Consider the following 114,223-nt stretch of genomic DNA (forward strand, 5'->3'; position numbering starts at 1 on the left):
GCCAGTTGGGTGCGATGTCGGCGTTGATGCCGTCTTCGCGAGCAGGTGAGTGCATTTCAAAATGTGGGAGCGAGCCTGCTCGCGAAGAGGCCCGCCTGACGGCGCAAAAACCTGCTGTAACGCCGGCATAAACCCACTCTTTACGCTTTCTTTATGCCCAGCCAGACCCCTCGCTCTCGTTCCTTTACAGCCTCCTTTCCGACAATGCCTCCACACGCGGCAATACGCCGTAACACGGAGATCTTCCATGAGCGTTCTGGACGGGGTGTCACTGCTATTGGCAGTGGGGCTGTTCATTTATCTGTTGGTTGCGCTGTTGCGCGCGGATCGGAACTAGGAGCGGCTATGCACAGTTATGACTATTGGCTGATCCTCGCGTTTTTCGCGGTGGTCCTGCTGCCGGCGCCGCTGCTCGGGCGCTTCTACTACAAAGTGATGGAAGGTCAGCGCACCTGGCTGACGCCGGTTCTCGGCCCGGTCGAGCGCGGTTGCTATCGCATCGCCGGGGTCGATCCGCAGGCTGAGCAGAGCTGGCAGAAGTACACGCTGGCGCTGCTGGCGTTCAACCTGGCCGGTTTCCTGCTGCTGTTCGCGATTCTGTTGTTCCAGGATCACTTGCCACTGAACCCGCAAAATCTGCCGGGCCAGGAGTGGACGCAGGCGTTCAACACCGCGGTCAGTTTCATGACCAACACCAACTGGCAGTCCTACAGCGGCGAAGCGACCCTCAGCTACCTGAGCCAGATGGTCGGTCTCACCGTGCAGAACTTCGTCAGCGCCGCCACCGGCCTGGCCGTGCTGGTTGCGCTGTGCCGTGGCATCGGCCGCAAATCGACGAAAACTCTCGGCAACTTCTGGGTCGACATGACCCGCGCCACCCTCTACGGCCTGTTGCCGTTGTGCTTGCTGTTGGCGCTGTATCTGGTCTGGCAGGGCGTGCCGCAGACCTTTGCGCAGTATGTGAACGCGGTGACGATGCAAGGCGTTGATCAAGTGATCCCGCTCGGCCCGGCCGCCAGCCAGATTGCGATCAAGCAACTGGGCACCAACGGCGGCGGCTTCTTCGGCGTCAACTCGGCGCATCCGTTCGAGAACCCGACCGCGTGGAGCAACCTGTTCGAAGTCGCTTCGATCATTCTGATTCCGGTGGCGCTGGTGTTCACCTTCGGCCACTACGTCAAAGACCTGCGCCAGAGCCGCGCGATTATCGCCTGCATGCTCGCGCTGTTCCTGATCGGTGGCGCGACTTCGCTGTGGGCTGAGTACCAACCGAATCCGACCCTGAACAACGCCGCCGTCGAACAGACCGCGCCGCTGGAAGGCAAGGAAGCGCGCTTCGGCACCACCGCCACGGTGCTGTGGTCGGTGACGACGACGGCCGCGTCGAACGGTTCGGTCAACGGCATGCACGACAGCCTCAACCCGCTCAGCGGCATGGTCGCGCTGGTCAACATGATGGTCGGCGAAGTGATCTTCGGCGGCGTTGGTGCTGGGCTCTACGGCATGTTGCTCAACGTGCTGATCGCGGTGTTCCTCGCCGGTTTGATGATCGGTCGCACCCCGGAATACCTCGGCAAGAAACTCCAGGCGCGTGAGGTGCAATTACTGGTGGTGACCCTGCTGGTCATGCCGGTCGGCGTGCTGGTGCTCGGTGCGATTGCCGCAGCGGTTCCCAGTGCTGCGGCGACCATCAGCAACCCCGGCCCGCACGGTTTCAGCCAGTTGCTCTATGCCTACACCTCTGCCAGTGCCAACAACGGTTCGGCGTTCGGTGGTCTGAGCGCCAACACGCCGTTCCACAATCTGATGTTGGGCCTGGGCATGTTGATCGGTCGCTTCGGTTACATCCTGCCGGTTCTGGCCTTGGCCGGCAGCCTGGCGATGAAGAAAACCGCGCCGATCGGGCAGAACAGCTTCCCGACCCACGGCCCGCTGTTCGTGACCCTGTTGACCGTGACCATTTTGCTGGTGGGCGGCCTGACCTTCCTGCCAACCCTGGCGCTCGGCCCAATCGCGGAACACCTGAGCATGGGCTTCTAAGCCTTTCATTTTAGGAGCTGGATGATGAATATGCCCGCAATCAAACCCGCCGTCGTCAAGGCGCCGGAACAAGCGAAAACCGCGATCTCGGCCCTGTGGCGGCCGGCGCTGGTGCAAGCCTTCGTCAAGCTCGACCCTCGGCAACTGAAACGTTCGCCGGTGATGCTGGTGGTCGAACTGACCGCAATTTTCACCACGGTGCTGTGCTTCATTCCCGACGCCGACGTGCCGACCTTCGTCGCTGCGCAAATCGCCCTGTGGCTGTGGTTCACCGTGCTGTTCGCCAACTTCGCCGAAGCCTTGGCCGAAGGTCGCGGCAAGGCCCGCGCCGACAGCCTCAAGGCTGGCAGCGAAGGCCTCAGCGCACGGCGTAAACAGGCTAACGGCAGCTTTCAGGTAGTGCCAGCGGCAAGTCTGCGCAAAGGCGATGTGGTGCGTGTCGAAGCCGGGGAAATGATCCCCGGTGACGGCGAAGTCATCGAAGGCATCGCCGCGGTCAACGAAGCGGCGATCACCGGTGAATCGGCGCCGGTGATTCGTGAATCCGGTGGCGATCGTTCGGCCGTCACCGGCAACACCCGTCTGGTGTCCGACTGGTTGCTGGTGAAGATCACCGTCAACCCCGGTGAGTCGACTCTGGACCGCATGATCGCACTGGTCGAAGGCGCCAAGCGTCAGAAGACGCCCAACGAAGTGGCGCTGGACATCCTGCTGATCGGCCTGACCCTGATCTTCCTGTTGGTAGTCGTGACCCTGCAACCGTTCGCCCATTTCGCCAACGGCAGCCTGCCGCTGGTATTCCTTGTGGCGCTGCTGGTCACGCTGATCCCGACCACCATTGGCGGTTTGCTGTCGGCCATCGGTATTGCCGGGATGGATCGTCTGGTGCGCCTCAATGTGATTGCCAAGTCCGGTCGTGCGGTGGAAGCGGCGGGGGACGTGCATGTGCTGCTGCTCGACAAGACCGGCACCATCACCTTCGGTAACCGTCGTTGCAGCGCGGTGTATGCCGCGCCGGGTGTGAGCGGTCGCGAACTGGCTGAAGGTGCGTTGTTCGCATCCTTGGCCGACGAAACCGCTGAAGGTAAATCCATCGTCGAATACCTGCGCGGTCTGCACCCGCAGCCTGAGCCGGCGCTGGAAACCTTGACCGCTGTGCCGTTCAGCGCGGAAACCCGTTTGTCCGGTGTCGACTATCAGGGCCGTGTCTATCGCAAAGGTGCGGTGGACTCGCTGCTGAGTTTCCTCGGCCAGAAACGCGCCGATCTGGCTCCGGCACTGTCGCGGGAAATCGACAAGATCGCGCAGAGCGGTGGCACGCCATTGCTGGTGTGTGCCGACGGCAAATTGCTGGGCGCGATCCACCTCAAGGACGTGGTTAAACCAGGCATCCGCGAACGTTTCGCCGAACTGCGCAAACTGGGCATTCGCACCGTGATGGTCACCGGTGATAACCCGCTGACTGCCGCCGCCATCGCCGCTGAGGCGGGTGTCGATGACGTTCTCGCCGAGGCCACCCCGGAGAAAAAACTCGCGCGCATTCGTCATGAGCAAAACGACGGTCGCCTGGTCGCGATGTGCGGCGACGGCGCCAACGATGCCCCGGCGCTGGCTCAGGCTGACGTCGGCATGGCGATGAACGACGGCACCCAGGCTGCCCGCGAAGCGGCGAACATGGTCGACCTCGACAGCGATCCGACCAAGCTGCTCGACGTGGTGCAGATCGGCAAGGAATTGCTGGTGACCCGTGGCGCGCTGACGACGTTTTCCATCGCCAACGACGTGGCCAAATACTTCGCGATCCTGCCGGCGTTGTTTGCCTCGATTTATCCGCAACTGGGCGTGCTCAACATCATGCAGTTGACCAGTCCGCAGAGCGCGATTCTCTCGGCCATCGTCTTCAACGCCTTGATCATCGTCGTGCTGATTCCACTGGCGCTGCGTGGTGTGCGCGTGCAGGCGGCGAGTGCGGCAGCGTTGCTGCGGCGCAATCTGCTGATCTACGGATTGGGCGGGATTCTGGTGCCGTTTGTGGGGATCAAGGCGATCGACATGTTGCTCACGGCGCTGCATTTGGTGTGAGGCTGATATCGCAGCCCCTCACCCTAACCCTCTCCCGGGGGGAGAGGGGACTGACCGAGTGGTTCAAAAGAGGTACATCGACCTGAAATACCGAGCCGAACTCAGGTCTTGAAAAGCACAAGGATCGGCCCCTTTCCCCTTAGCGACATGGGGGGAGAGGGGACTAACCGAGTGGTTTATCAGAGCTACACCGACCTGAAATACAGAGCCGAACTCAGGTTTTGAAAAGCACAAAGATCGGCTCCCTCTCCCCCTCGCCCCCTTGGGGGGAGAGGGTTGGGGTGAGGGGGGAAAAGATCTCCCTGACACCCCACCAAAGTTTGCCCAACGAATTCGAGGATTTTGAAATGTCCACAATGATACGTCCGGCCCTGAGCCTGCTGGTGCTGATGACCCTGGTCACCGGCGTCGCCTATCCACTGGTGGTGACCGGCGTCGCGCAAGTCGCATTCCCCGCTCAAGCCAACGGCAGCCTGGTGCACGACGCCGACGGTAAAGTCCGTGGCTCGTCACTGATTGCCCAGGATTTTGTCGGCGATGCGTGGTTCCATCCACGTCCCTCCGCCGGTGCGTTTGCCACCGTTTCCAGCAGCGCGAGCAACCTGGCGCCGAGCAATCCGGCACTCGCCACGCGGGTGATCGACGATGCCAACAAATTGCAGGTTCCTGGTCAGGGCCCGGTGCCATTGGCCTTGCTGACCACCTCCGGCAGCGGCCTTGATCCGCACTTGCCACCGGCAGCGATTGCCTATCAACTGGCGCGTGTCGCAGCAGCGCGAAATGTGCCGGTATCGACTCTTCAGCAACTGCTCGATGCGCATATCGAACAGCCGCTGGTGGGGCCGCCGGTGGTCAATGTGCTGGAGCTGAACATGGCCCTGGAAAAACTGTAGAAGATGATCGTTCCCACGCTCTGCGTGGGAATGCATCAATGGACGCTCCGCGTCCGCTTTGGTGGGGCGCAGAGCGTCCCGGGCTGCATTCCCACGCAGAGCGTGGGAACGATCATCAGGAAGAGAGAACATCAAGCATGAGCGACTCCGGCCGCGCCGACGCGCTGTTAGCAGACCTGCCCCGTGACGGCCGTGGCCGGCTCAAGGTTTTCCTCGGCGCCGCCCCCGGTGTCGGCAAGACCTACGCCATGCTTCAGGCTGCCCACACGCAATTGCGCCAAGGCGTGAAAGTCCTCGCTGGGGTCGTTGAAACCCACGGCCGCGCCGAAACCGAAGCGTTGCTTGGCGGCCTGCCGCAGCAACCGCTGGTGCGCTCGGAATACCGTGGCGTGATGCTCGAAGAAATGGACCTCGACGGCATTCTCTCGGCCAGGCCGAAGTTGGTGCTGGTCGATGAACTGGCCCACAGCAACGCCCCCGGCAGCCGCCACGCGAAACGCTGGCAAGACATTCAGGAATTGCTCGCCGCCGGTATCGACGTATTCACCACGGTCAACGTCCAGCACCTGGAAAGCCTCAACGATCAGGTGCGCGGCATCACCGGTGTGCAAGTGCGCGAAACCCTGCCGGACTGGGTGCTGCAAGAAGCCTACGAACTGCTGTTGATCGACCTGCCGCCGCGTGAACTGCTCGAGCGTCTGCGTGAAGGCAAGGTCTACGTGCCGGAACAGGCCCGCGCAGCGATCGATGCGTTTTTCACCCAGACCAACCTCACCGCGTTGCGCGAACTGGCGATGCAAACCGCCGCTGCGCAGGTCGATAACGATCTCGCTCAAGGCTATCGCCAGCTCGGTCAGGCCGCCCCAGCAGTGCGCGGGCGATTGCTGGTCGGCGTCGATGGTGATGCGCAAGCCGAACGCCTGGTACGGCATGCCAGTCGTGTCGCCCAGCGCCGACATTTACCGTGGAGTCTGGTGCATGTCGATAACGGCAGCGTACGCGACGAGCAATCGCGCCTGCGCCTGCAAAGTGCTCAGCAACTGGCCGAGCGCCTCGGTGGAGAAGTGGTGTTGCTGCGCGCCGGTGAAGTGGCGAAAACCTTGGTCCAGCATGCTGCCGAGCGCCGTGCGAGTCTGGTGTTGGTCGGCCAGTCTCGGCCCAGTTGGCGTCGTCGACTGTTCGGCGGTGGCTTGGCGGCGCGTCTGTTGCGTCAGGCCCATGGGCTGGAAATCAACGTCCTCGACAACGATCATGAACACCCGCAGTCGCGCCCGCGAAACCCGCTGACCCTGGTGTGGTTCGACTATGCGCTGGCGCTGGTTGCCACGGTGTTGGCCAGTGCGCTGGCGTGGGCGGTGTCGAGTGTGTTGCCGCTGCCGAATATCTCGCTGGTGTTCCTCGCGGCAGTGTTGCTGGTGGCGGTGCGCAGCAGTCTCGGTCCGGCGCTGGCCTGTGCGGCGTTGTCGTTTCTGACCTATGACTTTCTGTTCATCCCGCCGAATTTTTCCTTCGCCATCCAGCGCGAAGAAGACGTCCTGACTTTATTGTTTTTCCTGTTGATGGCGGCGCTCACCGGTAATCTTGCGGCGCGTCAGCGTCGGCAATTGCAAGCCTTGCGTGACACCCAGGAAGAAACCACCGAACTGCTTGACCTGTCGCGCAAACTCACCGCCGCCACCGATCGCCAGGCTGTGGTCAGCGCTGCCGCGCAACACCTCAATGGCTGGAGCGATCTGCAGTTGTGCCTGCTTAATCGCGACGGCCAGGGCGGCTGGAAAATCGAGACCGGCGGGCCGCTGGAATTTACCGAGTCCGAACGCGCCGCCGCCGATTGGGCCTGGCAGCACGATCAACCGGCGGGCATGGGCACCGGCACGTTGCCGTTCGGACGCTGGTGGTGGTGGCCGCTGTCGGTCGAGGATGGGCCGCTGGCGTTGCTTGGCGTGTGTGCCAAGGAAGGCCAGACCTTGAGTGGCCAGCGTCGCCGCTTGCTCACCGCGTTGAGTCAGCCGCTCGCCCAAGCGCTGGCGCGCGCGCAGTTGGCCGATGACCTGGAAGCCGCGCGCCTGCACGGCGAGACCGAACAATTGCGCAGTGCGCTATTGGCGTCGGTGTCTCACGACTTGCGCACGCCGCTGACCGCCATGCGCGGCAGCATCGACAGCCTGTTGGCCCTCGGCGAAGCGATCCCGCTGGAGGATCGTCGTGAACTGCTCGAGGGCACCCGTGATGAAGCCGAACGCCTCGACCGCTACATCCAGAATCTGCTCGACATGACGCGCCTAGGCCACGGTGCGCTGAAACTGGCGCGGGACTGGGTGTCGCCCGCCGATATCGTCGGCAGCTCACTCAATCGCCTGCGCGCGGTATTGGCGCCGCTCCAGGTCAGTACCGATGTGCCGAGTGAGTTGCCGCTATTGTTCGTCCATGCCGCGTTGATTGAACAGGCATTGGTCAATGTGATGGAAAACGCAGCGCGTTTCTCACCTGTTCACGGTCGTTTACAACTCAGCGCGGGAGCGAATGACGAGGAGATTTTCTTCTCGGTCAGCGACGAGGGGCCGGGGATTCCCGAGGATGAACGGGCGAAGATTTTCGACATGTTCTACACCGCAGCCCGTGGTGATCGCGGGGGGCAGGGCACTGGCCTCGGCCTGGCAATCTGTCAGGGCATGGTCGGCGCGCACGGCGGTCGCATCAGTGTCGCCGACGGCATCGACGGACGCGGCACCTGCATCAATTTGCACTTGCCGTTGCAAGCGCAACCGGGGATGGACAATGAAGCCTGATGCGGACTGCGCTAATCTCTTGCCACTCTTTTGTGTTGATGTGAATTCATGAGCCAGACCGCGACCATTTTGGTCATCGACGACGAACCGCAGATCCGCAAGTTCCTGCGCATCAGCCTCGCTTCCCAGGGCTACAAAGTGCTTGAGGCCGGCACCGGTGCCGAAGGCCTGGCGCAGGCGGCGCTGAACAAACCGGATTTGCTGGTGCTCGACCTCGGCCTGCCGGACATGGACGGCCAGCAAGTGCTGCGCGAATTTCGCGAGTGGGCCACGGCGCCGGTGTTGGTGTTGTCGGTGCGCGCCAGCGAAGGGCAGAAAGTCCAGGCGCTGGATGGCGGCGCCAATGACTACGTGACCAAGCCGTTCGGCATCCAGGAGTTTCTCGCCCGGGTCCGCGCCTTGTTGCGTCAGGCGCCGACGGGGGAGGCGCAGCAGGCGGCGTTGAGTTTCGGCCCGTTGACCGTGGATCTGGCCTATCGGCGGGTGTTGCTCGACGGTGTCGAAGTGGCGCTGACCCGCAAGGAGTACGCGGTGCTGGCGCAACTGGCGCGGCATCCGGGGCGAGTGATTACCCAGCAGCAATTGCTCAAGGATATCTGGGGGCCGACCCACACCGAGGACAGCCATTATCTGCGGATTGTGGTGGGGCATTTGCGCCAGAAACTAGCGGATGATCCGACGCGGCCGCGGTTTATCGTGACTGAGGCGGGGGTTGGCTATCGGCTGTTGAGTGACAACACTCTTTAGCCATTTGTTGTCCCGGCAGACGCCATCGCTGGCAAGCCAGCTCCCACAGGTTTTTCAGCTGTGATTGAAATCTGTGTATCACCTCGATCACTGTGGGAGCTGGCTTGCCAGCGATGAGGCCCTTAAAGACTGCGGAAAACTTCAGGGCTCTCTGCTCTGCTCACTGTCATACCGATCCAGCGTATCCCGCGCAATCTCCCGTCCCAACGCGATCAACTCCGGCGCCTTGTAAAACTCGAAAAACCGGCACACCCGCTTCGGCACGTTGATCAGGATGTCCGGCGGATACCCAGCGATCTTGTACTGCGCCAACGAGGTCTGCATCACCTCGAAACTCTGGTTGATCAAATCCAGCAGCGACGCCGGCCCGACGTTATCGATGATGAATGAACCGGTCGCCGATTTCGGCGCGCCTTCACGCTCTGGCGCGGCGGCCGGTTGCTGGCTCTCCGGCTCGGCGCCGTCCAGCCAAGGGTTGATGTCTGCTGCTTCGGCGCGCAACGCTTCCTGCTCGAGCCGCAACAGTTGCTCGGCCTGTGTACGGCGGAACGGCATCTTCGATCCCAGTGATCTGATCAGGTTGTCGAAGCGTGAGCGGAACGCGGCGGGGCGCTGGATCACCGGCAGTTTGTAGTGACGCTGGTTGGTCGAGTTGAGGTTGACCGCAATGATCAGATCACAGTGGCTCGACACCACCGGCACGATCGGCAACGGGTTGAGAATGCCGCCGTCGACCAGCATGCGATTGCCTTGCATCACTGGCGTGAACAGACTCGGAATCGCCGCCGAGGCGCGCATCGCCTGATGCAGGCAGCCTTCCTGAAACCAGATCTCCTGTTGGTTGGTGAGGTCGGCGGCGACCGCGGTGTAGGGGATGCGCAAGTCTTCGATGTTGATTTCGCCGACGATCTTGCGGATCTGGCCGAAGACCTTTTCGCCGCGAATCGCGCCGAGGCGGAAACTCACGTCGACCAGGCGCAGTACGTCCAGATAGTCGAGACTTTCGATCCAGTTGCGGTATTCATCGAGCTTGCCGGCGGCGTAGATCCCGCCGACCACGGCGCCCATCGAACAGCCAGCAATGCAGGCGATTTCGTACCCGCGTTTCTCGATCTCTTCAATGACCCCGATATGGGCATAGCCCCGGGCGCCACCGGAGCCCAGTACCAGCGCGACACGTTTTTTTTTCATCCAGCGTCCTCCCGACAAGGTTCCACAATGCACCCATCGCCGGACCGGCTCAATCGCCGAAGTCGTTCAGTGCGCCAGTGACGTCGTTTTTTCGCTCCTGCATGACCCTTCAGCGCTATCCTTCTCAGTTGCGCGGTTTCACCCGCCGGCAAGGCACTTTTTCGCAGCCAGGCCGTCTTACCTGCACGATTGTTGACCTATTTGAGGTGTGAGTGATGAAAGCCTGGATCTGTGTGCCGTTGATGGCTCTGGCATTGGCCGGTTGCGCCGGTAAAACCGCTTACCGCGACAGCTGCGGCAGCCAGCTCGACGCGGCCTGGCATGAGCTGGATCTGGCCAAGGCCGAAGGCTTTGCCGGCACCGTCAGCTACTCCAAAGCGTTGTCGCTGCTGACCGCCGCCAAGACCCAGCAGCAATTCGAAGGGTTTGAAGGCTGCAGCAAGAAAGCCGAGAAGGCGCGTTTCTACATTCGCGAATCCCGCGCCGGCCGCTAAGCTGCTGACGTGAAGCAAGGAGGCTGCGGTCACTGGGCGGCAGCATGTTCTACAGAGCCATTTGAATCAGGAGCAAGTGATGTCTGCGTTGGTTGACCGGTTGGTGGCTCATGTCCTGAGTCTGGAGGTACGGCTGCTGGCCTGTCAGGCGCGATTGACGGCACGTACCGATCCCGAGGCGCTGCACGATCTGCGCACTACGGTGCGGCGCTTGCGCAGCCTGTTGCGGCCATTGCGCGGCTTGCCCGGTGTCGAGCAACTGGAAGATGCCGCCTCGGCGGTCGGCCAATTGACCACCCCGTGGCGTGATCGCGAGGTGTTGGCGGCGTACCTGCTCGCGCATGATCAGCCCGAAGCCGCGCAACGCCGCATGGCGCAGATGGCCGAGGCTTATCCGGCGCTGGCGGCGAGTGCCGAAGTGGCCTCGCTGCTGATGATTCTCGACGCGTTCCCGCGATTTCTGCGCGCCTCACAGCGTCAGGGCTTGCTCAAAGGTTTGGACAAGCGCATCGAGAAACGCCTCGGCAAGCAATGGCAGAAACTCGACGAGGCGCTGCACGATCCCGCTCACGACCGTCACCGCTTGCGTTTGCTGATCAAGCGCGTGCGCTACGGCATCGAAGCCTATCCCGAACTGGACCGCTTGCCCAAGGCGGCGCTGGCGCGATTGAAGTCGGCCCAAGGCGCGTTGGGTGACTGGCACGATTGCTGGCAGTGGCTGGCGAAAGCCGAACTGGAGGCGGATCTTCAGCCCTGTGTCGTCACTTGGCAGGCGACCATGATCAAAGCCGAAAGCAAAGCTGATCGTGTGCTGGAAAAACTCAGTTCAGCCTGTTTCAAATAACCTGAGCCCCGCGATATCCCCTGCAGGAGCTGCCGAAGGCTGCGATCTTTTGATCTTGTTGTTAAAAATCAAAATCAAAATCAAAAGATCGCAGCCTTCGGCAGCTCCTACAGGGTTTTGTGTCTGTATTTGAAATACGCTAAGGCCTTTCTGTCAGCCCATTTGACCGGAATAGACGCTGCGGCGCTATGCAGGTCTGGTTAAGATCCCTGCATTCCTTTTTCGTTTTCTGAGGTTGCCATGCGCTTTAGCGATCTGCTCGAGGCGGTCCGCCGCCAACCAGAATTGACCATTCCTGCCGAATGGGGCCAGGGGCGTGCGAGCTTCGGTGGTCTGGTGGCTGCGCTGCAATACGAAGCCATACGCGCGAAGGTCCCGGCGGATCGCCCGGTACGTTCGCTGGCGATCACCTTTGTCGGCCCGGTCGAGCCTGAAGTCCCGGTGAGTTTCGAAGTGGATGTACTGCGCGAAGGCAAGGCCGTCAGCCAGGTCATGGGCCGGGCGATCCAGAATGGTCAGGTGGTGACCATCGTTCAGGGTAGTTTCGGTGCCTCTCGGCCGTCGGAGGTGGCAGTCGAAGCGTATCCGGCGCCGTCAATGAAACACTGGGATGAATGCCAGGAATTACCCTATATCAAAGGCGTGACCCCGGAGTTCATGCGTCATCTGGCAATGCGCTGGAGCGTCGGCGGCATGCCGTTCACCGGCACTCAATCGCGGCTGATGGGCGGCTGGGTGCGCTTGCGTGGAGATGTCAAAGAAGAACCGGTCAACGAGGCGCATCTGCTGGCCTTGGTCGATGCGTGGCCGCCCGCGCTGTTGCCGTATCTTAAGAAGCCTGCACCGGGCAGTACGCTGACCTGGACCATCGAATTTGTGCAGCCGCTACACGATTTGAGTACGCTGGACTGGTGCCAATACCTGGCCGACATCGAGTACGCCGCCGATGGCTACGGCCATGTCGCCGCCAAGCTGTGGAGCGCAGAAGGTGAACTGATTGCGATGAGTCGCCAGACCGTCACGATCTTCGCCTGAGTCAGTGCCGACGGTGGCGTTCACGCCAGGCGCGCCACCAGCCGCCGCTGAGAAAGAAGCGCGGAAAGGTCAGAAACTGCTCGACCAATAAGCGCGACACGGCATCTTTACGATCACTGAACGGCTCGGAGGCTTGCGCCTCCAGGCTGTGGCCATGGCGCTGCAAACCCAGCGCCGCAACGATACCGATCACGCCGATGGCGACGCTGGCCAGACTCAGGCTGAACACCCCGGACACGATCAGCAGAAACGCGACGATAAACAACGGCACGGCAATCAGGTGCAGCACCAGATTGGTCGGGTGCTGGTGATTACCCGGGTACGCGCGCCATTGCCACGCGGGAAGATTGGGGTGACGTTTGCCCATGTTTTCTACTCCTCGATCCATGTTGAACACATGCTTGAAGAATAGGCCCGGGCGGCGAGGGCGGCGAATCAAGGTTGGCTATTGGCATCATAGTCATGATGGACAAAAAAGATCGCAACCTTCGGCAGCTCCTGCATATAAATGCGTACACCTGTAGGAGCTGCCGAAGGCTGCGATCTTTGATCTTCAGAGCTTCAACTGACCTATTGCTTTGCTCAACTCCCCGGCCAACGTCGCCAGCTCATTACTGGTCGTCGCCGAATCCACTGTTTGTTGCACGGTGTTTTCGGTCACATCACGAATACTCACCACCGCCCGGTTCATCTCCTCGGCAACCTGGCTTTGCTGCTCCGCCGCCACGGCAATCTGCGTGTTGCTTTCACGCATCTGCGCCACCGCCCCGGTGATTTCCGCCAGTGCTTCGCCGGCCTCCTGCGCCTGCTGCACGCAATCGTCGGCTTTGTACGAACTCTCCTGCATGAAATCCACCGCATCGCGGGTGCCAGCCTGCAAGGCCGAGACCATCGTGGTGATCTCATCGGTCGAGGTCTGCACCCGCTTCGCCAGATTGCGCACCTCATCGGCGACCACGGCAAACCCCCGGCCCATTTCACCGGCGCGGGCGGCCTCGATGGCAGCGTTCAGGGCGAGCAGGTTGGTCTGCTCGGCAATGCTGTGAATCACGCTGACCACGCCGTTGATCTTCTGACTGTCCTCAGCCAGCCGTTGAATCATCTCGGCCGTCTGCTGCACACCACTGGACAGCCCGGCAATCGAGTGCTGCACCCGCGCGACCACTTGCTGACCGCTGCCGGCGAGATCATCGGCGGTCTGCGACAAGTCGCGGGTGGCGCCGGCGTGTTGGGCGATGTGATAAACCGTGGCGGTCATTTCGTTGATCGCGGTAGCGGCCTGATCGGTTTCGCTCTGCTGACCGAGCATGCCGTGGCGCACTTCGTTCATGCTCGATGCCAGTCGCGCCGCGCCGACATCCAGTTGCCGTGCGGTGTTGGCCACGGTGGTGACGACGCGCTGGTAACCGGCCTGCATCGCGTTGAACGCATTGGCCATCTGCCCGACTTCGTCTTTGCCGGCCAGTGGCACACGAGCCGAGAGATCGCCGCTTTTCTCAACGTGAAGCATGACGTCCTTCAAGGTGTTGAGCTGGCTGAGCAGAAAGCGGATCAGCAGTTGCGAGGCACACAGCATGGCGAACATCAGAATGAACACCGCCACCGCATAGTTGGCGAAACGCTCGCTGAACACCTGACTCAGACTCGGGCCGTAGGCAATGACCGCAACTTGCTGGCCATCGGCACGACTGAACACTTCGGCGCCCATCAGCGGGTTATCGCCGAACAGCGGCAGGTGATTGATCTCGTTCCAGCCGTTGCTTTCCGTGATTTCCAGCAAGGGCTGATCGTTCAGGCGCGGTGCTTCGCCGCGCTTGAAGGTCAGCACCTGATCGGCCTTGGGCAATGACTGCCCGACCGGCCAGGCCTTGAGCAATTGCGCCTGGGCTTGCGCCGAGGCCTGAGACGCGTGACTGCGCGCCTGTTGTTCGAGCTGCACGGCGTACAGCACCAGCAACAGGGTGGTGACGAAGGCGACCGCATTGACCGCCCAGAATTTGTATTTCAGCGAGATATTGCTAAGCCAGGCACCCATGGAGGTCTTCTCTGATAGCGGAAACAGTTTTGGCAAGGTGCCATTATTGTGCCGCTATGCAGAGGACTCGATTTGATGTGAGTCAAGAGATCAAAAGATCGCAGCCTTCGGCAGCTCCTACATTGGGATGGCGTACGCCCTGTAGGAGCTGCCGAAGGCTGCGATCTTTTGCGGCTTACGCCAATGCCGGGAGGTTGTAGAACGCGCGGGCACACGCGGTGGTGTGCGCCGCCAGATCTTCCTCGGTTTCGCCGCGGTGCAACGCCACTTCGCGCAGCACTTCAGTCAGATACGCCGGTTCATTGCGCCCATTCTTTGGTTTCGGTCGCAGAGTGCGCGGCAGCAGGTACGGCGCATCGCTTTCCAGCATCAGGCGCCCGCGCTTGATCTCTTTCACCAACGGATGCAAATGCGTGCCCCGACGCTCATCGCAGATCCAGCCAGTGATACCGATGTGCAGGTCCAGATCGAGGTAGCTGAACAGGGCTTTTTGCTCGCCGGTGAAGCAATGCACCACAGTGGCGGGCAGTTGATCGCGGAAGACTTTGAGGATTTCCAACAGGCGCTGGCTGGCATCACGCTCATGCAGAAACACCGGCAATTGCAGTTCAACGGCCAACGCCAAATGCTCTTCGAGGACTTTTTCCTGTTGTGGGCGCGGCGAGAAATCCCGGTTGAAATCCAGCCCGCATTCACCCACGGCGACGACGTTTTTTTCTTGCAACAGACTGCGCAAACGACGGGCGCTATCGGCGTTCCAGTCGCTGGCCGAATGCGGATGAATACCGGCGGTGGCGAACAACCGTTGACCGCTTTCATCCAGCTGTTGGCACAGCTCTAAAGCCTGTTCGCTACCCTCGACGCTGGTGCCGGTCAGCACCAGTTGGCAGACCCCGGCCGCATAGGCGCGATCAAGCACGGCCTGGTGTTTGTCGGCGAAACTGGGGTTGGTCAGGTTGACGCCGATATCGATGAGTTGCATGGTTGCTACCTCGGGCCGAAGGCCGGAAAGCATACCAGAGCTGTAGATTCATAAGAAAAGCCAAGAACTACAACGAGTTATAGCTGTCTTTTGATGCCGCGACGCAGCCCGGTTTGGCAGAAGTGCCATTACTGTGCCAGTCTCTCGCACTTTGCCAGCGCTCCAAGCGCTCTGTTTTTGTCGGTGATTTCGATCTTTCAGAGATGAAATTGCCCCGTATTCTTTCCGGAGAGTGGATGGTTCGTCCCTCGGTTTTGCTCCTGTTGTGTGGATCGTTGCTACTGCCGATGACGGCGGTTGCGCGCCTGCCCGGGCCGTTGCAAGCCGTGCCGGCGGCCAAGGTGCGGGACTTGTCCGAGATTCGCAGCAGCCGCGTATTGCGCGTGCTGGTCAACCAGAGCCGCAACAGCTCCGGCGAAGTTCAGGGCCAGGCCATCGGCGTCGAATACCATCGCCTGCGTGCCTTCGAGCAATACCTCAATGGCCATGCTCGCGATGGCCAGGAAATCACCCTCAAGATCATTCCCAAAGCCAAGGACCAATTGCTCGGCGCCTTGCAGCGTGGCGAAGGTGATCTGGTCGCACCGGGTGAATTGCTCGATCTGCAATCTGGCTATGCCGTGGCCAGTAGCGAACCGGTCGCCAGCAACGTGCCGCTGGTGTTGGTCGGGATCAAGGGCGAGCGACGCTACACCAAGGTCGAGCAACTTTCCGGCAAAACCCTCGCGTTGCCCACCGGCAGTGCGGCGGGGGAGGCGGTCAGTCAGCTCAATCAGAAACTGGCGTTGCACAAACTGGCGCCGATCAAGATCGAATGGGTCGATCCGACCCTGGCGGTCGAAGATGTGCTGGAGATGGTTCAGGGCGGGATTTTTCACCTGACCATCGTCGAGCAACCTATCGCCGAGCGTTGGGGCAAGATCCTGCCGAAGCTGCGTTTTGACCGGCAACTGATCATCAGCGAGCCGGGCGAGGAGTACTGGTTCGTGCGCCGTGACGCCGCAATGTTGCGTGCAAGCATTGACCGCTTCCTCGGCGGTTACAAGAAACCCTCGAACGAAGATGCTGCGTTTTTGCGCATCTATCGACGCCTGTACCAAGTCCACAATCCGTTGGCTAAGGCCGATCGCCAGCGTCTCGAAAAACTGCGCCCGACTCTGCAAAAGCACGCCGCCGCGCAGAACATGGACTGGCTGAATCTGGCCGCACTGGCGTTCAAGGAATCACGCCTGCAACCCAACGCCCGTAGCGGCAGCGGCCCGACGGGGCTGATGCAGATCACGCCTTCCGCCGCTCAGCGAGTCGGCGTGAGCAATATTCAGAATCTCGATGCGAATGTGCAGGCCGGCGCCAAGTACCTGGCGATGATTCGCCGCAAGTTTTTCAACAGCCCCAAACTCAACGAGCGCGAGCGCATGGCCTTCACCCTCGCGGCCTACAACATTGGCCCCGAGCGCGTGCAGGGCATGCGCGCCGAGGCCCGGCGGCGCGGGCTGAATCCCAACCAGTGGTTCTTCCAGGTCGAGCGCATTGCCATGGAGCAGGTAGGAATGGGGCCGGTCAGCTATGTTAATAGCGTGAACAAGTATTACTTGGCGTTCGACCGGGAGCGGGAGTCGTTGGAGCCCGGGGCGCAAAAAGTCGTCTCACGGAAATGATCTAATAAACTGATTGTTATGGCGGAATATTTGCGCTTTTAACATGAATTTTACTGATTAATATAGCGGCCAACCAACACACACAACTTCTCGCAAAAACAAGGAATGCCCCATGAGCTCTCTGATCAACAAAGTATTGTTCACCCGCGCCGGCTACGGTCTGACCATCCTGCGCATTGCGGTCGGCGTAATCTTCGCTGCGCACGGCTCGCAAAAACTCTTCGGTCTGTTCGGTGGGTATGGTCTGGCAGGCACCGCGCAGTACATGGACAGCATTGGCCTGCACCCGGGCTACCTGATGGCCACATTGGCGGGCGGTACTGAGTTCTTCGCCGGCCTGGCCTTGATCATCGGCCTGCTGGTGCGTCCGGCGGCGTTGGGCCTGACCTTCCTGTCGCTGGTGGCGATCTTCACCGTACACATCAGCAACGGTCTGTTTATGGCCAACAACGGTTACGAGTTCGCCCTGGCCCTGCTCGGTGGCAGCCTCGCCGTCCTGATCGAAGGCGCCGGCAAGCTCTCGGTGGACCGCGCCATCGCCGGCTAAGCGCTCTGGCTCAAGGAATAGGCCCGCATTGTGCGGGCCTTTTTTTGTTGCGGCTGATTCTTGACACTGATCGGTCACGTTCTCTAGGATGTTGCCCATGCGCCGATTTAAACAGCTACTTGCGGGGCGCCAGGTGACTTCAACAGTTGCCGTCAGAAGCCGGAACAGGGCTTCGAAATACCGCTAAAGCGCTGGTTCGGTGTTGCCTCTCACCTGCCATGCAGACTTTTGAGGCAGAGACACGACACGATGAATGCACTACGCCCTCCAGCACGTCCCGCGCCGATCACGGCACATATCACCCAGCGCAACCCGAAAATTCTCCTTGGCGGCAAACATCAGCCGACGCTGTTGCGTTATCTCGATGGCTGGCCACGTCGCAGCGGCGGTCCTGCCGCGTTCCTGATCCAGTTCGTTGAAGACGGCGAGTCGCTGGCGCGTTTTGCCAGTGACAGCTTTGATCTGGCGGTGATTCAAGCGCCGAGCGTTGAGGATGCGCCGGAGATGATCAAGCAACTGACCCGCGTTGCGCGGCATGGCTTGATCACCCGACGCTGATACGCTTTACGGATAGTCGATAGCGACGATGTAAACGAACTGTTCACCCGTCGGCGTCTGCACCCGGACTTCTGCATCCAGCGCCTTGCCGATCAAGGCGCGGGCCAGTGGCGAGTCGATGCTGATCAGGCCCAGTTTCAGATCCAGTTCATCCGGGCCGACGATGCGGTAGCGCGATTGCTTGCCGTTTTCGTCTTCGATGGTTACCCAAGCGCCGAAGTAGACCTTGTTCGGATCGCTGGGTTTTTCGCTGACGACTTTCAATGCTTCCAGGCGTTTGGTGAGAAAGCGTACGCGACTGTCGATCTCGCGCAGCATCTTCTTGCCATAGGTGTATTAGCACCCCTCCCACAAACATACTATTTCACATCTTCTCCCTTCATCTGAGGGGTAGATTTCAGTCATTCCCATCGGCTAAGGTGTCCTTAGATCCGCATAATCAGTACTAGATACTATGTCAGACCCCGAGTCAGACTAAGTGATGAGGGGAGGAGAAGGGAGGTGTCATACGCGACCAAGGTGAAGGTGAGTTACCGGAATGACGATACGGGGCGTGAAGTCCAGCTACCTGGTTTGCTGACCGAGGGTGGCATCCTCATCTCGCACCTTCGGTACTTGGCGAGTGAGCTGCCCAAAAGCGAGTCTTGGCGCGAGAGGAGCGTGTTCGCGACGAAGCTGCTGATCCAATACATCGATGCCCATCAGTCACGATTTGAGGATACGAGGGCTTTGCTGCACGCGTTTGCTCAATCCTTAGAATTCGGAACGATCAACACCGAGACCCTGGAAGACCCGAGTGGCCTGTACTGGATGCCCAGAAAGCCTGACGACTTCCGCACGTTGATGTTCCACCTGAACAAATACACCGACTGGCTTGCTGAGCGCCCTGAGTACCATACGAGGCGCGCGAATCCGTTTCGCAAGGCCTCTGGTGCGGAGGAGCGGATGAACTGGTGCGCGTACTACAACAAGGAGGCGCATGTATTTCTGTCGCACCTGAGTGATCCGGACGAGGCCAAGAGTGGGAATGAGCAGGTTCGGAGTGTGCGTACCAACTGGACACCCAAAACCAGTGGCCGCATAACGAAGAGGTTTCCCGAGAAAGAAATACACAACCTAATGGTGAATGGCTGGGTACGTCGGTGCGAAGATCCGACGGCCGCCAAGCACGACTTCATTGACTACAAGGGGCGCGCACTCACATTGCTGATGCATTACGGCGGCGTAAGGAAAAGTGAGGCGTTCCAGCTTTACCTGTCCGACATCATCGTAGATAGAAAGCGGGGAGAGGCGGTAGTCAGGATCTATCATCCTTCATTCGGTGCGTCACCTGACAAAAAATATAGTACCCGTCGAGAGTATTTGGCTCGTCAGTTCCGCCTGAAACCGAGAACTGATTATCCTAGATCGAAAGCGCTGCATGCTGGCTGGAAAGCCCCGCTATTGGACAATCCAGAAAACTACTTTCAGGTGCAGTTTTCACCTGTATCAATGGCGAAAGAATTTTTACTGACATTTGAACTGTACCTTGCGAAGCAGAGAGTCGATCCACCGAGGCACGCTGGCCATCCTTATGCATTTACAAATAGCGAAGGTCAGCCTGAAACTCTGAAGAATTTTTCCAGACAGCACAAGAATGCGGTAAATCGTATAGGTTTGGAGCACGAAAAATATTTGGGAACTACTGAGCATGGACATAGGCATGCTTACGGGTTTCGATTGCGTGGCTTCGGTTTAAGTCAGCTGGAAATTCAAAAGGCGATGCACCATAAAAGTCCTGATTCATGTCTGGTTTATTTGGAACAGACTGATGAGGAGCTGCGGGAAAGCTTCGAACATGCTGAAAAAACGGCTAACACTAATTCGAATTAAAAAAATTCTAAAATAATAAATATTTGCTTGTGGGGGGGTTATGACAAGGGAAATTAAAAAATTCCTGAACTATGCAGAGGCTTCAAAAGTTGTTGCTGGAATGGAAGTTACATCCTATCAGGACTACTTGGCACGGTATAAAAGCTTTCCCGGACTACCAAGCAATCCAGCGAAAACTTATGGTGATGAATATCTTGGGTGGGACGCTTACATTGGCGATCGTAAGCGTTACAAGACTTTTGAAGAGGCACGCGACGCTGTCATTAAATTAGGTATTAAGACATGGCCTGAGTATAAGGCGCGTTACAAAGAAGACCCTCGGCTTCCTGGAAGCCCGCATACGACCTACGCGGAGACCTACCTTGGATTTGCTGAATTCTGTGGGCAGGCGAAACCAGATCGGTACGTCACAATGGCTGAGGCATCACAAGCTGCTGTGAAACTCACACTCCAAAGCCGAACTGACTACAAGGCGCGCTATTACCAAGATCCATTGCTACCAGGCGATCCACCGACGTACTACTCTGACGCGTGGCAGGGGTGGGCGTTTTTCCTCAAGGTCGATAACACTCCGAAAACGGGTAAGGGAAAATACGAGACTTACGAGGAATTTGTTGAGGCGGTGCGTCATCTAAAAATTACAGGACAAGTTGATTACAAGGCTCGCTACAAAGAGGATCCGAAGCTGCCAGCTAATCCTCATTCGGTCTATAAGAAAGATTGGGTGAGTTGGCCTGAAGCTTTCGGGGTTAGTCCTTATCTGAAACGCTGTGAAAGCTGGCAAGAAGCCAAGATTATCGCTGCGCCGTATCGATTCGCCACCAGTACGGAATATCAGGAAGGTTGCTCTGTTGATGAGCGGTTACCTAAGTATCCAGGTAAAAGATATAAGGATTTTCCTGGGTGGATTACCTTCCTGCTGCCTGATAATTACTACAGCTTGGCTGATGTCAAATGTGCAGTGAAAATCATCAACTTAAAGAGCAGTGTTGGTTACAGGAATGCTCGCAAAAAATTTCCGCAGTTACCTGCTCATCCCGACAGAATGTTTGCTGATGAATGGGTCGACTGGTACGACCTGTGCAATATCCCGCGTCCGTACAGTTACGAGGAACTTCAAGAACTTGTGATTTCGCACGGCTGTACGATTATCAAGGATTATCGGGAGCTTATGGCAAAGCTCAAAGACCCGAGGATGCCTAGTAGTCCTGAAGAGGTCTACGCGCAGTGGAAAAACTGGCATGTCTTTTTGGATAAGCCGGAGCCCTACACATTAGATTTTATCCAAGGATATGGCGTTGGCTGGATTCCAAGCATCCAGCATTTTTTAAGAACCCAGAGAGGTAGGCCAGGAAAGGAGACTAACTTATGCCGATTTATTCGCCACTTCATCGAAGCGTACGAATTGGGTAGGACTCCTCGTGAGTTTCTGACGAGAAAAACTACTGATATCAAGCCATTTCGAGAGTTAATCGAGAACCAGACAAGCAGGCAAATCGGTCGGAATATCTTGTTGACCGTCAACTCCTTCTTGAATGAGATCTTGAAGAGTGAGCTGACTATTGAAGATGAGGACACCGGTGAGCTGGTCAGGGTAGAAGGTGCGAGCAATCCACTTGCAACGCTGCAGTACAAAGGTGACGGGACACCGGGCCCAAGTGAGTCGACGAAGCCTGCACTCGCGTTTCAGTACGTTAACGCGATGAAAAAATGGATGGCGCCCGATGATGCCAAGAGCTTTTCTGATTTGGCGGCGCTCCATCAGTTCGATGCTGACTACTTTGAGGTCGATGAAAGCCTGATCGATCGAACCGACCCAGATTGTGTGTTCAAGACACAAGGTGACAAATTTCTTCTGTGGTACCCCGGCTATTGGATGCACGCCTATGCGCTGGTTTCCATTCCTGCGCGCGGTCGTCAGATCGCCTATAACGACTCTGGGGAAGCTGATGAATTCATTCCTGATATCCAAGACGACAAAGTCGTTTGGGTTAAGAACATGAACCCATTGGCTCAGCGCAAAAATCAACGGGGCTTCATCAAGCTTTGTGACGATGGTGGTTGGGGAATGCGTTTTACCTCCAACAAGACTGGTTTCATGGGGAAGGGGTATGACGTTCCCTGGATTCCGGAGGAGCTAGTCCATTGGATGATCAAACTTCGAAAATGGCAGGAGAAATACAATCCAATCGAGCGGCCTATGCCATGGCTGGAATGCAAACGAACTCATCTCAATGAGGAGCAGCTCAAGCGGAAGGGGAAAAACTGCTTTCTGTTCAGGTCGTTTAGAGAGGAGGAACCACCTGCGTACTCGGCACGCCTAGCTGAACGCTTGGCGGCGGCATTGTATTTTACCCAGCCTAAAAAGATGACTTTGGCGACTTTCGCGCTTGGGGGGAGCCACAGCACGTTGTCCCGTTACGACTCCAAGTACACCCCGCATAGTATGCGTGTAAGCCTGATCACTGCTTACGTGATGGAGTTTGGTCTCCCGATTGAAATCATCATGAAGCTCGCCGGCCATGCTTCAGTAATCATGAGTATTTGCTACGTCAAGGTTGGTGCAGCAGTGTTGCGGCGGCGAATGGACGAGGGGCATAAGTTGGCGCTTCGGGAGCAGGTCTATGCTGCGCAAGACATGCTTGAGCAAAACAGAGCAGACGAGCTGGCACACACGCTGGTGGCTAATAGTGAGCAAGCGCTACAAGCATTGGTGGCCGGGAATGTCGGTAGCACATTGGTGCGTGATTACGGATTGTGTCCATATGGAGCATCACGTTGCGAGGATGGGGGCTCTCCAATCGGTGCAACACAGGTCTGGAGTCCGGTACCAGCGGGCTACTTGGGTATGCAGAATTGCACTCGCTGCCGGCACTTCGTCACTGGGCCGATGTTTCTTGGCGGGTTGCTTTCACTGTGGAATGAAATCTCCCTTCGTCTTACTTTTCTGTCAGAACAGTATCTCGATTTTGAGAAAGAGATCAGTGACTTTCATTCGAAAATTGCCGGGTTGGATGAACTTGAATTCGACATGGAGAAAATGGGCGGTATCTTCGACGCCAGCAGCCGCGATCGAATCGAGCTTGAGAAGAACAAACTGGAGTCCGAGGCGGAGCAGGTTGCCAAGAAGATGGACATGTTCCTGTGTGACATGCAGTCGCTGACCAAGCAGATTAACGACTGCAAAGCGCTGATTGCTGAGCAGGGCAGCGACAACGATGATGAGGTACGGCTTGTTGTGCATGACCAAAATGAAATCATGGTTGAAATTGAGCAAACGTCGTTGTTTCAGCAACTGAACGAAGTATGTGTCAACGCGAGTATTTTTCAGTCGGCTTCAGCTGATTTTGCGACGCCTCGCCGCTCTCAGATGTTTGACAACATGGCTCTTCTCAACCGAATTCGGCCGTCACTCTGCAGCTTGAGTGAAAAGGAACAGTTGGTTGTAGGAAACCAGGCTGCGAAATTTTTACTGCAGCGTTTGAAAACTTGGGATCGTGTTGATCAAGTTGTTACGGGGCAGATTTTGCTGGAGGACTTGAGTGATGATGAAAGAATCTCGCAAGCCGACTTCATTGAAGTGCTTGCTGTGAAGACGCCGCAATTGCTGGACGTGCGGGAGGTGATGGTATGACGCCAGAGGAGATCTTGGCTCACCTGAAGGAGAAGGCGCCGAGGCAGCAGGCAACGCTTGATGCCATATTTGCTGTTTGCCAAGAGCAGGTTGGGCGGGAAGTCGCTGACTTCTCATTCGCGACCATTGCTCGCTTAGGGGCAGGGCGAGGCGTGCCTAAGGTGCAAAGCATCCGTAACAAGACGGGCGAGAACTATCGGACGCTGATCAAGTGCTTCGAGGGTAGTCCGGGAGCGCGTAAACGTGTGCCTAAGTCGAAGGTTGCTGATTCATGGGTCGATGAAATCGACGATCCGAAGCTCCGACTCATGGCCAATATCACGCTCTCTAAACTGGCGGAGGCGGAACGTCTCAACCGGGAATTGATTCCTCCGGGGATGGAGATACGGATTGATGATCGGAGCGCTAGCGGTACTGAGTACAAACTCAGTCCGGTGGAGCGCCGTGCGATCGAGCATTTGATGTCCGACGATTTTCTCAACACCTGGCGTCTCAAAGTTGGCAACAGAGGGACAGTAGTCGATGAGCAAGGCAAGGTCGTGTTCAAGCCTGGGACACTGGATGCACTCACGAAGATTCTGAAGTATCTCTAATGAGCCAAGGATGGAGCGCTTGAGCAAAGGTGAGTGCCTTGCTAATTCCCGTGACTTGGCCGAGAAGGCATCGGTAAGCGAATACTCGGGCCAGTTCAGAAAAGGGAGGCAACAGCTTCCCTTTGTTGAACGTGGTGCTTGAGAGTGGCGAGAGTCACCTCTCGCCTGACAGGTATGGACTTAGATAAGCCCACGACGCCTGAGGTCTTCACGTACTTTGCGTTTAATTTTCTTGATCGGCGGATCTTCTACAACGAGATGTTTTTTGTTGAATAGGGAAGGGAAGTGCTCCCTGGCCAATCCCTCAGGAACTGCTGCAAAGGAGCCCCACTTGAATTGCCATGACAACAGTTCGTTGCTGGTTTCGATGACATAAAGCGGCACTTCAAAGTAGGAGCGGAAGTCCGTGATCGAAAGCCTATCGTGTCCAAGTGTTGGGACTCGGACTTCGTTGCCCCGCTTGTCCCAGCCGATGAAGTAGGAGTCATACCCTATGGACATGTCGCGATAGCTTTTTAGGCGGACGTGCGATACATCGGGTTTTGGCGTTCGCATGGAGCAGATTTTTCGCATCAAGCCAGTATGGACATCGCCAATTCGATCTTCTGGAGGGCTTTCCAAGTACGATTTGAAATGCTTGTAGCTGGTGTACCCGAGCAGCTTGGCGCAATACTCAAGGTATTGGGTGTGACAGAGGTTTTCAGGTGCGTCGATGATTTCCATGGACTTGAATGCGTCCAGGATCGTTTTGGTGTTAAACATCATGACAAGACTCCGGTGTCATGGCCGTAAAAGCGCAATTTGTTCGCTTCGCTGAGCATGCTGCTTGCTGGGCTGGCCACGGGGAGTAGTGTGGTAAGCAAGAACAACACCGATCTTTCCCACGCAGCAGGGCGGTTCACGGCGACCTTGGAAAAGAAGATATCAGAGCCTTCGTGAGGCGTTCAACTCTTGTTTGAGCATGTTTTTCTCGGGCTACATTGAAAAGGGAGGGCTTGCCACCTTTCATTCTTCAAGCGCATCGCCCATCTCGCCGGCTCGCCCAGCGTTTGAGTGATGATGGTGACTGCTGAACGCTCTTGAGATCTTCAGGAATTTCTGATGCTGCTGGCAGCACCCTTACTAGCCACACATTCCATGCCCCTCACGCCCTCAATCACCGATTCGCCAGTTCAATACAGGGAGAAATGACAGTGGATCTTCGTCAAGTTGACTATGCGAGAACCAAGGCTTTCTACAAGCTCTTGGTAGATAGGCTTGGGGCAGATGCCTGGGCTACGAGACGTGCTGCTTTTGTGGAGCGCATCCGAGCGAAGGAGTCGAAGATTGATCTGAGCAGACCGATTGAGCTCCAGCTTTTCGTACCGGCAGAGGAGGACATTGACTGGTACATCCTGGTAGCTGAATTGGCCTACGACGCTCAGGAAAGTGATTGTTCGTACAGCAGCGATCGCATCTATCCGTATGCCAAAGCCATTGGAGCTTTTTCGAATCAGCTTCGAAACATCCCTAATATCGAAGGGGTTTTGGACAAGATGTTGGCTAATAAGGCGAAGCCGGAGACCCAGATTTTTGAACTGCTCACGGCGTCGTTTTACTTGAGGAATGGCTATGAGGTTTCCTTCGTTCCGGAGAACAGCCTTGTTTGGCCGGACGGGAAAACGAAAAAATCCCCCGATCTGCTCGTCAAAAGTGATGATGAGGAGTTCTATGTTGAGTGCAAACGAGCGGGCAAACAGACTCAGTATTCGCACATTGAAGAAGAGGCTTGGGCCAGCGTATGGAATCAGTTAGGCCAGCATATGCTAGAGGTCGCGCCTTGGAGCATCGTTGACCTGACCTTTCATGATCAGGTTTCTGATGCGGCGGTGGAAGATGTAATCAAGGTGGTGAATCGCGCGATCAAAGTGGGGGGTGGCAAGATTCGAGAAGGTGCCATCAGTGCGCAGATTAGAGGCATTGATAGGGCACACCTCGAACGCCACTATCGCAGCAATTCCGTTAGGGCCAATAGTCCTCAGCATGAGTTGCTGGTCTTCGGCGAAATAGATAGCAATGAGAAACGCAGCATTGCGACGATAGCAGGGAGTATCGTTCGGCCAGGTGATTCGAACAGCATTCTCAATATTTTTATTGAGGGCGTCACCAATTGTGTGGCCGCTCAGTGGCGGTGTGAGCACGCGATTTCACTTGAGCGGCGTTCCCGCCACTTTAAGGGGCTCGTCAATGATGGGATCAGTCAAATCCCTCCCGATAAGCTTGGGGTTGTCCATATTTGGTACGAGACAGTCGAAGGGATCAGTGTCGAGGAGATAAGGCGGGTAAAAAACGTCGACAGCCTCTCAACATTTGACGCTTCTGGTACCCGAGTGATGGGTATCCTTGTTCATGGTGTGAATTACTACCCAATGGAGAACCGCTACGAGTGTGCGGAGACAGTACAGTATTTTGCTCGTGTGCCGGATTTGATGAAGCTTTATCCCTACTCCCTGATGTTGTCCACTGAGGATACCTTGGAGATTGAAGGCGCAACTCATTGGGAACAGGACAAGGCTGCCAAATCTACTCAGTGAATCCGGACTCAGCGGGGGCGTGTTTGGGCGCGTCTCCCTGAGAGAGTCCGTGCCTCAATTGCCAGGCTTTAATGAACTCCGTTGTGGTGAAGATGTGCTACCTCGAAATGGAGTCGCCTCATCACTAACCAGGAGATCGAGAGTCTGATCCAGCATGTACTCCCATGCAGCGAGTGAGTGAGAAAGGCCAGCAGCAATGCACTTATGGGTGTTCGCCTGACCCACACTAGGACATATGGAATGGAGGTTTCAGGATGAGATACCCAAGGGAAACCCTGCGCTTGGGGATGGCTGCGCTGCTGCTCCATGCGGTCAAGGAGGCACCTGATAATTTCAAGGCGTTGCGGGAGTTACACCGCATGCTCCTTCGCCAGATTGTTAATTGTGAGCGCCGAATTAGGCGGCTCAAGAATGCCAGACAGCGGATCCGCTCTTTCCTTTCCAGTAAAAGGCCAGTAAAGGCCACAGCCAAAATGCTGAAAAAGGTTCTCCAGGGGATCGATGGACGGGTTAAGGACATCCATCATCTTTTGTTTTTGTGGCGTTGCTTTGGCGATGGCATCGCATGCATTTACCAGAGCACGTATAGCCTCAAGCATCTCTACTTTGACGCGGATTATCAGGTCAAAAGTGATCCGGGGTTTGTGCAGGGGAAGGAGGGGCTGATTCGGGAATACCGCTTGCTGCGCAAAGCTCTCCAGATGAAGGTGCCGGCAGTACTTTCGGATCTGACCAACATCATTCGCCATGGAGATGTTTGCTTACTGGCTCAAGCTGATCCTGTGCCGATTGAGGTCAAGTCCTCTTCGAACAGCAACGATCGGGTACGACGCCAAATTGAGCAGTTGCAAGTGCTCCATGATTTCTACACGAATGATGGTGCCGCTTCATTTCGAGGACTGCCTGCCAAGCGCATTGCCATTGAGTCACCGGTGGTGAGCTATGAGCTCGTGTTCAACGAATGCATGACCACAGCACACACGAATGGCATGCAGATTGTGTCTCCCGAGCCAGGGTTGACTTACATCTGTGCAAGGACAGAAGGTCAGTGGAGTGGCGCAATGTTGGAGGCCGTGGAAAGTCACTCGAACGGCTCGACGTTGTGCGTTGCGCTTACTCCAGATCCTACATGGCTTCCTCACTATTCATTCACAGCCTCGCTGTCGCCGGTCAATACCGTTTTATTTATGCAGGAAGTCGTCATTGGCGTCGTACTCATCGACCTAGCGATCTTGAAAGACCTGCTTGCCCAGAAAAACTTGAATCCGGTGATTCTCATGGATGGCGTGCATGCACTCCAGGTCTCTTGGGGTTTTGAGGTGAAGGATGATGTGCTGTCTGATCTAGGGAAGGGCCATGGGAAGGGATGCGAGCAGGTAAGCGATAACATGGCAGTCGGCGACGTGGCTGACGGAGTAATAAATCTCCATCCTTTTAGTGGTCAGGGCATTTTCAGGGCCAGTGAACTCCATTTCCTGCGAACAGCCACGCAGTTCGAATCACTCAGTTGGTTTGTTGATGGATTGGCATCGCAAATGGATCTGATCAAGTGCGAGCAGCTTCCCACCACAGATAATCCAAACAATGGTGAGTTTTACATGGAGGTGCCCGACGGCTGGCTTGAAGCTCAAGACTGCTATGTCGCCACACCTTATGAGTCTTAGTTTTCTAGCTCGGGAATAGATGCCCAGTCAGCAGTCAGAATACCCGGCGCATCTCAAATGCCCATTTAGAGCGGTGGAGCCGAACGTGCAGGTTGGTTGACATTTTCAAGAAAGTGCATAAAAATCCAGTTGACAGATTTTTCGATATGCATAGTTTCTGAGGATCCACCTGATGCTTGAGACTCAACACCCCAGCTATTTCGAACCCCGACTGCAACCAGAATACCTCGACAGGTTTTGTCAGGAGGTCTGTTCCGTTGCGTATGGGGCACTGGAAGACTCAACCACTCAATACGACACCGCTTACACGCGCGGGACGTTGTTGTTTGGTCGTCTGCAGGGGCTTTCCCAGGTCTTGGGTAAGGACAAGTCTTTGCCTTGGTTGGAGTTGAGAAATGCGACGCTGGATTTCACGGTCAGTGTGAACGGCGTTTTGTTTCAGGTGGTCACGGACAATCCTCAAGACATCAGGAAAACTCACCGGATCAAGGCTAATCCGCTGGAGCAGCACCAGTTGAGCTTGTTTGAGATGTCTCCTGAAGTTTGCACTTGGCGGGTCTACCTGTCGAGTAACCAGGATCCTGAATTCCCGAAAATCGAAACAGCGATCGTCGGTTTTGATGCTGGTCAGAATGTCGTCTGCCTTTGGAAGCATGAACAACGATCAGGTGTCTCTGTTCGTGCCATGGAGCAGCATCCTCAGGTTGATGTAACTGAAGCTCAACCGCGTCGTAAAAATAAAGACGCAGATACAGATACTGCAAATGATGTTGGCCCAATAGATGGATGAAAGAACGCAACAGCTTGCATTTGGCGAGGAGTTTTCTCCCGAAAAGCTCCGGTTGGCCAGGTGCGCCGCAGGCCTTTCGCTTGCGGAGTTGGGTGAACTGCTTGGCGTTAGCCGGCAGTACGCGCACAAGCTTGAAATAAACACAGTGCCTAATAGGGCACAGATTGAGGTGCTCAGTAAGGCATTGGGCGTTACTGAGAGATTTTTTTCGAGCCCCCGGCGTGGATCGGTTGAGCTTGAACAATGTCATTTTCGGAGCCTTCGCTCATCCACTCAGACGGTGAAGAAGAGCATTGCTTCGCAGGTTGAGGTGTTTGAACTGTTCCTTGATGGACTCGAAAAGGAAATCGACTTTCCTAGCGTGAAGTTTTCGACTTTTGACGAGACGCCCGTGAACCACGACTCGATGGAGATCGCTGCTGAGCGTTTTCGGCGTGAACAGTCGATTGGTATCGGCCCTATCGCGAACTTGACGCGGCTTGTGGAGAGTGTTGGCGTTCTGGTTGTGAACCTCGCTGATGCTGATGATCGAGTCGATGCGTTCTCGCTGTACAACAAACGCCCTCTGATCGTGCGCAACATTGCAAAGGAGAATCCTTGTCGTCAGCGTTTTGATATCGCTCATGAGTTGGGTCACCTGGTCATGCACCAAGGCATCGAAACGGGATGCCGTACCACTGAGGATCAAGCTAACCAGTTTGCGAGCGCCTTGTTGATGCCTCGTACGAGCTTCGCAGGGGAGTTTCCTCCGATGCGAGGGCAGTACCTCAATTGGTCTGCACTCAGGGAGCTCAAACTACGTTGGAAGGTGAGTTTCAAAGCACTCATCTACAGAGCGCAGACGCTGAATCTGATCACCCAGGATCAGGCACGATCGGGCTTTACCTATCTCAATCGCAATGGATTCACTCGGCGAGAGGAGTTGGATGAGCAGATTGAGATGGAATCTCCGAGTCTTGTTCAGAAAGCTATCGAGCTTCTGGATCATGCTGCGTGGCGCGGCATCCTGAAGAATTCTGGACTTACAGATGCGCTTGTCACTGATCGCTTCATGCTCAAGGTGCCCGTCGCGTCCTTGTCTCTCGTGAAGTCAGGAAGCTGATTTAGCTGGCTGCTGGAACAGGAGAAAATGTATTGAGCAGGTGCCTATGATTCACTCACGGGCAGTAGAAGTGAGTCAGACATTGGCTCAGAGTGATTACTCAAACGGCTCACCGGCCTGCTTCGATTGAGGTAGGACGGAAGCGTTTGACGAGGGGCTAACCTGTCATGATTTGGCTATCGGTTCAGTTTTCTAGACATAAGCCGATAGCTTGATGTGGTGTGGACACCTTTGAGTATCGAAGCTAACGTGAGTGAACGTAATGTCTGAACGCGAGTTTTCAGCGGTTGTCTCAATGGTGGAAGGATGGCGTTCATGTGCTTCTGAGGAAGCGGCAGTGTTCACTGAAGCGCGCAATCTGTATACTGATTGACCAACTGAATGCTCGAACGCCCGCTTAACTGTGTGAGGCTTCGATGAGCTGCAAGCGCTAACGCCGCCGATTGTGCTTAGCTTAGCTCACATGCTAATTTGAATTATCCATGCCGTTTCTTGAGAGAAGCCATGAGTCTGATTGCACTGATTGAACTCACAAATCGTAGAAAATATGAGGCATCTGACGTTCGCGCCGCGCGAATGGAAGAGAGCCGTGAGCGTCTGCGCCAGTACGACCAAGAGATTGAGAAGCGTATCGCTTCCCAAACCGTGAGCCAGGCCCTGCTAGCTAAGACCTGCAGCCTCTAACCTATTCTCGAAGGAAAAAGCAGCCGATGGCTGCTTTTTTTATGCCTATGACTCCGTACCTTGTTTCCGAATTTGCGAAGCCGACGATCACTAACCTTGTTAGAGAGTGCTTTGGGTACCACTTCCCGGACATCTTCAGTAAGGATCAGGTTGACTACGTTTTTACCTATCTGACCTGTCTGGGAGCTAAGACAGTGTTGTTGGAGTTCGATTACGTCGACAAAGACTATCTGGAAGATTTCTCGCGCTATTACGTCAAGCGTTTCGGCAACGACGGGCACAAGTGTGCACGCCTTCACTTTTTCTCTTCACGCGTCGATCACCGAACGATTACTTCGATTTTGAAGCGAGGTGAGATGGCGCGCGCCGAAATTGACGACTTGAACAACGATTACCTCGGCTTCATGGTAATCAAGCCGCTGCCTCGCACGTTCATCGGGAAAACCTGCTTGAAGGTCATGCCGGATGAACGCAATGGGTACAAGCGCAAGCGCCGTCTCGCTCGTGAGTACAACGTTGACTTGTTCGGAATTTCGCTAAAGGTGAATTCCATTGCCTTTCAGGAACAGGACAAAGTCGTTGCAGCCTGTGCAACGACTGCAATTTGGGCCTCCTTGCATGCGTTGAAGTTGCGTAATACGCGCGGAATCCATTCGTGTAGCGAAATCACGATCAATGCCCTTAACCACGTTGAAGATTCATCCAACAGTTTTCCAAGCTTGCAGTTGAGCAACAAGCAGATTCTCAGGTCGTTGGATGTTGAAGGGTTGCGGTACCACGCCAAGAGCATGGAAGCACCTGATAAGGATTACTTCATGCGGTCAGTGATTGCGCACATCAACAGTTCGCTTCCAATGATTCTCACTGGAGAGGTCTTCGCGCACGAAACCAACGTTCCTACCATGCCCGAATTTGATTCAGATGGAGACGATGGTACTGCGAGCTCTCCGACCGATAGCAATGGTGGGCAAACGGCGAAGCCAGTATTCAAGGCTCGTGGTAATCACGCTATTTGTGTGGTGGGTTACAAGGTCGATCAGGACGAAGAGGTTCTCTACGTTCATGATGATCGGCTTGGGCCTTACGCACGGGCGAAGCTGATTAGTATCGACGGATACATTTTGTTGGATGGCTCGGCACCTCGCGATATCAAGTGGGCTCTTGGCCTGCAGCGTATGAATGTTCGAGGTGGATGGGACGAACCGCACGAGCTTATTACGCCTGATTTTTCTGTCGTACCCTGTGACAGAAAGGCACGCCTTCCTTTTATGTACGTTTACGAAACGTGCAATGTCATCGTTAAGGAATTGAAGAGCATGGCGGGAGCCGTGCCCCTGGATTTCTTGAAATATGATATTGAACTACGAGAGATTTCGGACATTCGCAGCGAGGTGTTGGCTCACGAGCCTGAACTGGCAACCTTTGAAGATTACGATTTGCGAGTGGCCACCGATGAAGAGATCGATTCCTGGCAAGCGGAAAAAGTGGAATTTCTAACCACCAGTTATGCTCGACTTCAGTGGGTAGCTTCATTCAATTATGAGGACACGCCACTCTTCAAGGTGCTGATTGATGCCAGCGAGATTCCACAGGGGAATGCTGTTTCCGCCATCCTGGCTTACGACATTTTTCAGGGCAATGCATTGCTTAATTTTATTCGAGCGAGCGTTAACCCCGATGAGTTGGAGGCGAACTCTGGTCACTTTTACCAATCGTTCCTTCGTCGATTGACAAAGGACAAAACCAGCCGAGCCAACCACTTAGATAAAACCTATGGTTCTCCGCGAGCTCCGAAGAATCTTCGTGAGAGCGAGTTTGAGGGTGGCAACATTGTTCTGAACAAGACGCTGAAGACCCTGTACGAGCCTAATGGAAAAAGGTTGCTGGACATGTTCCAGAATTTTGCTGATCGTACTGTCGCTAATCTGATCTGGGCGGTCTCACTGGAAGGTGATTTGCTGATTGCTGAAGAGTGCGACGGCCGTGGGCACCCTAGTATTACGGGCTTCAAGCCAGCTCGAATAGCGGGTGAGATCAGGCACTCCATGAAAGACGACACACTACTCATTAATGTGGAGTCAGGACGTTACAGTCGCGATTACATCAATCGGCTTGAGTTGCTGGAAAACGCAAAAAACCGATTTAAGCTCTATTTCCCAGAACAGGCGTTCGAAATTTAGGTTGTAGAGGTTCGCTGAGCGGGTGGCATTAAGGGCGTAGTGCCTAGCGGGAAAACCGAGCCACGTTTTGGGGTGCAAGGGCCTGAAAAGCAATAGAGCATTCAGTCGAAGATAAACGTAATTGTCGTTTACCGTCGAATAGGAGATTCACCTTGAGTGCTTTGAAAATCATGTTCAAAAAGCTTTTCAGCTATACCCAGACGGCCTTGGCCAAGCGCATCGTTGCCTGCTTGGTTTTACCCTTGGTTCTGCACCAAGTGGTGGACAAGTCGTATGACGTTTTCCAGGCCACTGTAAATCTGGCTCAATCCATGGGCTTCTGGCAGTCGTTGCCCTATGTTGTGTCCTGCGCCCTGGTGATAGTTATCACGCGATTGGCTGTGATTATTGGCCACCGGTTGCGCAAGGCCCACATGTCGAATTGAGGATCTAGCGCATCAGGTAGATGGCGCCCTGTCAGACCACAGAGACGGAATGCGTCATCACCACGACTACCCGTTCACCTATCAGACGCTCTTCCTGCGACGTTCAATTACCGGATGATCTTCTACGATCTGCTTAGCTGCTTGAAGCGGCGAGAGCAGCCTGAGATAGCCATCCACAACGGCGCGTCTCGACACTAGATACTGGTCTGCATGGCCAGTACTTTGGCGCTACTGAAACTCCCTTCTTGGATGACCACCATTTCGGTCACGCCCAACTGCTGCCGAGGGTCTCTCAGGCGGCCTTGCGGGATGTCATTCCGGGTGTGCTTGCGTTGTGACTTTACTCGACTGTACTGCTTTGTATGAGACACGAAATAATGCAGACGATCGTGATCAACTGCCTCATACACACCCAATTTATTGCCGATGTGGGCTGCGAACGGTGATTTCGTGTGGTCGCCACTCATTTGGGCTGTCTGGGAGTCAGCGCGAATGCGGATGACCCATGCCTCTTCGGGAACGCGTGGCAGTCCGTTACCCAGTCCGTTATTCAAGCCAGGTTAGATTTTTTTCACATCAGAAAGCAGTTAGATCACCAGCGGGCTGCCGGCGATTGGGGTAGGGGCAAGCAAGGCTTGAGAGACACGTTGTTGTGCCTCCTCCTTTGTCAGCAATTTGGCCGTTGCATGTAGCCGTTCGGTTTGGATTGTCGAAGCCTTTCGGCTTCAAAAACTTCCCGGACGGTCGTCTTTTTCGCAATTTTTCTAAAAAAAATACCCCTTGCGCTGTGACGACTAAAGATGCTCGGCTGAGAATTCAACTGGCCAACAGTACAGTGCCATGGCAAGCGCTGAGCTTTCCCGCAGCCTCTTCCTCACAGAGGGCAAACCATCGGCTTCATCTGGGGCCATTGAAATAAAAGAGTGTTGGCACGTTCCGGGCCAGAAAGCTCTTTAAGTTGTGGATTTAAAAAAACACATCAACTATAAAAAAATAGTTTCGTCTTGGCAAAAAATCAATTTTTACTAATAAATGTAACTTGCAGCTTTATCAAGAAAATGTTTGGCAGGGTCATTGCGTGACTTTTTTTCTGTGTGTATTCTGTAGCAACGGCCGACCCCTTAACATGATGTTCCCTATCAATTACTCAGGAGGAAGCGGCATAACAACTACAAATGGATAACCCATGTATACCAGTATTAAACGTATGGCGTTTCGTGCACTCGCTCTGATCATCTTGTTTCTGTGGCCAAGCTGTATTCATTGCGAAACCCTAGAAAACACTGGGCCTAAGCCACCCCTTCAGGTGCGTAATTACACGGGATGAGTAGGGCCTGTCGTAAATTTTACGATTAACTAATGGCGGTCATAGTTTCATGGTTAATTGTTTTTTTGACGATGGGTGATAATGAGGCAAACCTTTTTAATGTTTAAGGGTTCTCATGATGAGGCGACTTATATTGGAGTGGTTTGCTCCATTGTCATTCTTTAATTTAATCCTGGAAACAATGAGGGCTGGACTCGATAAATAAGTTCGCTGGGTATTAGATGGTTACAGAGGATGTCGTTAATATGCCGCTTTTTTGTGCAGTTTACCGATAAGGCTTATCGTTGCCACGAGTTCATGGCTTGATCAGCTCGAAGGCTACTTGCACCGTTCAATTCCCACCTGGACAACCTTACCGACATTGAGTGGGGCAATTTCTTACTTAGATCAACCCGCCTCCGTCTAACCTTGCAGTCCCTGCTTCATATGCCCGGCGCTCTCACCAATCCCTTCGAGCCGGTACGCGCATTTTCGCAAGCTTCAGATGAACCGCGCTTCTCTTCCAGAAACACGAGCCCCATCAACGCGGCTTCGGTCGCCAGCTGGTTTTCGTACATTTTGCTCAGTACTTCGGGAAGTAAATATTGCTCGGCCATAACTCGACTCCTTTCGATGGAGAACACGGCATAGCAGTGTTTCGATGACGTGAAAACAGCGGGAGGATGTGGGCACGAACTTGGGGGCTATCCAGTAAATAGGACGACTTCAACCCGAACGATGCCAATGACGCCGAACCGTCGATTCCGCCATCTCCAGTTCCCGCGCGATATCCGCCTGCGAGAAGCCTTTCTCCTTCAACGTTTGGACTTTCTTGCGGGTTTTAGCTGCTGCAGCCACACCCGGATGCGGTTTTGCCTCGACCTCCAATGGAATCGCGACCTTTAGCAGCGAGATTGACTGAAGATCTTTTTTGGCGAGTTCCAGGACTTCGCTTGCCGTCGACTCATCCTGCGCCGCGCACACGAGGGCCATCAGGGCGACAGGGCTTAAGTCCATCACTCTAGCAAGCTCGATAATCGCTTCGAGGCTGGGTGATGTTTTCGCAGTTTCGATCTGGCTCACGTGCGACTGGGTGATGTTCCCGCTCAGAGCATGCTGGGTGAGGCCGCGCTTTTTCCTCAAGATCTTGAGCGCTGCGGCGAATGCTGTGCGCACAGACATTTTTCCGTTCCGTTAAAACAGAGTTGTATGCCCCGTTTGCCATCCGCCACTCAAATCTATATATTTATATTGGTGGCGGTATCGGTTCGGTGTGCTCGTTGATGGCTCGCAAAATCCAGATCCGCCGGAGTGCGCGCTCCATCAATTTAGCTGTAAATCGAGATCAGGCCATTGACCAAGCTTCACGTGCTTTCAGATCTGCACAACGAATTTTCGTCCTATCAGCCCGTACCCCATGGCTACAACTTGGTGATTTTGGCTGGTGACATCGACTTGAAAGGACGGGGAGTGGAGTGGGCGAATGAGACGTTTGATTGCCCTGTGATTTACGTGTGTGGAAATCATGAATTTTATAAAGGACACATCGATCACACCCTGCACAAGATGAAGGAAGCCGCCTTACCGCACGTTCACGTATTAGAAAACGAGTCCTTTATTTGGAATCAAACGCGGTTCCTTTGCGCCACTGGCTGGACTGATTTTTCCTCGACTGAAAACGTAGCTGCGGCTACCGAGATAGCATGGGATTGGATGAACGATTTTCGTGTCATTCGCACTGGAGAAAACTATCGCCGGCTGCGCCCGTCCGACCTCATCAGCAGGAATCACGATTCCTTCGCTTGGCTATCCAAGGAGCTCGATGAGCCATTCGATGGCAACACTGTCGTAGTGACGCATCACGCACCTATACCCGAAGTCATGGGTGATAAACACGAAGGACATTTGAGTGCTGCCTACTCAAACCGTTGGCACGCACTTCTGGATAAAGCGGATCTATGGATATTTGGGCATACACACCGCGCAGTCGATATCGCGATGGGTAGCTGTCGTTTGGTCTCGAACCCTAGAGGTTATCCAGGTGAGCGGACGGGCTTTAATCACGGCTTTGTGATTGATCTTCCCTGAAAGCGCTCACCCCTCTGGGGGTATGGCTTCTGGCGCAGCTATGTTGATCGTTTAGGAGGACTGAAAGATGTGTGGAGTAGAGAACAAAACACGATCCCTGGCTGGCAGTTCAAGTGAGCTACTTGATGACTAAGCAACAGCTCGCATCGTCTCTTCCGGCAGAGGTCGCGGCGGCGATGGAAAAGGATTTTGGTGTGAGCATCACGGCGTTCCTCTTCGCAGCCGTCGACAGTCCACCCGTCATCATGGGAACGATTTATGGCGATACCACGGGCCGTTTCCGAGAGGGTGCGAGTATGCGAACTTCTCGCATAACGGGTGTCACCTTCATTGACGGTTATGCATTATTCCAAACCGTGGCAGGTAGCAGATACGTGATCGTCAGTTGGGCGTTTGGCGGCGGCAATCCCTACATGAATCGCATCTATCACTGAGCGAACTGCGGGTACGGATACGCGGATCGAAAAGACTCTCGGGCTCTCCAGATGGCAACGGGTATAGGGAAAAAATCCCTGTCTGGTACTTATGGGAAGAGCAGGTTAAAGCGAAATTATGAATACAAGCGTTACGGATATAGACCTGCTAGGCGATCTACTTTTTGGGCCTGCGCAGCCTCTTAGTGGATCAAATCTGAGCAACGATGAGTTGATCGAACTAGCCGCTGAGAGCTTCACAGAAAAGCCATTTTGCATCGTCAGACGATGGATGATTTTGGATGTGATGCTCCCAGAGTTTCAGGAGCGAGAAATCAAAGCTCATGGGCTTGAGGCAACGCGTTTGTACGCTCAATCATCTGAGTTCGACAGCGAAAACACTTACCTGCCTGGCGACAGCATTCTCAGTGATTTCCAATGTGAATTTGATGGCTGCATTTTTGAAAGCAAACACAGGATCTTCATCTTGGCCGGCCGAGGCGCGCGCAAGCATGTGAGTTTGCCAACTGTCGAGGCATTGGCCGCTGACATAATGCGAGCAGAGAAAACCTATGGTTGAACATCTATTGCCGATCCTGCGCGATCGCTATCCGGAGTTTTTCTCCCGCGCGCCCCTGCGCGAAATCGGATGTCTGCCAGGCTGGCTAGATTTGCTAGATGAACTGTGTGGCGCGTTGACAACCTACCTGAAAGCTCACCCCGAGGTGTCTCAAGTGCGGGCGCGTCAGGTGAAGGAAAAGTTCGGGGGATTGCGGTTTTATTACTCGGGTGGTGATGCGACGTGCCGTGAGTTGATCGCTCGTGCAGAAGAAAGGTCGTTGGCTATCTGCGAGGTCTGTGGCGGGGCCGGGAAGTTAGGAGGGGAGGACTGGCTCCGCGTACGTTGCCTTGATCACGTCAATTGGTTACCGCCAAGCGACTGCGCATGAACTCTCGGAAAGCTCCTTGTTGAATCCATGAAAGCAGACCTTTGGGACACTGTGAATTCGCCTTCGCCAAGCATTGAACTTCACGACATCGTTCGGCGCAGTATGCCTTTTCCCTCATTTCAATCTCTTGCCGAGATGCTGTGTATCAATGAAGAAAGGAATGTGATGTATAGGGAACGTGATTTAGCCATTTGGTGCTCAGTGTATGAGACATGCGGTGCCAATGAATTTGTGCGTTTGGTTGAAGAGGCGGTCGCCACCTACAGCCGTGTACCCATCTATGATTGGCCGATCCGAGTTGACGTATCCGAACTCGGGTTACCATGCGCTCAGATATTGCAAAGCGTTGTGAGCGGTCGAGATTTATATGCAAGCGTTTCAGATAACTACATCGAGATCGGATCCCGCCTGACGAACCATCTTTCTCAGCACCTGCAACGGCATCTGGTGGACAATGAGATGGCCACCGACGACATGAAGGAGGATCAATTGTTCAGAGATTTAGGTCTGTAGCTGTGCCGTTTGTGACGCGTAGCCGCACCTTCGATCCAAATTTGTTCATGCATGGCATTTACTTCAGCTCGCATCTGGAGGCTCAGGTAAAGCAGCCTTGCACTGCCAAGTCATGTCGGCTTTAAGGACTCATTTTTTATGTGCGACAGGCTGGCGGAGAGGAGGGGATGGTCGCTCCAGAAAACCAGCGGAAATTAGCAGAACCGGTGAGCCTCTAAACGCTCCATGTCTCGAACCCAGGCTCTCAGAAAACGACGCCAGTCATGGGCATAGCTTCCTTCCGGAAAACGCTCAGCAATTGCATTGGCTGCTTCGAATCTTGTTCGCCAGACTTGCGGGATATGCTGATCTAGAACGATCAAAAAACAATGCCCATCGCTGCTTTCGTACGACGTTTCCGGCACAGAGTCTCTCAACTCCTCGATTGTCATAAGCGGAGCATCCCCATGGGATTGTTCGAGATCTTGTCGATCAATTTCATCGAGAAGGCTTAGGTGAGGTTTTGCGCGATCATCACCTGGTCGCAAGTCCTCCAGCCCCCACAAAGCGGCCCGCCTTGCGCGCTCTCGCTGCCACAGACCTTTCAAATCGATCGCCATCAAGTTTTCCTTAATACATCCACGTTCTGTGCCGCGTCATCGGCTGGTGTGATTTCAACTGCTGCCACATTCTTCCTGGACGACCTGGGACGCTTCAACAGGGGACGTAATTGTACGCTGTTAGATGTGTTGATCTGAACGCAAGCATTGCTCAATCTCCAAACAAAACGAGTGTGGAGGCCGTCGTGACTGCGTGAGGGTCGAGTCAAGAAAAATATATTCTCAGAAGGCCCCTTGAAAATTTTTTCGAGCGACGGATCTTTATATTTGAGGACAACAAAAAAGCAGCGATCTCAGCGCCCCACCTACCAGCGATCCTGCTGAGAAACGGTGTGGTTTTTTTGCTTATTCAGTGCTCCTGCTTTTGGCCTTTTCTTGCGATTTATCCTGCTGACGCTGATGTGTGACTACCCTGTGGGCATAGCAAAGTCGGCACTTAGCGGCGTAAGCCGCTGCTATCCAGTTTGATTTCAAACAACGAGTCATTTTTTTTAAAAAATACCCGTGTCGGACAACTTCGTGCGAGTCAGTCCGCAGATCAACTGGAGAGAGCAGATGGAAGACGAGATTGAGTTTAAGGTTTGGCGCTCGGCGCAGCAGGCATGTAGCAAGGTCTCGTTTGCGCGACTGCTTGAAGAGGCGGTCGCCAGTTTCAAGAGAATCCCTGGGCTTGATCCTATCGTGCGCCTGCACGCGTCAGGGATCGGTGCTGAGAGCATCAGGGCGCTACGTGATGCTCTGACACGTCATGATATCGATGCGGGCCCATTTGCGTCTTACGTCGAGCTTAGGTCTCGTCTGAGAATGCATTTACGCGATCATCTGCAATCGCACCTGATGAAGATCGGCTTTGCTTCTGACGCGATGAAGGCGGATCAGTTGGAACGGGATATGGGGCTATAGGGCGGGGGCAGATCCCATCAACAGAGCCTTAATCAGCTTCCGACAACTTGGATTCCGAAGGTGAGGTAAACCGCAAAGGGCTGTTCGCTCCTCAGTCGGATTGTTCGCAAAAAAGACCTTTAACTGATGTTTGAGTCGCTTTACGGTATCGATTTCGTGGCTCATGGTAGCGTGAATCAGCTGCCGGTGGCAGCGTCTAGAGGTGGCCGAAACTGGCTGCTTTTGGCCAACCGCGCATCCGTACGCGCATTTCCTTTATTTCGGTATCCGAGGGTATCAAACTTTTCGTGCCCAACTCCCGAACATCACATCGCCGACGTATACACCTGAAGAGGCTGAACGCTCCTGATCGAGACGCTCTTGCAACGTTTCAATTGAGACCTCTTCTGCACTGGCCACCCCTAGTGCAATGATTCGTGGCAAGCACGCTCGAACAATGCCGCCAAGGCTGTAGGGACTATCAGGGGTTTGTATCAGGCATTCAGCGCGCACGCTTTCAACGGTCAAGCCGGCTTGAGTGAAAATGCGGTGTAGATTGAAACCGATGTGTAAATCCGCGCCTTCACGAGCAATCATTTCTTGTATCCACAATTGCGCTCTTTTATGCAACGGGAAAGGATCCAGGCTCGCAGGCGCCATCGTTGTATCGTGTTCTTGAAAGACCATAACGCCGCCGGGACGCAAGCGGCTCGACAGTGCTCGGATCGTGGCCACCGTATCTCTTTGATACATCAGGACGCGCCTCCCGACAATGGCGTCAAACGTACCGACAGAGTTCTGCAGCTCCAGGAGCTCGCACTGGATGAAGGTTAGTGAAGAGTGACCATGTGCGGCACTGCGCTCGCGTGCGATGGCAATGGAATCGGCGTCATGATCAACGCCGACGATCTCTCCATCCCCTCCCACCAGATCACCCAACAAAACAGAAACATCACCCGAGCCGCAGCCCACGTCGAGGATTCGCATTCCTTTTCCGATGCCCGCGTCGATCAGCAAACGTGTGGTGAAGTCGAGTCGGTTGAGCAACATTACTAAGCCTCTCTGAGTCTTCTGAAAAGTTTATGTCGTGTACTCGGGTCATCCTGCCGCTTGAGGTCGATAGCATCCCGTCACGATTGGCGACTCTCGACTATAAGGTTCAGGCGGCACCCAGCAACTCTTGATCCTTCGCCACCGCACGTTTAAAGGCGTCGCGGCTCGTTAATTTTTCGGCGTATGCGAGGAACGCAGCTCTGGGCGGCAAGGTTTGCAAACCTAGCCCCCAGCCGATGTGGGAGCCAACATAAACGTCCGCAGCGGTGAAGTGTTCACCGGCAATAAAGGGATGCGCCAGCACCGCGCGCTCAAGCTGATCCACGGTACGCTCGTAGCTCCCGTAGCCAAAGAAAAACTCCTGTTCCGGCGTCGGGTTGAAACCGGCTCGGTGGTTAGTCACCGCCTGTTCCAGAGGCCCCGCAGCAAAAAACAGCCAGCGGTAATAAGCGGCACGATTCGCCGGCCCGGGAGCTAGCCCGGCTTCGGGAAACGCATCAGCCAGATACGCACAGATGGCGGCAGTTTCTGTTATGGTTTGCCCGTTATGCACGAGGGCCGGGATCTTCCCCATCGGGTTCACGTCGCGAAAAAAACCAACGCGTGGATCATCAGCGTCGGCCGCCATCGGCGCGGCCAGCGCAGCACCACCCCAACGGTCAGCCTGACTGATCGACTGGTAATCCATAATCACCGTCTCATAGGTGCAGCCGATTTCTTCGAGCATCCAGCGCACCATGCGTCCGCGTGAATTGGGGTTGGTGTAGAAAGCAATTGTCATCGTGAGCTCCTTTTGGCTCGGGTTGTTGACGACAATGTTAAAAGCGAAGCTGCATCAGCCCGTGGGCGGTTTACGCCAGAATACTTGCGGAACGCGCCATTAGCGGCGCGTTGCATTACGCATCGCCGTCCTCCTGCGGTTCGGAGCATAGAAATGTCGCACCTTCAAACCAGCGCCGAGCGGTGTAAATTGCCCAGGGTGTTCTGGCAATCGATTGAGCAACTGGGAGTTGATCCCACGTTGATTCAACGGCACGCTCAACTGCCCCATGATCTTCACCTGAACGAGTCTGCCTTTGTCAGCACGCAGCAACTGTTTGCCGTCTGGAACGCCATCGAGGTGGTTTCGGCGGATCCTGCCTTCGCGATAAAGATGGTTCGTGACACACCCACCGCGAAACACAAACTGGCGTTTCTCACTGCGTTATATGCGGCTGACTTTCGCGACGGACTCGCACGGTTGGCGCGCTTCCAGCGCCTATGCAGCCCCGACAAACTTTGCATCGTCGAGCGCGAGAGCACTGTTTCACTTACGATTCAGTGGCCTTCTGGCACGGGGCCGGCGCCTTATCTTTCAGTCGAGGCGTGTTTTGCCTTGGCACTGGAGCTAGGTCGACGAGGAACTGGTAAACACATTGAGCCCCTGTCATTGAGCCTGAGACGGCCAAAGCAAACGTTGGAAACTCACTCAAGTTATTTCGCCTGCCGCATTTTCTACGGCGCTGCCCGTGACGAATTGATCCTTCGCACCTCTGACATCGACTTGCCGTTCCTTGAGCACAATTCGGAGGTACTGCACATGATGACCCCCGGACTAACCGCAGCAATCCGTGCGATTGAAGCGCCGGTTGGTTTCTGTGAGCAGGTCATTGAAGTGCTGAAGCGGGCACTGGCGGGCGGGCGGCCAAGTTTGCCAAATGTCGCCAGAGAACTATTGCAGAGCGAGCGCACGTTGCAACGACGATTAGCGCACGAGGGTACAACATTCAGCGCACTGCTCAACGAGGCTAGGCGCCAAGTGGGATTGCACCTGCTGGCTGATCCGAGCATTGAACTGAAAGAGGTGGCCTATCTGCTCGGTTACGAGGACGCCAACTCTTTTCATCGGGCTTTTCGAGAGTGGGAGAAGCTTTCACCCTCTCAGTGGCGACGTTTCCATGGCTTAAAGTGACGCTGCCGACATGCGGGCAGGGACGTGTGCTTAGGGTAGAAAGCTGTTGTTTTATGAGTGTCTTCTTTCGACCAATAGCTGACCGTCAGCATACTCCCCCCTCAAAGAACTCCTGATCTATAGTCACTGAAGAGTCCATAGGGCGCGGTAAAATTCAACTCGCAGGGAGCGAATGAATGACTCGATTGCAAACACTCAAGTTGATTCAGATAGCCATTGCTCTTCCAGCCTATACCGTACCTTCAAGCACTACATTCGTCTTCACTCTTTGGTTCACCATCACCTCGACGGTCAACCTGTTCACCTCACAATCCTTTTCGGGTTGGGGGGCGATCATGTTGTTGCTTCTGTTGTCGCTGTTCTCGCAATGGGCATGCTGGAGCATTTTTTCCGACTCGCTGGAGGACTGCCCTTCTGTGCAACACCTGCCACTACTTGTACTTGGGGTATTATTAACACTGATTTTAGGTTTGAGTGCCTGGGTGCTTTTTCACATAGGCCTAATCTGGCTTATTTGCGGTACACAAGGTATTGCAGCCGGTGTGCTTTTGACGATCAATTGTGTGAGAAAAAGACGTCAAACTGGCGACATGCTCAGTAAATGAGTTCATCAAGGTGTTTGCCTTTTGCTGAGGCTGGAAGCGTTAAGCAGATGTTCTCTATCAGCCTATGCAACTGCTCGGGTGCGGCAGCGTCCGGTCAAAAGACGCCACTCCCGAGCGGCTGCTTGCGGAAGAACAAGGTGATCTGGCCGACCTCCACACCGAACTTGGTCATGAACGAGCGATTTATCAGGGTGTTCCTGTCCATCAAGTACATCCAGTCGTCTAGATCAACCTCGTACTCCTTGCCATCCACCGGAAGGTTCAGCACATATTTCCAGCGCAGTGCGTTGCCTGCCACCTCACCAAGCGCCTCGCCCACCACGTCGCCAGCGGTTCCGCGCCATTGGCCAGGGCCAGCAGGGGTTAGCGTCCACACCCGTTTTTGGGTAGTACCGTCACTGTAGGTAAACGACTCGTCGAGGATCAGTCTGCGACCTTCGGAGTGGCCATTTATGACCACATGAAAGCGCTTCATGACCTCGCCTGAGCGCTTTTGAAACATACCCCAAGCTTCGACCCGGCCCTCGAAGAATTCGCGCAACTCAAGCGTGGGGGGCTCTTGGCTGTAGGTCTGCACATCCACCTGGCTGCAACTCGCAAGGCCAATGCATAACAGCAGTATCCATCTCTTGAGCATGCGCATTTCCTCAACGGTCTCCGGGCCTGGATAGCCCTGCTGACTAAGGCTTGGTCGGATATGCCGGACGCCATATCAGTTTGCTCGTGTCATACCCCTGTTGCTGAGCAATCTTCAGCAGCTGTTCGCGGTTGACGCCGCTAATTTCAGAGGCGCGTGAAAGCACCCAGAGATATTCCCGGTTCGGGTGGCCGACCAGTGCGAACTGGTAGGCGGGGTCGTGGTAAAGCACCCAATACTCACCTTTGGTTATTCCAGGTGCAATGCGACTGAACCAATTATCAAATTGCACCCACAGTTTGTCTGTCTTGCCTGGCTGCTGCGATTCGGCAATTCCGCGTACCTCTTTCCATTCGCCATCCTGTTCCCTGCAACGATTGGTGACGTCAATGCGGCCATCATCACGTAGACCATAATGCGCTTCTGACTGCTGGCAATTGCGCTGAAAGAACATGGGTAACCTGGCCTGTTCGTACCAGGTGCCCTGGTATTTTTGCAGGTCGACTTGCATGGTGGTGGGAGGGGGCTCCTGGCGTGAGCCAGCGCACCCTGCGAGTGCCACACCCAGACAAGAAAGCAGAACCATCTTGCGTATCAACATAGAGACCTCCAAATTGTCAGGACAAACGCACATGTCATTGGAGGTAGGTGAGGGTGAAAAGTGCTATCGATTTCTTGATGGCGGCGTTCACTGTTGGCACTGGCCGATTGCTGCCTTTCGCGATGGGCATTATCAGCCCAAAGCTGACATTCGGGTCGGGGTTTTCAATCGCGTCGAATGCTTTGCTTAATTGCAGAAGCGTTCGGCGCAGGGAAATGCTTCGATGCCGTTTCTTCGAGGAAAAAAATGTCCACCGTAAGTAGTCGGTACGATGGCCCGCTCATGTAGGCTGCCGTCCATTTTAACGACCTCTTACCTGGCCTTTAACGTCCTCAACTGATCAACTTTCGTCATATAGTTCTAACTCATCAATTCTCGGCGCATCGCCCAACTAGGTGCGACAGACACACTGGCAACTGAGAGCCCCTTTTTCCCAGCGTCCATTGATCTAGTCCAGAGCACTCATACCCGCCGATGCTCTAGACGGAATAGCTCCAAAGCGAAAATGGCGTTAGCATTCCGTCCACTCGGCTTAAACAGCCTGTTTTTCAGATCAGGGTCGCATTTTGGAAAAGCTAAAACGCCTCGAAAGTGGAATCGAAGGGCTTGACGCTCTGCTCAAGGGCGGTCTGGTAGCAGGCTCTTCATACATAATCCAAGGGCGACCAGGGTCTGGAAAAACGATCTTGGCTAACCAGCTTGGGTTCCATCACGCGGAAAATGGGGGCCGTGTTCTGGTCGCAACGCTATTGGCCGAGTCACATGATCGCCTTTTTCAGTTTCTTTCGACTCTGAGCTTTTTCGACGCTTCCAAGGTCGGGGCTGAAATCCAGTTTGTCAGCGCGTTTGATACCTTGGAAAACGAAGGTCTGGATGAGGTAGTGAAACTGCTCCGGCGCGAGATAAGCCGCCAAAAAGCCACAGTGATGGTGGTAGACGGCTTGCTCAATGCGCGCTCAAAAGCTGATTCGCACATCGACACCAAGAAATTCATTTCAGAGCTGCAAGGTCATGCAGCTTTCGCTGGTTGCACGGTGCTGTTTCTTACCAGTTCTCGCCTTGACGATGGCAGTCCTGAGCACACCATGGTTGATGGCGTGATTGAGATGGGCGAGGAGCTCTATGGCACTCGTTCGGTGCGTCGAATTCAGCTACGTAAAACTCGCGGCAGCGGAGCAATGACCGGTCTTCACGAGTGTGAAATTACCGACAATGGCTTGGTTGTTTATCCACGGCTCGAAAGTCTCTACAGCCATCCGTCCTCTCCCGACAGCGCAGACATGACGCGTATCGCCAGTGGCATTGAATCACTGGACGACATCTTAGGCGGAGGCCTGCACAGCTCCAGTGTTTCGCTGGTCATCGGCCCCTCCGGTATTGGTAAAACAACTCTCGGCCTCAAATTTTTGGCCGAGTCGACAGTGGAAGCTCCTGGCCTGCATTTTGGTTTCTACGAAAGTCCGCAACGGTTGCGACTCAAAGGCCAATCACTGGGTATCGATATCAAAGGCATGGAAGACAGCGGCGCCCTCAGCATCGCCTGGCAGCCTACAACTGAAGGCCTGCTGGATGGTCTAGGGGCACGACTTCTGAAGATCGTCGAGGAGAAGGGCATCAAGCGCCTTTTCATCGATAGCTTGAGCGGTATGACGCGAGTCTCGACAAATCCGGCGCGAATTACTGACTTCTTCAGTGCCCTGATGAACGAGTTGCGATCCAGGGGGGTCACTGTATTTGCATCCTGGGAAATGCGCGATCTATTTGGCTCCGAGGTCAGCGCACCAAACTCTGACCTGTCCAGCATCGTCGACAACCTGATGCTGATGCGATTCTCTGAGAATCATTCTGAACTAAGCAGGACGCTTTCCATTCTTAAAGTACGAGACAGCTCCTACGATCCTTCGCGATTTGAGGTCGTGATCCGTGATCAAGACGTTTTCCTGAAAAAGGCTTCAAGACATGAACCTTCAGTCCCCACTGAGACCTCGCCCGGTTCAAAATCTTAAGCCTTTGTGCGGGTTGAATTAACATGACTACCATCCTGGTCGTCGACGACGAGTATTTGATCGCTGACATTCTCAGCTTCGCGCTGGAGGATGAAGGTTTCATGGTAGTGACTGCTGGAAATGGTCGGAAAGGACTTGAGGTGCTCGATAGAGAACGGCCAGCGTTGATCATTACCGACTTTATGATGCCGGTGATGGACGGCCTGGAATTTGCCACAGCCGTCCGAGCTCTTCCGTCCGCTAATCATTTGCCAATCATTTTGATGAGCGGTGCTCAGGCACACATCGGTATGCAGAGATCGGATCTGTTTGATGCGGTGTTGGCAAAGCCATTCGACATTGACTTGATCATTGCCGAAGTTAAAAAGCTCTTGGCAGCTGATTAGTGCAAGGCTTAACTATAGGCAACGGTTTATCTCAAGCTTGCCTCTGCTCAAGCTGTGTAGTGAGTTCCCGACTGGCATTACTTGTTATGGGTTTTTAGTTAAGGTGTGCAGCAATCTGCCTAGTAGGTGGAAATCTGCTCCGACTTACCCTGCCACGTAGCACCAACGCGCCTGAAGTGATTGGCACATTTCAGTACAAGCAGCACACCATCAAGTATTTGATCTTCGTTCAGCGAACGAAGCTAAAATCTGAAACGCTAACTTGAAGTGCGGCCCGTGATTTATGGTGTAACCTTCTGGTATCACACACACACACACACATCGAGAATTTTTTATGTCGAAACTTGCGGAATTTCGCCAACTTGAAAAACACCTAGCTGAACAGCTCCAGGCCCTCGAAGCCTTAAAGGGCGATGCTGGCCTCAAGAAAGAAATCGAATTCGAAACCAAACTGCGCGATTTGCTCGCAAAATACGGCTACAGCCTCAAGGACGTGATCAACCTGCTAGATCCACAAGCAGGTCGTCGCGCTCCAGCAGCCGAATCCAAAACCGGTAGCCGCAAGCCTCGCCAATTGAAGGTTTATAAAAACCCTCACACAGGCGAAGTCGTAGAAACGAAGGGTGGCAATCACAAAACGCTGAAAGAGTGGAAAACAGAGCACGGCGCTGCGACCGTCGAGTCCTGGCTGACAAAGTGATTTCGGTTTGAATGCAAAGAGGGCCCGAAAGGGCCCTTTTTATTGCCGAATTATTGGGAACGAACGGCGAAATCTATTTGGGGAATTTTTGCGGGGTTACGTGGTGCGGAGTGAAGATTCCAAGGGCGCTCGACACGTTTTCCTAGGTTTGGCCTCCGTTCGTCTGCAAGCCTCCTCGACCCTTCTTGACAGCAGAGACGTGTGGCGAAATACTCGACGCAAGATTCATATAGATGACTAGATAACAAGGTGAATAAAGTCGATGAGTAGCCTCCCCAGTGACACTCGCCTGCCGCTCTACCAGCGTCTGCGTGATCAACTGGCTGAACAGATAGCCAAAAATCGCTGGCGCCCTGGCGAAGCGATTCCTACCGAGGCTGTGCTTTCAGCGGAGTATCAACTGTCCACCGGCACGGTACGCAAAGCGATTGATGCGCTGGTCATTGAGGGCATCCTGGAGCGTCAGCAGGGGCGTGGGACGTTCATTCGTCGCCCCCAGTTTCAATCTTCTTTGTTTCGCTTCTTTCGTTTCCAGACCCCCTCTGGTGAGCGCCAGGTACCGGAGAGTCGCATCCTGTCGATCGAGCCAGTGCCTGCTCCTTCGGCAGTTGCGCAAGCGCTGGGGTTATCTGTCGATGCGCCGGTGATTCGCATTGTTCGTTTGCGTTTGCTGGAAGTTCAGCCAGTGCTTGCGGAAGAAATTTGGTTGCCGCGTAGCCGCTTCCAACCCTTGCTTGAGACCGATCTGAGTATGAAAGGGCCACTGTTGTACCCGATCTACGAAGACCTCTGCGGCCAAGTTGTTGCCTCAGCAGAGGAGACCCTTACTGCGGAGTCGGTGAACGACGTGCACGCGCGTTTATTGCAGGTGCCGATTAACAGCCCGGTGGTGGTGATCGAGCGGCTCGCTCGTGATTACGCCGGTACACCGCTGGAATGGCGTCGCTCTCGTGGGCACGCAGAACACTTCCGTTATAGCGTGGATATCCGCTAGCGCCTGCCCCATAGCGAATTGCTCAGCGGCGCCCAAGTCGTCGCTGGTTTCCTCATTGTTTGCCAAAACTGGCCCTGTAGCGGTGCGGTTCGCTCTCGGCCGCCTTACGTTTCACCTATAAGGATAAGAACCATGTTTAGCTGGTATCGCAAAGTCACTCCTCGGGAGCGCAAAACGTTTTGGGCTTGCTTCGGCGGATGGTCGCTCGACGCACTGGAAGTACAAATGTTCGGCCTGGCGATTCCGGCGTTGATCGCCGCCTTCGCCTTGACCAAGGGAGATGCAGGGCTTATCAGCGGCGTTACTTTGGTCACTTCGGCCATTGGTGGCTGGGTAGGGGGGACGTTGTCCGACCGCTATGGCCGGGTGCGAACGCTGCAGTGGATGATTTTGTGGTTCTCGTTCTTTACCTTTTTATCGGCCTTCGTCACTGGCTTTCACCAACTGCTTATCGTCAAGGCATTGCAAGGCTTTGGTATAGGCGGGGAGTGGGCGGCCGGTGCGGTACTGATGGCCGAAACCATCAATCCGAAGTATCGCGGCAAGGTCATGGGTACAGTCCAGAGTGCCTGGGCGGTGGGTTGGGGGCTAGCGGTCGGAATTTTTGCGCTGATCTATTCCTTCGTGCCGCAAGACATGGCCTGGCGGGTGATGTTCATCATTGGCTTGCTGCCCTCGTTCCTTATCATCTGGGTACGGCGCAACGTTGAAGAACCCGACAGCTTCCAGCGCCTGCAAAAAGAACAGGCCATTCCGCAAAGCTTCTTCAAATCCTTGGCTGGGATATTCCGTCCGGAACTGATTCGCGTGACCTTGTTCGGCGGCCTGTTGGGGTTGGGCGCGCACGGTGGTTATCACGCGGTAATGACGTGGCTGCCAACGTTCCTTAAGACCGAGCGTAACTTGTCGGTGCTGAACTCGGGCGGCTATTTGGCGGTGATAATCTTCGCTTTCTGGTGTGGGTGTGTGGTCAGCGGATTTATGATCGACCGAATTGGCCGTCGTAAAAATATTGTGTTGTTTGCGCTGGCTTGCGTTGTCACCGTGCAGTGCTATGTGTTCCTGCCACTGAGCAATACCCAGATGCTGTTCTTGGGATTCCCGCTCGGATTCTTCGCTGCGGGTATTCCTGCGAGCCTCGGGGCGCTGTTCAATGAGCTGTACCCTGCAGATGTTCGCGGTGCTGGAGTTGGGTTCTGCTACAACTTCGGCCGTGTGCTCTCTGCGGTGTTCCCATTCCTGGTCGGTCACATGAGCGACTCCATGTCCCTGGGTTCGGCGATTGGAATCGACGCCGGGATTGCCTATGGCGTAGCAGTGATCGCGGCACTTTGCTTGCCGGAAACCCGTGGCCGCAGTCTCGAAGCCACCGCCCCTGCCGTGTCGGTCAACAGCAACGAGAGCGCCCGTGCGTGATAGCCATTATTTCTGATAGATGAAACCCATGCCTGATACCCATTTTACGCCGATCACCGGAATCGATTCCCATGCCCATGTGTTCAGTCGCAAGTTAAACCTGGTGACAGCGCGGCGCTACACCCCTGGCTACGATGCGACGCTCCTGGAGTACCTGGAACATTTGCGAGTTCATAATCTGAGCCATGGCGTACTGGTGCAACCAAGCTTTCTAGGCACTGACAACAGCTACCTCTTAGAGGCGTTGCAGCAAGCGCCGCAGCATTTGCGCGGGGTTGTGGTGGTGGAGCGTGATGTCAGTCGTGACACGTTGAACGACATGGCCCGTTTGGGTGTGGTCGGCGTGCGTTTGAATCTGATGGGTAAGGCTTTGCCTGACTTTCGTGAAGCGGACTGGACAGAATTTTTCAACCACATCGCTGAACTGGACTGGCATGTCGAGCTGCACCGCCAAGTGGAGGACTTACCGGGACTGCTGCACCAACTGATGCCATTCGGCATAAAACTTGTGATCGATCATTTCGGTCGTCCTGATGCACGTTTGAGCGTTGATCAACCAGGCTTTCGCGAGATGCTAAAGCTAGGGGGAAGCGGGCAGATATGGATGAAGGCTTCTGGGATCTATCGATTGGCAGGTACGGATCAACAGAATCTAAAATTCGCCCGGAGTGCAATGTCAATGCTGGAGCAGAGTTTCGGTCTTCACCGTCTCGTGTGGGGCAGCGATTGGCCACACACCCAGCATGAAGACAGCATTGGTTTTTGTACGGTTGTAGAGCAACTTCAAGCGCTGGAGTGTTCGAGTCAGCTTATGCGGTCTTTGCTAGTGGAAGCGCCTGGAGAGTTATTCGGATTTCATTCTGACTGTGAACGATTAACTCCCGGCGGCTAGGGAGCAGGCTGTTGAACCGGTAAATTGGTGAGTTCGTTGAAGCAAGAGCGGGAATAACAAGACGTTGAAGGTGTGGATAGCTGAACACGGGTCTGCCACTGTCGAGTCTAGGCTCACCAAGTAAATTCTGCTTGAATACAAGAAAGGGCTCTTTGAGGGCCCTTTTTAATAGCTCCAAACATGGTTACTTGTGACGTCACCGTTCCCTTTAGTCGAGTGGCGTGTGTCATCCAGTCTTTTCTGCGCGTTATAGATTCAACGACCACCCGCAGCATGCGCGTGAAATGCAGCGTTCCTATCATTGATACTTGATGATGTTCTGGAGGATGAGCGCGCCGCCCAATCCCAACAGTTTTCCGCCTTCTTCGATCGTACCAAGCGATAGAGGGGCGAAACCCAATTGATCGACCAGCTTGGTAACCCTCGTGTTGGCATCTTGATCTCGGCCCCATACAAACATCACTCGCCTTCCTCCCTCCTGCGCTGGGTCTTTAGCTAATAGTGCAGCTGGAAGCTGATTGAAGGTTTTGACTACCTTGGCAGCAACGAATGCGCGGGCGACGACGTCTGTCGAAGCTTGATCGCCGAGCTCTTCAGGTGAAACGCCGTATGTATTCATCGCATCGATAACGATTCTGTTATCCCAGTCTGAGAGCTTCTGACCAATTTCCCGATGAGCGTTAAAAGGGATGGCCAGAATCACGATGTCCGCGCCTAACGCTTCTGCGAGGGACTGCGCAGTGATGAGTTCGCCCAGATCATTGACGAGAGCGGTGAGGCTTTGTGAGCCACGCGTGTTGGCAACTCCGACCGGAATGCCGCTTCGCGCGAATTGGCGGGCGAGGGCGCTACCCACTTTACCGGAACCGATGATGGAATAAGTCATTTCGAATACCTCAAGAAAAATGAAAGTTGACTGGCGGCGGGTGGTGATCACTCATTGATAGCGGCAATGGTTTCCAGCGCGCGAGCGATCGCTGAATCTTTAACCTGTGCATTAATGGCTAAGCCTTCTGCTCGGATCACCGTTGGTTCGCTGATGCCGAGGAAACCGAGTAGACCGATCAGGTAGCTTTCCTGATGCTCAAGGGGGGCTGCCGGACTTCCTTCGGAATAGATGCCACCCCGAGATGAGGCGATGTAGGCCTTCTTGTTTTTCAGCAAGCCTTCGGGGCCATCGGCGGTGTAGTGAAAGGTTTTCCCCACTAACGCGATACGGTCAATCCAAGCCTTGAGCGGGGTAGGGATGGTCAGGTTGTACATGGGCGTGCCGATAACAACGACCTGTGATTCCAGCAGTTCTTGCAGGTAAGCATTTCCTTTGAAAAGGTCTTCTGTCAGTAAATCGCCTTTGGCCCCTGCGCCTTGCCACGCCGCGAGGTGTTCACTTGAAAGATGCAGGGCGGGATCACTGGCAAGGTCACGGTATATCACCTGACTGTCCGGATGGAGCGCCACCAAGCGAGCGACAATATTGAAGGACAGTTTGCGGCTGGCTGAAGCCGTACCCAGAATGCTGGAATCGAGATGAAGAATTTGCATGGCGAAGTCATCGTTGTGTGTGGTTGGGAGCGTCACGTGCAAGATGATCTTCCTTGATAAATCTGAAAAGACGGTATATTGAGATGGAGCGTATCTGCATTAGAGATGGACTGGGGGCGAGATGCTCGACGGCGTATCACTGGATCAACTGCGAACCTTCATTGCGGCGGTAGATGAGGGGAGCTTTTCGGCTGCGGCCAGAAAGCTCAATAGGGTTCAGTCGGCGATAAGCGGCTGGGTCGCTGGTCTGGAGGATCAGATCGGCGTGGTGTTGTTCGACCGTTCCGGGCGTTTCCCCAAATTGACGCCGCAAGGTGCTCTACTGCTTACTGATGCGCGCAATATCGTCTCGGGCGTGGATACCCTAAAGGCGCGGGCCAAGCTTATGGCTTCGGGGCTTGAGCCTGAATTGTCAGTGGTGGTGGACGTGTTCTTCCCCACCTCGGCGATCACTGCGGTGGTCAAAGAATTTGCCGTGCGCTTTCCATTGACCCGTTTGAAAATGTTCGTAGAGGGGCTCGGCGCCGGCTATGAACCGATAATGGATGGTCGTTGCAGCCTGGGAATCCTTGCATCGTTGCCCGTTAATTTCCCAACCTTGACCGGGGAACGCATCGGCGAGTTCTCTTTGGTGATGGTCGCCGCCATCGATCATCCGCTGTCTCGCCTAAATGGCAAGATTCCCAAGCGTGAGTTGGTTAAGCACATTCAACTGGTGCTGACTGACCGCTCGGAAATGTTGTCAGGACAAGATTACGGCGTGATGTCGCCACTAACTTGGCGTTTGGCCGACCTCTCGACCAAGTACGCTTTTCTAAAGGATGGCGTAGGCTGGGGCAGTATGCCGCTGCACATGGTTGAGCAAGATTTAGCAACCGGTACCTTGGTAAGGCTGGACATGGAGGGCATTCCCAGGGAGGGGGTAAAGATCGATTTCTCTGCGGTTCATGCGACAAACAGACTGCCGGGGCCAGCCGGGCGCTGGTTGATAGATCGGATAAAAATCAGTCCGATCGGCTAGTGTTCTTCCTTATATTCGAAGCGTGACGGCAATTACTGGACAACCGACAGCAACATCAGAGCCATACGAAGACACCTTATCAGCCGGCGCTAAGCATTGGGCCTGACAAGGGAATGCGTTTACTACATAGAAAAGCTCGCACAGCGCGCATACTCCTAATAGTTACCCTTCCCGCAAGCAGGGGGTAAGGCTTTCCAAATCGGTATCGCTTCCTGGGCGCCTATCGACAGTACCATCTGGCCCTATGTAAATGTGAGTACTTGGCCATTTGGGATTGACGCTAAAGCAGTGGTTCTGGCCAGCATACGACCAGTCGATCTGCATGAAAAAATCATCGTCAGGGAATATATGGCCATGCCGGCCAGTTACCCCACCAGGTTTGATTTCTCTTCTGTAGATTTCGTCCTGTGTGCTTATCACGAAATCTAACGAGCCTTGGCCTTCATTTGAAAATTGGATGCTGACCCAAGGAGTTGCCAAATCCCAGAAAAAAAACGGTAGAAGTGCCGCGAACAGAATCTCCGTTTTCGGAAGCCTAAATTTTCTATTGCTTACATTTGTGGACATGCGTTTCGCCCAATCGCGGTGAAAAAATCATGCCCCTTCCTGATTTTCGTGCAAAAAAAACCTCCACGAATGGAGGTAAGGATGAGGAGCACCGCAAATTTAACGAGAGCAGGAAGGGGCGTCACTAGGGAAAATCCGAAATTGTGATGGCTAATGAATATTCGTGTTTTCGGTATGAAGTAGGTTTCTCTTTTATGGGGTGCTAAAGCCGGGCATTCATCCACGCGGAATTTAGCATCGACGATACGTCAATGCATCGGCTATTTTCTGTAATAGACGTCTCCAACCAATGCATCATCGGTACTCTTCTTATCATTCGTAACGATGGGAGGAATACAGCTTTAATCTATTTATTACATGCCGTTCCATGCCCTGCGGCATAGCGTGACCTGTTCGTTCCCTGCGTTTTTCTAATTCGAATCTGTTATTAGCCGTTCGTCGATTTTTTCGACTATCTCAAATTTTTAGGGTTTCTCCGATTTTCTGAACGTCTATTGATCCATAAGGTTTACTAAGTAAAACGGTATTACCTATGCATCAGATAATACCTACGGAGGGCGTAATCATTTTGCCAAAGGAAATGACATTCTGTTGTAGAGGATAAGGCCTAATATTTGCCCGCTTATCTGGAGAGAAAAGCAAATGAAGAAGTTTCTTTGTTATTGTTTTTTGCCAACCTGTTTATTTCTACTTTCTCCGTTTGCAAAAGCAATTTGTACTTTTCAAAACCATAGCAAGGTTTCTGAGACTACTATCAGCTTGCCTTCCTCATTGAGTGTTTCTAGAGATCTACCTGTCGGTACTGAACTTTGGAACAGTGGTTGGGTGAGAGCCCCAAGCACTGCTGTAAACTGCACCGGCGGGGGCTATGGCTTCATACAGGGCTTTTTTGCCAGTGGGGTAGGCGCTGCCGTTCCCGGGTTTTCAAGTGGTGGATTCAGCTCTGTATATGAAACAAACGTTCCCGGCATAGGTATTTCTATTTATCTTTGCGATAGCTTGCCCGCGCGTTGCGAGTCTGATTTTGAGTCTCTTGTAACACTTGGGAACTTATTGGTTCCTGTAGAGGATGATTTTTTTCCTTTGATCGGTGGTTGGTTGGTTCGTTTGATTAAGACCGGCCCAGTATCTGGTTCTGTTCCTCTGCAGGTTCCTGGGGTTAACTCAAGTTGGGTTCATGATCTGGAAACCGGTACTTTGACGTTGGCAGGGCAGACGAGAATTAACACTCTCGGTTGCGAAATTGCATCCCAAAGTACGAATATAACGGTTTCTTTGCCTTCTATAATATTGGCGGATTTTCGTGATGATATGACGGTGTTGGATGATCGATCAAAATCTAAAACATTTGATATCCAGTTGATCTGTGACGCAGGAACCAAGCTTAGCTACCAAATTGATAGTGTAGGATCTTCGTCTTCTACAGATGTGCTTTCCAATTCGACGGGAACAGGGTTGGCTTCGGGAATAGGCGTTCAGTTGTTTCGTGGTGAGTTTGGTGATGACGTTTTGCCCCTGGGGTCGCGTTTGTTTCATACGAACGTTGATAGTGACTCCATCGTGACAGTTCCCCTAATGGCTCGTTATTATAAAACAGCGGCGCGTGTGAGCGAAATGAAACCTGGAAAAGTATCTGTTGCGGCAACCTTTACGTTGAATTACGAGTAGCCGGCATGGCTAGCCTAGTAAGGATGCGGCTGTAACCTCATATATATAATAATTATCTTTCGTGCTCAGCGCTTCATTGCTAAAAGGTGTGCTATGAGATTTATTGCGTTGCTTGTCTTAGGTTGGTTTGTAGTAGTGCCATCAGTCATGGCACAGTGTTACTTTGATGGAAATAATCAGCAGGTATCTCAGTTCACGATGAGTTTACCTGCAACGCTGAGCGTTGCGCGTGATGCACCGGTTGGCACGGAACTGTGGAGCAGTGGCTGGGTTGACGCGCCCCCCAACGCTATACGCTGTGTTCTTAGAGGCAACGTCTCAGGAGTGCTTGCTGAGGGAATAGGGTCTGCCGTGGTTGGCTTTTCGAGTAATGGATTTAATTCTGTATTTAGGACGAATGTTGATGGAATAGGCGTTTCCGTTTTTTGGTGCGCAGACTCTGTCTGCGACACGAATTATGCCAACGTCACCCCACTTTCCGGCTTGGGCTGGTCTGCCAATAGTGCTAGTTTTGATCTGAAGCATAAGTGGTGGGTACGACTCGTGAAGGTCGGTGACGTTTTATCTTCAGAACCACTAATAATAAATGGAGTTAATCAGGTTAAGTTTCATGGCGGTGTAATTGCCTCAATGACCATTGCTGGTCAGTCCGAAATACAGAACGGTGCGTGCGAGATTGATCCGGGTAGTTCTAATATATCAGTCTCTTTACCTAGTGTGACGCTTTCTGATTTTAATGATTCTACGACGGTGCTGGAGGATTCGGCAAAGGCACGTACGTTTGAAATTAGTATGCTGTGTGAACCTGGTGTTAATGTTCGCTATCAAGTTGATGGCGCTGCAAGTGGCAACGTACTTGAGAATAAAAAAAGTACAGGCATGGCTTCTGGCGTCGGTATTATGCTTTTTCGTGGAGATCAAGGCAGTCGTACGGTGCTTCCTCTGGGGGAGAAAATTACACATGTGACAACAGCAGGGGACTCTTCTGTAAAGATTCCAATCACTGCAAAGTATTATAAGACGGCAGCTACCACTCGCGAAATGACAGGAGGGGGTGTTTCTGTTGCGGCGGTATTTACGTTGTTTTATGAATAATTCACTGGGGATAGTTGGTGCGGATTTTTTAAAGTGTGATGGCGAATTGAATTTATTAAGGCGCCAGCATTCACACAGTCGGTCGCCGGAAAGGCAGGAGTTTTATGGCAGTCTATGAGAAAGACTGGCGCGATATTAAACTCAAATGTAGCACGATGGCTCTTTTCAGAGAGGAAAGCAGTTTCGTTCTTAAAGAGAGTGCGGGTGTGTCATTGGAAGTCCACCCGCAACGTGGATGGAGTGGGTGCACACTAGGGGGGAGGCTCGATCCTTCGAGCCCTTTCTGAAAGTATCGTTTCCTAAGTCTTACTGGTTCCTTTTAATCAGCGCTCGCCGCAAGGAAAGCGAATGGCTTAGCTGTTTTGAACTCCGCAGCCGCTTCTCCCGAGTACACTTCGCCATTCGATAAATTCAGTTTGAGCACCGGGGCACCCTTTTTAAGATCAATTTTGTCCAGTGATATCCAGAATGTATTGGGACGCGTGGCCGAGTCAAAGTAAATGACTTTATGCGTTTGATCAGACACCGTTCTCCACAGGGTAGAAGCGATGTTTGGCTCGTTTGGGGTGGTAATGCCTAGCGGCACGCTGACGGAACGTATCACTCCTAATACGCTGGCTACTGCCTGGTAGGTGAACGATTGCCCAGGAACAGCGCTGATATAGGTTTTCGACTCGGATTTTGGAACCGAATCAATTAAAAAAGAGGCGCGTGCATATCTGTCAGCAGCCCGATTCGTTCCGGGTAGGAAGGTCAGCCCGCCTATCTTTTGCCAATACTCATTGAGTGCGATTTGTTTATCGTACGTGGGGGAGTTGGTCATGACTTTGTAAGCTTTGCCGTGATGGATCACGAGCTTACCGGCTACATATTCCAGAACGGCGGAATCACCTGAAGGATCGGAAAGTGCAAGATGAACTTGTGCGCCCGATCCGTTGGGCAGGGTAGGGGCAATGATCTGAAACGGTTCGGACTTAAGCGCTTCAACGGCTTGCGCGACCGACGCATAGTTATCCAGTACATACTGTCCCCAGGTGGAGATGGACAGGTGAGGCCGTGATGGGTCTACCTTTCCGTAGTCTGATTCATCAAGATACAGGACGTTTGCGACGAGTCCTTCGGAGTTCATTCCTTCAGTGCTGCCAATGTCATAGGCAGTAGCAATGACGCTTCCGTATTTCGATACCCACTTAGGCGTGTTTTTTCCGGCGGCGCCATCGCGTTCCATGCCAGCTGGGAATGCCCACAGGTTTGTGTGCATATCTTCCGACCAGTCCATAGAGCGCCCGTTGAGCACGAGTCCGTCATCTCCCACAAAAAGAGCGCGGGTGCAGGCATCTGCGGCGGATGCGAACCCGATGGTCAGGGCGAGCGACAACGCGATGGTTTTGAATGGGGCTGATTGCTTCATAATGTCCTCACTGCATCATTTGTAATAAAATCTGATGATCGTGGCTTTGATTGTGTAGTAACTAAATTTCTAAAATTTGAAACTTATGCTGACAACTGCTTCATCCCCCTCAGTAGTGTTAGCTGCTCCAAACTCTTTGTAGTATTTTCCCGTAACCGACACTGGCGTGTTCCCAACTGGGAAAGTCAGTGTGGCCGCTGGGCCAAATCCATAGACACGCGCTTTTAGGTCTCCTAGAGTGGCGCCTTCGCCGGAGTCACCTGTAATTTGTTGAAGTGCGTAACCGACTACGCCTATCTTGAATGACTTGTTTAGACTTCTACCAGCAGCGAAGTCAAAGTGTAAAACATCACCGGAGTGATAATTGGTTGCGCTGTTTTCAAAGTTTAAAAGGTAGACTCCTGTCGCGGAAAAATCCCAGCCAGTGGTGGGGTTCAGGTAAGTAACGCCAACTTGAGGTGATAGTGACCAGTAGTTTTTTCCGGTGTTTAAAACTCGACCATCTTTATACGATCCTGTTGGAACCCAGATAGATAAGTTCGAGTTGAAGTGCCAGTTTCCGTTATGCCATCCCAGCAGTACAGGCGTAAGAATAGCGTCTCCCAAGCCATCTTGATGTTCTTCTCTTTCATTCGTGCCCTTAGGTCTTACGAGTGTCCCTGTTAGTTTTGCATCGACCAGTGGGAGCGTGAACCCAAATGCATATGTTCCGCCAAACAATTCCCAAGGTGTAACAAAGGTTGGGCGAATCAGGTTTACCAGCAAGCGCGCCTCAATTTTACCCTGAACCTTACCCGACAGAAGAGTACGGTCTACTGAGCCGTCATAGTAAGCAATATCATTGCGCATATAGACGCCTGGTTCTACAGGTACAATCCCTCCGAGGAAGTCTCTGGATCCTTTTAGATACGAACTCGTTCCGCCTTCAAGCGCAACAGCAGTGTTCGCCGCGAGTGCAGTTAACGCAAAGCCACTAACATACCTTAATGTCCGGGTAAGCATTTTCATTTGACAATTCCTCATCAGCTAGCCCGAGATCATTTTTGTTGAGTGGCCGGCTGGGCTTCTGGAAATTCCCATCGCCCATCCGTGATTTCCTGTCTTGGACGATAAAGTCTTACCGTATAATTCCAGTCTTTCATTATAGGCAAACAGTTCGGGGTTGATGATTTGCAATCACCAAATTGAATGTTGACTGATTTATCTGATTCTCGTTTTGCGGTGACGCTGTTTAATGAGTATTTGTTGAGAGGGTTCTTTTTGAAAAAGCCTTCTCCGTCGTAAACGCTAATCGACCAAAAGCCATCCACTGGGACATCTTTGATGTTCAGCTTATATACGGTCTTACCGTCATTTAACTTTGGATACACTGAACGATAAATTGCAGCTTCGGCAGGGTTTCCTCCCCAGCCGATCGAAGTGCCTATCAGGTGCGCAACAGGATCTACGTGCGCTTTATCGCCGAACATCTTACTGCTCCCCGAACCCAGCGACATGGCCAGCGTTGCCAGCGCTTTTCTTACCTTGGCTTGAGATTGCGCTTCCCACTTTGGGATTTCAAAACTACCGATTTCAGACTGTTCAACTTTTATTGATTTCTGAAGATCGTTTGCAGATTTTATGTCTGATGCAGATTCAGGGTTGGCGAATGTTCGAATGACCAGCATTACATAACGAGTGCCGACCTTGTCTTTGCTGTAGGTATAAGTGCCTGGCGCGTAGACAACCTCATTTGTGTAGTGATCCTCTGAGAGAACTTGCATGGACATAAAGCGAGTGTCAGTGTCTGGCAGCGTAACTGAGACCGGGCCCGCATCGAGGTCGAAGACACCCGAAGAGTAAAGAGTGTCGCGGTTGAGACGGACAACGTCCTGGGCTTCGATGCTCGCCATCTCGGTGCGATGAACGAGCTTGCCGAATGCTCCGCTTTTCACCGCCTTCTGGAAGTAAGTGTCTGTTTCTGCACGTATGAAGTTCTCAATATTGACCGTGGTGGGTTTCTCGGACGCGAAACCTGGCACCGGAAGAACTGTTTGTAATGTCATAACGCTTATGAGAGCGAAAGAGGCACGAGGAAGGGAATAGTGCATAGGCACTCCTTGTTTTAGTCGAGATTATCGATCTGCCACCGAGAAACGATAGCAGAGAATGAGCAAGGGCAATGCGTGAACGCATTGCCCTTTTCATGGCCTGTCATTTATTATGAAGAGTAAATTTTTGAACTACATTCCAGTTGAATGGTCGCCGTTGAACATATCGATTTCAGAGCGAATACTGTTTAAAGCCCTGTCATAACTACTCAGCATTCGCAGAACCCAATCAGAGCGCGTTCGCAGGCGTATATCGTTATCGCTTGCAGGCATATCCTTGTTAAATACATGGTCGACATTCCGAACAATCAGGTGTTCAGGGAGGTACATGATTCGACTGTTTTTATAGCTGGACGCACGCAACTCGGCTATTGGATATGCTCCTCCAGATCCTGCCGAAACGCCGACCAGTAAGGCAGGTTTATGGCCGAGTTCTGCTAAACCCGCATAAAGAAAGAAGTTCTTCAATGCAGGGCACGCCATACCGTTCCACTCTGGACTCACAACAACAAGCGCTGTTGCATTTTGTAGCAACTGCTGTTGTTTTCTCCAAACTTCATCTTGATCTTTTTCAGGCCAGAGTGGGAGCCTAATAGAGGCCAAGTCGATTAGGTCAGTCGCATCACATAGCTTTAACCGTTCTAAGCGTTCTTGTAAAAATCTGGCGACCTTAAGCGACTGGCTCTGAGGTCGATTCGAGCCGGAGAGCAAAGCGATACGGCTGTTCATTGTGTAGCCTTCTGTTTCGTATTCACAGTGGGGGCGGTGCGACGAGAGCGAACCAGCGGCCAAAATAGTTCTTCTTTCCAACTTATCGGTGAGAGATGCTCAATTCCATAGGAAGGAGGGCGGCGGCGCGTGATTTTTGCGGTGCCAAAGACCACATCCCACAAGAAAAGCAGGTTCCCAAAGTTGCCTTTGTAGTGCGTAACGCCATCGTCAGCGGTTAAACCATGATGAGCAGAGTGAGTGGATGGCGTAGAGATCGTGCGTTCCAGAATCCAGACCAGAGGACGCAACGCAGGAATGCTGTAAAGCTTATCGTCCCAGGCAACACTGCTATGTGCCGCGAAAATGACAGTCATTTTTAGGATCAAATAGACGTAGTAAATCGGTGCGAGGCCCAGATAGATAAGGGCGCCTGATAACCATATACCCGGCATCAACATGTAGTAGAAGCTGTTGTTCCGATAGACGATGCGAACACTCATATATGGTGCAGAGTGATGCGCTCGATGCAGTGCGTATAGAGCGGGTACCCGATGGGTCAGGCGATGCCACCAGTACTGCGTCATATCATCCAGCAGCAAGAACAGAACGAACCCTAAGATCCATGGAATACCCTGTAAGGCGTTCTTCATATTCGGAAGGAGCTGCTCTAAAATCGTCCCGCTCAGCCACATCACCAGAGGGAATGTGACGGTAACCAGTATTCCGGAACCGATCACTTCAATCAGGACGTCACGCTTGGTGCCTGATGGCTGGCGAAATGATGAACAAGTGATCTCCAGTAAAACGAAGGCAAGGAAAATTCCTGCCACGATCAAAGTTGGGTTGTTGCCGAGCATTGTTGTATTCATGGCACTCTCGATTTAGGCCCTTGCGGGCAATGCTCCGCCATTAGAAACCACCAGTAAGGCGTCCCCAATGCGTGAAAAGGACAGAATCAAGCTAGAACTGGCCATTCGCCCGAGGCAGCGTTTCCATCGAGGCAAGCTCGGTCAGGTACTGGAACGATTTCTGAATAGCCAAACCCCTCGTTTAAGCGCGGACTACAGCTTGGCAGAGCTCGACCAATTGTGGCGTGAGGCGGCGCTGGTTGAGCCTGCAATAGGACTGAAACTATTTGCCCAATTCACTCCTCAGGATTGGCACGTTTTAGCCTATCTATGCCTGTACAGCCCTGATGTGCGTTGTTCAATGGAAAACTGGGCGCGTTACGCACCGCTGGCCTCTGACACCGATAGTGTCAGGCTGGTAAATGACGAAAATGGTTTTGGGGTTGAGTTGTTTGTCGACGCCCCGACTGACCTTTGCCGGTACGTCACTGAGCATTACGGGGTTATGTCCATTGCTCTATTGCAGCGTGGTACGGGTTCAGAAGTTCGGCCTGTGCGAGCTAAATTCACTCATCCACGTCCTTCCTATTACAAGCAATATGCTCAATGGTTTGGGGAGTGCATTGAGTTCAGCTGTGCTGCGAACTGCTTCTATTTTGATGCGCAAAGTTTAGATCTGCCGATGCAAACCAGGCATCACGGAATGTTAGAGCTGTTGACCCAGGAGTTGGATCGACGCATAGCGGTGCACCGAAACTTTACAGGTTGGGCCGCGAAGGTAGCTGCCGGTGCCCGCCGTGCTCTGTCCCTTGGAGAAACACCGAATCTGGACGATTTGGCTCAGGCACTGCACCAAACACCACGCACCTTGCGTCGGCGACTAGAAGAGCAGGGTACGACATTCAGAGGGTTGCTTGACCAGGTTCGCGCAGAACTGGAATTGCACCTTGAGTTACAAGGCGCTTCCCGTAGTGAGATTGCCAGCCAACTGGGCTACAGCGATTTGACGGCTTATTTCCACGCTCGTAGTCGATGGCGTGGAAACAGTGGATAGCGCTTCATCCGACGCCGCTTCGGATTCAAATGTTTGGCTATGCCCTGATGTCCACGCAGTTCTAGAGTGGATCGTGAGTTCTTGTCATTTGATTGCGGTAGCTCAGGGGCGTGATAGCACGCCAGCGCCGAAAGGCACGATTGAATCCGCTGGGTTTGCTGAAGCCTGTTCGATTGGCTATTTGCTCAAGCGTCAGTGTTGGGTCAAGGAGTAAGTGCAGCGCTTGAGCTTCACGTGCTTGATCCAGCAGTTTCGCGAAGGAGAGCTTCTGGTAGCGCAATGAGGCTTGCAGTTGGTCTGGCGCAAGACCAATGGCGTCTGCAAGCGTCTCAAGATTCGGTGAGCAAGGCAGCATGTCCGCCAATCGCCTGCGAAGAGCGCAGGCGGGCAACGGCAGGCCTAATCGTATCAACTGATGAAGAATTGGCTGCTCAACCTGAGCGAGCAGGTGTTGGTTTGCACCTTTCAGATCCAGATCCCAAGCATCCGCCTTGAAAACAAAGGTGCCCAGCGGTTGGCCAAAAAAAACAGGAACGCCGAGTTCCTCCCATGGTGTCGGATCATGAGGGGCTGGGCGACGTAGCTCTAGACGTCGCAATAAGTGACAGAGAGGAAGACCGATTTGGCGTTGGAAAATTCTTAGATGCAGTGCGACAAAATAATCGCGGGCTACTTCAGGGGGCACATGTGGGCCATGGATGTGAACCTGGAGCAGATGATCGCCATTGGGCGCCGTATGTAGCGTGGGCATCGCAACGGTGCTGAGCACCCGAACGAACTCTACATGCCGCCTAATGGACTCACCGAACGTCTGACTTGCATATAAGGCTAGATCGATGCCGTAGAGATTAACCGCGCCGGTATGTGCGGCGACTCTCAATCCGAATGCCTCATCACCACTTGATTCAGCACAGCGTTGCCACAAAATGCTTAACGTCGTGACGGGCAGGCGCAGCTCATTGCCATTGATGTGATCGAATTCGATTCCGATACGCTGAAATATGGGCAGCGGGTCAATGCCGTACTGCACGTCAAGCGTCTTTGCAATCGCGCGCACGACGGTTGCCAATGTTGTCTGAGCAAGATAGTCATTCTGCGGTGCGGTAAGTTTTTCGGATGTGGGCTGATTCAACTGCATTTTGTTATAGCGCTATTAAAGGACTAACGCATTCTTGCAAAATAAAAACGGTCTTGCATGTGAAACCAAGACCGTTTTTAGCTAGGTTGTTTTACACATTATGCATCGTGTCGATAGGTTCATAGTACCGGTCGTAGAGGTGGAGGCGCCCATCGTCCTCGCTGGATTGCGATGCCCGGGACGTACGCGCGAAAAACGGTAAAAAAACGGTCGCGTGGAATCGGAAGCCAGTTGGAGCGCTTGGCCTCACCTGGATCATCAGCCTGAAGATAAATAGTCAACCCACCGTCGGCATCCTTTTTCAATCCTTCAGTTCGATCACCAATCGAAAATCGGTTGATCGCATTGGGGCTGAAATTAAACGTCATGTCATAGATGCCCATTGACCAAAACGCTTTGACGTCGGGTTTATCGTCCGGAGCGAAATGCAGGGTGTAGTTTCTGTTGCGCCCATCCAGCGGCTGATTGTCGGCGTCTTTTCGAGCGCCAATGTAGGAGGCTTCCTCAATGTCGTTCGCCGCAATCCCTGTCATCGACTGAAGGGCTGCCCTAGTGAGCCATTGGTTATGCAGGCCGAGTCTGCCGAAGTTCTCAGGGGTGATGGCCCAGCCGTTTTTAAAGGTACGACCAAAGCCCGAGGCTGCTGCTTCCTGCACCAGTTTACGGCCCTCCAACGCAGCGCGGGACAGTCCACGTAGGGTCGCATCATCCATGGCATCGATGTTCTGCCCAGGGCCAATGCCTATATCAGCAAACTGAGAAACCAATGATGCGTTACGCGCTTCAGGAGGATTTTCAGTGAGGGCTCTATTGATGGTACGCCACTCGTTCAGAGGATCGCTTTTGCGGTCAAAAGGTTTCCATGCCTCTTCTTGATTAACCACTTGAAGCGTTGACCTCCCCCAAGCACTGAGGGGGGTGAGCCGGTATTGATCCTGTAGCTTCTGAACATTGATCTGATCCGCAGCGCCATCCACAAGCGTGCGCCCGAGGATCATTGCCACATCTGTCCGAGAGGGAGGTAGCCTTTTGACCCCCTCTGGTGTTTTACCTTGCCAACCTGGCCCCGTGATCAGGTAGTTTCCCGCGTCTGGGCCAGTCGTTCGTGAGCCTACATAGGCAAAATTATCTGAGTCCATTGAAGCCATCTGCATCACGTAATAACGGTTCCCTACATCGGGAACAGAAAGGATCAGCGGCTCTTTTTTGAGATTGAGCCAGGCGACGGAATAGAGGGTGTCGTTGTTCGGGGTGCCACCATTTCGGTAGTCAGATCCGGTTAGTGTGCGTGCGTGCCAAAACTGATTTTGCGGTGCGTAGGGAATATTGGCTGGGTCAATTGATTGGGTTGTCCACTGCCAACGCAGTTCAGAGTTATAGCTCCAGGGAAAGGCAAAAATGTAGGCTTGTATCCCAAGGCTGTAGGCGTAGTTTTCACGCCAGTTAGCCGCTGGTATGTTCGATTCGTCCGCGCGTGTGGAAAGTGTGTAAATCAAAAGTAATGAAAGCACGAGAATGCTGCTGAGGATTCGGAGTGACCTCATGAGTGATGTTCCTTTATTTATTATTTAAGGTCTGTCGTCGACTGCAAGATTTCTGGTGAAATTTACGGTTAGCTATTTTCCTTGGCGCTTGAGTTCCGCAGGCGTGTAGTCTGCTTTGCGTCCTGAGGCACCGAACTGCATTTTTTTACTGACTTCATTCGTCATGAAGTTTGCTGAGTAGTTTCCAGAGATGAGGTCGTAGGTTGTCTCTAGTGCCGTTAGCGGTAACTCGATGTCATAAAGGAAGGTCAGGTGTGACTCGTAGTTGCGCCACAGTTCACCTCGACTGTCATACATGTCTGAAGCCATGATTTGCCAAGTATCTTCGTCAACATAGAAACGACGTTTGCTGTAGACATGTCGCGCATTGGGTTTAAGTGTAGCCTCAACCACCCAGACGCGGTGCTTCTCATAGCGAGTAAGGTCAGGGTTTACAAAGTTTGGCTGCAGTATGTCGCTATATTTTATGTCTTTGCTCCCCAGCTTGAATGCGTTATACCCAATCAACATCTCTTTCCTTCCGATCAACTTCCAATCGTAGCGATCCGGTGCTCCATTGAACCCGTCGATGCTGTCGGACACGACTTGACCAAAGCTATAGCGAGCACTGCTGTCGTAGGCGACGGTGGGAGCGCGCCGGACTCTTCTCTGGCCTGGCATGTATTGCCAAGCCGAACGCTGTTCCTCTACTTGGTCGAGTGGTTCGTAAACCAGCGTTGCTTCGCCGGCATAACGCGAAGGACTGAGCGTTTTGACGAGCGTGTATTGAAGGACATTTTCTTCAGGCGCCAGATCAGTGACGGTTTCTCGCCAGTTGATCCTCTGCTCGTATGTCACCAGTGTGTAATCGCTTTTTCCCTGCACAGTCGCGGACGCAAATTCACGATTGACTGAACCTCCGCGAAAACGAGTCAAGTGGTTCCACATCACCTCCAGCGCTTCGGTTGGCTCGGGAAATGGAATGCCAAAGTTGTAGTTTTTTAGGCCATTACCCGCTTGGGCAAGCTCCACCTTGGTGAGATTGGTACGACTTTCGTCTATGTATTTCTGAGGGAGTCGTGCGCTTCGGTGACTTGGATAAACATTCATTCGGTACTCAGGAAAACGCTTAAACATTGCTTGTTGACCTGGGCTGAGCAGATCTTTGTGCTGTGAGAAATTAGCGCTATTGATGATGTAAACAGGCTTCTCTTGAGAGAAGGGGTCAGCATAATTACCGATGTTACTGATGGCTGCAGCTCCGGGTTTCAAACCGCCTTCCCAAGGGGGAATGCTACCGTCTGTATTGCCAGCGCGTATGCCCCCAAAAGGATTCAATGCACCAGTAAGTTTGGCGGTGTCAGTTTCCTTGGCGTCAGCCAAGTTAAATAGTGCGACCATCGTGAATGCTAACGGAAAGGCGAGCAGGGCAGGGTTCATCAGAAACTTACCTTTAGGGTTGCTGACGCGAAATCTCGATCGTCAATGGTGGAAAATTTGTTTGTTCCAAAAAAATCGTTATAAGAGAGTTCAAGCAAGTAGTTGTTGCGATAGTCAAGCGTCAGGGAAACTCCTGCGGCCATCTGACCTTCCTGAAAATTCGGGCCATACCCTTCGACGTCATGACGGAAGTTAATGGACGGCGTTACCACAGTGGATGGAAGAAGACTTTCATAGCTGAGACCTGCGCGAATGCGATACCCCCATGAAAGACCGGTATAGAATCCATGCGTATTACAGAAGTCGTTATTCTTTTGTGCTGCTTGGGCGGCACTTAATCCGTTGGTTGAGGGTAGGAAGCACGCCGCCCCATTGTCCTGCACTCGTCCGAATGCACTGGCACGGCCGTACCGCTCTCTATGTACATCAAGGTCGTCTATCCAGTTCGCGCCAGCCTCTGCAGCCCAGGTGAGTTTTTGCGAACCGAGGACGTTGCTGACGATATCGGTAGCTCCAAGGCTGTATTGCCAAATCTGTTTGCGCTTGTAGCCTTCAACCGTGCTTCCTAGTGCAGGCGATACACCGTCAAAAATCGGTGTACTGGCTCCTGCTCCTGCTAGTACTGCAATGAAGTCCGAACCGTTGAAGGTTAATGGTTGATTAGGCCGATAACTCAGCTCGCTGAATACGGCAGTGGTGCCAATGATCCCGCTGAGGCTGGCACCAAACATTCGTATGCTTTCGGGATATACGGTGTAGTAGGTCGCGGTTGGGAGTGATCCCATGGTAAGGCTGTTTCTGACTGACCCGTTGAGCGTGGAGGTACGGCTGTGATAGGTGGCGTAGTACAACCCGAGTTCGGCATCATTGAGGGAAGACAATGTCTTGCGCACAGCAAATCCAAATTGTCCCCCGTCCCTTGGCATATCGGTGGGGCCGCGGCTTTCGTACCCGCCTGATGTGATCAACTGCTGGGTGGATAGGTTGCCTGCCGGATTGACCAGCATTCTGTTGTTTTGACAGCCTTCCTGGATGTTGTCACTGACAGAGAAGAACGTTCCGCAACCGTCCAAAACTGTGGGGTGGAAGTTATATTGGTAGAAACCCTCAAGACTCAAGTCGTCCGTCAGATCAAAGCTGAAACTGAGCATTTCTACAGGAAGCTGTCCTTCCTTTAGCTCCACACCCGGCCGGTTAAAGGCGGAGGCGTCTACGGGGTTTATGGCGTTAATGCCATTCTGCAAAAATAGTGCTTCTCCCCACGACAACACCTGCTTCCCAAATTTCAGGTTGAGCTGCTGCTCTCCCACATCGAAATTTTTCCATACGTAGAAATCAAGGGTCTTGAACCCCTGAAATCTGGCGAGATCCTGCCAGTCGCTGTCGTCGAACCGGCTGTATTCACCGTTACGGGTGTCATAGGCGTGGTCGTACCAGTACTTGAAGCGAATGAAAGCCCCTTGATTACCGCTGTTCAGGTCAAACTCTGTTAATCCCTTGAGAGTTTGGGATATCGGAGAATGTTTTTTGAAGTTCAGCTTTCCATCATCTGCGTTGTAGTTAACGCCTGTACCGCGCTCACCTATGGATCGAGCGTCTGCAACCGTTAATTGGCTAGGATCAGGGTTGCGCAGGGCCCAACTCGCACCTAGGGAGACGGTAGTATTAGTGGACAGCACCCAGTCGTCAGAGACAGACCAGGTTGCTGAGCAAGCGAAAGGCGTATACAGCGTGCTAATAAAAATTGCAGACGGTGATAACTTTTCCAGAAGGCACCGCGCGAGCGCGCGGTACGCTTTGCGTCTCGTAGATCGCTGCATATGAAAATCACCTGTTTTTGTTTTAATGGTGAGTTGGTTTTCTCAGTAGATGTCACACGCTCCCAAGCGCATTTTTGGGGGCGCAAGAGCCAAGCATCAATCGTGTCGACTGAGCTGCAACGATGGGAGCCGTAGGGTGGAAGTTATTAGTCATTTGCAGACAAAAAGTTTCCCTGCTCACAGACATAGATCGTCCTTATCATTGCCCATCATCAATGCCGGGGTTCAGGTGCTGTTGTCTCTAGGGGTTGACCAAGAGCAGCTGCAAAAAGATTGGGGGGTAAGACTCAGCTCTCTACGCGATCCTTACCGACGTATGCCTTCCTTTCTGGCGCGTCGATTTTGGGAGGTGGCAAAAGCGTTGAGCGGTGATCCGGCAATTGGTCTACACGCTGCGCAGCAAGCCGATCCAAGCCTGATGTTAGGCGTGGCGTATTTGATGGAGCTTATGCCCGACCGACTGTCTGCATTGAGAGTCATGGCGCGCTATTGGCCATTGATTGCGGGTCATTTGGATCTGGATTGGAAGCAGGAGGGGCGCAAGTTACGTTTGACCTTGATCCCAAACCAGCCATTAAGCGCCGCGCATGAGGAAGTTGATTATTGGTGCATGAGGCAAGCTCTGCATCTCAAGGCGAGGCCTGGCACTCCAGTAGCATTGCTGGAGGTTCACATGCGGCGATCTCCGCCTTTTGATCCTTCGCCCTGGAGAGAAAAGATTGGATGCAATGTACATTTTGGTGCCTCGCGCGATGAATTGGTGCTGGATATAGATGCCTTACTGGTGTCTCGCCCGGCAGGTAGTGCAGCTGTTTGCGCATCGCTGGAAAAGGCGCTTGAAGGGTACGCGCTGAAAACAGAGAAACCATCAACGCTGGAGTCCGTGGCTGCTGCTGTACTGCTGGGTATCCGTGATGAACGAAGCTTTGACATGATTGCTGCTCAGCACCACGCCACAACACGCACGCTTCGAAGAGAGCTAACTCGTGAAGGGTGGGGCTATGGTGATATTGCGGATGTTCAGCGACGCTTGCTTTCAAGTGATCTGTTATTGCTTAGCAAGCTTTCTATCAGTGAAGTCGCAGACAGTGTGGGCTACTTTGAAGTTTCTAATTTCTTACGTGCTTTTCGCCGCTGGTACGATGTAACTCCGAGCGAGTTTCGTAAACATAATGTTAGTGTGTTGAATTCGATAGGGCGATAAATAACTATCGGAGAATTCGCAAAAAATAGATGAGGTCTCAGTTTCGATAACGATCGCAGACAGGGGTTTAGCCCTGCTGTTTAATGTTAATAATCGATTTTCGGGTTTGTCCGATAGCCACTGCTATGGCAAAAATATTAAAATTTTAGCCATGAAATATATACATTTTTTTAAATCAGTTAACCAGGGTTTTTCTTCGCCCAAGGCAGTTCAAAAGCTGCTAAATCTTCTGGCAGTGATCTTGTGTGTCTGTCTTTTTCTCGGTGGTTTATTCTACCTGATGGCGCGTTTTGATGATGAGGTGTCAAGTCGAAAAAGTGATTTGAACGAGGAGATGTTTCATGTTCAGAAGAAGCTTTTCAAAAGAGAAGCTCTTTTGTTGCATCTCAGCCGCTCTGTAACAAGCAAGGCGTCGGATCAGTCTGGATCCGCTAGAGGGGTTGAAGAGAAGCTTAACACCCATACATTCGATACGGTCGTAAAATTCAATGAAAATGTAAACTTGTTGAGTTTGAGGCTTTCTTCGAGAGATGTCTCTGAATTAAAAGCTTTTGATGCGGGGCTTATACACGTTTCCGATGATAAAAGCCTAACGGTTACTAGGCTTTATGCTTGGAATAATGAGCGCGCTGCAGTACCTAGGCATGTACTAGACCAATTGAGAGCTCAAAATAATGTTGAGATGCCTCGATTTATCTGGTTGAGTGATCCTTTGGATCCTGAAAATAGAGTTTATATATTTAAAAGGATTTCAAGCTATCTCGGTAGTGGATGGTTGGGGCTGGAGAGCAGTGGTGTAGCTTTGAGCGCCATGCTGACTGCAAAGCAGGTAGATGGATATGTTCTTCTCGATGACAGTCTCAATCGAGTATTGAGTAGCGTGGGGTTTAGCGATTCTGAAAATAGTATTCCGCGATCGATGACTTTGGATGGGTTTAATTTTACAGGAGAAGGCATCTTGCCAGGATGCCTGACCCTAAACAAAGGAATAGGAGACTCGGAGTGGACATTAGTCTATTTTGTGTCTTCAAAAAGCATTTGGGGTAACATTAAGTGGAGTTTTGTTTCTGTCTTGATGTTCTGCGGTGGAATGGCATTGTTGGTTTGCATTCTGATAAGAAGAATCAATTTTCGCCTCGTTAACCCGGCTTTGAGCCGCTATGAGGCACTCATAGAAAGTGAAGCTTTCAGCAGGGCAATAATAGAAACCGCTCCTGTGGCCCTGTGTGTGATAAGGCGAACGGACGGAAAAGTTGTTCTTGAGAATAGACTCTGTGCTCAATGGCTAGGTGGTCAAGAACAACACGCAAGGCTGTGCGAGTACTGGATTTGGAGGGCATATGAAGACGACTTGTCGATCAATGAGGAGTTCCAAACGGAAGATGGTCGATACCTGTATTTAAGCTCGATATTGACCCGATACAGGGGGGAAGATGTTTTATTTTGTGCGTTTAGCGATATTACAAGTCATAAGCAAGTAGAGTTGGAACTGGTTCGAGCTAAGCAATGCGCTGACGCAACCAATGATGCGAAAAATATCTTCTTAGCGTCTATAGGGCGTGAGGTTCGGGCACCAATCTATAGCGTAATGGGGGCCTTAGAGTTATTCAGTTTGACAGATCTGGATGGTCGTCAAGCTCGCTACCTCGAATTGATGCGCAATTCAGCGAAGGATTTGGATCATCAGGTTGGCAATGTAGTTGAGCTTACTAAGCTAGAGGCCGGTCGGTTGATGCTCGAAGTAGAGGAGTTTAACCCTTGTGATTTGGTTGCAAGTATAGCGCAAGAGTTCTCGATTGCGGCCAAGCGTAAAGGGCTAATACTGCTTTCTTTTTGTGACCCTGGAATGCCTGCGTTCGTACATGGTGATGTTACGCGGATACGTCAGATCGTGACGAACTTGTTGAGTAATGCAATTAATTTCACGGACTCGGGGCGAGTTGTATTGCGAGTACGTATCGAGAGTCGTGATTGTGAAAGTTTGAACTTGCTGTGGCAGGTGTCAGACACAGGTTGCGGCGTACCCGCCGAGCAGCAGAAACATTTGTTCGATGCCTTCTATAGAGTTCAAGACGGTGGGAGCGTTCCAAATGGTACAGGTCTGGGGTTAACGATTAGCCAGCGTCTTGCGGATTTAATGAATGGACATATTCGTCTAGTTAGCGAGCCTGGATTGGGCAGCAGTTTTACACTCCATCTTCCATTAGTTGTAAATTGTGGTTCTACTGACGGTATCCAAGATTTTAGGCTTGAGGATAGACCTGTTTATATAAAGTCAAATATAGGCGAGGCTATTGAGAATATTAGTGGTTGGTTGCGGCGGTGGGGGGCATCCCCCCATATTTTGAAAAGCGGAGAGCTTAAATACTCGCCAGGAATCACACTCATTGAGCTTATGCCAGAAGGCGGTCATGTCCACGGTCGAAACTTACCGGGGCGCTGCAGAGTGATTACTTGCTTGGATCCAGTGAAACAGCCCATTCTGGAGGGGGCTGCGTGGAAGGTATGCATGCATGATATTCAGGCAATCGGACGAGCCATACATGCTGCGCAAACCGGAAGTGCGATCCCTGATCATATCGAGCTTGGGCAATCACGACATCTTGGTCAGAACGTTTTAGTGGTTGGTGAGGATTGTAACGATAGGCTTGTCCTAAAAGAGCAGCTTGAATTCCTAGGTTGTAAAGTAACTCTTGCCTGCGAAAGCGCGGAGGCGATCATGCAATGGGCTTGCGGAGACTTTGATGTGGTCATGGTAGAAATGAATCATGTTAGGTCGAGTGATAAAGATCTCATAAATGAGTTGCGTAGGTCGGGATCTAAAAAGCCTATTGTGGGGATCTCAGGAAGCTTGGAGTGTGAGGCAGAGGATTGCTTCATGCCTGCTGGGGTGGATCTAAACTTAATTAAGCCTTTTTTTCTTTCCTCCCTTTTCAGAGGGTTGAGCGAGTTGAAGCAGGGGTGAATATGTGTTCAATAAGTGTATTGATCGTAGAGGATCATATTTTTCAGCGTGAATACCTGAAGAGTTTATTTAAAGAGCAGGGTGTTAGCCAAGTTGAGCTCGCCTCAGACGGTCAGGAGGCACTGCAATGGTTGGATAAGAAAGAGTTCGATTTGATTCTCAGTGATCTCATGATGCCAGGTATCGACGGTGTGCAGTTTATACAGCGGTTAGCACTGTTCAAAAAACCACCTCGGTTGGCTCTTATGAGTTCCCACTCAATGCGTATCTTAGGGGGGGTCAGCACTGTTGCAGAAATACTTGGCATCACAGTCGTTGATAGGATATCAAAGCCCGCCCTACCAGCGTCCATTAAAGCATTGATAGAAAAGTGTGCTTTACCGCAAGCTCAATCCATACATGAGTTTAGATCGATTGTCGCCTTCGAGGGTGATGTGCTTCGAGAGGCGTTGGCGGTTGAGCAATTTCAGGCTTGGTTTCAGCCTAAAATTACCTTGGCGACAGGGGAGATCGCTGCAGCAGAAGCCCTCGTGCGGTGGGAGCATCCGACATTGGGCACGCTACTGCCTGGACAGTTTTTGTCAGGAATTTCTAACGAGGGGATGGATGAGGCTCTTTTGTTTAGCGTGACTCGGCAGACTATTGCTTCTCAAGCCATGTGGCGTGAATCCGGTTTTAGAATTCCTGTCTCCATTAATCTGCCGACGCATCTTTTGTGCGACTGTACGTTGCCCGATCGTTTGTATGATCACGTACTGAAGTGCGGGGGTACACCTTCGAGTTTAGTATTTGAATTGACTGAATGCAGTATGACCGATTGTCTCAGCAACTATATTGCTGGCGTATGTAGGCTTCGTATGAAAGGTTTTGGCTTAGCACAGGACGACTTTGGACAAGGGTTCAGCTCATTTTATAACATGGTAAAAACACCCTTTACCGAATTGAAGATTGATAGAAGCTTGATAACCAACTCCGAGTCAGAAAGAAGCTCCGCAGCAGCTCTGAAAAGTATCATCGCATTAGGTCGCGAGCTTGGTTTGAATGTGGTAGCGGAGGGAGTGGAAAACAAGGAACAGCTTGCGCTTTTGCGAAAATTCGGCTGTGATATGGCACAAGGTTTTCTGATTTCGAAGGCGGTGCCTGCAAAGTCTTTTCAATCTCTGTTAATGAACGAAGGGCGTTAGTCTGAGAGGGCATCATCGGGGGGAACATCATTCATCAATTGGAATGAGCTATGGCGCCTGATAACTCAATAAAAAAATTTGCTCGCACTTCGTTGCGGTTAAACCGTTTGCTGATAGTGAGCTTTTCGTTGTTGTTTGTTTTGATTGGCATCACTTACTGGGTTGGGGAGCGCCTGGTTCAGGAGCAATTGTATAAAGTCCAATTGCACTTTGATCGCCTCGTTGGCGGTATTCATGAGCAGGAAACGTTTCTTCAGCGAATTGCACGCCCAACAGATGAGGCAACGCAGCGGCAGAATAGGGCGAACGTGCCTATTCAATTGCAGAAGCTAAAAGATGATCAAGGATATTCCTTGTATGAGGGTAAAGAGTTTTCATTCGCGATGCCTTTTATGCTAGCGATCCCGAGCAGTCCCGAAGATCCTGACGGTAAGCTTAAAATTGGTAAGCTAGGTGTGCTGATCTCCAATTTCTACGGTTCATACTGGAGTACCTCACCATATTCTGCGCCTCAAACATATATTTTAGATCTTGATAGCAAAACCAGCATAGCTGTGCCTGCTGCTGACTTTGCAGTGCCTCGGGGGCGTACGGGTAAAGCAATATATGCTAATCAAAGTGAAGGGCTGAAAGACAAGATATTAAAGGTTGATAAAGCTGGTTCTGACGGTTCAACTAGATGGACGTCTGTTGCGACTGGTAGTGGTGCGACTGATGTTGAATTAATCGTTTATATGCACACCCGAGTTCCAAAGGATTTATGGCTAACTGGAAGCGAGGAACAGCGTGTAGTAGTAGCCTCAGTTCTGGATTTCTCTTCAATTCGTGAGTTTTTTCGGCTGGGTGACTGGGCTGTTTTTGACTCGGTAGGATTGATCACCCCTAGCGGATTATTATTGACGGGAAGTGACCAATTTTCACATGAAGGAGCGGATGGACTTAGCTTTGATAAGAACGGGTTTCTTGTAAAGGTAACCAGCTCTGATGGCTGGAAAGGATTCTATTATCTAAGTTACAGGACGTTTGCTGCATATGCTAAGTGGCAGTTTTTTATGCTGCTTTCAATATGTGTGGTGCTTATTGTTGCGGGTTACTTAATATTTCGTTGGTATGCTTTTAAGGTTGTTGCGCCTGCGCGAAACGCACACGATCTCGTCGTTGAAAGTGATAAGTTTGGTCGCGCTATTATTCAGGGGGCACCTGTCGGCTTATGTATATTGGGGCGCAAAAGCCGTAAAGTTGTAATGGAAAATGAGCTGGCTTTGCAATGGGTTGGTGATACCGCCGCCATCAGTCGATTAAGCCGCTCATGGGACTTTGATAACGACGTTAGGCAAGAGTCAAAGCGCGAGAACTCGACTATTGTGTTAAATGGCCGGCAACTAGAGGTCAGGTTCTCTAATACTCGTTACAAAGGCGAGGATGTAGTCCTCTGTGCCTTCACTGATATAACGACCTACAAGCTGGCTGAGAAAGCCTTGGCGGAGGCAAAACAGTCCGCAGATGCTTCGAATGAAGCTAAATCAATCTTTCTAGCCACCATGAGCCATGAAATTCGTACTCCACTTTACGGTGTGCTAGGCACGCTGGAGTTATTAATGCGCTCTCAGCTTAACTCCCAGCAGCGCTCCCAAGTGTTAACAATGCAGCGCTCTTCCTCGATTTTATTGCAAGTCATCAGTGATATTCTCGATGTTTCAAAAATAGAGGCTGGCCAGCTAGCAATTGAGTGTCTTGATTTTAATTTGTTGGAAATGATTGAGGATGTAGTTCAGTCGTATTCTGCTTCTGCTCGCTCAAAAAAATTGACATTCTACGCATGTATAGACTCGCATATCCCAACGACTCTACAAGGTGATCCTTCCAGGATCCGTCAAGTGCTCAATAATTTAATCAGCAATGCGATCAAGTTTACTGATGTTGGAAGAATTGTGTTGCGAGTAACTTGCGAGAATTTTGCTGGTGTTTCTAATTTATCTTTTCAGGTTGCTGATAGTGGTGCGGGCATAACGCAGGAGTGTCAATCGCGCCTTTTTGAACCATTTTACCAAATTCATGATCACCATCAGATTCATGGCGGTACGGGGTTGGGGCTATCAATTTGTTCCCGGCTAACCAAATTGATGGGCGGTACATTGGATGTTGTGAGTGAGTATGGTCATGGTAGTAGTTTCACTTTGCGGCTCTCTCTAAAGACTATTTGCGCTGACGATCCAGCGTCATTGGAAATTAAATTTTCGAAGAATATGGTAGTTGTTCGTTCGCCAGTTAAGGAGCTTGCCAATAATCTTTGCGAATGGCTTGTTCGCTATGGGGCTAACGCTGTTGTCGCGCGTCACTCTCAGGCCAATGTGAGCTCTAATGTCGTACTTCTGGATGTTACGTTTGACGACGTAGAGGTGGCGGATTGGAGTGGAGAGCACGTTGTATGTACTCCAGATGCTTCAGTTGAGCCGGCACGTGCTTCGAATGGCTATCTGGTGAATATGTACAGTTTTAAAGGGATTCTGCGTGCAGTAGCGCTAGCGCAAGGTGATTCAGCATATGTCGCTGAAATAAATGAAGCTTCAAGCAGGTGGAGCAGGCTTAGCTTGAACGTGTTGGTTGCTGAAGATAACCCGATCAACCAAACGCTCCTCAGGGAGCAGCTAGAGGAGCTGGGTTGTACAGCGGTTGTCGCCCATAACGGGTTAGAAGCTATGCAGTTATGGGAGCAGGAAGCGTTCGATATAGTGCTTACCGACGTTAATATGCCTGAGATGAATGGCTATGAGTTCACCGCTGCGCTACGCAAAGTCGATGTGCTGACTCCGATCGTTGGCGTGACTGCTAATGCTATGCGTGAGGAAGGAGAGCGTTGCGTGGCTGTCGGTATGAACGCTTGTGTCGTGAAGCCAATTTCGTTGCAAACTCTTCACGACGTACTAATAAAGCTGTGTGGGCACCTCGACGGCGCAGTCATACCGGCAGAGATTCCCTTGCCAAAAAGTCAGATGCAGGTATCTGATACTTTGCGAAGTGTTTTTATCACCACTCTTTCTGAAGACATCAGCCAAGTCAGGCAGTGCTTGCTAGCAAAAAATGGAGAGTCTGTTTGCTCCTTGCTTCATCGAGTGCGTGGTGGACTCGTGGTAGTTCAGGCTCAGGATCTGCAGGTACGCTGTGAATCACTGGAAAAGCGGCTAAGATCAGAAGGGTGGAGTGATGAGGCTGGGTTGGAAGTGGATGTTCTACTCGAAGAAATCCTTGATGAAATGAACAAGATATGACCGGGCGCATCCTGATGCCGATCAATATAAAACCTACCTTGAGGTAAATTTAGTGTGAATCAAATCAAAGTGGTTTTAGCTGATGATCATCCCATCGTTCTTGCGGGCGTGAAAGATATAGTGCAGTCCGATCCAAATTATCAGGTGGTTGGAATTGCTCGAACATCGAGCGAGTTGATCGATTCAATAAGTCATCATAAGCCACAAATAGTTATCACCGACTATTACATGCCTGGCGATGAGAGCTATGGCGACGGTATGCGCTTGATAACCCACATGATTCGCAAATTTCCTGATGTGAAGTTTCTGGTGTTAACCATGTTGAATAATCGATCTATTTTAGGTGGTTTATATGATTGTGGAGTGTCAGGAGTGCTTCAAAAGAGCATTAATTTGGATGAGATAACTGATGCGCTTCGGACTATCTCCTCAGGCCGAATCTACAAAGGTGGCTTTACTTTGGAAGACGATAACGTGATGCCGTCGAATTCCTCTGTAAACGAGCGCATAGCTAGTATTTCCAAAAAGGAGGCCGAAGTGCTTCGGCTATTTCTTGGGGGGATGCGAATAAAAGATATTGCTACTAATCTTAATCGTAGCACTAAGACAGTCAGTACTCAAAAAACAACAGTCATGCGTAAGTTGAGTGTTCATTCCGACCAGGAGCTGTTTGCTTTTTGTCAGGAGCATAGAGTGGTCTAGAAGGGGCAGTATTGGCTCTCGGCTTTAAATAGGAGAAATATCTCCTGTTCAGTTACCTCTTTCTATTAATGCGATAGGAAAACTTTTTTTTATTCAATTTTGTTATTAGCCATTTGCCCAAATCTTTCTGCTTGGTCGCATGATTTTTAGGGTTTCTCCGATTTCCCAGGCTCCTGTCGATCCATAAAATTTACCAAGTCGATTCCCGCTACCTCTTCAATACGGTGCCGGGGTTCGCTTGGTAGGGGCTTCTTACGGTTCCAGTAGAAGCTTCATATGGATCTAACAGAGTCTGATCATGAAAAAGAAATTGTTCGTCGTAACACCATTCCTGGCAGCGCTCGTGGCCTCATTGAGTGCTCATGCTGCCCCTCAGACTGGCGCCATTAACATCACCGGTAGTGTCATCGACAGTACCTGCTACGTAGATGTCGGCTCCAGCAACGTCAGCGTGACGCTGCCCAACGTTGATAAGACCATGCTTCAAGCTCCAGATAGCAGCGCTGGTGTTACACCTTTTACTTTAAAGGTTTCTGGTTGCTCCGAGGGTGGTGGCGTTCAAAAAGTATCTGTCGCGTTCATTCCGGACAGTAATGTCGATATGAATGGCAACCTGGCTAACACAGGCACTGCTCCGAATATCGCCGTTCAAATTCTGGACAAAGACCAGAATCCGATCGATATCCGCAATGACACTTTTTCCGCACAGATGGCTCGTGGTGCGGCCACCGATTCTGCTGACATCGACTTGCGTTACTTCGCCAAGTATCACTCGGTTGCGGGTGGCGCTGGAGCAGGCGACGTTAGCGCTGTCGCGAACTTCCAACTGGTTTACAACTAATCATTTCGCCAGGGGAGGAATTCCTCCCCTGGCGTCAAGAGGTGAGTTTCATGTTTTCTATTACGGTTCCTAATCTAAGGAGGCTTTCGGCTGGCTTATTATTTTTATCGCTGGCTCCTTACACATGGGCGGGTGTTGTAATTGAAGGGACACGTGTTATTTACGCTGAGAAAGAGCGCGCAGTAACCGTCAAGATGACCAACAAGGGAAAAGACCCCGTATTAATGGAAGTGTGGGCAGATCGAGGTAATATTAAGTCCAAGCCACAGACCGCTGACGCACCATTCTTGATTACGCCCCCGATCTTTCGGCTGGATTCTCAGAAGGGCCAGAGTGTGCGTTTGGTTTTTACCGGCGAAGATTTGCCTAAAGATCGAGAATCATTGTTTTGGTTTAATGCCTTAGAAATCCCCTCAATGCCAAAAGCTGCAAATAGCAATTTTATGCAAATTGCAGTGCGGTCTCGGCTGAAGTTGTTCTATCGTCCAGCAGGGCTCTCCGGAAGCCTTGATAAGGCAGTTGACCAAGTAAAGTGGGAGATAATTAATAAAGGCTCCGAGATTTTTCTGAAAGGAGATAATCCAAGTCCTTATTATCTGACATACAGCAATCTCGATTTGGTGCAGGGTGGGAAGTCATATCCCGCTGCTAACGGAATGATTGCGCCCTTTAGTTCAGAACTTTTCAAGTTAAGTGATGTAAAGGTTGATTTGAATAATGCCCAGCTTCGCTATCGTTGGATGAGTGATTACGGCGCGGGCGTAGAGCGCGAAGTGCGGTTGAAGTAATTGCTTTGATTTGGTGAGTTTTGACTCGGTTGTTTTGCTAATTCTTTTTGGCGGGCTTTAGAGAGGAGGCGTTGTGAAGCAGTTTGTTTTTTGTGGTGAGACGAAAACGCTTCCAAGGAACTTCAAGTTTGCATTGAATCTGTCGTTCGTAATGCTTTCATCTTGCGTTTTTTTTGCCGCCAAGGGTTTTGCTGACGAACAAGCATCTTTTAACCGAGCTTTTACCGAAGGGCGTGGTGGCCATCCTATTGATCTAAGCCGATTCGAACGTGGCAACCCTGTCACCCCGGGAAACTACCAGCTAGATGTTTACGTAAACCAGATATGGGTGGCTCGCGATGAGGTTAGAATCATGGGCAGCACCCAGTCTGAAACGGCGACTTTCTGCTTCAGGCGAGAGCAGTTGAGTGCTTTTGGTTTGGATCTCGCCAAAATTTCTGGCCAAAAGCCCACACAGCAATCTCCTGTCGATTCGGATTGCGTGAACATTGAAAAAGATTTTCCTGAATCACGTATTGATTTTAATCTCGGTGATCTACGCGTGGATCTCAGTATCCCGCAGGCCTTTCTCAAGCGTGTGGTGCGCGGATATGTAGAGCCTGAAAGCTGGGAAAGCGGCGTTACAGCCGGCTTCATTGATTACAATGCCAATACGTACCGAACCTCACAGCGAGGACAGCTCAGTACCCAAACGTACGTTGGAGTTAATTCTGGACTGAATCTCGGTGACTGGCGCATTCGTCATAGTGGTAACTACACTCAATCTTCAGGCGATCGCCAGGATTCAAAGGGGAACTATCAGGTTGGTAGTAGCTATGTTCAGCGTGATCTTACGTCACTTAAGTCTCAGTTGACGATCGGAGAATATTATACCCCTTCCGAGTTGTTTGACAGCGTTCCATATACCGGAATACAGCTAAGCTCTGATGACCGCATGTTGCCAGACTCCCAGCGGGGATTTGCACCAGAGATACGGGGTACCGCAGAAAGCAATGCGAAGGTAGTGGTCAAACAGGGCAATAATATTCTCTATGAAACCAACGTTGCGCCCGGCCCCTTCGTTATAAATGATCTTTATAATTCTGGTTATGCAGGCGATCTGGACGTCACTGTGACTGAGGCAGATGGAAGGGCCCGCAGCTTCACTGTTCCTTTTGCTTCAGTGGCTCAATTATTGCGTCCTGGTACCTCTCGATACAGCGTGGTTGCGGGTAAGTATCGGGATGATCAATTGGCTTATAAACCAAATTTTGTTCAGGGCACTTACCAACGAGGTCTTTCAAATCATTGGACTGGCTATACCGGAAGTATCATTTCTGATCAATATTTGGCTGTGCAAGGAGGTCTTGCTCTAAGTACGTCGTTTGGTGCACTAGCCTTTGATGTTACCCATTCCAATGCAACCGAGCTTCCTGCAAGCAGTGGAATGAAGAGCAGCTCTAGCGGTAAGAGTTATCGGTTGGCATATAGTAAGGTGTTAGAGTCTACTAAGACCAATTTTGCTGTGGCTGCGTATCGTTTTTCCAGTGATGGGTATTTGGGATTTTCCGACTATGCTAGTACGCGATCCCTCGAAGGCGATCTAAACGGGCATGTGCCACATCGTCAACGTAACAGGTTTCAAGTTAACGTAAACCAACCGCTACCGGGAAAATTGGGAAGTTTCTATCTGAGTGGCTCTGCCCAGAACTATTGGAATACCGAATCAGGGAGTGATACCAGCTATCAGGCGGGGTATTCGAACAACTTTAGCTGGGGCAGCATGAGCTTGTCAGCTAGTCGGACACAGACGCCTTATGGCGAAGACGACACCCGCTACATGCTGAGTGTATCTATGCCTCTCGGCCGATCTGCAAGAGCACCCTATCTCAGTGCAAGTAGTGCATATTCGCAGTCTGGTGATGTTAACAATCAGCTTAGCATTTCCGGTTCGTTGGGAGAGTTCAATCAGACGCACTATGGGGTTTATGGATCCCAGAGTATCAGTGATGGTGAGCGCTCAAAATCCAGTGGTGCTAACTTGCAGCATCGTGCGCCTTTGGCGAACCTTCAAGCTGGATTTAGCAACGGAGAAAATTATCGCCAGGCCAGCTTTGGTGTGAGCGGCAGTATAGTGGCCCATCCTGGAGGCGTTAATTTCACTCAGGCCCAAGGGGAAACCAGGGCGATAGTTGAAGCGAAAGGCGCTGAAGGGGCTGCTCTTCTAAACAGTAGCGGGGCGCGGGTTGGAAGCAACGGATACGGAGTAGTTTCGAGTCTAAGTCCGTATCGTAACAATCAGGTGTCTCTTGATTCTCGCAATATCTCAGACGATGTAGAACTGCAGACTACTTCTCAGAATGTTGCACCAAGGTATGGTGCAGTTGTTCAACTCAAATACAAAACACAAACCGGCAAGCCGTTGCTGTTACATCTCACTGACAAGGAAGGGCAAAGTTTGCCGGTTGGCGCTGAAGTCCAAGATGAACAGGGCAATAGCCTTACGCTGGTTGGACAAGGCAGTCGAGTATTTGTTCGCTCCGAAAAAGAGAAGGGCAAGGTCATTGTGCTTTGGGGGGATCGGGTGGATCAAAGCTGTGAAGCGAACTACATGGCACCGGAGAGCAAAGAAAAGTCTTCATCGATACTAAAAGTCAAGGCGATCTGTTCGCCGCGTGTCTCCTGAAGGAAAAAGTGATGAGAAAATCGCTTTACTGGTTTTTGATATCTCCCATCTTGTTTGTATTTACTCCGTTTGTAAATGCAACTTGCTCATTTGATAAATATAGTGGGCTTTCCGAAACAACAATCAATTTGCCGGTTTCGTTAAGTGCATCTAGAGATTTACCTGTTGGAGCGGAAGTCTGGAGCAGCGGTTGGGTGAAGTCGCCTAGCACACTTATTCGGTGTACTGGCAGCGGTTTTATACAGGGCACTTTAGCCAGCGGGATAGGCGCTGCCATTCCAGGATATACAGGTGGCGGATTCAGCTCTGTATTTGAAACTAACGTTCCCGGATTAGGTATTTCAGTTTATCTTTGCAGCAACGTTCCAACGGGCTGTGGTACAGATTTTTCTTCGTTGGTTGCACTCGCTAATCTAAATACGCCATTGACAGACACGTACGTCCCATTGGTCGGCAGTTGGCTAGTTCGCTTGATTAAAGTTGGGCCAATATCTAGTTCCATTCCTTTGCAGATTCCTGGGGTTAGTTCGGGTTACGCTCACGGTTTGGAGACCGGTAGGTTGATGCTGTCTGGGCAAATGCAAATTAACACCATAGGCTGTGAAATCACATCTCAAAGCAGAAATATAACGGTCTCTTTGCCATCTGTAATGCTGGCAGACTTTAGTGATGATACGACGATCTTGAATAATAGGTCAAAATCGCAGGCCTTTGAAATCAGTTTGATGTGCGACGCAGGAACTAGACTCAGATACCAAATTGATGGAGTGGAATCTTCATCGGCATATCATGTGCTTGCCAACGCGCAGGGTTCTGGAATGGCTACCGGAATAGGTGTTCAGCTGTTTCGAGGGGATTTTGCCGATGATGATGTAGTGCCCTTAGGGATAAGTCTGTTACATGCAAACGTTGAAAGTAATTCCAGAGTGGTTATTCCGTTGATGGCGCGTTATTACAAGACGGCAGCACGTGTGAGCGAAATGAGAGCAGGGCAGGTCACGGTCGCGGCAACCTTTACTTTGAGTTACGAATAGTTTCGATCAAACGTTTTGGGTCAAAAGTCATCAATCCAGGCCTAATATGCAGTTCTCTATTAGGCTGTTTGAAGGTGTGATATGAGATTTTTTATCTCTGTATTTTTAGGTTGGCTTTCATTGGTGTCTTATGTTGAGGCTTACTGTATTTTCGATAACTCTGTGCAGTCTCAATTTTCGATAAGTTTGCCAGCTACATTGAATGTGGCGCGTGACGCAGAGGTCGGAACGGAACTTTGGAGTAGCGGATGGGTTGAAGGCCCCGCTACCAACATTCGATGCTTTTCCACTGGTAATGTAAGCGGTGTGCTGGCGAGCGGAATAGGCTCCGCAGTACCCGGTTTTTCTAGCAATGGGTTCAATTCTGTTTTTAAAACTAACGTTGAGGGTATAGGTGTTTCAGTATATTGGTGCAACAATTTTTCCAGCTCATGCAATCCTAACTACAATAATGTAACCCCTATCGCTAGCCTAGCGTGGCCTGTCAATCCTTACCCTTACGCCTTGAAAACAAGCTGGTGGGTGCGGCTCGTCAAAACTGGATCCATTATTCCTGAAGACTCGTTGACTATAAGTGGTACTAATCAGATAAGCTATCATGATCTGGCAGTCGCAAATTTGAGCATCGTTGGTCAGGCTAGTGTAAATGTCGGTGCATGTGAAATTAGTCCGCAAAGTTCTAATATCACTGTTTCTTTGCCTAGTGTCATGCTTTCAGATTTTGGTGACTCTATGTCGGTTTTAGAGAATTCGCTGAAAGCAAAGTCGTTTGAGATCAGTATGATCTGTGAGGGGGGAGTAAATGTTTACTATCAAGTCGACGGGGCTGCGATTGGGGATGTGCTTGAAAATATAAAAGGGCCCGGCATGGCTACCGGGGTCGGAGTTATGCTCTTTCGTGGAGATCAGAGTGGCAATACTGTTCTTCCTTTAGGTAGGAGAATTTTCCATGGCGTGACCTCGGGGACTTCAGCTGTCAGGATTCCGCTCACTGCGAAATATTATAGAACTTCGGATAATGCTCGCGAAATGACTGGCGGGGATGTATCGGTGGTTGCCGTATTTACGCTGTTTTATGAGTGAGTTTCATGATGGGTTTAACGTGCTCAGAAAGCTAATAGCATTTATTGCCGGTACTAAGGTCGAATCGCTTACATTCAAGCATCAAGTCTGTGTCGTTGATTTCGTTCTTAAGTGATTCCGTCCTATCGACGAAGCAGTTCTATTTTTTCCTTTGGTAGCAATGTGCTGAGTTTTTTATAAAGTGCACGTGTTTCCAGAAGATTCCAAACACGCAACATGGTTTCCAATACATCTAACGGTTTACTGATGAAGTCCTTTGCGCCTAAAGACAAAGCGCGTAGGCGTGTATCTCGGGTTGCATCGGCTGTCAGTACCAGGATCGGTAGATACTCTCCGCTTGGAATTCGTCGATTAAGCTGTTCGAGCACCGCAAACCCATCAAACTCCGGCATGTGCAGGTCTAGAATCACCAAATCTGGTTCAAAACTATTAAACAGATCCAATGTACGTAAGGGATCGGTTGTGCTCAAAACATTGCTCAGCCCTTCACGGGCCAGAAGCTGCTCGACCAATTCTAGATTGGGGCGTTGATCATCCACGACCAAGATACGCAAGTCTTTGTTCATTTCGGTTCCGGTAAATGAGTATCCATGTACGCAAGCAGTGTTGGCACATGGATAGGTTTGGTCAATATTGCCGTAGCACCAGCGTCACTCAAAGAGTCTCGTGTAATTTCACTCGCATCGGCTGTGATCATCAGCACTGGAATACGCGATGTTTCGGCTCGTTGGCGTAATCGTCTCAAAACGTGTAGGCCGTCTATGTCGGGCAGGGTCATGTCGAGGAGTATTAAATGGGGGCAATGTTGCATTGCCAACTCGATCCCCATTTGTCCTTGCATGCTGGACAGTAGTTTCACCCCGGGACGCCGCTCCAGTAATGTTTCAATTAGAGCGAGGCTGGAAAGGTTGTCCTCAATGCAAAGCACTCTCCCTTCATATTTTAAGGCTGGACGTCCCGAATCTTGTGGGATTAAGCCGACTGCCGGCTTTGGATCTGGATAGATATTTGTGGAGGCTAGCTCAAAAGTAAAGCAAGATCCCTCATTCTGTGTGCTCTGTACCTTGAGGCTTCCACCCATCATTTCCAGAAGGCTTTTGCTAAGTGCCAGACCAAGTCCTGTACCCTCGACATTAGGGTCGGTCTCCAGCCGTTCGAAAGGCTTGAACAATTGATTCAGGTGTTCAGCAGCGATGCCTTTGCCGGTGTCGCTGACCGAAACATAAACACGCTCTCGCTTCACGTTGACGCTGATCCGCACCTGTCCGTCAGGTCGATTATATTTGATCGCGTTAGACAATAGGTTGAGGAGTACCTGAATCAGGCGTTGCCGGTCTGCTACGATTCCCTGCTGCGGAGGGAGTATCGGTAGGTCAGTCAGGTGAATGCCTGCCGCGTTGGCCATAGGGGACACCAGTGTGACGGCCTCCTGTAATGCCGTTCCCAATGGAACAGGCTCTACGTTTAGTGCAAGTCGGCCAGCTTCTATCTTTGCAATGTCTAGCACCTCGTTGATCAGCGTCAGCAAGTGCTGGCCAGCGCGCAAAATGTGCTCGACTTGAGGTTTATGTGACTGGGGTGAGTCCATCTCCAGCAATTGAGCAAAGCCAAGTATTGAGTTAAGAGGCGTGCGCAGCTCATGGCTCATGCGCGACAAAAACTCACTTTTCGCACGACTTGCTCGTTCTGCTTCTTCTTGTGCCGTACGCAACTCGATTTCTGCGGTGCGACGATCAGTAATGTCTCGGGTTATCTTGGAGAAGCCGCGTAAGGCACCGGCGGCATCGTACTGCGCAGTAATCACAACACTTGCCCAGAAACGGCTGCCGTCCTTTCGGCAGCGCCACGCTTCTTCCATGTAATGTCCGTTTTTCTTGGCTTCGTCCAAGGCAAATTCGGGGTGTTGAGGGCATTCATCCGGCAGATAAAATAGCGAGAAATGGCGACCGATAATTTCCTGTTCGGTGTATCCCTTGATTCGTTCGGCGCCGGCGTTCCAGCTAGTGACATGCCCATCTGTATCGAGGGCGAAGATACCGTAGTCCTTCACCCCATCGATGATCAGTCGCAGTCGCTCTTCGTTATCGCGCAAAGCACGCTCTCGTTCAGCCAGAAGCGATCCGGCTTCAATCAGGCGAGTGCCTAGCTGGCCAATTTCATCGTGCTCTGGTGGTTGCGGTAGCAGTGGTTGCCCAAGCGCCAGGCGCTGAGCGTTACCTTGGACTTGTTGGACTCTTGCGACGATGCCTTTCGAGAGAAACAGTACTGCGACAACGGCGCCAAAAAGTCCGCAGACAGCCGCCAGCCAAGTGGACAGCAATAGACGTTCGCGTTTTGACGCGGCCGAAGCAGTACGCTCAGCGAGAAGGGTATCCTCCAGTGCCCCCATCGTTATGATCCGCTCTCGCAGCTCGTCAAGGATGTGTTTGTTGTTAAGAAGGATGCTGGTGACGGTTTCCGGTTGTGTATCGCGAACATCAAGCAAATTTACGAGCCCTTCAACCTTTCGGTCGATCAAGGGTGTGATCGCTTGAAGTTGCTCGCGCACACGAGAATCCCGAACATTGTTGTCCAGTCGTTTTAAGGCGGCATCGATTAGTGGTTTAGCATTCAAATAACCAGGCAGAAAGTCCTTCCGACCGGTGAGCAGGAAGCCCCTTACACTGGCAGCTGCTTCGGCAAGCAGTGTCTGTACGGTTTGAATATCCCCCTGCACAAGCAGCACCCGGCGTACGTCTTCCTCTGCGCGTGCAGTCTGGCGCTCCGTGGTATAAATCAACACCAGAGACAGCAGCAGAATCACTAGCGGCATGGAAATCACAAACAGGGCTTTGCCTCGCAGCGGTAAATTTGCCCAGCTCTGGGCAGCTCTCACTTTCATGGTTGTGCCACTAAACCCAAGGCGATTCCTTTGACGGCTGCCTGGGTTCGATCTGTAGCCCCCAGCTTGGCAATGACACGCTCGACATGCGCTTTTGCTGTGCCGGTGGTGATGCCAAGTTGCTCACCTATTTCCCGGTTGCTGAAGCCATTGGCAACCAACGCGAGCACTTGGCGCTCCCTTGCGGTCAATTGCTCAGAATGAATTGCTCCGCTGGCAGTTCTTTCAGTCATTCGTCGCAGTAGACGAGCGCTCACTGCGCTATTGAGTACTTCTTCTCCAGCTGCAATTCGTTGCAGGGCATCGATTACTTCATCGCGGCTTGCATCTTTCAACAGGTAACCCACAGCGCCTGCGTTCATCGCCGCTTCCAGGTGCTCAGGACTATCGTCCATAGTGAAGATCACCACCTTTATCGAAGGCAGGCGTTCTCTAAGAGTTCTCGCCGCAGCAAGCCCGTTGAGTACGGGCATGCGAATGTCGAGAATCACGATGTCGGGAGACATGAGATCGCACAAATCAATGGCTTCTTTTCCATCACGCGCTTGGCCGACGACAACGAAGTGCGGATGGCTGGCAAGCAGCGCAACAAAACCGGTACGGGTAACTTCGTGGTCGTCTGCCAGCACCAGTCGTAAAACTTCACTCATCCGCAGAGCCATCCATTACAAAGGGTACTACTACGTGCAACTGTGTTCCTGCTCCTGGTTGACTGTTGCATTTAAAGCTCCCGTCTAGAAGGTTCGCCCGTTCCCTCATAGCCGCCAGTCCCAAGTGTCGAACGCCTTCAGTATTGAGGGATCGCCCCATGACAAAACCCTCGCCGTCATCATCTATTTGCAGTGAAGCCTGTCCTTTCGCTGCCTCCAGCGCGAATGTCACATTGGATGCACGGGAATGTTTGAGAATGTTATTGATGGCTTCCTGAGCAATTCTGAATAGCGCAATTTCCACGGAGCTTGGCAAGCGTGCATCGGTTTCGGCGTTCCAATGTACGATGACTCCAGCTTCGCGAAGTCGATCGGCTTCTTTGTTAACGGCAGGCTGCAGGCCAAAGTCATCGAGTACTGTAGGGCGTAAGCCAGAGATCAATTGGCGGCCTTCGCCAACGCAGTGCTGGGCCAGCGAAAGAATTGCTTTCAAGTCTGTGTCCAGTGCTTCAGGCAGTTGTGGGCAACCGCCAGCGAAGCCTTGCAGGCGTTGATGTAGCCCCGCCAGTTTCTGCGCTAATCCGTCATGCAGGTCATACGCCATTCGCTTGCGCTCGTCCTGCGCGCTGAACAGGCGATGAACGAGATCGGACATCGTTTGCTCTCGTGCCCGTAAAGTCGTCAGCAATCGATCGTTCTCAAGATGAGCAGCCAACAGCGTGGCAAGCAACTGCAAGGATTCGACATCTTCAACGTCCGGGGCTGGAATGCAGACACTATTGGCAAGAAACAGCAGGCCGAAGGGCGCGCCATCGCTACCTAACAATTGCACCTGCAGTGAAGTAGGCGATGCCGCCGTTGCACGCTTCAGCCAATCCTCAACACTGATGCCGCCGGCAGTAAAAATTTTTAGGTCTTTGAGTTTTCCGGCGCGCCCTTGGCTGGAGGTTATTTGCACCCGTGCTTTGGTGTCCCATTCGACCAAAACGGCATGATCCATTGCCAAAAAGGCGCAAGCACGCTTGAGCACTCGGTCACGCATGCCTGCTGGATCCAAGCGAATAAGCTCTTGCCCGGTGTCCACGAGCAGGCGCAACCGTGCTGCGCGACTTTGTGCCTGACGATACTCGGAACGAATGGCGAGAGCGCTGCCAAGGTCTTCAGTTTGATTGTCCATTCTTAACTCCAGCGCTCGCGCACGCTCGTACTCGCGGGGGCGTCATTAGACCCTCTGTTCCCGTTGGGGGCATCTGCCGAATGGCATACGCAACTGGCTCCAGTCAGCCGATGGAGGCGAGCATGCGGGTTGGCAAAGTGTGCCTATCAATCACAGGAGTTTAGATATGCTGCTGAAAAAAACGACGCTTGCCTTGTTACTAGCCTTGTCTGTGCCCACTGTTTTTGCAGCTTCAAATGCACCCTATGTTTACAACACGGTCGCTGCCCAACCAGTCAACGTAATGGATAGGGAAATTGCGGGGCTATTTGATCGTTGGAACGGTGCTCTGCAGACGGGGAAAGCGCAGAGTGTTGTCGACCTCTATGCGCCAAACGCAGTGCTTCAGCCCACCGTATCCAACCAGGTGCGTACCACCCCGGCGGAGATAAAGGACTACTTTGACCACTTCCTCGCGATGAACCCGGTGGGCCAGATCAACTACCGTGAGATTCGCCAACTGGGCGACAACGTGGCGATGGACAGCGGTGTTTATACCTTTACCCTTAAGCCCGCTAACGGTAAGGCTCAACAGGTGCAAGCGCGTTATACGTTCGTTTATGAGCGTTTGGACGGCCAGTGGAAGATTCTCAATCACCACTCCTCGGCGATGCCTGAGACACAGGCACGCCACGCCGCACACTAAATATCTCCCTCTACCTCAAGCGTCTATTCCGTCGGGGTGTAGGCGCTTTTGAGTCGTTGGTTTTTTTCAATGGCCCACGCCTTTTTCAATGCGACTTCAGTGCAAAAAAGGCGGGCTTGCCAGACATGGCACTTGATTCGAAGCATCCACTCAAATGCTACAGCGATGGCTGGTGGGGCACATTCGATCCATCCCCATCTGAAGGAAGACGTTCGCTACCTGACCTGCTCCTATATCAGTCAATTTACCAGGCCGTATTGGGTTCCGCTTTTACTCCGCCGGCAACGCTCAGAGCAGTAGCGCACCTCATTCCAGCAGCGTGCCCACTTCTTCCTCCATGTGAAGGGAAGGCCGCAAATCACGCAAGTTTTGACTGGGAGCTCACTCTTTTTCAAAATGAATCACCTTCACCTGACGGGGCCGACAGTGCGCGGCTTGCTTCATGGCATTAAGATTATCCCGCTTAATTAGCGCCGTGACCTCACATAAAACTTAAAGGTTTATCTGCCGCCAGCCTAGCTCCCAGGCGCTATCACCGACACTGGGTAGATCGCCGTGAATGCGCCGGCATCGACGCTCAGTGCCCTGCAATCAATCCCATACACCTGCGCCAGATTTCCTGGGATTAAAGTGGTTCTCGTTGGGCCGCAGCAATGCACGGTGCCCTGATCAGGCATGAGCGTGTCCGGCTGTCGTTCCGCTTGATGGATCACATTGAGGTGCAAGGCTCGAAGCTCGCCAACGGTTTGCTGAACATCGATTTGCTCAGAGTTGTACCAGTGGAGGCGAAGCCTAAGCACATCGTGATCGGTGGGACTGAGTCTGCTGACTCGAAGCCGGTCAGCGAGCAGTAGCGTGAATAGAGAGGCGCTCCCAGGAGCGCCTCTTTTTTTGGGTGCTGCTGACGACCGGTCGTCATAGAAAGTGGAACTCCAACTCATGACCACCAGTCAATTTTTGTGTCCAGATAGGACGCCTATTCCTAACCGGGAGAAAAACATGAGTGGCACTTCAGACAAAATTAAAGGCCTGGCCAACGAAGCAATCGGTAATGTGAAGCAAGGTGTCGGCAAGGTCACAGGAAATGAGAAGCTGCAGGTCGAAGGGGCTATCCAGGAAAAGAAAGGTGAAGCCCAGCAGGTGGTTGGCAAGGTCAAAGACGCCGTAGACAAAAAGTAGCTTTCGGCAGCTATTACCTTTGGTGCAATGGCTACCAATTGGTGGCCGTACTTAGCCATGGTTGACTCGCAGCATTATTGCGGTCAAAAAAAAGCCCGCGATGTGGAGAGCGGGCTGTGAACCATGTAAGGAGCTGACTTCAACGTACTCCGATGGATGTGAAAAAATTGTAAGACGTAGTCATGGAGACTTTTTGAGGCGCGCCAAACCTTGTTTGATGTGGCCAGCGTTCTCACCTATTGTGTAAAGCGCTCCTCGGACATTGTCTCCGACGTCTGCGTGGCCTTGAGCTTCAGCGTGCAACGTCAATTCCATTAATGCTGCTTCTAGAGCGAGCTGATTCTGATACATCCTTTCCAGCACATCTGATAACGAGTATTCGCCTGCCATTTTCCTTCTCCTCTCCTTGGATTCTTCTGAGAATATCTGCTCTGGAACAACCTAGGGTATCAAGCGCATCTCGCGTAGTTTGTCGAACACGTCGAAAAAAGCTTGATCACTCGCCTGGTAAGCAGTGAAGCCCATGGCACGGCTTTTCGACATATCAGTGACAACTTCGATTGGCCGACCGAGATCTGCATCAGTGTGCCATGGGGATATCAATCGACCGATATCCGGTTCTTTCAAACCGTGTTCCGCAACCATGTTCGTCCATACGGCTTGATCGTCAGCCATCTGCTTCTCTAGAGGGGCGGGGGACGCAGGATAATCGGCAGCAGGCAAGTCGAAGTAGTCGGCAATGCGGCTCCACATCCATTTCCAACGAAATACATCGCCATTGGTGACGTTGAATGCCTGGTTAGCTGCAGCCGGCGTGGTGGCCGCCCACAGTTGTTGTCTCGCCAACTGCCGGGCATCCGTCATATCGGTAAGGCTGTCCCACTGCACTCTTGATCCTGGAAACACAAAAGTGCGATTGGTTTGTTTGCAAATGGACGCATAGACGGCGAGGGTGGTTGCCATGTTCATCGCGTTACCTACAGCAACCCCGGTGACGGTATGCGGGCGATGAACGCTCCAAGTGAAGCCGTCCTTTTCAGCAGCGGCGAAGAGCTCATCCTCTTGGGCATAATAGAAATTCTCGACATCCAGGCGACCCTGCTCTTCGCGGAACGGTGTTTGTGGAAGGCTGCCTTTTCCGTACGCTTCGAACGGGCCGAGGTAGTGTTTCAGGCCAGTGACCAACGCTACATGCACAACGCTCTTGGCTGGGCGAATGGCGGCGAGCACGTTACGTACCATGGCGGCATTAACGCTAATGTTCTCGGCCTCCGTTGCTTGCCGTGACCATGTGGTAATGAACACGTGAGTGGGTTTCAAATCCGCCAGCGCCTGTTCCAGCGACGCGGGATCCTGAAGGTCTGCCGCGACAGGTATCACGCCTTGCACTTGCGACGGGTGCCTCGACAGTGCGGCGACCTGCCACTCGTTGTCTATTAGTAACTGTGTGATGGCGCTGCCAACGATACCGCTGGCGCCCACGACCAAAGCTGTCTGGGTCATACGTTTCTCCTGGATTTAGGTTTGGGAGTCCACCTAAGCAACAGAGGTTCAACCTGAACCGGATCCGCATTGGCAACGCTCTCTCCCAAGCAGGTCATCCGAATCGAATCGTCGCTTGGGCAACAGTGACGAAGTGAGCGTTTAGGTGGAAGGAGAGGATCTCTCCAGCCTGATGACCAGAGCACATTTGAAATTTAGATAGGCATAGCGTCGACAAACAGAAGAGGCGACGCCGTTCGGTGTCACTGCCGAGCGTAGCCGCGCATGTGCCGGCTGGCGTGGTATGAAGAAGTGAGGTATGTATCTCTGATCTCACACTGGCAGGAGGCCGAAATGAGGTTGCAGAGCGATATTGATGCGCTAGCCGCGATCGAGGAGGACGCTAAAGCGATGCTGAAGAGAATAGGGCTGCCCGATGACGCTCAGAAACTTGAGGTGGTCGTTTTCCTTCGTCAGATCATCGACCTGGCAACCTACATGGAGTCGGCTGATCGATTCATCGAGGCGCCAATCATCGCTTGAGTGGTTCTGTTTGAATCAGGAGTGGTTTGTGTCGTGTCCGTGACTATGCAGATGCGATAAAAGCGCGTCGCTCAGATCGAGCAGTGCCTCGCGCAGTCGCCGATTTTCACGAGCATCGCCCGAATCCGGTTCGAATGTTTGCGCATGCCGAAGCAAAGCTTCGGCGTCGTTTGTGTTGAGATCAAAGATGATCATGTCGATCCTCGACGAAGGAGTGCGTTAACTGGCGAACCCATGGTTGAGCCTATCGAGTTCTGCTTTCACGCCTTCATATCCCACTCGACTGTGAGCCAGTTGCAACCGAGAGTAATCACCGGTTTCTGCGGTCGCTTGGCTCAGCCAATGATCGGCTTTCTTTTTGTTGCCAAAGACAAGCTCGGCTTGGTGTTGGATCTGCTCGACGTTGTTCACTTTTGCTCCTGGCACTCTATTGCAACTGGTTCATCTCATTTGGCGGTAGAGGCGGAAGCAGGGGTCTTTGCGCAATATTCACGGAACGCCTTGATGCCGCGCGTGATGATCAATATTGGCTTAACCATGTAGCGATAGCTGACGAACAAATTCAGGGCGATCCAGGCTAGCTGGTAGGACGAACCGTGAAAGCTTCGGTGGTTGGCGCTGTTTGTCCAGAAACCGTAGGCAACAAAAATAGTAAATATGGCGACCGTTAACGGAAAGATGCCGAGCCTCCCTAGGGAGACGCCAATGAAGGGGATAGTAACCACCGAGCGAACAGGCTCTCCTGCCACTTGCATTGCCCAGATTCTGTAGACCTTGTCCTTACCCAGCTGTGCTGTCACCCGGACACGATCCCCCGCCTTGACGTGAGCGTCCAGCACATCTGGGATTTCGATCGGTTCGAGTTTTTTGCCGTCAATTTTCCAAAAATGGTAGCTCACCATGTCGCCGCCGAAGCCGCGCGATTTCTCATCGAGCCGGCCGTCTACGATCTGCATTTCCTTCATCTTGAGTCCCTGTCCTTGCGTCGCTGAGTGATGGCAAAAGGATATTTCTACCAAATACTAAGGAATACTTAGTATGCGGTCAAAGCAAATCTAAGAATCTCTTAGCCTTTCGGCGATGAGAAAATGGGTACGTTCGGCAAGCGTTTGAAAGAGGCGCGCAAGCTTAGGGGCTTTTCACAGGAGCGTTTGGGGATCGAGGCGGGCATTGAGCCGGCCACGGCGTCAGCGCGGATGTCTCAGTACGAAAAGGGCGTTCACCAGCCTGGGGAAAGTATCGTGAAGCAGATCGCCGCAGTCATGAATCTGCCGGTGCCGTATTTTTACTGCGAGGACGATGAGACGGCGCATCTGCTGCAGTGCTTTCATCTTTTGAAAGCGAAGGATCGCAAGGATGTGGTTGATCAGGTTGAGAGGCTTGCACTGTGTGGCTGATATACATGCCCAAACAGAAGACTGAAGAAGCTTTTCCCGACAGCACAAGTAACGTATGAGTAGACCAGAACGTGACAAAGTAGGTGGGAGACAAGCATGAGTTACTGGGAAATGAGGATACTGAAGCAGCCCGGATTCGACCCCCAATTGCCGGGGGCCGGATATAAGACTGCTAAAGAGTACAGTCGCAAGCTTGCGATAGTGGGTAGTGGTTTGTTCGTGGGATGTGGGGCGCTTTTCTTCGTGCCGCTTACACAGCCTCTGGCGCTAGGATTGGCGGGAGCTCTGCTCGTCCTTGCTTGCATCGTGGGGCGTGAGTACAACAAGCATGCTCATGAGTTCGTGAAGCACACCTCATTGCCCCAACTGATCAGAATTTTTGCCCCTACCTGGCGTTACATGTTGATGACAACCATTTTGTTGGGAGTTGGGCTAGGTCTGACTGAATGGAGCGTTTTCGCCGAGAAGAAGGAAATGCTGTTAGGCCTGATGGTGTCGGGGAGCTTTTTCGATTTACTAAAAAGCTTCCTCACTGCCAAATAGTTGCTCATCAAGCGGTTGGCTTTCTCGTCGTTGATTGCCCGCCGCTCAGATAAGCCTACCAGCGATGTTTGCAGCATCAGCTCGCTGCTCGATGCCATGATATTTCGTTATTTTTGAACCGACGAAGCCGAAGTCTGATCTTCTGCTGGGTCATGGTAGGAGATGCTCTTGATATACCAAGAGGTTTCGCCGGTTGGAGTCTGTACCGTTGCTTCGTCGCCTTCCTCTTTCTTGAGTAGGGCCCGAGCCATAGGTGAATCGATCGAAATGTAATCGTTGCGGCCATAAATTTCGTCATAGCCCACGATCCGAAATTTTTTTACGTCTCCATCGTCATTCTCAACTTCGACCCAAGCCCCAAAGAAAACCTTACCCTCTTGCTCGGGGGAATAGTCGACAACCTTCACGTCCTCCAATCGCTTACGCAAATACCTGACCCTTCGATCAATCTCGCGCAGCAGTTTTTTGTTGTACTGGTAGTCCGCGTTTTCGCTGCGGTCTCCCAGCGATGCCGCCCAAGCGACTTTCTGGGTTATTTCTGGGCGATACACACGCCACAGATGATCAAGCTCTGCTCTTAAGGCGTCGTGGCCACCGCGAGTGATGATGTTCGTGGCCAAAGCGGCCTCCTGTTGAAGAGTTGCGCGTGTTAATCGAATGCAGTGCAGAGGCTTTAGAATGGGAGTGTGCACTGTTTGATGTCATGGTGGGGCGAGGCCCACGGTTCTTAAATTAGAGCCTATCATGCGGCCGTATTTCATCGTATTAGGGAGCGCGAGATAGCATTCAGCGCGTCCAAGATGACTTCCAAGCGCACGGGCAATCCGTTCTGCGTGACTACATCGGCTGTCAACCACCATCTGTTGCAGTGTTGTGATTGTAGAGTCGACAACCTCTCTTGGGAATTTGCGCTCTTGATGGCGCCCAAATCCGAAGCCCGATGCATTTGCAGATCAATTCGATTCAGCGTGATGTGGGCTAGGGTGAGTAGATTCTTTATCTCGTAGCAGAAATGCGTATTAGCTGCCAGGAAGATGCTGGCAGTTTGCCCGCTTTATGGGAATTGCTCTGCTAGGATAAATTCGCCGTCGGCTTTGTTTGGACTGACAAATTCGTTTTTCCCGCCACTGTGCTCAGATGGCTCGAACCCGTGGCCCGATCATTCGAGGATGGATCATGCCCAATCCAAAATTGCCACCTGAGTTTGAGGTCGTGAGTTGGCTGCAAAGGCTTATCGAAAACGACCAACTGCTCGAAAATATCCAAGGTCAGGAAGTCATTAGTTCCATAACGGATGCGATCGGGCAGGACTTTTTCATCCCATCTTTCGGTATTGATTACATCTCTCGACGTGCCTCAGCAGAGGCTGCTGATCAGGTGCTTGGTCGTTTGGGTTTACTGGAAATTATTTCGATCAATACCAGTATCTCGCTCACCACTGGCGAGGTTTTACGCCCTGACATTCTCTGCTTCAATCCCGACTCGAAGACCCTCGTAGTTTTTGAGGTCAAACGAGCAAGTGAGACAGAAAGGCAAACCGTTACCGAGCTCGCAGGTTATGAACAGGAACTTCGAAACCTGCTGCCTTTTCTAGGCAACTTCGATATTTGTTTTGTGGTGGTGGCTGCGGATTGGACAACGCTTCTGACTCACGCGGTCGGCAGTATGAACGCCTGGTCGGGCAAGCAATGCCTGGCTCTCAAGTTGTTATCCTCTGAGTCATCATTTGTGTTGCAGGCCCTCCTGCCCGAAGCATGGCATCTAACCGGTAGTGTGAGATTACCGCCTGAAGCACTTCCCTCTATCGACCTGTATCTGTTCGAAAAATCGGTTGATGACTTCGTTGATGATGAGGATGAGCGCAAGAGGGATGAAGCGGATGGTGCGCAGGCAGAAGAGTCAGCTACTGACGAGCGAATTCCACCACGTTGCATAATAAGCGCGATGGATGTTATCGCGCGTGCAGGTGACAGGGCTGGATCCCACGGATTCATGATGCTGTGGAGGGATGTCAATGGCCATGGGCGAGGGCGGTGGTGCATCACCCTATGCGCTATCGATCCCTACTCGATGTACGCCTGGTGCAAAGAGCATGGGTTGCCCCAGCGTGTTTCTGAAGCATCCCTGTTCCTGGACAGCCGCAAAGCCGATATTTCAGGTCAGACACCAGCCACAATCTACGATATTGCCAACGCCGCCTACCCGATTCTGAAGGAGCATTTTGATCCTGAGTTCAGCAGCGACGTTTGTTGGCAAATGAAGGCTCAGAGTTGCCGGCTCAGAGGGGTACCTACGAGGTTTGATTTCTGGGGAAGTCTCGGACAACACGCTCGTGAGTTCGTCTGCAATCCAGCTGTGCGTTATCGATATATGCCTTACGTGAGCCGAAACCAACTCGACTGGACTGATCCAGTCGTGGCGATGCCATTGGTGGAAAATCTGTCGGTAGGTGTGCCGTTCCCGGGAGGGACAATCAAATGCAGTGATGCCTTCCTTACGGGCAGGGTACTGGGTGATCTCGCTTTGGCTGCCTTCAATGCAGCGCCTGGCAGAGAGCATGCGGCGAGAATCGAACCCATGGTCGAGTGGGCGCAGTTGGAGGCGTTGCGGCATGCGATCGAAATGAAACAGATGTATGACGTGACGGAAGAAATCGTCACGCCGATCCCTATGCTATCCAATGACCCATTGAAAAGATTAAAGGCGACTCAGGATCTTGCGAATTGGGTGCAATCAGATCTGATCAGTGACCGGCATCCTTTCCACCAAGGGTGCTTTGACTTGGGGTTGAGGGAAGCCATGCTGTTCAGGTTATCAGAGGAGGGAAGCATTGATCGGTCTTCGCCTGATCAACCTCGCCAGGCGGCCTCATTAATTCGGCACCTCCTGAAGGGCGCGATTCTCAGGATGAAAGGCAGTCAAGGTCAGCTGTTGCAGTCCGCAGGGTATCGCGATTTCGAAAAATACCTGGCCCCACATTTGGCAACCTGTCTTGACAAGCAGGGTATCGTCGACGAGCTACGATTGAACGTAGCACTTGATGAAATTCCAGATGTTGAGCTGCTCAGAGCGTTTCCCGGGACACTCGTTAAAGGGATTGATTCGATTGTTCCGGTCGTCCTTCATACCGTTACTCCAGCGTTTTCTGTGTTCGTCGATTGGGAGTGGTTGAAGTCTGGGGTAAGGGCGCTGTTTGAATCAGGAGATCATCGTCCCGCAGTAATCTTCAATCAGAACGGCACGGTGGGGACTGGCCATATTCTGGGAATGAGAAAATTCCTCTCACCCATCATGGATCCTGATGTAGAGGTTTATCTTCTCGATGAAACATCCGCACGGAATATTGCTATGAAAATGACGTGGGAGGAGGTCAAGACATTCTATGCTGAATGGAGCCAAGGTGCTGCGTGAGCACCTGTGCTAATCGGTTTTTCCATCAGCAGGGATGACTGGATCTTCCAGCGCTCTCCAAGTCTGCATGTCGATGTCCGACTGACGCGAGGGGTGATCGTCAGCGCTACATTCGTGCATTTATCCACTCCCACACGTTCTTGCTGAGCCACCCTTGGTGTTCTCCATTGTTCAGCTTGGTGACAAAAATGCGGTCGTTGAGGTCAAGCTTGAGTCGAAGGTCGTCGGAAATCTGGTTCGCTGTGGCGCTGCTGGAAAGCCATCGAACAGACTCCAACCCTGCATCGCTGACATTTGGATAGCGATCCAGATGCTGGATGAAGGCTTGCCGGGCTTGGGCGTAGTTGCCGCGCTCCTTGTTGAGGTTCCACGTCACCATGTAGACAGCCATTGATTACTCCTTGTTGAGCCGAGGGATGGCTCCAGCAAGCCTAAGCCAAGCCTTTGAAAGAGTCTATGTCGACGTGAACTTCTTTTATTGAGATTCATGGCAGTGTTTGTCGATTGGCGGCAACCGTTCAGGTGAGTGTTCTTTAATTACAATATCGTCCTGCCCCGGTATTCTGCTTCATGATGGATGTTTCCGTCATCTCATTGCATATCCTCAGCTATAGTAAATACCAAGCGTACTTCCGGCTTGCAGTCTGCAGCCCAGCAGCTATTAGCTGCACGCGCAAAGTGAGTGTTGATTTACCCTGATTTTTCGTGGTTGACGGTGAACGTCGGCAGGACAGTACGTGTGATCAGTAATCTTGAATATCCGTTCCGTCAAAAGACCTCTTCTACATTGCGCTAAAGATAGGGTGATTAAGATGATGGCAGATCCGATGTCGGCATTATTGAACTTTCAGAAAGAAATTTCCGCTGGCATGCTTACTGCTGCGTCTAATGGGTCACCTAACATCCGTGTAGTTCGCGATGAGCTGAACGGAAAAACTAGGTTTTCATTTGCCCGGGTAGAGCAGGGCCAAGTGAAGTCTTTGGTTATGTTCATTTCGGGAGGGAACAAAAACGATGTCCCTTGTTTCGATGTGGGGTATGCCGTAGCAATCCCGTGGAGAGGGAAGGGGTACGCTAAAGAAATCATTACGCAGGGATTGAAGGAGCTGAGCGAAGGCTTGCGCTTGGCTACTGGACTATCCGCATTCTGGGTTGTTGCTGTGATCGGTATGGAGAATGTCGCATCGCAAGCCGTTGCCAAGAGTACTCTATCAAGTACATTCGAGGAAATAGTTGACGAGTTCTCTGGTTTGCCTGCATTGATTTACAGCCGCTTGATAAATTTTGAACCAGGAGTAAAAGCGTAGTGCGCGTTTTCACATTGGATAATGCGAGCTTGCCCTGTAAGTGAGGTTAGAAGATTTTGAATTAAAACTAAACCTATCGGCTAGTGCCTTACGGTGATGACGTTTCTGCTTTAGGCGAAAAGTGGAGTTTTTATCATGGCTTACTCCCCCCCCCCCAAAAAAAAACAGAGTTCATTAGCCTCTTGGCCTGTATTAGATTTTTGCTATGGATTCGACTGTAGTAGCTCCCGTAGCAACTCTTCGACTGACTTTCTAGAGGCACCCTTCACGATGAGGCCGTTTTTATATTCAAGTCCAATTCCGAAAAACTGAAATATGTCACTAAGAACGGGCTCTTTCGAATGGATTTTTTTAGGCCCCTTAAATAGCCCCCCACCGCTCATTCCTTTCAGTGCATAGCCTTGTTCTTTAAACCCTTCATGGGTGTACTGTACATTTTCATTGACATGTTTTCCGGTTACCTCATTTTCGGTTTCTGATACAAGCTCAACTCCGAGCAAAAGGAAGTCGGCATTATTCCATTTTTTTAGCCCGTCCACTCCATCGGAAAGGAATTTCTGAACATTTTCTTTGGTGGCCTTAGTACGATGAATGCTTTGCACTGCCTTTTTCTTAGGGAAACCTATCCATCCGAAATTCTCTACGAATTCAGTGGTGGAAACGAAGTTTAAGTCGAAGTAGTTTTTGTGCTCGATTTGTTGGGTGTGGCAAGCACATAGGTCTCTTTCTCGGCATATTTTATGTGAGCGCGAAATGCTCGAAAGAGGCATAAATTCGCCATCTGTTCTAAGTACACCTATTTCATTCAGATGATCTTCTCGCGGGGAAAGTGCATGCGCTGCGAAAACACAGAAATGCTGTCCTTCAATCTTTACGAACGTCATGGTGGAAGAGAATTCGTAGCCGCCTGTGCCATTTTTTCGGTACAGAGGGTATATATGTCGCTGGGCTTGTAAAGCGAAGTCATCTACCCTGAAAATACCACTCATAATTTAAGCTCCGCTCTTGGTGGAATTGTTGTTCTGTTCTGTTTCTGATTGGCGATAAGTAACGCGGCTCTGGAATTTTCAAGGGCGGTGTCTCGCGTTCTAACCGTACACACACGCGGGTTATTTGAACCTACACCGAATGAATCCAGTGAGCAGGAATAAGGCCATCACCTTTGCGCTCCCAAGCTTCGACGCTCACGGTGTCATCAATATCTCCCCAGATGTCTGGGCCAGCATGCTCCAGAACAATGATCTGGACAAAATGTCCTGCGCGTTTCAAACCCTCCGCCAGAACTTCGAAGATCCGACGGGTCGCGATAACATCCGCAGGCCGAGCTTGATTTATGGCATCGAAGTTTTCATCTAGCGCGTTCACACCACTGGTATTGCTCGGAAAATAAACCTGGCTCGGCTGGTCGATCACGATGAAGCTGAATGGAGGTAATTTCCGGTTCTCTTCCTTGGAAAGGTATTCATGAATTCCCAAGAACGTTGCTATGTGATATCCCATCCAGTTGGCACCACTACCGATCTCCCACAGGTAATCCCTCTTGTCTTCCGACTCAAAGCGAAGCGTGAGTTCTTTCCTGTCTAGATAAATCTGAGAGCCTGGCGTACCATTCAAACCAAATTGAGTGGCATAGTCATCAAACATTGGAGCTAGTTGGGCATCAACCTTCTTCTCCTGCTCTGCCATATCAGTCGATGACATCACGAAGTTGTAATGCCGGATCAGGCTATCCAGCTCAATCATGCGTTTCAGCAGGCCTTCGTCAGCCGTCGCCCCATCCAGTTGCTTAAGGAGCCCTCTGATTTCTCCCGCGACAAAGTAGATCTGGCCAATCGCGTCGCGTGTACGCTCATCCTCCAAGATCAAGCGTTTCTGCTCTTGCAGTAGTCGAGAGAGTTCACGCTCCTGCTTAGCACGATGCCGCTTGAGGGTAGATAGTTGCTTGTCCACAACTGGATTGTCTTTTAGTGCATCTGAAATCCGAGTGATCTTGTTGATCTTCTCTTCCAGATTCTCGATGACCAGAGGGAGTGCATTTGTAAACGAGCCGCAGGCTACGCAATGCCCTCCATCCGAGACACTCTGCTTAAGCCAATCCAGCCCAATAGCATGAGATTTTTCTGTATCAATCGCTGCAACGAATCGCTTGCTGGTACGAGAGAGATGATCGAAACCATCAACCTGCGCATCCAAGTCATCTACAACACTTTGCTGTTTGGCGACCTGTTCTATGACCTCCTTAAGCTTGATGGAGATATGCAGCCTTTGGGGTTCCAGCAGTGTCTGCTCTAGTCGACCTTCATTTGTGGCAATCACTACGTGTTTGAGGCGATCCACTTTTTGTGCGCCTGACGCACTGGTGCGCTCAAGCATTCCCAATTGAATGCAGCGATCGAACAACAGGTCGACGTCTGCATAATGGGTGGCCTTGGCAGCCTCGTGTACCGCTATCTGTTTGCGTAGCTTTTCCTGCTCGCGTTGAGCCTCATCCCGGCGGCGTTCATTCATGATATAGGCTGCATCCACCATGCCGAGAGCGTAGGGCATAGCTCGCGTCAGGCGCTCCTTATGAGCAAATGAGTCCGTTTTGAAGAACAGGGTGTTGGGGTTTGCGACGATGTGCTGAGGCAGGAAGTTGAACGCCGCCATGTCGCGATAGGAGCTGCGGCGATCAAAACTGGACGGCTCCTCGTCATCCGAGTGTGGCAGATCACTTACTCGAACCATGCCATCGAAAGCGGCCTTGTACTGGATCAGCGAATGAGTTCTGCTCACTGTGTCGGGGATTTCACCGTCGAACTCAATCATGACTAGATCGTTTGAACCTTGCGAGTTACCCGGGGTACGCCGAGCAACAATGTAGGTAGTATCCAGGACTCGAACTTTCAGGCCGAACCATTCAACCGTATCGCGGATAATCCCAATCGGGATCTGGCACTTCGTGGCACCAAGAACATAGTCAATGATGTGAACAATTGACGATTTTCCGGTACCGCTCAGTCCGTAAATGATGTTGATCTTCCCTTCGCTGAAGGGAATGACTCGTGGCTCCATGCCAAGTTTGCGAGGCCAGAGAATGACTGCGTCAATCGTGAATTTCATCGGGAATCCCAAATAGGAGCTTGTAAAGATTTTCTGTGGATTCGGTAGCGAACCACTTAGCTAGCCTCTCAGTGGTTTGCATCATCGCCGTCGGGATCGTGCTCTTGATGCCCCTCGGCCAACCGTCGGCCAATACCTGAAAGCTCACACCGTCAGGCCCCTTACCAACCTTCCCGATCAGACGGCTGGATACAGCGAGGTTGAGTCCCTGCAACGTAGCGCCGGCATGAGCAGCCACCCTTCGCTGAAGATCGATCTTCAACACGGGCGTCTCTCTGAAAACAGCCGCCACAGTTGATCGGGACGTGCGCTTGTTCAGCGCATCACGCGAGCTTTCGCTCCAGGCCAGCGGCAGTACCAGCATGAGCTTTGGCAGATCGGGTGTTTGGCCGTGCGCAGCCTCCTGATATTGCCCTATGAAATGAGCCAACAGGAAACAAGCCAAGGACGAGTTATGGATCAACAGACGATCCAGGAACACCTCACTCATGTCTCACCTTCTGCGTCTGAAGCGTCACGGTGCCAATGGATTGGCGATTGTGTTTCAACGGTATTTACCATCCGATGGTAGGTGCCGCTGAACAGGTATTGAGCCGATGAGTTCATCCGTCCGACTTTCATCGGGAAGATCTCAGGAAAGAGAGTTTTGGCCATCACGGCGTTGTAATCCGGAATATTGAACTGATCGGGTGACTTGCTCACGGTAAGCCGGTGAGCACTCCCGATTGACCGCCAACGGTCGCTGAGCACCCTCTCGGCACTATCGAAATCATCCAGCAACACCCGGCCGGAATTTAGAAGTCGGATCCGCTCAGAATAGGCCGCGCAGAAAAAGCTGAACTGTTCCATGAGTAGATCATTGGGCATGTTGAGCTTGTTGAGTTGCCCCATGAACAACATGTCAGCAGGATCAATCTTCTGGGCCCATTCTGAAAACTCGGTTTTTTCGAATGGCAATGGTTCCCAAGGGCCATTCATGAATGCATTCACGAGAGCTTGCCGCTGGTTGTAGTAAGGCTGGGCGCTTGTCCAGAAGAGTTTTCGGGCCACCCATGCTTCTTGGCATTGGTCGAATAAGAGACCGACCAAACCATAGTAAATGGAGTCGCTGAACGCGAGCGCGTCCTCTGGAAGGTGTAGTGAGGCGATGATGCCTTGCTTCATCTGCGCATTAAACTGTCCGTCCTCTATGCGCATATGCTCAATCAGAAATGCGAGATCGGCGTCGGAGAATGAAGCGACTTCCTTGGCGATTTCTCCAGGCTTTCCGGTCATGCCTTCAGCGTGATTGCGCAACGTGACCACCGCGTTTGCAACCTCCTGCTTGGAGGATGCCTCCGACAGCTGCATGGCCAGAGTACCTTTCTTCAGTATGCGATTGGTGACGAGCAGGTACTCCAGCTCATCGTACTCTTCCCGAGCCGCTTCCAGCCCGCTCAACCAGATACGAAGGGTATTCCAAAGGTTTTTACTGCTGTCCTGCAGAGGGTTCTTGCGAGGCTGAACAGTAAGCTTTGCTTGCTCCGATACCCGCCGAGTACCTGTTGAGCTTTCACTGATCTCTTCAATGTCATCGGCAGTTTCGATGCCGAATCGGGTCTGCACACTGGGTGCATTGAAGATACGGTACAACGCTCGTTCGTACTGATAGCCATAACCCGCAGCACTGGGGCTAGCACCTGGATCTTTCATCGTTCCATCTCGTAGTCCGTACCCGTGTCACTACGGGGCCTAGACCCCATTCCTTTTTCCGTGGCGCAACATGAAAGGCAATGTACCGCCAGAGATATCACTTGGCCATCTTTTTGAGAGGCTGAAAAATGGTTCAGGTTCGCTAAAGACTGCTTCGCCCTGCGTTCTCCTGATTGGCTGTCAATGATGTCACCCGGTCAAGCATTCGACTTGAGTTCGGTTGGAAATTGTTACAGCGCGAGTTTTCAGGCGGGATTGTTTGTCATTATTTTTGAGCGCCACCATTAGGGCCGTCAGGAGGAGGGGTAAGGGGGCAACGCTTGCCGAATCGATGGGAGGGCACTACGACTAACATCGTAGAACCCAGAGGCGCCAAGCCTAGCTGCTAGTGATAGCCTTCAAGCACCATTGAGCTGTCGAGAAAACAACATGATGATAGTCCCTCAGTTGGACAACAAGATCATTTCTGATCAGATCCAGATCGCCGAAGGAATGCTGCGCGTTGCGCTAGGCGAGCTCGAAGATGAGCGGGTGCAGATGGAGGGTGCGCTGGCTGGGGAGAAGCGAGCCAAGGCTTTAATGGAATTTCTTGAACGGGCTGATGAACGTCGACGTGCCCTAGCCCCCTTCTCAACAGTCAGTGACGACTACCTTTCGGCCGGTTTTGGCGGAGTCCAAGCAGATGAGCTTGAAAGGCATAGGGAATACCTCAACCAGATGATTTCCTATGCTCGAAGAAAAGAAGATGAAGTACGGCGAATAGAGGAGATTGTTGCGCTGCTGGAGAAAGACATCAGCCAATTGCAAACCGTCGAAGCTTATGGATTCGGTGACATCCTGCATCTCCTTGCAGTAAAAAACTTAGGGTGGGGACAGACCGCACTTTACAACCAAGGCCATCGTGGTGACCTACCTCCAAAGTTGATTTCGCCCAGCTGAGGCCGGGGTAGCAAAATTATGGGAAATCCTAGCGTGATGAGTCATCGCGTCCACTTAAAAAAACGCGGATACCGTCGCTTTTAATGCTGGAGCTTGGAAGGTGAGCTCGCCGGACGATTACTCCGGCATCACCGTACAGCAAGCCCTTGGATCCGAGTCATTTGTGTTTGCCTAGCGTTGATTTTTCGTCGGCGCTAGGGTGGGAAAGCCGGCATGATTTGCTCTGGACTACAGAGCGTTCCCGTTGGAGGGGGCTGGTGCTTGGGTACGGTGATTTCTAGGCACTCATCATGCTCAGCGATTTAGAGCGAAATCCAGCATCGCCGGGACTAAGTTCACGATGGGAAGAGAGTGCTCGTAATTAGCCGTGATCTGCTCAAGTCGAAGCAGGATTTTCTCCGTGTTTAGTTCGCTCTCGCGCAAGACCGTTTTGTAGAGGACATCAAAATCGGAGGCCGCAACGATGTAACGTCCCTGCTCTGATCGGCTCATCTCTCCAAATACCGCAAGGATAGCCAGGTAGCATTTCCCGCCAACGCTCAGGGCAAGCGGCACCAGGCATGCAGCTTCAATCGGGTCGTGTACCTCGGCGCACCTGAAGGAGATCCTGGCCCTAGTCTTTCTATTCAAGAAAGCAGACATAGCTCTGATGTTTCGATCGCTGCGGATGAGCTCTGTTGCTGAGATCGTCAGGTGTTCCCTGTCCGAGAAAAAGCTCTTCACCCCCAGTAATAGGTCAGCTGTTTCCAGCGCCTGTGAATAGTCAGGTAAGCCTGCGCCGTTTTTGACGACCATAGAGCTCTGGGAACCGTAGAAGTCCATGTCTATGGAGAGGCTTTTGGGCGTGCGAAGTAAGCAAACTATCTGAAGAAAATTGGCAAGCTCGTCCAGGTTAATCGGCGAATCAGGGTCAAGCGTTCCGGTGAATTGCGCGCTTGAATCCTCATTAAAGAACCAGTCAAAGGTGCCGCAATCGAACCGGATTTTTTTTAGGCTTTTGGGGAGCCATTCATGCATCGGGCTGAAGTAAGCTGAAGCCTCTACCAGCGCACTCACACCAGTCGATAGATCCCGGAAGGTCAGTGTGCCCTTGGCAGCTGGCGCCACTGGAGTGAGCTCCATTACACCCGTAGTCGATTCACTACGACTACAGGGGGCTTCATGCCCAAATCGCTTGGTAGAAAATTGCATACTCTGCAATTCAACGCTTCCGCCCATTCCCAAGGAGGCGTTAACCAGCGCTGCGAGACTTTCCATGCCCTCAAGCTGAAAATGCATGGCATGGCGGCCTTCCTCAAACCCAACATTTTTAAGAAACATGGATTTCTTGTCGGTGTATTGGGCCGGGGAGGCGCCGACTGCTCGTAAGATTTCTGATTTGAAGGTGCTGGGTTCGCTGAGCCTTATTTCGCGACCCAATCCAAAATCGACGCGTAGTGTGAGCTTGTGTAGCCGTTCCGCTTTGCCGGCGATGATATGGGTGTTAACCCTCTCCAGGATTTCTCGGATCAGAGGTTCATCGACATGCCGTATGAATGCCCTGTGAGGGTGTGGCCCTTGCGAAAAGTCCATCAGGACATAGAAGGAGGGAAGCGGGCTGGTGGCCATCTTGCGTAGGTTGGACAGGGTGACATCCACTTTTAGCGACGTGGTACGCGTGGACTTTACTTGGACTTTGCCTGCAATGATGGGCTCATGAAGTGTCATCAGGGTAAGCGTGCTTGCTTCCTGTTCGACCTCGACGAAGACATCCCAACCATGCTTGTCAGCATTGCTTTTATTGGCAGTCACTCCATCGACGGAGCAGAAGCCCATAAAAAAATGCTCACCACCCGCTCCTATATCACCCATAAAATCCTCTGGCTTTCCTTCTTATCCAATGTGCTTTCTTCATCTGCGTCGCCGGCTGGGGCCTCAAATTATCCCAATCGCGTAGTTCCATCTGAGCCATACAGTTCCTTTCGCTCTTGATCCTGCTTTCTGCGTAGTTGCGGGTGATAGGCATAGGCCCTAGGCCAGGGCTTAAGAATCGAGAAGATGGGCAGGATGAATATGGCTAAGGCCAGATACAGGTAAAACGGCACTTCATGCCCTCTGGCGAGCCACAAGATTAGCGTCTCAGTGCCAGACGTATAGCCTACCCAAATATCCGAAACTGTTAACAGCACCAAGCCAATTAGAAGAGTTGTAGCTTGTCGCTGATCGTTCAGCTTGCGAATCCAGATAGAGTTCTTTTCCTGATAGATCGCCATGAGGAAGTCATCGCTCGTCCGTAATGCTTCAGTGTGCAAATAATGGAGCGATACCTCGCCAGACTCAGCGCCGCGCTTCCTGAAAGCATCCAAGAGGAAAGCTGGCGAAATCTCGATGATGAATTTCCTCATAAACTCAGAAAACTGTGGAATGACGAACGAAACGGTGAGGCCGAATCCTGCTACTGCCAAGAGGAGGGCGCCAATCGACTCCCAAATCTGTGTGCTGCCCGTCGTAACCGACAGCAAATTCTTGTGAAGAAACCATGCTAGGACTGCATCGGCATACAGGGCGATGTAGATCAGTTGGATACCCCATTTGAACTCCCAGGCCTTTTCAATCAAGCCAATGGAGATGGCCTGAGCCGCATCGGCCTTACTTTTGCCTTGAGCTTCCTCTGTCATTCCAATCCCTTTTTCGTGTCTGTATGTTGATGGACGGTTCGTCGGGTACACGCTAAGAGCTGCGTGCTCGCAGGTGCGTAAGCGTTTGGTCAACCATGCGATACGGAAGCCTGACTTTCGAGATTCGAAGCAATGTGCCAAATGCATCGAAGAGAATGAATTTCACAGACATCTGCATCGCCTACATCGACTTGGGTTTCAGTGCGCCATATCAGCGTGTGCAGATGCATTGAGCTGAAGAAGTGGGCATCCTCGGAGGGCCTGGCGATGCACTGTGGCCTCAATTTCCTAATCGTCGATATCGGTAATCTTCGATGTGTTGGTGTACAGGAAACGATTAGGTGAGCCCCTCGCCAACCATTTATCTACGGCTCGCTTTACCAAGTCTTGCGTTCGGAACAAATCCAAAGCATTGAGCTCCTCGTGGATCATGGTAGGCATCCAGCAAGGATAACCATCTACTATTGCGACGGGCTCGTCGCAGCGGATGTGGGGAACACGACCTTGCCAATCTTTGAGCAAGTCCGTGACTTCATCTCGGAGCTTTTCTGGCTGGCCACGCATATAGGCGTTGAGCACCACTATGTGGTGGGCGCAGAGCATTCCTGCCAGCTCGTCGGCTGAAACCTCTGCATCGTTCACTATCAGGACTTGGTACATCCTTGCTCCCGCAAGCGTTGCGTGGACATAGACCTTACAGACTCGCACGCAAGGTGTTCAACCACCCGCGCTATCAGGCCCAGAAGGTTCAGGTGGATCATGAATGAGGAGGATCTAGGGCGATGTCGTGATCCGCTGAGCTGTGATGGCATCAGGGCAGCATAGGCACTCGGAGACGTTCATGATGAGGGGATTTTAAAGCGATGACCATGCCGTGTTTTAGATAGTGAACCTAGTGTGAACTATGCGAGAGTGTCCAAGATCGGTTCGCCGCGACATCCTTTCGTCGACAAAGGGTACATTGTCGTTTGACGATTTTGCAGTATTGTTGATACAGTGAATCGTCAATTAAGAATGCAGAGGTGCCTTATGGACTCGCACAGATCTATACATGCCATCGTTGATACCCTGACAGCTGCCGTGGAGAAAATTCCTGAGGCCGCAGGGGCGTCCGTACGCATGCTGAAAATCCTGACCAATGTGTTCGAGCGATGGTCTGAGGAAAAAAGCAATGAGAGCTTGGGTGCTCTTACAGATGCAGAGCTCCTGCAAAAGCTTGCGGTCAGTGGGGCTGTTACTGGGGCTCTGAGCACCCGTGAAACTCGAAAGCAGGCTCGAAGAGTTGCTGCGAAAATTGAGTTTTTCGAACAGCTCAGAGAATTTGGTGGTGTCTTGAAGACCCAAGATGTCACTAATATTTTGGGTCTGACAAGGCAGTCAGTGAATAACCATGTCAAGAAGGGCATGCTGATAGCGTTGCAGGAAGGTACCGATTATCTATACCCGGCATTTCAATTTGTTGGGGATAAGAAGCTCCCTCACCTAGAAGAGGTGCTGGGACTACTTAAGGATGTGAGCGCAGAAGCACAATGTACTTTCTTCCTAAATCCAATCGCGTTCGCTAATGAAAGGGTGGAATTGCCCTACGTTGTTTTGAAAAATGGAGCCAGTGAGCAGCAGCTGAACACGATCAAGCGCGAAGCCGCTCTTTTCATGACGTCGACGTCTGCGTAGAAAACAGCGCACCCAAGGGTGGGGCGCTGTCTGAATGGTAAAGCGAAGTTTAAGAACCAAGCACCTTGTAGCCGAGGATCTCCGTCATGATCTCCTCCGCATCAATGCTGTCACCCTCAAAGCCTTCCGGCAGCTCTCCTTTGTACTCAAACTCTGAGAGCTTTGTCATTTCAACGGTTTTCACCGTTGTAGCCTCACCTGGTTTCGTCCACAGCGCATAACAGCTGTGCCCGTCCGGATGATGGCGCGACTCGTAAGCAATGCCGTCGAATGGGTTACCTGGCAATCGCGCCACCGCCCCAACAATTTCTTGGGTCAGGGAGTAGTCGAGACCAGAAACCTCATCCACGGTTCGGGCTAGCTTGGACAGGCAAGGCTTTAGATCCAGGAGCGTCAAGTCCCGGTTCATTTCCACTACGCACATGTCTCTTGATTCGAGATCTGTGACGTTGATGAAAATACCTGTCCCTTTCTTGTCCTTCGGTCGAAGTCGTCCAAAGGTCTCGGCCAGCGCTCCGCTAGGGTGTTGAGCCCCATACCAAATCCCAATTTCTTCCTCGGGATCATTATATCGACCCAATTCTTTGGGCCGTTTAGGACATCCGTAGTACTCGGCATTATCATGCCCGGTGCCCTGTACTCGATAGGAATGTGAGCTTTGCTTAACCTTTTTTGGGGTCAGCTTTCCTTTAGAGTGCAACTCTTGAATCAGTTGTGCAGTCGTCTTATTGTCGTCGTCGGTTGTTCCCATTATTTGTAACTCCGTTAATGAAGGGTTTGGTCATAAGTTCACCATCTTGGTTGCTTACGAAAGATAACGCTGGAGAACCAGCGACGTTCGACACCCGTCGAACGCAGGCGGATCTTAGCAGAGGTGAAGTGACGGCACAAAAGTAGTTTTTCGCTGGGGTGACGGGTGCGCGGGAAACAACAATTTGACGATGATTAACGGGTTGTGGTGGTTGTTGTGAGTGCAAGAAATAAATGTGAAATGATACTTTTTTGATGATCTGATCTATTTGTATGAGTGTATGAGTGTATGAGTGTATGAGTGTATGAGTGTATGAGTGTATGAGTGTATGAATGTATGCGTGGTTGCTTGACGCATAATTAGGACGCGGGTGTGTCGTGTCAAACTCATTTGGCAGGGCGGGTGGGGACGGTGATACCGTAAGTCTCGATTTCTTGTCTTAAAATCTTCTTTATCTGAAATCGCAGCCAGACAGCTCACATCAACCCAGATGTTTGCGGTTGGGATGCAAGTTTTGCGTGTATACGGAGATTAGGGCAACAGGTTGAATCAATGTGGGGCCGAATTAGAGGTAATTGGCATGAAGCAGAGGCTGAGATAGGCACCTAAATGGGCGCCGAGAGGTGTCGTGAGGGGTAAAGAACTCTGCGGTCGTGGATAGAAAATCGGCCATGGCAAGCATGTCGCGAATATATATCTTTTTAATACATATCGGGACGATTGCTGGTTAAACGGTGGGGGATGGTGCTCGAAAACGAATATCTTTTGAATTTTTCGATTCAGCGCCAAATAGTAGCTAGCAAACCAATCGCTAGTCCGGTAGCGGCGCTTGCCGCAATCCACCAGTTACTGATCAGGCCCGAATGCCAGACTTTAATTGCCAGCATACCGAAGCTGGCGATCCCGGTAACCCATTTAAAGCGCGTAGCGACTTGTGAGACGCGACCGACAGCCATACAAGTAACGATAAGAATTGTCTGTAAAGGAATCGGTAGTTTTCGAAATGTTCTTCCGAATTTTGTCACTTCGTAGCAGCGATGGTAAGAATTTATCCCGTAATAACTCACCGGGTAGAGGGCGACTTTTAGAATTTTGAGTTTGAAGGCGAGTTCAATTGAGTTATTACGCCGGAATCTCCACGTTCTCGCGACGTCTTGTTCATAGTGTGACGCCTTCAGTTCCATCGGTGAGTCGCAGTCAAACAAAACTTCACAACCCATTATGCGATTTGCTTCGCTATCCAGACGCGAGTGATGATGCTCCGACAATCCGTCTCCGTGTTCTATCATATCAATACTACAGGCTATCAGGTGCTGTCTCATCCAGATTCTAAATTCACGGTTTACTTTTGGCATCGGTCTGGGATTTCTTGGTTTGTAGGTTCGGTATTGTAATGCTGAGAAAATAATCTTTTTTGTTTGCTGAATACTACTGGGTTTTCCTGTTTTCAGAGGACGGGTTTGGAACTGTGGCATCTGTCTCGCACGGCTCGGTGGTAGGGTTAGGTTTACGTAGGTACCTAAGCCTTCGATAATAAGTTGAGTATCAAAAAATCTGAGATTATGAAGATTCACTACCGTTCGCGTTGCTCCATGGCAAAGGTCGCAACGGCTTTGCTGAGCCCATTTTTGGGAAGTGCTGCTGCTCACACTATCAGACAAAAGATGTTCGCGGATAGACTTGCAGCGACTTCGGCATTTAGTAGGTATCTAATCGATGGCTCGCGATGATTTTTCTGCCAGCGTTGTAAGGAAGCTAAGGGACAGGGTTGCGCATCGGTGTTCGAAGCCAAACTGCAGAGTGCCAACGTCGGCTCCTCAAGATGAAGATGGCGTGACGAATGTTGGAAAAGCTGCCCATATTTGTGCCGCTTCCCCTGGAGGGCCTCGCTATGACTCAGGCATGACCAGCAACGAGCGAAAGGCTTTTTCCAATGGTATCTGGTTATGCGCGATTCATGCAGATGAGATCGATCGCGACGTCAATACCCATACCGTGGAGCTGCTCAAAAGCTGGAAAAGGCAGGCCGAGGCCGCTACGAAAACCGAGCTTGGACAACAGCTGCCTAAAGCGACCGATGCGACCGACCTGTTAGCCATGACGCTAAGTGGAATGCCGAAGAAATTTCTTCCAAATGCAATACGCCAAGTCCATACGGCTTCAGCAAATGTACTGGCAGCGGCCGACCCTCGTTTCGATGTGGTAAGCAAATACGATCCTTTGTATGGAACGGCTTTTCAGGTCAATGCCAAGGAAAATGTTCAGATCTTCATGACGGTCGGTGGAAAAGATGCCCAGATCGCGGCAACCGGCTACACAGCCCTTTTTGAAAATGGACGTGCGTTTGAGCTCGATGCGAAAAATATCGAATTCCAAGGATCTACGTTATTCGAACTGATTAAAGAACTGCTAAGCGGAAATGAAGGCAAGGTAAGTTTTTTTCGACCATCCACTGCGGTAGTCATCAAACTGTCTGCAACAGATCCAGTGACTAATAGAAAGATTAACTTGGATGACATCCCGGGATCGATAACTTCCGGCACCCAATCGTACTGCCTACAGGGCGTATCGATGAAAGGGATGATAACTTTGACGGCCGATGTGAGCCATAATGGCGAAAGCTCCAAGGTTAATTTTAACATCAATACAGAAAGCTGGAATGGTCGCGAGGTTTCTCAGCTTCCTTGGTTCAACAAAATAGCGACCTTTATCGAGGCGATTGTAGAGAAGTGGGAACTTGATTTGAGTGTGGAGATTGACGGGGAGCCATCTGCTGGTATGGCGCTGAACCTTATTCCCGAATACCTTGTGCCCCTTTCGTATGCACTTTCATATATTCACAAGGCCAGAGAGCTGTCTAGTTTTCTGCAGAAGCCGATATTTTTTGATGCGCGCTTCCGTCTAGCTGAACAATCCAACGAAGAACTAGCAACCAGTGTCGCGATGATAGATGGGTATTATCTTGACTTGAATAACATTATCTTTCCCATCAGCGGGAGATGTGTCGTTAATGGCCCGGATATTGGTAAATTGATCGGGAATCAGTATGAGTTTGATCACTATGAGGCCATAGAGCGTAAACAGGT

General features: G+C 52.1%; 106 protein-coding genes and 2 pseudogenes (1 of these 108 only partly in view). 62 read left to right on the forward strand and 46 right to left on the reverse strand.

Going from position 1 to position 114,223, the window contains the following annotated elements; genetic code table 11:
* Positions 1-247: 247 nt before the first annotated feature.
* The 6 genes from kdpF (at position 248) to CKW38_RS13190 (ending at position 8,551) form a co-directional block, all read left to right on the forward strand.
* Positions 248-337, forward strand: coding sequence for a K(+)-transporting ATPase subunit F (kdpF, locus tag CKW38_RS13165; protein WP_007899818.1), 90 nt, complete (start codon positions 248-250; stop codon positions 335-337).
* Positions 338-345: 8 nt separating this feature from the next.
* Positions 346-2,040 (forward strand): potassium-transporting ATPase subunit KdpA, encoded by a 1,695-nt coding sequence (kdpA, locus tag CKW38_RS13170; protein ID WP_007908510.1) that lies wholly within the window; start codon positions 346-348, stop codon positions 2,038-2,040.
* A 24-nt stretch (positions 2,041-2,064) separates the two neighbouring features.
* Positions 2,065-4,122 (forward strand): potassium-transporting ATPase subunit KdpB, encoded by a 2,058-nt coding sequence (kdpB, locus tag CKW38_RS13175; protein WP_095112937.1) that lies wholly within the window; start codon positions 2,065-2,067, stop codon positions 4,120-4,122.
* Between the two features lie 347 nt (positions 4,123-4,469).
* Positions 4,470-5,015: a potassium-transporting ATPase subunit KdpC gene (gene kdpC, locus CKW38_RS13180; RefSeq protein WP_007908524.1), complete on the forward strand. Its 546-nt coding sequence runs from the start codon at positions 4,470-4,472 to the stop codon at positions 5,013-5,015.
* 137 nt (positions 5,016-5,152) lie between these two features.
* Positions 5,153-7,804: a sensor histidine kinase KdpD gene (locus tag CKW38_RS13185; RefSeq protein WP_095112938.1), complete on the forward strand. Its 2,652-nt coding sequence runs from the start codon at positions 5,153-5,155 to the stop codon at positions 7,802-7,804.
* Between the two features lie 48 nt (positions 7,805-7,852).
* Positions 7,853-8,551, forward strand: a complete 699-nt coding sequence (locus tag CKW38_RS13190) for a response regulator (RefSeq protein ID WP_007908541.1) — start codon at positions 7,853-7,855, stop codon at positions 8,549-8,551.
* A 141-nt stretch (positions 8,552-8,692) separates the two neighbouring features.
* Here the strand turns inward: CKW38_RS13190 and CKW38_RS13195 are convergent, their stop codons facing one another.
* Positions 8,693-9,742: a patatin-like phospholipase family protein gene (locus CKW38_RS13195; protein ID WP_007908542.1), complete on the reverse strand. Its 1,050-nt coding sequence runs from the start codon at positions 9,740-9,742 to the stop codon at positions 8,693-8,695.
* A 215-nt stretch (positions 9,743-9,957) separates the two neighbouring features.
* Here CKW38_RS13195 and CKW38_RS13200 point away from each other — a divergent pair, with 215 nt between their 5' ends.
* From CKW38_RS13200 to CKW38_RS13210, 3 genes are all read left to right on the forward strand, one after another.
* Positions 9,958-10,236: a hypothetical protein gene (locus tag CKW38_RS13200; protein ID WP_007908543.1), complete on the forward strand. Its 279-nt coding sequence runs from the start codon at positions 9,958-9,960 to the stop codon at positions 10,234-10,236.
* 79 nt (positions 10,237-10,315) lie between these two features.
* The gene (locus CKW38_RS13205) at positions 10,316-11,080 is read left to right on the forward strand and encodes a CHAD domain-containing protein (protein ID WP_095112939.1); all 765 of its coding nucleotides are present in this window, start codon (positions 10,316-10,318) and stop codon (positions 11,078-11,080) included.
* 240 nt (positions 11,081-11,320) lie between these two features.
* Positions 11,321-12,115 (forward strand): acyl-CoA thioesterase II, encoded by a 795-nt coding sequence (locus CKW38_RS13210; RefSeq protein ID WP_007908545.1) that lies wholly within the window; start codon positions 11,321-11,323, stop codon positions 12,113-12,115.
* A 1-nt stretch (position 12,116) separates the two neighbouring features.
* Here the strand turns inward: CKW38_RS13210 and CKW38_RS13215 are convergent, their stop codons facing one another.
* From CKW38_RS13215 to CKW38_RS13225, 3 genes are all read right to left on the reverse strand, one after another.
* Positions 12,117-12,482, reverse strand: a complete 366-nt coding sequence (locus CKW38_RS13215; RefSeq protein WP_007908547.1) for an Mpo1-like protein — start codon at positions 12,480-12,482, stop codon at positions 12,117-12,119.
* 186 nt (positions 12,483-12,668) lie between these two features.
* Positions 12,669-14,150, reverse strand: a complete 1,482-nt coding sequence (locus tag CKW38_RS13220; RefSeq protein ID WP_095112940.1) for a methyl-accepting chemotaxis protein — start codon at positions 14,148-14,150, stop codon at positions 12,669-12,671.
* A gap of 175 nt (positions 14,151-14,325) precedes the next feature.
* On the reverse strand, positions 14,326-15,132 hold the full coding sequence (locus CKW38_RS13225; RefSeq protein WP_095112941.1) for a TatD family hydrolase: 807 nt from the start codon (positions 15,130-15,132) through the stop codon (positions 14,326-14,328).
* Between the two features lie 236 nt (positions 15,133-15,368).
* Between CKW38_RS13225 and CKW38_RS13230 the strand changes: the two genes are divergently transcribed.
* The 3 genes from CKW38_RS13230 to CKW38_RS13240 all read left to right on the forward strand — a co-directional run bounded on the left by CKW38_RS13230 (position 15,369) and on the right by CKW38_RS13240 (position 17,895).
* Positions 15,369-16,790: a transglycosylase SLT domain-containing protein gene (locus CKW38_RS13230; RefSeq protein WP_007950156.1), complete on the forward strand. Its 1,422-nt coding sequence runs from the start codon at positions 15,369-15,371 to the stop codon at positions 16,788-16,790.
* 112 nt (positions 16,791-16,902) lie between these two features.
* Complete coding sequence (locus CKW38_RS13235; RefSeq protein ID WP_007908568.1) at positions 16,903-17,337, forward strand: DoxX family protein; 435 nt, start codon at positions 16,903-16,905, stop codon at positions 17,335-17,337.
* 249 nt (positions 17,338-17,586) lie between these two features.
* Positions 17,587-17,895 carry a hypothetical protein gene (locus CKW38_RS13240; RefSeq protein WP_095112942.1) on the forward strand — a complete coding sequence of 103 codons (309 nt, stop codon included), beginning with the start codon at positions 17,587-17,589 and terminating at the stop codon, positions 17,893-17,895.
* Positions 17,896-17,901: 6 nt separating this feature from the next.
* Here CKW38_RS13240 and CKW38_RS13245 read toward each other — a convergent pair.
* A pseudogene (locus CKW38_RS13245) lies at positions 17,902-18,231 on the reverse strand (GreA/GreB family elongation factor); the annotation flags it as partial.
* A 165-nt stretch (positions 18,232-18,396) separates the two neighbouring features.
* Between CKW38_RS13245 and gmtY the strand changes: the two are divergent.
* Genes gmtY through gmtX form a run of 3 tightly spaced genes read left to right on the forward strand, consistent with a single transcriptional unit; the run spans position 18,397 to position 23,994 of the window.
* A complete protein-coding gene (gene gmtY, locus CKW38_RS13250) occupies positions 18,397-19,767 on the forward strand; it encodes a gamma-mobile-trio recombinase GmtY (RefSeq protein ID WP_095112943.1) in 1,371 nt (456 codons plus the stop codon).
* A gap of 40 nt (positions 19,768-19,807) precedes the next feature.
* Positions 19,808-23,401: a VPA1269 family protein gene (locus CKW38_RS13255; protein WP_095112944.1), complete on the forward strand. Its 3,594-nt coding sequence runs from the start codon at positions 19,808-19,810 to the stop codon at positions 23,399-23,401.
* Positions 23,398-23,994, forward strand: a complete 597-nt coding sequence (gene gmtX, locus CKW38_RS13260) for a gamma-mobile-trio protein GmtX (protein ID WP_095112945.1) — start codon at positions 23,398-23,400, stop codon at positions 23,992-23,994. Before CKW38_RS13255 ends, gmtX begins: the two co-directional genes overlap by 4 nt.
* A gap of 180 nt (positions 23,995-24,174) precedes the next feature.
* On the opposite strand, the gene CKW38_RS13265 is transcribed toward gmtX, so the two are convergent.
* Entirely contained in the window at positions 24,175-24,759 is a 585-nt protein-coding gene (locus CKW38_RS13265) for a hypothetical protein (RefSeq protein WP_095112946.1), read from the reverse strand.
* Positions 24,760-25,181: 422 nt separating this feature from the next.
* Between CKW38_RS13265 and CKW38_RS13270 the strand changes: the two genes are divergently transcribed.
* The 7 genes from CKW38_RS13270 (at position 25,182) to CKW38_RS13300 (ending at position 33,412) form a co-directional block, all read left to right on the forward strand.
* Positions 25,182-26,567: a hypothetical protein gene (locus CKW38_RS13270; RefSeq protein ID WP_095112947.1), complete on the forward strand. Its 1,386-nt coding sequence runs from the start codon at positions 25,182-25,184 to the stop codon at positions 26,565-26,567.
* Between the two features lie 287 nt (positions 26,568-26,854).
* A complete protein-coding gene (locus CKW38_RS13275; RefSeq protein ID WP_176472322.1) occupies positions 26,855-28,231 on the forward strand; it encodes a hypothetical protein in 1,377 nt (458 codons plus the stop codon).
* Positions 28,232-28,403: 172 nt separating this feature from the next.
* Complete coding sequence (locus tag CKW38_RS13280) at positions 28,404-29,021, forward strand: hypothetical protein (RefSeq protein WP_095112949.1); 618 nt, start codon at positions 28,404-28,406, stop codon at positions 29,019-29,021.
* Positions 29,014-30,123 carry an XRE family transcriptional regulator gene (locus CKW38_RS13285; protein ID WP_095112950.1) on the forward strand — a complete coding sequence of 370 codons (1,110 nt, stop codon included), beginning with the start codon at positions 29,014-29,016 and terminating at the stop codon, positions 30,121-30,123. The genes CKW38_RS13280 and CKW38_RS13285 overlap by 8 nt, the downstream gene beginning before the upstream one ends.
* A gap of 504 nt (positions 30,124-30,627) precedes the next feature.
* The gene (locus CKW38_RS13290; protein WP_095112951.1) at positions 30,628-30,807 is read left to right on the forward strand and encodes a hypothetical protein; all 180 of its coding nucleotides are present in this window, start codon (positions 30,628-30,630) and stop codon (positions 30,805-30,807) included.
* Between the two features lie 26 nt (positions 30,808-30,833).
* Positions 30,834-32,987 carry a hypothetical protein gene (locus CKW38_RS13295; RefSeq protein ID WP_095112952.1) on the forward strand — a complete coding sequence of 718 codons (2,154 nt, stop codon included), beginning with the start codon at positions 30,834-30,836 and terminating at the stop codon, positions 32,985-32,987.
* 152 nt (positions 32,988-33,139) lie between these two features.
* Entirely contained in the window at positions 33,140-33,412 is a 273-nt protein-coding gene (locus CKW38_RS13300; RefSeq protein ID WP_095112953.1) for a hypothetical protein, read from the forward strand.
* Between the two features lie 194 nt (positions 33,413-33,606).
* Here CKW38_RS13300 and CKW38_RS30190 read toward each other — a convergent pair whose 3' ends face one another.
* From CKW38_RS30190 to CKW38_RS13315, 3 genes are all read right to left on the reverse strand, one after another.
* Positions 33,607-33,879 (reverse strand): hypothetical protein, encoded by a 273-nt coding sequence (locus CKW38_RS30190; RefSeq protein WP_176472323.1) that lies wholly within the window; start codon positions 33,877-33,879, stop codon positions 33,607-33,609.
* 1,282 nt (positions 33,880-35,161) lie between these two features.
* The gene (locus CKW38_RS13310; protein WP_371857962.1) at positions 35,162-35,335 is read right to left on the reverse strand and encodes a hypothetical protein; all 174 of its coding nucleotides are present in this window, start codon (positions 35,333-35,335) and stop codon (positions 35,162-35,164) included.
* Positions 35,336-35,444: 109 nt separating this feature from the next.
* On the reverse strand, positions 35,445-35,900 hold the full coding sequence (locus tag CKW38_RS13315) for a helix-turn-helix domain-containing protein (protein WP_095112954.1): 456 nt from the start codon (positions 35,898-35,900) through the stop codon (positions 35,445-35,447).
* 171 nt (positions 35,901-36,071) lie between these two features.
* Between CKW38_RS13315 and CKW38_RS13320 the strand changes: the two genes are divergently transcribed.
* From CKW38_RS13320 to CKW38_RS13340, 5 genes are all read left to right on the forward strand, one after another.
* On the forward strand, positions 36,072-36,806 hold the full coding sequence (locus tag CKW38_RS13320) for a metallophosphoesterase (RefSeq protein WP_095112955.1): 735 nt from the start codon (positions 36,072-36,074) through the stop codon (positions 36,804-36,806).
* 125 nt (positions 36,807-36,931) lie between these two features.
* A complete protein-coding gene (locus CKW38_RS13325) occupies positions 36,932-37,240 on the forward strand; it encodes a hypothetical protein (protein ID WP_095112956.1) in 309 nt (102 codons plus the stop codon).
* Positions 37,241-37,358: 118 nt separating this feature from the next.
* Positions 37,359-37,799: a hypothetical protein gene (locus CKW38_RS13330; RefSeq protein WP_095112957.1), complete on the forward strand. Its 441-nt coding sequence runs from the start codon at positions 37,359-37,361 to the stop codon at positions 37,797-37,799.
* Positions 37,792-38,169, forward strand: a complete 378-nt coding sequence (locus CKW38_RS13335) for a hypothetical protein (RefSeq protein ID WP_095112958.1) — start codon at positions 37,792-37,794, stop codon at positions 38,167-38,169. The genes CKW38_RS13330 and CKW38_RS13335 overlap by 8 nt, the downstream gene beginning before the upstream one ends.
* A 27-nt stretch (positions 38,170-38,196) precedes the next feature.
* Positions 38,197-38,682, forward strand: coding sequence for a hypothetical protein (locus CKW38_RS13340; RefSeq protein ID WP_141232659.1), 486 nt, complete (start codon positions 38,197-38,199; stop codon positions 38,680-38,682).
* Between the two features lie 194 nt (positions 38,683-38,876).
* On the opposite strand, the gene CKW38_RS13345 is transcribed toward CKW38_RS13340, so the two are convergent.
* Positions 38,877-39,281: a hypothetical protein gene (locus CKW38_RS13345; RefSeq protein WP_095112959.1), complete on the reverse strand. Its 405-nt coding sequence runs from the start codon at positions 39,279-39,281 to the stop codon at positions 38,877-38,879.
* A gap of 555 nt (positions 39,282-39,836) precedes the next feature.
* Here CKW38_RS13345 and CKW38_RS13350 point away from each other — a divergent pair.
* Positions 39,837-40,184, forward strand: coding sequence for a hypothetical protein (locus tag CKW38_RS13350; protein WP_176472324.1), 348 nt, complete (start codon positions 39,837-39,839; stop codon positions 40,182-40,184).
* Between the two features lie 276 nt (positions 40,185-40,460).
* Here CKW38_RS13350 and CKW38_RS13355 read toward each other — a convergent pair whose 3' ends face one another.
* Together CKW38_RS13355 and CKW38_RS13360 are read right to left on the reverse strand one after the other, a co-directional pair.
* Entirely contained in the window at positions 40,461-41,213 is a 753-nt protein-coding gene (locus CKW38_RS13355; protein ID WP_095112960.1) for a class I SAM-dependent methyltransferase, read from the reverse strand.
* A gap of 109 nt (positions 41,214-41,322) precedes the next feature.
* Positions 41,323-41,997, reverse strand: a complete 675-nt coding sequence (locus CKW38_RS13360; protein ID WP_218222368.1) for a glutathione S-transferase family protein — start codon at positions 41,995-41,997, stop codon at positions 41,323-41,325.
* A gap of 153 nt (positions 41,998-42,150) precedes the next feature.
* On the opposite strand from CKW38_RS13360, the gene CKW38_RS13365 reads away from it, so the two are divergent.
* Positions 42,151-43,167, forward strand: coding sequence for an AraC family transcriptional regulator (locus CKW38_RS13365; RefSeq protein ID WP_095112961.1), 1,017 nt, complete (start codon positions 42,151-42,153; stop codon positions 43,165-43,167).
* 176 nt (positions 43,168-43,343) lie between these two features.
* Positions 43,344-43,772 (forward strand): hypothetical protein, encoded by a 429-nt coding sequence (locus CKW38_RS13370; RefSeq protein ID WP_095112962.1) that lies wholly within the window; start codon positions 43,344-43,346, stop codon positions 43,770-43,772.
* A 94-nt stretch (positions 43,773-43,866) separates the two neighbouring features.
* Here CKW38_RS13370 and CKW38_RS13375 read toward each other — a convergent pair whose 3' ends face one another.
* Positions 43,867-44,409 carry a DUF3833 domain-containing protein gene (locus tag CKW38_RS13375; protein WP_095112963.1) on the reverse strand — a complete coding sequence of 181 codons (543 nt, stop codon included), beginning with the start codon at positions 44,407-44,409 and terminating at the stop codon, positions 43,867-43,869.
* A 43-nt stretch (positions 44,410-44,452) separates the two neighbouring features.
* Positions 44,453-45,010: a lipocalin family protein gene (locus CKW38_RS13380; RefSeq protein ID WP_095112964.1), complete on the reverse strand. Its 558-nt coding sequence runs from the start codon at positions 45,008-45,010 to the stop codon at positions 44,453-44,455.
* A 566-nt stretch (positions 45,011-45,576) separates the two neighbouring features.
* Here CKW38_RS13380 and CKW38_RS13385 point away from each other — a divergent pair.
* From CKW38_RS13385 to CKW38_RS30665, 7 genes are all read left to right on the forward strand, one after another.
* Positions 45,577-47,016 (forward strand): ATPase domain-containing protein, encoded by a 1,440-nt coding sequence (locus tag CKW38_RS13385; RefSeq protein ID WP_095112965.1) that lies wholly within the window; start codon positions 45,577-45,579, stop codon positions 47,014-47,016.
* Positions 47,017-47,039: 23 nt separating this feature from the next.
* Positions 47,040-47,402: a response regulator gene (locus tag CKW38_RS13390; protein ID WP_095112966.1), complete on the forward strand. Its 363-nt coding sequence runs from the start codon at positions 47,040-47,042 to the stop codon at positions 47,400-47,402.
* 334 nt (positions 47,403-47,736) lie between these two features.
* Positions 47,737-48,102, forward strand: a complete 366-nt coding sequence (locus tag CKW38_RS13395; protein ID WP_095112967.1) for a histone-like nucleoid-structuring protein, MvaT/MvaU family — start codon at positions 47,737-47,739, stop codon at positions 48,100-48,102.
* Between the two features lie 262 nt (positions 48,103-48,364).
* Complete coding sequence (locus CKW38_RS13400) at positions 48,365-49,096, forward strand: GntR family transcriptional regulator (RefSeq protein ID WP_095112968.1); 732 nt, start codon at positions 48,365-48,367, stop codon at positions 49,094-49,096.
* A gap of 132 nt (positions 49,097-49,228) precedes the next feature.
* On the forward strand, positions 49,229-50,512 hold the full coding sequence (locus CKW38_RS13405) for an MFS transporter (protein WP_095112969.1): 1,284 nt from the start codon (positions 49,229-49,231) through the stop codon (positions 50,510-50,512).
* A gap of 28 nt (positions 50,513-50,540) precedes the next feature.
* On the forward strand, positions 50,541-51,404 hold the full coding sequence (locus CKW38_RS13410) for an amidohydrolase (RefSeq protein ID WP_095112970.1): 864 nt from the start codon (positions 50,541-50,543) through the stop codon (positions 51,402-51,404).
* Positions 51,405-51,474: 70 nt separating this feature from the next.
* Positions 51,475-51,528 (forward strand): hypothetical protein, encoded by a 54-nt coding sequence (locus CKW38_RS30665; RefSeq protein WP_371857964.1) that lies wholly within the window; start codon positions 51,475-51,477, stop codon positions 51,526-51,528.
* 174 nt (positions 51,529-51,702) lie between these two features.
* Here CKW38_RS30665 and CKW38_RS13415 read toward each other — a convergent pair whose 3' ends face one another.
* Both CKW38_RS13415 and CKW38_RS13420 read right to left on the reverse strand, forming a co-directional pair.
* A complete protein-coding gene (locus CKW38_RS13415; protein ID WP_095113080.1) occupies positions 51,703-52,290 on the reverse strand; it encodes an NADPH-dependent F420 reductase in 588 nt (195 codons plus the stop codon).
* 47 nt (positions 52,291-52,337) lie between these two features.
* Positions 52,338-52,982, reverse strand: coding sequence for an FMN-dependent NADH-azoreductase (locus tag CKW38_RS13420; RefSeq protein WP_256588374.1), 645 nt, complete (start codon positions 52,980-52,982; stop codon positions 52,338-52,340).
* 85 nt (positions 52,983-53,067) lie between these two features.
* Between CKW38_RS13420 and CKW38_RS13425 the strand changes: the two genes are divergently transcribed.
* From CKW38_RS13425 to CKW38_RS13440, 3 genes are all read left to right on the forward strand, one after another.
* Positions 53,068-53,967: a LysR family transcriptional regulator gene (locus tag CKW38_RS13425; RefSeq protein WP_095112971.1), complete on the forward strand. Its 900-nt coding sequence runs from the start codon at positions 53,068-53,070 to the stop codon at positions 53,965-53,967.
* Between the two features lie 1,209 nt (positions 53,968-55,176).
* Entirely contained in the window at positions 55,177-56,202 is a 1,026-nt protein-coding gene (locus CKW38_RS13435; protein ID WP_095112972.1) for a fimbrial protein, read from the forward strand.
* Positions 56,203-56,295: 93 nt separating this feature from the next.
* Positions 56,296-57,297: a fimbrial protein gene (locus tag CKW38_RS13440; protein WP_095112973.1), complete on the forward strand. Its 1,002-nt coding sequence runs from the start codon at positions 56,296-56,298 to the stop codon at positions 57,295-57,297.
* Positions 57,298-57,616: 319 nt separating this feature from the next.
* On the opposite strand, the gene CKW38_RS13445 is transcribed toward CKW38_RS13440, so the two are convergent.
* The 5 genes from CKW38_RS13445 to CKW38_RS13465 form a co-directional block, all read right to left on the reverse strand.
* Positions 57,617-58,708 (reverse strand): linear amide C-N hydrolase, encoded by a 1,092-nt coding sequence (locus tag CKW38_RS13445; RefSeq protein WP_095112974.1) that lies wholly within the window; start codon positions 58,706-58,708, stop codon positions 57,617-57,619.
* A gap of 69 nt (positions 58,709-58,777) precedes the next feature.
* Positions 58,778-59,716, reverse strand: coding sequence for a transporter (locus CKW38_RS13450; protein WP_176472325.1), 939 nt, complete (start codon positions 59,714-59,716; stop codon positions 58,778-58,780).
* Positions 59,717-59,745: 29 nt separating this feature from the next.
* Positions 59,746-60,798: a DUF1254 domain-containing protein gene (locus CKW38_RS13455; protein ID WP_095112976.1), complete on the reverse strand. Its 1,053-nt coding sequence runs from the start codon at positions 60,796-60,798 to the stop codon at positions 59,746-59,748.
* A gap of 132 nt (positions 60,799-60,930) precedes the next feature.
* The gene (locus CKW38_RS13460; RefSeq protein WP_095112977.1) at positions 60,931-61,527 is read right to left on the reverse strand and encodes an NADPH-dependent FMN reductase; all 597 of its coding nucleotides are present in this window, start codon (positions 61,525-61,527) and stop codon (positions 60,931-60,933) included.
* On the reverse strand, positions 61,524-62,378 hold the full coding sequence (locus tag CKW38_RS13465) for a sterol desaturase family protein (protein ID WP_095112978.1): 855 nt from the start codon (positions 62,376-62,378) through the stop codon (positions 61,524-61,526). The genes CKW38_RS13460 and CKW38_RS13465 overlap by 4 nt, the downstream gene beginning before the upstream one ends.
* Before the next feature lie 67 nt (positions 62,379-62,445).
* Between CKW38_RS13465 and CKW38_RS13470 the strand changes: the two genes are divergently transcribed.
* Positions 62,446-63,411 carry an AraC family transcriptional regulator ligand-binding domain-containing protein gene (locus tag CKW38_RS13470; RefSeq protein WP_095112979.1) on the forward strand — a complete coding sequence of 322 codons (966 nt, stop codon included), beginning with the start codon at positions 62,446-62,448 and terminating at the stop codon, positions 63,409-63,411.
* A 61-nt stretch (positions 63,412-63,472) separates the two neighbouring features.
* Here the strand turns inward: CKW38_RS13470 and CKW38_RS13475 are convergent, their stop codons facing one another.
* The 4 genes from CKW38_RS13475 to CKW38_RS13490 form a co-directional block, all read right to left on the reverse strand.
* A complete protein-coding gene (locus CKW38_RS13475; RefSeq protein ID WP_095112980.1) occupies positions 63,473-64,549 on the reverse strand; it encodes an AraC family transcriptional regulator in 1,077 nt (358 codons plus the stop codon).
* Positions 64,550-64,668: 119 nt separating this feature from the next.
* Positions 64,669-66,093, reverse strand: a complete 1,425-nt coding sequence (locus CKW38_RS13480) for a DUF1254 domain-containing protein (protein ID WP_095112981.1) — start codon at positions 66,091-66,093, stop codon at positions 64,669-64,671.
* Between the two features lie 72 nt (positions 66,094-66,165).
* Positions 66,166-67,512 carry a DUF1329 domain-containing protein gene (locus CKW38_RS13485; RefSeq protein ID WP_095112982.1) on the reverse strand — a complete coding sequence of 449 codons (1,347 nt, stop codon included), beginning with the start codon at positions 67,510-67,512 and terminating at the stop codon, positions 66,166-66,168.
* Entirely contained in the window at positions 67,512-69,332 is a 1,821-nt protein-coding gene (locus CKW38_RS13490) for a DUF1302 domain-containing protein (protein WP_095112983.1), read from the reverse strand. The genes CKW38_RS13485 and CKW38_RS13490 overlap by 1 nt, the downstream gene beginning before the upstream one ends.
* Before the next feature lie 136 nt (positions 69,333-69,468).
* Between CKW38_RS13490 and CKW38_RS13495 the strand changes: the two genes are divergently transcribed.
* From CKW38_RS13495 to CKW38_RS29685, 10 genes are all read left to right on the forward strand, one after another.
* Positions 69,469-70,536 (forward strand): AraC family transcriptional regulator ligand-binding domain-containing protein, encoded by a 1,068-nt coding sequence (locus CKW38_RS13495; protein WP_176472326.1) that lies wholly within the window; start codon positions 69,469-69,471, stop codon positions 70,534-70,536.
* 106 nt (positions 70,537-70,642) lie between these two features.
* Entirely contained in the window at positions 70,643-73,501 is a 2,859-nt protein-coding gene (locus CKW38_RS13500) for an ATP-binding protein (protein ID WP_141232660.1), read from the forward strand.
* A 2-nt stretch (positions 73,502-73,503) separates the two neighbouring features.
* Positions 73,504-74,685: an EAL domain-containing protein gene (locus CKW38_RS13505; protein ID WP_095112986.1), complete on the forward strand. Its 1,182-nt coding sequence runs from the start codon at positions 73,504-73,506 to the stop codon at positions 74,683-74,685.
* 50 nt (positions 74,686-74,735) lie between these two features.
* Entirely contained in the window at positions 74,736-77,954 is a 3,219-nt protein-coding gene (locus CKW38_RS13510) for a hybrid sensor histidine kinase/response regulator (protein ID WP_095112987.1), read from the forward strand.
* 54 nt (positions 77,955-78,008) lie between these two features.
* The gene (locus tag CKW38_RS13515) at positions 78,009-78,656 is read left to right on the forward strand and encodes a response regulator transcription factor (RefSeq protein ID WP_095112988.1); all 648 of its coding nucleotides are present in this window, start codon (positions 78,009-78,011) and stop codon (positions 78,654-78,656) included.
* A 298-nt stretch (positions 78,657-78,954) separates the two neighbouring features.
* Positions 78,955-79,497 carry a fimbrial protein gene (locus CKW38_RS13520; RefSeq protein ID WP_095112989.1) on the forward strand — a complete coding sequence of 181 codons (543 nt, stop codon included), beginning with the start codon at positions 78,955-78,957 and terminating at the stop codon, positions 79,495-79,497.
* A gap of 50 nt (positions 79,498-79,547) precedes the next feature.
* The gene (locus tag CKW38_RS13525; RefSeq protein ID WP_095112990.1) at positions 79,548-80,285 is read left to right on the forward strand and encodes a molecular chaperone; all 738 of its coding nucleotides are present in this window, start codon (positions 79,548-79,550) and stop codon (positions 80,283-80,285) included.
* Between the two features lie 73 nt (positions 80,286-80,358).
* Entirely contained in the window at positions 80,359-82,950 is a 2,592-nt protein-coding gene (locus CKW38_RS13530) for a fimbria/pilus outer membrane usher protein (RefSeq protein WP_218222371.1), read from the forward strand.
* Positions 82,951-82,961: 11 nt separating this feature from the next.
* Complete coding sequence (locus CKW38_RS13535; protein WP_095112991.1) at positions 82,962-83,984, forward strand: fimbrial protein; 1,023 nt, start codon at positions 82,962-82,964, stop codon at positions 83,982-83,984.
* A gap of 81 nt (positions 83,985-84,065) precedes the next feature.
* A complete protein-coding gene (locus CKW38_RS29685; protein ID WP_141232661.1) occupies positions 84,066-85,067 on the forward strand; it encodes a fimbrial protein in 1,002 nt (333 codons plus the stop codon).
* A 122-nt stretch (positions 85,068-85,189) separates the two neighbouring features.
* On the opposite strand, the gene CKW38_RS13545 is transcribed toward CKW38_RS29685, so the two are convergent.
* The 4 genes from CKW38_RS13545 to CKW38_RS13560 are packed head-to-tail and all read right to left on the reverse strand — an operon-like array spanning position 85,190 to position 89,775.
* On the reverse strand, positions 85,190-85,633 hold the full coding sequence (locus CKW38_RS13545) for a response regulator (protein ID WP_095112993.1): 444 nt from the start codon (positions 85,631-85,633) through the stop codon (positions 85,190-85,192).
* On the reverse strand, positions 85,630-87,948 hold the full coding sequence (locus tag CKW38_RS13550) for an ATP-binding protein (protein WP_095112994.1): 2,319 nt from the start codon (positions 87,946-87,948) through the stop codon (positions 85,630-85,632). The genes CKW38_RS13545 and CKW38_RS13550 overlap by 4 nt, the downstream gene beginning before the upstream one ends.
* Positions 87,945-88,598 (reverse strand): response regulator transcription factor, encoded by a 654-nt coding sequence (locus CKW38_RS13555; protein ID WP_095113084.1) that lies wholly within the window; start codon positions 88,596-88,598, stop codon positions 87,945-87,947. Before CKW38_RS13555 ends, CKW38_RS13550 begins: the two co-directional genes overlap by 4 nt.
* The gene (locus tag CKW38_RS13560) at positions 88,591-89,775 is read right to left on the reverse strand and encodes a sensor histidine kinase (RefSeq protein WP_095112995.1); all 1,185 of its coding nucleotides are present in this window, start codon (positions 89,773-89,775) and stop codon (positions 88,591-88,593) included. The genes CKW38_RS13555 and CKW38_RS13560 overlap by 8 nt, the downstream gene beginning before the upstream one ends.
* 166 nt (positions 89,776-89,941) lie before the next feature.
* On the opposite strand from CKW38_RS13560, the gene CKW38_RS13565 reads away from it, so the two are divergent.
* A complete protein-coding gene (locus tag CKW38_RS13565; protein ID WP_095112996.1) occupies positions 89,942-90,460 on the forward strand; it encodes an SgcJ/EcaC family oxidoreductase in 519 nt (172 codons plus the stop codon).
* A gap of 239 nt (positions 90,461-90,699) precedes the next feature.
* Here CKW38_RS13565 and CKW38_RS13570 read toward each other — a convergent pair whose 3' ends face one another.
* On the reverse strand, positions 90,700-90,855 hold the full coding sequence (locus CKW38_RS13570; protein WP_095112997.1) for a DUF2256 domain-containing protein: 156 nt from the start codon (positions 90,853-90,855) through the stop codon (positions 90,700-90,702).
* 288 nt (positions 90,856-91,143) lie between these two features.
* On the opposite strand from CKW38_RS13570, the pseudogene CKW38_RS30380 reads away from it, so the two are divergent.
* Positions 91,144-91,314: pseudogene (locus tag CKW38_RS30380) on the forward strand (heat-shock protein); the annotation flags it as partial.
* 145 nt (positions 91,315-91,459) lie between these two features.
* Positions 91,460-91,639, forward strand: a complete 180-nt coding sequence (locus CKW38_RS13580; protein ID WP_095112998.1) for a CsbD family protein — start codon at positions 91,460-91,462, stop codon at positions 91,637-91,639.
* 180 nt (positions 91,640-91,819) lie between these two features.
* Here the strand turns inward: CKW38_RS13580 and CKW38_RS13585 are convergent, their stop codons facing one another.
* Both CKW38_RS13585 and CKW38_RS13590 read right to left on the reverse strand, forming a co-directional pair.
* Complete coding sequence (locus tag CKW38_RS13585; protein WP_095112999.1) at positions 91,820-92,029, reverse strand: hypothetical protein; 210 nt, start codon at positions 92,027-92,029, stop codon at positions 91,820-91,822.
* A 51-nt stretch (positions 92,030-92,080) separates the two neighbouring features.
* Positions 92,081-93,142, reverse strand: a complete 1,062-nt coding sequence (locus tag CKW38_RS13590; protein WP_095113000.1) for an SDR family oxidoreductase — start codon at positions 93,140-93,142, stop codon at positions 92,081-92,083.
* Between the two features lie 333 nt (positions 93,143-93,475).
* Between CKW38_RS13590 and CKW38_RS13595 the strand changes: the two genes are divergently transcribed.
* Positions 93,476-93,664 (forward strand): hypothetical protein, encoded by a 189-nt coding sequence (locus tag CKW38_RS13595; RefSeq protein ID WP_095113001.1) that lies wholly within the window; start codon positions 93,476-93,478, stop codon positions 93,662-93,664.
* Positions 93,665-93,679: 15 nt separating this feature from the next.
* On the opposite strand, the gene CKW38_RS13600 is transcribed toward CKW38_RS13595, so the two are convergent.
* Genes CKW38_RS13600 through CKW38_RS13610 form a run of 3 tightly spaced genes read right to left on the reverse strand, consistent with a single transcriptional unit; the run spans position 93,680 to position 94,629 of the window.
* Entirely contained in the window at positions 93,680-93,859 is a 180-nt protein-coding gene (locus CKW38_RS13600) for a hypothetical protein (RefSeq protein ID WP_095113002.1), read from the reverse strand.
* A 24-nt stretch (positions 93,860-93,883) separates the two neighbouring features.
* Complete coding sequence (locus tag CKW38_RS13605) at positions 93,884-94,075, reverse strand: antitoxin Xre/MbcA/ParS toxin-binding domain-containing protein (RefSeq protein ID WP_095113003.1); 192 nt, start codon at positions 94,073-94,075, stop codon at positions 93,884-93,886.
* A gap of 35 nt (positions 94,076-94,110) precedes the next feature.
* Entirely contained in the window at positions 94,111-94,629 is a 519-nt protein-coding gene (locus CKW38_RS13610) for a hypothetical protein (protein ID WP_095113004.1), read from the reverse strand.
* Positions 94,630-94,752: 123 nt separating this feature from the next.
* Here CKW38_RS13610 and CKW38_RS13615 point away from each other — a divergent pair, with 123 nt between their 5' ends.
* On the forward strand, positions 94,753-95,061 hold the full coding sequence (locus CKW38_RS13615; protein ID WP_095113005.1) for a helix-turn-helix domain-containing protein: 309 nt from the start codon (positions 94,753-94,755) through the stop codon (positions 95,059-95,061).
* A gap of 96 nt (positions 95,062-95,157) precedes the next feature.
* On the forward strand, positions 95,158-95,604 hold the full coding sequence (locus tag CKW38_RS13620; RefSeq protein ID WP_256579891.1) for a hypothetical protein: 447 nt from the start codon (positions 95,158-95,160) through the stop codon (positions 95,602-95,604).
* 107 nt (positions 95,605-95,711) lie between these two features.
* Here the strand turns inward: CKW38_RS13620 and greB are convergent, their stop codons facing one another.
* Positions 95,712-96,224 carry a transcription elongation factor GreB gene (gene greB / locus CKW38_RS13625; protein WP_095113006.1) on the reverse strand — a complete coding sequence of 171 codons (513 nt, stop codon included), beginning with the start codon at positions 96,222-96,224 and terminating at the stop codon, positions 95,712-95,714.
* 556 nt (positions 96,225-96,780) lie between these two features.
* On the opposite strand from greB, the gene CKW38_RS13630 reads away from it, so the two are divergent.
* Positions 96,781-99,015 (forward strand): hypothetical protein, encoded by a 2,235-nt coding sequence (locus CKW38_RS13630; RefSeq protein WP_095113007.1) that lies wholly within the window; start codon positions 96,781-96,783, stop codon positions 99,013-99,015.
* 106 nt (positions 99,016-99,121) lie between these two features.
* Here the strand turns inward: CKW38_RS13630 and CKW38_RS13635 are convergent, their stop codons facing one another.
* On the reverse strand, positions 99,122-99,406 hold the full coding sequence (locus CKW38_RS13635) for a hypothetical protein (RefSeq protein ID WP_095113008.1): 285 nt from the start codon (positions 99,404-99,406) through the stop codon (positions 99,122-99,124).
* Positions 99,407-99,827: 421 nt separating this feature from the next.
* Between CKW38_RS13635 and CKW38_RS13640 the strand changes: the two genes are divergently transcribed.
* A complete protein-coding gene (locus tag CKW38_RS13640; protein ID WP_095113009.1) occupies positions 99,828-100,322 on the forward strand; it encodes a GNAT family N-acetyltransferase in 495 nt (164 codons plus the stop codon).
* Positions 100,323-100,525: 203 nt separating this feature from the next.
* Here the strand turns inward: CKW38_RS13640 and CKW38_RS13645 are convergent, their stop codons facing one another.
* The 4 genes from CKW38_RS13645 to CKW38_RS13660 all read right to left on the reverse strand — a co-directional run bounded on the left by CKW38_RS13645 (position 100,526) and on the right by CKW38_RS13660 (position 105,116).
* Complete coding sequence (locus CKW38_RS13645; protein ID WP_095113010.1) at positions 100,526-101,311, reverse strand: hypothetical protein; 786 nt, start codon at positions 101,309-101,311, stop codon at positions 100,526-100,528.
* Positions 101,312-101,441: 130 nt separating this feature from the next.
* The gene (locus CKW38_RS13650; RefSeq protein ID WP_095113011.1) at positions 101,442-103,424 is read right to left on the reverse strand and encodes a DUF3732 domain-containing protein; all 1,983 of its coding nucleotides are present in this window, start codon (positions 103,422-103,424) and stop codon (positions 101,442-101,444) included.
* Positions 103,408-103,914, reverse strand: coding sequence for a three component ABC system middle component (locus CKW38_RS13655; protein ID WP_095113012.1), 507 nt, complete (start codon positions 103,912-103,914; stop codon positions 103,408-103,410). The genes CKW38_RS13650 and CKW38_RS13655 overlap by 17 nt, the downstream gene beginning before the upstream one ends.
* Complete coding sequence (locus tag CKW38_RS13660; RefSeq protein ID WP_095113013.1) at positions 103,911-105,116, reverse strand: ABC-three component system protein; 1,206 nt, start codon at positions 105,114-105,116, stop codon at positions 103,911-103,913. The genes CKW38_RS13655 and CKW38_RS13660 overlap by 4 nt, the downstream gene beginning before the upstream one ends.
* Positions 105,117-105,545: 429 nt before the next feature.
* On the opposite strand from CKW38_RS13660, the gene CKW38_RS13665 reads away from it, so the two are divergent.
* Positions 105,546-106,055, forward strand: coding sequence for a hypothetical protein (locus CKW38_RS13665; RefSeq protein ID WP_095113014.1), 510 nt, complete (start codon positions 105,546-105,548; stop codon positions 106,053-106,055).
* A 294-nt stretch (positions 106,056-106,349) separates the two neighbouring features.
* Here the strand turns inward: CKW38_RS13665 and CKW38_RS13670 are convergent, their stop codons facing one another.
* From CKW38_RS13670 to CKW38_RS13680, 3 genes are all read right to left on the reverse strand, one after another.
* A complete protein-coding gene (locus tag CKW38_RS13670) occupies positions 106,350-107,906 on the reverse strand; it encodes a hypothetical protein (RefSeq protein WP_095113015.1) in 1,557 nt (518 codons plus the stop codon).
* 68 nt (positions 107,907-107,974) lie between these two features.
* Entirely contained in the window at positions 107,975-108,712 is a 738-nt protein-coding gene (locus CKW38_RS13675) for a hypothetical protein (RefSeq protein WP_095113016.1), read from the reverse strand.
* A gap of 288 nt (positions 108,713-109,000) precedes the next feature.
* A complete protein-coding gene (locus tag CKW38_RS13680; RefSeq protein ID WP_095113017.1) occupies positions 109,001-109,372 on the reverse strand; it encodes a hypothetical protein in 372 nt (123 codons plus the stop codon).
* Between the two features lie 369 nt (positions 109,373-109,741).
* On the opposite strand from CKW38_RS13680, the gene CKW38_RS13685 reads away from it, so the two are divergent.
* Positions 109,742-110,386: a hypothetical protein gene (locus CKW38_RS13685; protein WP_095113018.1), complete on the forward strand. Its 645-nt coding sequence runs from the start codon at positions 109,742-109,744 to the stop codon at positions 110,384-110,386.
* A 49-nt stretch (positions 110,387-110,435) separates the two neighbouring features.
* On the opposite strand, the gene CKW38_RS13690 is transcribed toward CKW38_RS13685, so the two are convergent.
* Together CKW38_RS13690 and CKW38_RS13695 are read right to left on the reverse strand one after the other, a co-directional pair.
* The gene (locus CKW38_RS13690) at positions 110,436-111,137 is read right to left on the reverse strand and encodes an RES family NAD+ phosphorylase (RefSeq protein WP_095113019.1); all 702 of its coding nucleotides are present in this window, start codon (positions 111,135-111,137) and stop codon (positions 110,436-110,438) included.
* Between the two features lie 779 nt (positions 111,138-111,916).
* Positions 111,917-112,711 (reverse strand): hypothetical protein, encoded by a 795-nt coding sequence (locus tag CKW38_RS13695; RefSeq protein ID WP_141232662.1) that lies wholly within the window; start codon positions 112,709-112,711, stop codon positions 111,917-111,919.
* A 142-nt stretch (positions 112,712-112,853) separates the two neighbouring features.
* On the opposite strand from CKW38_RS13695, the gene CKW38_RS13700 reads away from it, so the two are divergent.
* Positions 112,854-114,223 carry the 5' portion of a hypothetical protein gene (locus CKW38_RS13700; RefSeq protein WP_141232663.1) on the forward strand. 160 nt of this gene lie beyond the right edge of the window, so only the first 1,370 of its 1,530 coding nucleotides appear in the window; its start codon is at positions 112,854-112,856; the stop codon falls past the right edge of the window.

This window comes from Pseudomonas sp. Irchel 3H7 (assembly GCF_900187605.1).
In the GTDB taxonomy this organism is placed as follows: Bacteria; Pseudomonadota; Gammaproteobacteria; order Pseudomonadales; family Pseudomonadaceae; genus Aquipseudomonas.

What these genes read in the sequence shown, in the direction of transcription:
- CKW38_RS13640 (WP_095113009.1), top strand. Translation starts at nt 99,828, where the DNA reads ATGATGGCAGATCCGATGTCGGCATTATTGAACTTTCAGAAAGAAATT.
- CKW38_RS13600 (WP_095113002.1), bottom strand. Translation starts at nt 93,859, where the DNA reads ATGATCATCTTTGATCTCAACACAAACGACGCCGAAGCTTTGCTTCGG.
- CKW38_RS13550 (WP_095112994.1), bottom strand. Translation starts at nt 87,948, where the DNA reads ATGAAAGTGAGAGCTGCCCAGAGCTGGGCAAATTTACCGCTGCGAGGC.
- kdpC (WP_007908524.1), top strand. Translation starts at nt 4,470, where the DNA reads ATGTCCACAATGATACGTCCGGCCCTGAGCCTGCTGGTGCTGATGACC.
- CKW38_RS13590 (WP_095113000.1), bottom strand. Translation starts at nt 93,142, where the DNA reads ATGACCCAGACAGCTTTGGTCGTGGGCGCCAGCGGTATCGTTGGCAGC.
- kdpB (WP_095112937.1), top strand. Translation starts at nt 2,065, where the DNA reads ATGAATATGCCCGCAATCAAACCCGCCGTCGTCAAGGCGCCGGAACAA.
- CKW38_RS13560 (WP_095112995.1), bottom strand. Translation starts at nt 89,775, where the DNA reads ATGGACAATCAAACTGAAGACCTTGGCAGCGCTCTCGCCATTCGTTCC.
- CKW38_RS13285 (WP_095112950.1), top strand. Translation starts at nt 29,014, where the DNA reads ATGGATGAAAGAACGCAACAGCTTGCATTTGGCGAGGAGTTTTCTCCC.
- CKW38_RS13315 (WP_095112954.1), bottom strand. Translation starts at nt 35,900, where the DNA reads ATGTCTGTGCGCACAGCATTCGCCGCAGCGCTCAAGATCTTGAGGAAA.
- CKW38_RS13360 (WP_218222368.1), bottom strand. Translation starts at nt 41,997, where the DNA reads ATGACAATTGCTTTCTACACCAACCCCAATTCACGCGGACGCATGGTG.
- CKW38_RS13405 (WP_095112969.1), top strand. Translation starts at nt 49,229, where the DNA reads ATGTTTAGCTGGTATCGCAAAGTCACTCCTCGGGAGCGCAAAACGTTT.
- CKW38_RS13345 (WP_095112959.1), bottom strand. Translation starts at nt 39,281, where the DNA reads ATGGCGATCGATTTGAAAGGTCTGTGGCAGCGAGAGCGCGCAAGGCGG.
- CKW38_RS13380 (WP_095112964.1), bottom strand. Translation starts at nt 45,010, where the DNA reads ATGTTGATACGCAAGATGGTTCTGCTTTCTTGTCTGGGTGTGGCACTC.
- CKW38_RS13350 (WP_176472324.1), top strand. Translation starts at nt 39,837, where the DNA reads ATGGAAGACGAGATTGAGTTTAAGGTTTGGCGCTCGGCGCAGCAGGCA.
- CKW38_RS13565 (WP_095112996.1), top strand. Translation starts at nt 89,942, where the DNA reads ATGCTGCTGAAAAAAACGACGCTTGCCTTGTTACTAGCCTTGTCTGTG.
- CKW38_RS13680 (WP_095113017.1), bottom strand. Translation starts at nt 109,372, where the DNA reads ATGTACCAAGTCCTGATAGTGAACGATGCAGAGGTTTCAGCCGACGAG.
- CKW38_RS29685 (WP_141232661.1), top strand. Translation starts at nt 84,066, where the DNA reads ATGAGATTTTTTATCTCTGTATTTTTAGGTTGGCTTTCATTGGTGTCT.
- CKW38_RS13330 (WP_095112957.1), top strand. Translation starts at nt 37,359, where the DNA reads ATGAATACAAGCGTTACGGATATAGACCTGCTAGGCGATCTACTTTTT.
- CKW38_RS13195 (WP_007908542.1), bottom strand. Translation starts at nt 9,742, where the DNA reads ATGAAAAAAAAACGTGTCGCGCTGGTACTGGGCTCCGGTGGCGCCCGG.
- CKW38_RS13425 (WP_095112971.1), top strand. Translation starts at nt 53,068, where the DNA reads ATGCTCGACGGCGTATCACTGGATCAACTGCGAACCTTCATTGCGGCG.
- CKW38_RS13610 (WP_095113004.1), bottom strand. Translation starts at nt 94,629, where the DNA reads ATGAAGGAAATGCAGATCGTAGACGGCCGGCTCGATGAGAAATCGCGC.
- CKW38_RS13585 (WP_095112999.1), bottom strand. Translation starts at nt 92,029, where the DNA reads ATGGCAGGCGAATACTCGTTATCAGATGTGCTGGAAAGGATGTATCAG.
- CKW38_RS13510 (WP_095112987.1), top strand. Translation starts at nt 74,736, where the DNA reads ATGGCGCCTGATAACTCAATAAAAAAATTTGCTCGCACTTCGTTGCGG.
- CKW38_RS13275 (WP_176472322.1), top strand. Translation starts at nt 26,855, where the DNA reads ATGGCTGCGCTGCTGCTCCATGCGGTCAAGGAGGCACCTGATAATTTC.
- CKW38_RS13280 (WP_095112949.1), top strand. Translation starts at nt 28,404, where the DNA reads ATGCTTGAGACTCAACACCCCAGCTATTTCGAACCCCGACTGCAACCA.
- CKW38_RS13445 (WP_095112974.1), bottom strand. Translation starts at nt 58,708, where the DNA reads ATGAAGCAATCAGCCCCATTCAAAACCATCGCGTTGTCGCTCGCCCTG.
- CKW38_RS13470 (WP_095112979.1), top strand. Translation starts at nt 62,446, where the DNA reads ATGCGTGAAAAGGACAGAATCAAGCTAGAACTGGCCATTCGCCCGAGG.
- CKW38_RS13335 (WP_095112958.1), top strand. Translation starts at nt 37,792, where the DNA reads ATGGTTGAACATCTATTGCCGATCCTGCGCGATCGCTATCCGGAGTTT.
- CKW38_RS13685 (WP_095113018.1), top strand. Translation starts at nt 109,742, where the DNA reads ATGGACTCGCACAGATCTATACATGCCATCGTTGATACCCTGACAGCT.
- CKW38_RS13390 (WP_095112966.1), top strand. Translation starts at nt 47,040, where the DNA reads ATGACTACCATCCTGGTCGTCGACGACGAGTATTTGATCGCTGACATT.
- CKW38_RS13660 (WP_095113013.1), bottom strand. Translation starts at nt 105,116, where the DNA reads ATGAAAGATCCAGGTGCTAGCCCCAGTGCTGCGGGTTATGGCTATCAG.
- CKW38_RS13255 (WP_095112944.1), top strand. Translation starts at nt 19,808, where the DNA reads ATGACAAGGGAAATTAAAAAATTCCTGAACTATGCAGAGGCTTCAAAA.
- CKW38_RS13455 (WP_095112976.1), bottom strand. Translation starts at nt 60,798, where the DNA reads ATGCACTATTCCCTTCCTCGTGCCTCTTTCGCTCTCATAAGCGTTATG.
- CKW38_RS13595 (WP_095113001.1), top strand. Translation starts at nt 93,476, where the DNA reads ATGAGGTTGCAGAGCGATATTGATGCGCTAGCCGCGATCGAGGAGGAC.
- CKW38_RS13270 (WP_095112947.1), top strand. Translation starts at nt 25,182, where the DNA reads ATGACAGTGGATCTTCGTCAAGTTGACTATGCGAGAACCAAGGCTTTC.
- CKW38_RS13240 (WP_095112942.1), top strand. Translation starts at nt 17,587, where the DNA reads ATGAATGCACTACGCCCTCCAGCACGTCCCGCGCCGATCACGGCACAT.
- CKW38_RS13225 (WP_095112941.1), bottom strand. Translation starts at nt 15,132, where the DNA reads ATGCAACTCATCGATATCGGCGTCAACCTGACCAACCCCAGTTTCGCC.
- CKW38_RS30190 (WP_176472323.1), bottom strand. Translation starts at nt 33,879, where the DNA reads ATGAGTGGCGACCACACGAAATCACCGTTCGCAGCCCACATCGGCAAT.
- CKW38_RS13205 (WP_095112939.1), top strand. Translation starts at nt 10,316, where the DNA reads ATGTCTGCGTTGGTTGACCGGTTGGTGGCTCATGTCCTGAGTCTGGAG.
- kdpF (WP_007899818.1), top strand. Translation starts at nt 248, where the DNA reads ATGAGCGTTCTGGACGGGGTGTCACTGCTATTGGCAGTGGGGCTGTTC.
- CKW38_RS13655 (WP_095113012.1), bottom strand. Translation starts at nt 103,914, where the DNA reads ATGAGTGAGGTGTTCCTGGATCGTCTGTTGATCCATAACTCGTCCTTG.
- CKW38_RS13230 (WP_007950156.1), top strand. Translation starts at nt 15,369, where the DNA reads ATGGTTCGTCCCTCGGTTTTGCTCCTGTTGTGTGGATCGTTGCTACTG.
- CKW38_RS13310 (WP_371857962.1), bottom strand. Translation starts at nt 35,335, where the DNA reads ATGGCCGAGCAATATTTACTTCCCGAAGTACTGAGCAAAATGTACGAA.
- CKW38_RS13340 (WP_141232659.1), top strand. Translation starts at nt 38,197, where the DNA reads ATGAAAGCAGACCTTTGGGACACTGTGAATTCGCCTTCGCCAAGCATT.
- CKW38_RS13215 (WP_007908547.1), bottom strand. Translation starts at nt 12,482, where the DNA reads ATGGGCAAACGTCACCCCAATCTTCCCGCGTGGCAATGGCGCGCGTAC.
- CKW38_RS13235 (WP_007908568.1), top strand. Translation starts at nt 16,903, where the DNA reads ATGAGCTCTCTGATCAACAAAGTATTGTTCACCCGCGCCGGCTACGGT.
- CKW38_RS13665 (WP_095113014.1), top strand. Translation starts at nt 105,546, where the DNA reads ATGATGATAGTCCCTCAGTTGGACAACAAGATCATTTCTGATCAGATC.
- CKW38_RS13555 (WP_095113084.1), bottom strand. Translation starts at nt 88,598, where the DNA reads ATGAGTGAAGTTTTACGACTGGTGCTGGCAGACGACCACGAAGTTACC.
- CKW38_RS13635 (WP_095113008.1), bottom strand. Translation starts at nt 99,406, where the DNA reads ATGGCTGTCTACATGGTGACGTGGAACCTCAACAAGGAGCGCGGCAAC.
- CKW38_RS13620 (WP_256579891.1), top strand. Translation starts at nt 95,158, where the DNA reads ATGAGTTACTGGGAAATGAGGATACTGAAGCAGCCCGGATTCGACCCC.
- CKW38_RS13475 (WP_095112980.1), bottom strand. Translation starts at nt 64,549, where the DNA reads ATGCAGTTGAATCAGCCCACATCCGAAAAACTTACCGCACCGCAGAAT.
- CKW38_RS13220 (WP_095112940.1), bottom strand. Translation starts at nt 14,150, where the DNA reads ATGGGTGCCTGGCTTAGCAATATCTCGCTGAAATACAAATTCTGGGCG.
- CKW38_RS13435 (WP_095112972.1), top strand. Translation starts at nt 55,177, where the DNA reads ATGAAGAAGTTTCTTTGTTATTGTTTTTTGCCAACCTGTTTATTTCTA.
- CKW38_RS13545 (WP_095112993.1), bottom strand. Translation starts at nt 85,633, where the DNA reads ATGAACAAAGACTTGCGTATCTTGGTCGTGGATGATCAACGCCCCAAT.
- CKW38_RS13440 (WP_095112973.1), top strand. Translation starts at nt 56,296, where the DNA reads ATGAGATTTATTGCGTTGCTTGTCTTAGGTTGGTTTGTAGTAGTGCCA.
- CKW38_RS13525 (WP_095112990.1), top strand. Translation starts at nt 79,548, where the DNA reads ATGTTTTCTATTACGGTTCCTAATCTAAGGAGGCTTTCGGCTGGCTTA.
- CKW38_RS13690 (WP_095113019.1), bottom strand. Translation starts at nt 111,137, where the DNA reads ATGGGAACAACCGACGACGACAATAAGACGACTGCACAACTGATTCAA.
- CKW38_RS13490 (WP_095112983.1), bottom strand. Translation starts at nt 69,332, where the DNA reads ATGCAGCGATCTACGAGACGCAAAGCGTACCGCGCGCTCGCGCGGTGC.
- CKW38_RS13580 (WP_095112998.1), top strand. Translation starts at nt 91,460, where the DNA reads ATGAGTGGCACTTCAGACAAAATTAAAGGCCTGGCCAACGAAGCAATC.
- CKW38_RS13535 (WP_095112991.1), top strand. Translation starts at nt 82,962, where the DNA reads ATGAGAAAATCGCTTTACTGGTTTTTGATATCTCCCATCTTGTTTGTA.
- CKW38_RS13200 (WP_007908543.1), top strand. Translation starts at nt 9,958, where the DNA reads ATGAAAGCCTGGATCTGTGTGCCGTTGATGGCTCTGGCATTGGCCGGT.
- CKW38_RS13370 (WP_095112962.1), top strand. Translation starts at nt 43,344, where the DNA reads ATGACTCGATTGCAAACACTCAAGTTGATTCAGATAGCCATTGCTCTT.
- CKW38_RS13290 (WP_095112951.1), top strand. Translation starts at nt 30,628, where the DNA reads ATGAGTCTGATTGCACTGATTGAACTCACAAATCGTAGAAAATATGAG.
- CKW38_RS13395 (WP_095112967.1), top strand. Translation starts at nt 47,737, where the DNA reads ATGTCGAAACTTGCGGAATTTCGCCAACTTGAAAAACACCTAGCTGAA.
- CKW38_RS13505 (WP_095112986.1), top strand. Translation starts at nt 73,504, where the DNA reads ATGTGTTCAATAAGTGTATTGATCGTAGAGGATCATATTTTTCAGCGT.
- CKW38_RS13480 (WP_095112981.1), bottom strand. Translation starts at nt 66,093, where the DNA reads ATGAGGTCACTCCGAATCCTCAGCAGCATTCTCGTGCTTTCATTACTT.
- CKW38_RS13645 (WP_095113010.1), bottom strand. Translation starts at nt 101,311, where the DNA reads ATGAGTGGTATTTTCAGGGTAGATGACTTCGCTTTACAAGCCCAGCGA.
- CKW38_RS13520 (WP_095112989.1), top strand. Translation starts at nt 78,955, where the DNA reads ATGAAAAAGAAATTGTTCGTCGTAACACCATTCCTGGCAGCGCTCGTG.
- CKW38_RS13190 (WP_007908541.1), top strand. Translation starts at nt 7,853, where the DNA reads ATGAGCCAGACCGCGACCATTTTGGTCATCGACGACGAACCGCAGATC.
- CKW38_RS13460 (WP_095112977.1), bottom strand. Translation starts at nt 61,527, where the DNA reads ATGAACAGCCGTATCGCTTTGCTCTCCGGCTCGAATCGACCTCAGAGC.
- CKW38_RS13400 (WP_095112968.1), top strand. Translation starts at nt 48,365, where the DNA reads ATGAGTAGCCTCCCCAGTGACACTCGCCTGCCGCTCTACCAGCGTCTG.
- CKW38_RS13415 (WP_095113080.1), bottom strand. Translation starts at nt 52,290, where the DNA reads ATGACTTATTCCATCATCGGTTCCGGTAAAGTGGGTAGCGCCCTCGCC.
- CKW38_RS13485 (WP_095112982.1), bottom strand. Translation starts at nt 67,512, where the DNA reads ATGAACCCTGCCCTGCTCGCCTTTCCGTTAGCATTCACGATGGTCGCA.
- CKW38_RS13365 (WP_095112961.1), top strand. Translation starts at nt 42,151, where the DNA reads ATGTCGCACCTTCAAACCAGCGCCGAGCGGTGTAAATTGCCCAGGGTG.
- CKW38_RS13670 (WP_095113015.1), bottom strand. Translation starts at nt 107,906, where the DNA reads ATGGGTGATATAGGAGCGGGTGGTGAGCATTTTTTTATGGGCTTCTGC.
- CKW38_RS13465 (WP_095112978.1), bottom strand. Translation starts at nt 62,378, where the DNA reads ATGAATACAACAATGCTCGGCAACAACCCAACTTTGATCGTGGCAGGA.
- kdpA (WP_007908510.1), top strand. Translation starts at nt 346, where the DNA reads ATGCACAGTTATGACTATTGGCTGATCCTCGCGTTTTTCGCGGTGGTC.
- CKW38_RS13265 (WP_095112946.1), bottom strand. Translation starts at nt 24,759, where the DNA reads ATGATGTTTAACACCAAAACGATCCTGGACGCATTCAAGTCCATGGAA.
- CKW38_RS13185 (WP_095112938.1), top strand. Translation starts at nt 5,153, where the DNA reads ATGAGCGACTCCGGCCGCGCCGACGCGCTGTTAGCAGACCTGCCCCGT.
- CKW38_RS13675 (WP_095113016.1), bottom strand. Translation starts at nt 108,712, where the DNA reads ATGACAGAGGAAGCTCAAGGCAAAAGTAAGGCCGATGCGGCTCAGGCC.
- CKW38_RS13325 (WP_095112956.1), top strand. Translation starts at nt 36,932, where the DNA reads ATGACTAAGCAACAGCTCGCATCGTCTCTTCCGGCAGAGGTCGCGGCG.
- CKW38_RS13615 (WP_095113005.1), top strand. Translation starts at nt 94,753, where the DNA reads ATGGGTACGTTCGGCAAGCGTTTGAAAGAGGCGCGCAAGCTTAGGGGC.
- CKW38_RS13355 (WP_095112960.1), bottom strand. Translation starts at nt 41,213, where the DNA reads ATGTTGCTCAACCGACTCGACTTCACCACACGTTTGCTGATCGACGCG.
- CKW38_RS13295 (WP_095112952.1), top strand. Translation starts at nt 30,834, where the DNA reads ATGGCTGCTTTTTTTATGCCTATGACTCCGTACCTTGTTTCCGAATTT.
- CKW38_RS13375 (WP_095112963.1), bottom strand. Translation starts at nt 44,409, where the DNA reads ATGCTCAAGAGATGGATACTGCTGTTATGCATTGGCCTTGCGAGTTGC.
- CKW38_RS13650 (WP_095113011.1), bottom strand. Translation starts at nt 103,424, where the DNA reads ATGAAATTCACGATTGACGCAGTCATTCTCTGGCCTCGCAAACTTGGC.
- CKW38_RS13410 (WP_095112970.1), top strand. Translation starts at nt 50,541, where the DNA reads ATGCCTGATACCCATTTTACGCCGATCACCGGAATCGATTCCCATGCC.
- CKW38_RS13450 (WP_176472325.1), bottom strand. Translation starts at nt 59,716, where the DNA reads ATGAAAATGCTTACCCGGACATTAAGGTATGTTAGTGGCTTTGCGTTA.
- gmtX (WP_095112945.1), top strand. Translation starts at nt 23,398, where the DNA reads ATGACGCCAGAGGAGATCTTGGCTCACCTGAAGGAGAAGGCGCCGAGG.
- CKW38_RS13210 (WP_007908545.1), top strand. Translation starts at nt 11,321, where the DNA reads ATGCGCTTTAGCGATCTGCTCGAGGCGGTCCGCCGCCAACCAGAATTG.
- CKW38_RS13630 (WP_095113007.1), top strand. Translation starts at nt 96,781, where the DNA reads ATGCCCAATCCAAAATTGCCACCTGAGTTTGAGGTCGTGAGTTGGCTG.